Raw genomic sequence first — 113,941 nt, 5'->3', positions numbered from 1 at the left:
CCGGCATCTGGCATACAGCTCCGCAATATCCCGCTGTACGTCGGTGCTCAGCCGCTTCGGCTCCTTGACGCCCCAGTTCTCCATACACTCCAGAATCAGACGTTGTGTCTGCGGATAGCGGTTTGACAGCTCCAGGAGACAGCCCGCGGCGCCGAGACGCAGCTCCTCATTTCCTTTCCTGCGCAGCTTGCCGACGCATTTGGTGACCAGACCCCACAGCCACACCTGGTATGTATTCATGCTGCCCTGAGAAGTTTCGCCCTCTTGAGTATTTTTGCTCCCTAGAATCGGCGAGTCAAAAAAACCCCGGCGGACCGCCGCCCACAACGCCAACAGACTGTTGGCCGCAAGCGTGTCGGTGTCCTGGTTGTTTAGATAGGCGTGCAGCGTCCGGATATGGCCCGAGATGTCGATCCCCCGCTCCGCCAGCCGCCACCAGATCTGCGCATTCAGCTCCTCCGCCGGAATACCGCTGACATAATATTCGTACCGGAGCAGCTCTGCCGCTTCTTCGGAAAAGCTCACGTTCAAAGCCAACAGGCTGTCCACCAGCACGGCGGCCCGGTACTGGACATACCGCTCGTCGTCCGTCTTGTCCCGCTCTTTTTTCTCCAGATGGATCAGCCGGGAAGCAGGCAGAACATAACGCTCCAGATCGGCGGCTTCTCCCGAGGCTAAAGTGGCATAGGCAAGCTCCAGCAGATCCGCTGCAAGCACCGCATCGTACAGCGCAGCAGCCCGTCCGTATTCGCCCCAAGGCCCTGAAGGCGCCCCAGCCAAAGCTTCCGCAATCAGCCGGATCACCGGCTGTCCCGGATTCGCATTTTGCAGCTCCGCCGCAAGCCGCTCTTTTTGCTCCTGCCGCTCCGTGGTATCCGCTTCCATGAAACCCAGCAGCCGGGCGGCGAGTGAGCCTTCGCTGTCTTCTCTTAATTCTGATTTGTTCATCGGTTTCTCCACCTTTGTTTTGTCTGCATCCGAGGCAGCACGTTTTTCCTATTATTCAATAGGATCAGTCTCTAAAAATCATGCTAATTCATCTGCAAGCGTTGTTCAACAGGAGAAACTTGAATCCATTGACCACCTAACAAGTGTTAGGTATACTGGAGAAAATATCAGCCTAACAGTTGTTAGGCAAAACGTGGAGGTAAAGAGATGGATTCTCACGGTTTGAGCACACGCGGCAAAATTACCGCTACAGCTCTGGAATTGTTCAGTATAAACGGCTTTAGCACCGTATCCGTTCGAGATATAGGCAAGGCGGTTGGGATCAAAGAAAGCTCTTTGTACTATCATTTCAAGAATAAGGAAGAGATTCTTCGTACGATCTTTCAACAGGCCGAAGAGGAAATGCAAAGACGAAAAAACCGCTTCAACGATGCACTGTCGCTATCCCCAAAGGTGCCCTGCGAAAATTTCGTCCTGGCCGGACAGGCCTATTTGGAGGGCTTTTTGCTCGAACCAAGCATGATGAAGCTGATCCGTGTTCTGACTATTGAAAAGCAGCGCAACAAAGACGCCGCCGCGCTGTATCGGCAGCTGCTGTTCACGGAGCCTGGGGCGCACCAGGCGAAAGTATTTTCGCTGCTGATGGATCGGCAGGAAATTCCAAAGGATAACGCGGAAGCGATGGCTGCAGAATACCAGGCCATCCTTCTTTACGTATTTCAGAAGCACTTCTCGGGTTCCCAGGCTGAGGCGCCGGACCACACGGAGGCTTTGACTGAACTGGCGGCGCTGTTAAGACGTTTTTTTGTTCGCTATTTCGAATGCGGTGAGGGATGAAGGTGAACTTGTACCGGACCAAAAAAGCACAGCAGCTGATTGCTGCCTCCTATGACCGTTTGCTTGACGAATGGGGCGTCGCCACCCAGCTTAAGGATATTGAAACGAGGTACGGCAGCACTCGTGTGATTGTCTGCGGCAATCCCGAAGCCCCCCCTCTCCTGCTCCTGCACGGCGTTGGAGACGACTCCGCTTTGATGTGGATTTACAATGCGGCTGCGCTTGCTCCGCATTTCCGCCTTTATGCTGTCGATACCCTGGGCGGGCCGGGAAAAAGTGTCCCAAACCGGAATTATAACCAAACCTTTGACCATTCGGTCTGGATGGATGAAGTTCTGGACGGCTTGGGGCTCGCGGAAGTTAACCTGGCAGGCGTATCCCATGGAGGTTATCTGGTCCAATACTACACGCTTGTCAGGCCGGAACGGGTTAAAAAAGCAGTCGCTCTGGCAGCCAGCGTTCCTGTCCGCTCAGCAGGCCATACCATGCTGACGATGATGCGGATTTTTTTGCCGCAAGCCCTGCTCCCGACATCCAAAAATGTACATAAACTTCTGACTAAACTTACAGGCGACAACAGCGCCGCTTTTACCGGGAATCCGCTGATTGTGGAGCATTTTCTGCATTTGCTGAAAGGCTACAATAATATGGCCATGAAGTATCACGATATCGCGAGTTTTAGCGAAGCACAAATAAGCAGCATCCGGGACAAGGTGCTGTATCTGGCCGGAAATGCGGACCCCTTCATGATCCGGGGAGGCAAAGCGGCGCTTGAAGCAGCGCGGATGAACGTCCGATTTTTCGACGGGGTGGGTCATGGCATCAATCATGAGATCGCCGCAGCCATCAACGCGATATTCATTGAGCATTTTACGGGCAGTAAAGTCCGGGTGTAACTCAATTAGAAGGTGTGCAAGACTGTGTTGTCCTTCCTCCTTTGTCTCTCTCCTTTGCCGCACTCTCCTTAGCCCCTCTCTCCCCGCCGCAAAAAAATAAAACGTTTCGGAACCTGCGCCGCGTCTATAGGATAGATCGGCAGCTTGCTGAAAGCTCAAAACAAGGAGGATAACATGACAGAATTCGAGCTGGCCAAGGCTGCCTGCGAAGGAGAGGAGGAGGCCTTTTTCACCTTTTTATCCTTGCACAAAAGGCAGCTGTATGGCATCGCATACAGCTACATGCGGAGTGAAGCCGACACGCTGGATATGCTGCAGGAAGCAGCCTACAAAGGCTGGTCCAAATGCCGCACCCTGAAGGATCCGGCCGCTATGCTGCCCTGGCTGATTCGCATTTTGATCCGCTGCTGCATTGAGGAGCTGAGGCGGCAAAAGCGCAGGCCTTCCCTGGGTCTTGATCCGTCAGGCAGCTATAACCCGGAAATGATCAGTGTAGCAAAACTCGACATGGAGCAGGTTCTGAACCGGCTCAAACCCAAATACAGAGAAGTGATCATCCTTAGGTACTATAACGATATGACAGTACCGGACATAGCCCGGGTGCTCGGAAAGTCGGAAGGGACCATTAAGACCTGGCTGCATCAAGGGCTGAAACAGCTTCGCGGCAAATTTCATCACGGAGGTGATCTGCAGCATGATCCATCATGAGGACGGAATGCTGGAACGAGGCAGGCAGCAGGTACGGCAGGCGGCAAAAACAGTGCAGGACGAGGCGATGGACGAAGCCTTCCGGCGCGGAATCCGGCGGGCGGCCGCAGAACGCACACCTCCCGCGCGGCGCCTGGAAAGAAAAAAACGGCTGCGTATGGCCGCCGCTGCGGCTGCCGTTCTTTTGATCGCCGGAGGAGTATTGGCGGGCGGCTACCGCTACCTGCCGGATTTGGCACCAGCAGCGGAGCAGGCGCAGACTTCTGAGCGGATACCGGCTTATGCAGAAACCATGTTCGACAAAACGGATAATTTTCTCGTGATGATCAAACAGGCGGTGGACCATGGATTGTACCATGAAATTAACCGTTCCGCAGCCGCTGGGGGCTATTCGATTCAAATTCACGGGGCCGCAGCCGACAGCCGGAGAATCATTTTGTTCTACACGACGGAGAACCGGAACGAATCACTCCCTTTACGGCTGAGCTATAATCAGCCGCCGCAGCTGCTGGATAATCAGGGACGGGTGCTAAAGGGCACTTTTACCTGGGATACCTACGCGAAGCTGCCCAAGGATGAACCGTACACCAAAGGAATAATGATCTTTGACTTTGAGTCCCCGGGACAGATGCCCGAGAGCTTCCAGGTGAAAACTACCTGGTCGCAGCTAAAACCGGCAGGCAGCACAATGCCTGTACAGACGGAAACCCTGGTTGTTCCGCTCACGGTACCCCAAAGCGCTCATACCGCGGATATCGCGCAAAAGCCGCTTGATATAAACATTGAGCAGAACGGGCACCGGATCACTTTTAACAGCATGGTCCAGAGTCCTTTAAGGACAGACCTGCAGTTCGGATTCCACAGCGATACAGGCAAGGAGCTGGATCAGATCGAGGCGGTGCTGCAGCTTGCATCCCCGGCTGAGATTGATCAGCAGTCTGCAAAATACGATACCACGTTACGATTCGACCGCAGGCTGATGACGCCGGAAGGCGGCACACTTTATCTCACAAGCAGCTTTTATTCGGAGCACCGGGAGCTGTGGCTGAAATTTTATTATGCCAGCCTTCAGCCCGATCACAGTGTTGAAATTGCGGTCGATCCCGCAACAGGCAGGCTGGTGAGCTCTCCCGATGACCAGATCTCCGTAGAGCCCGTGCCGGAGCAGAGCACAGACCGGGACTTGCGGCTGCGGCTGCTATATGGACCGCAGGAGACGGTTCAGGGAGGTTATTTTGAACTGAACAATACCTTTAAGGATGCCGAAGGACAGGATCATCCGTTTGAGCAGACGTACGAGTCGGGGGAAGGAACCTATCTCCGGATTCCGGACTACCGGAAGTTCCCCGCCCCGTTCCGGTTCGAAATCCTGAAATATTGGGGGAATGTCGAGGAGCTGACAGAAGCCGAGGCCCAGCGCGTCCGGTAGCAAAAACGGCGGATTTTACCGGGAATCTCCTCCCCTGCCGCTTAGAAGACACCAGCCTTGATAAAAACCAGCTGCCGGGTATAAACCTGAGCTGGTTTTTTATTTTTCCGGCTCATATTCCTCTGTGCCGCAGTCAGATATCGGCCTGAAACAGCCGCGGTTTTTCAGGTAACATCCACCCCGTCGTAAGCATCGCCAAGCGAAACAAAATCATCCCGCAGCCAATACCACCGCCCTCCCCCGTTGCCGATAAGCCGTGCAAGCAGGTCGGTAAAGCTCCCGGCAATAATCGGGCATTCGCCGGGCTGCCCATGGGTATCCCAAAAGCTGGAATAACAGCGGCCGCTTCGCTCCCTGCTTAAGTCGATCGTCAGATAATCGCCGTTATCCTCCTTTGCCACAATAAACCAGTGTGATGAGATGTCATATTCCGCCCTTTCCCCGACGATGACAGGATTAGCTGGCACAAACTCTTCAGGCGGAACAATATGCACCGTATAATCACTATCCTGAAATAAGGTCAGGCCGCCGCATGTCTCATAAAATTGCTTGAGATCGGCAGGCAATGTATAACCCTCTTCCAATGAAGGCAGCTCCCCTGGCGGCGATACGCGGCTCCCTTGCAGTGTTTTGACCTTGGCAATTAACGAATGAATGTCCATGCGGCACTCCCCTTTATGCTTTGTCCGAAAAAATGATTGTGATGATCCATTAATGAAAATTCGCTCGTTCAGTTCCGTTATTACAGATCCGTTACTATAGATCCGTTACTACAAATCCGTTGGCTGCAGATCCGTAACCACTGGTCCAGTCTAATTTAATTCAGTTCATTTTTCCACTTCTTGCGCAGTGTACAGCTGCATAGCCTTGCAGTATTTTCAGTTTTGCGCATATTTTCGTTTAACAAGAGAGGAAACCACGTGCAGGGCGGCCGCTTTTAGTCACTTAGGGCGATTGTAACAATCCGGTAAAAGGGAGTAATGTAGTTATGGCAAGTATTTGGATTGGAGGCACAACATGAGCAAGCATTGGAAACGGATGGTGGGGATAAGCAGTGCACTACTCCTCATGTTCCCGGTACTAACAGGCTGTAATGGAGACACGAAAAAAACGGAAGCCCGGCCGACGGCTACAGCGGGGGCAACGGCTACGGCGGCGGCTACGGCTACGGCAGAGACTACGGCTACGACGGGGGCTACGGCGGGGGCAACCGCTACGGCGTCAGCAGCGGCCAGCACAGTCCCTTCCGCTCCAGCTCCTTCTGCAGGTCCTAAGGCGGAGGCAAGCCCCAGCCCAACCGCACCCGCGGAGCGGCCGACGCAAGCGCCGAAGGCGGTGACCCGCACCGCACATCCGGAGAATAGAGGACCGATCATAGCGGGAACGTATGTGGGCGCAGGAAGCAACCCTATGTACAGCCGCTGGGCCAAGGTCACCCAGACCGGTCCAAATGCGTACCATCTGGAAGTCAACGCCGTAGCGGGGCTAGGTTATAATAACGGCGGCCTTGATGCGGAATTTGTTTATGATGGGAAAAGGCTGCAGCAGGTTCCATCAGGCGGAGCGGATGCCGAAGACGGAGGTGAGCTTGATCCTGAGATTACTTTATCGTTTGATCAACACCGTTTAGTTGTAGACTATCCGGACGAAGGATATGGAGGGTTCGGAGCCGAGCCGAAAGGCGAATATTATTTGTCGATAGCTGACCAAAGGGATTCGCCGTTCCTGAACCGGGTTTTTACAGCCATTGACCGGGCTGATACCTATTGGAACGAAGAGGACCGGAGCGAAGTGCTGACATTCGAAACTTCCGAGTCATCTCAAATATTGCTTGCCCGCTTCTACGAAACTGCTGAACGGGATTATGTGGTCAGCGAATATGCGCTCTCTTATGATAAGAACACTGACGAGTTGGTGTCACTTGGAGAAATCGATTCGATAAGTCTGACCGAGCTAAAAAATAAGCTGCTGTCACTGGGGCTTGACGAAGATCTGATTTATGAAATTTTACATAAGGACTATTACGACCGCTTTTTGGAGATTCAGCATCTCCGGTTCGATAATGGCGAGCCGACAGCCATGCAGGATGATCAGGAATTCAAACTGACGGAAGAAGAAGCGTTCTACATCGTAATGGGCATTGAAGACGCTACCTCTAATTCGGGTGATTCCTCTTTTCCAGAGTTTCGTTCACGTTTCTATCAGGAAGTGGATCATGCCGACGAGCAGACCGTTACCATTCATTTATACGAAGTGGTCGATGACGGCGACGGAGAATCCCACACCGCTACAAGTGATTGGCTTGACGTGGATCGAAGCACGGGACGGGTGACAAGTATGTTTGAGGATTTGTAGTTAGATAAAAAACACCTGTCCAATGGCGTTAACCCTTCCGATTCGTAAGTTTATTTGAGGATGAAACGACTGATTCGGAAAATTCTATTTATCTCAACCACACTCTCACGGGGTGTGGTTTTGTGTTTGTTTGCACGTATGATAGCTGCTTTCTGATTATCAATATTTTTGGATTTGAACAAATTTGTCAATTGCTCTAAAGCCTTTTTATCTGAACTCCAAGAGAAAAGACGGCGAACAAAGCAAAGCTCCCCAGTGTCCTTATGCGCAAAAACAGCCCCGCTCTAAGCATCAGCTTAAAGCGGGGCTGCACAATCTTTTTTAATTCCGAATCGGTCTCGGTTCCCGATTATTGATTCAGGTCCGGACGTTTGCCTGTCACCAGGTACACAACGCTTTCTCCGATGTTTGTCGCATGGTCAGCAATCCGCTCAATGTAGCGGCCAACCAGCATGAGCAGCATCGCCTGGGAAGCATTATCCGACTTCTCCGTTACAAACGCGTACAGTTCGTTGATCATCGCGCTGTACAAATGGTCGACCTGATCGTCGTCCTGGGCCATTTTGTAAGCAAGATCCGTATTCTCATCGAGATAAGCGGTAATCGCTTCCCGGGTCATGACGTTTACGAGTTCAGCCATCCGCGGAATATCCACCAGCGGCTTGATGAGCTGCTGGCCCTGCAGACGCATGGTCACTTTGGCCACGTCCAGCGCCAGGTCGCCCATCCGTTCCAGGTCGCTTGAGATTTTGAATGCGACGATGATGCGGCGCAGGTCTTTGGCGACTGGCTGCTGCGTGATGATCAGACGGGAACCGATATCCATGATCTGGTCTTCCATGGCATTCAGCTCGGCGTCAGCTTTTACAATCGCCTGGGCGCGTTCAACATCCAGATTTTGAAGGGCCAAAATCGCTCCTTCCAGGGCATCCGTTACATGGTCTCCCATCTGCTGCAGCAGGCTGCGCAGTTCTTCCAAATCCTTGTCAAATTCTTTTCTGCGAATCATTCTCTTTGGCGAACCTCCTCGGGTGGAAATAGCCTTGCTGGCGGGTGATCTCGGAACAAAATAAAAGTCGGACGCTTAACCGAAGCGTCCGGAGATATAATCTTCCGTGCGGGGGTCCTTCGGATTGGAGAACAGCATCTCCGTATCCGCCGCCTCCACGATGACGCCGTTCAGGAAAAACACCGTGCGTCCCGAAACCCGCGCCGCTTGATGCATGTTATGCGTGACCATGACGATCGTATACCTGTTTTTTAATTCCTGAACCAGCTCTTCAATCTTCAGTGTGGATACCGGGTCAAGCGCCGACGTGGCCTCGTCCATCAGCAGAATATCAGGCTGAACCGCAAGCGCACGGGCAATACAAAGCCTCTGCTGTTGGCCGCCGGACAAGCTAAGCGCCGATTTTTTCAGAAAATCTTTCACTTCATCCCATAAAGCAGCTTGACGCAAGCTTTGCTCAACAATCTGGTCAAGCTCGGCTTTGGGCGGTTTGCCGTGCAGTCTTGGACCGTAAGCGACATTGTCGTAAATCGACTTGGGAAAAGGATTCGGCTGCTGAAAGACCATGCCAACCTGTTTGCGCAGACTTTCCACTTCAACCTCGTCTCCGTAAATATCCTTGCCGCCGATTTTGACGCTTCCTTCAATCCGTGTTCCTGCGATCATATCATTCATCCGGTTTAAAGTGCGCAGCAGCGTGGACTTGCCGCAACCGGAAGGTCCGATAAAGGCGGTAACTTCCTTTTCGGGAATTTGTAAATCCATACCCTTTAAGGCATGAAATGACTCATAATAGAGGTCCAGCTTCTCTATGTCAATGATGGATTTCATTTGTTATGGAATTCTCCTTCTCATCATCTTCTTTACGATGATAAGCTTCAAGTGTAAATAGAGTTGTAGGGAATTGTAAACGCATTGTAAAATCCCCCTTTACCCGCAGCAGCTTACCTTTCGTAACTTGTATCGCCGGTCATGACCTGCAGCTTATGTTTTACATCCTCCGCCCGCTCTGCGCTTTCCCGGGCAAGACGTGAAGCGCGGCTTCCGGACTGTTCAACCGTCTGCACCGCAACCTGCAAATCCGCAAAAACCGCTTCGGCCTGCTCGACATCTTTTGCGCTGCCGCCGACCTCGGCGACACCCGCCTCCGTCAGTTCTGACGTCTCCCGCGCCAATTGGACAATGTGCTCCAGGAGCACACTGACGGCCGCAGACAGCTGCCGTGTCTGCTGGGCTAGCATACGCACTTCGCCGGCAACAACCTGGAATCCCCGGCCATGCTCGCCAGCATGCGCCGCTTCAATCGAGGCGTTAATGGCCAGCAGTCCGCTCCGTTCCGCAATCCCGCCGATTTCGCCGGTCATAGAGGAAATTTGCTCCACATCCTCAAGCAGGCGGCTTACCTGCTCCTGCTGGCTGCGCATCCGCTGATCTACCCGTAAGTACGAGGTTTTGACTTCAACCAGCCGCTTGGTACCTGACGAGATCCAGTGTTCCATCCGGCGGCATTCCTCCTGCGTGGTGCCCGCTGCGGAGGCAGTTTCCAGCAGCGCCGCCTCAATGCCGGAAATATGGCTGTAGCTGTCGGCCACCGCTTCGTCGCGCTGACGCTGTGCGATTTCCTGCAGACGCCCCGAAAGCAGCATCATATCTTTTACGGTCATGACACCGGACAGCTTGCCTTGCTCCAAAATCAGAATACAGTCATAAAATTGCGCTTCGGGCCGCTGCAGCGCCTGCTGAATCAGTTCCTCTGGCGACCCGGACCCTTCAAACCTCATGGCTTCCGTATCGGCAAACAGGCTGGCGGCGCGGTCATAAAACAGCTCGGCGGCAAACCGTCCCGCCAAACGCCGGTAAAAGGCGTCCCGCATCAGCAGACCGGCCGGTGCTCCATCTTCGCCGGCTACTACGGCGCATGGCGCCTCCGCATGCTCCCGGAACACGCCCAGCACCTCGCGGCAGGTTGCCGTTAGCGTAACGGCGGGAACCTGGATCGTGTACTGCCGGACATCGGCCTCCGCCGGACGGGCAGAAGCCGGACCGGGCCGCTCCGAAGCGGCCTGTTCGCTGCCGGCGGTCTCTGCCGGGGCGGACATCGCTGATGCGTCCGCCCGGCTGAACGCAGCGGCTGCTTCAAAACCGCCTGGCGTCATGGCCGTTTCCGTTCGGCTGGACGCGGCAGCAGGCGCTTGCGGAACCGCGTCTTTCGCTACAGGCCGCGGAACAGCCGCCTCTGGCCGGACGAGTTCCGGCTGGAACATGGTGTCCGCTCCGCGCGGCATCCCATCGGGCCGGCTTACGGCCGCCATGCGCTGTTCGGAAGCGCCGGAGGTGTCCTTATTCAGCGGCCGGGCCCTTTCCTCTTTTTTATCCGTCGCCAAGTTTTCCAGTCGGTCTAGCTTGTCCAGCAATGTCATCCCGCATTCCCCCAACCTGTTACTGTATGTGAACAGAATAACAAGCAAATGTAAACTCAGCTTAAGGATTGGGTTCACGTTATGTTAATATCTGTCGTTTGAACCAGGACCGGGGAACTATTGGCGGCCTGATCTTGTCCTTGTCCTTGTCCTTGTCCTTTTCTTCTTCCTTTACCTTCTCCGTTCCCTTCTCTCCCAAAAACGCGGACCCCTGTCATGGCGCGACAAGGGTCCTGGCATTTAAATGACCGGAGTTCTTTTTTTATTAACCACCAGCTTATAGCCGACGCCGCGAATGGAATCGATATGCACCGACTCGGGGTCAAGCTCCAGCTTCTTGCGCAGGGAGCTGACGTGAACATCGACCGTACGCTGGCCGCCGATATAATCGAAGCCCCAGACCGCGTTCATCAAATCGTCCCGCGTCAGGACCACACCCGGCTTGCGGGCCAGATACAGCAGCACTTCAAACTCCTTGGGACGCAGGTTAATGCTGTGCCCCCCAAGCGACACTTCATAACGTTCCGGATAAATTTCCAGCTGCCCCAAAATAATCGTCGAAGGCGAAGCGGCCGCATCGGAAACCGGTTCTTCGCTCACCCCGGATACCCGCCGCAGAACCGCACTGACCCGGGCCAGCAGCTCGGATACACCAAACGGCTTGGTGATGTAATCGTCCGCCCCCGACTTCAGTCCGCGAACGACATCTTCTTCAGTGTTTTTTGCAGTCAGCACAATAACAGGCGTACGAATCCCCTGGGACCGAAGCTTGTCCAGGATATCGATCCCGTTCATTCCTGGCAGCATAAGATCAAGCACGATCAGATCAAACGTTTCTTTTGCCGCGCGGTCAAACCCTGCGGTACCATGATCCTCTACCGTAACGTCATACCCCTCCTGCGTTAAATTGTAGGACAGCAGCCGGGACAGCGTCGGTTCGTCTTCAATGACCAGCAATCGTTGTGCCATAGGTTCCCCCGTCTTCTATATAAGATGTAATAATACCCAGTTCCATTCACTTGTAAAAAATAAATTTACGCAAAACAGCGCCAAGCCCATCATATCACCGAAATGTTAACGCGGTGTAAAACCTGCGGCCCTCGCCGTCCAATCTTCTTTTATTTTCCTTCCTGCAGCAAAGGCAGCTCCAAAATAAACGAGCTTCCGATCCCCAGCTCGCTTTCAACCGAAATCGATCCGCGGTGCAGCTCCACCAGATGCTTGACGATCGACAGCCCGAGGCCTGTACCGCCTGAGCTTCTGGACCTTGCTTTATCCACCCGGTAAAACCGTTCAAAAATCCGCGGCAAATCCTTGCGCGGAATGCCCATCCCCGTATCGGTTACCGCAAACACCACGGTTTCCGAGCCGTCTTCCAGTGTTTTGCTGTCCGCTGCAACATTCACGCTTCCCCCGTCCTGCGTGTAATTAATTGCGTTGGAGAGCAGATTGAGGAAAATTTGCCGCAGCTTATCTTCGTCGGCTTCGATAAACAGTTCTTCGGGAACATCGACACTGAGACTGATTTTCTTTTTCTCCGCAACCTTGCTCATCGTGCCGGCCAGCGAATCGAAAAACGGAGCAAGATGCACCGGCGAGCATTCGAGCTGGGCGCGTTTGGATTCAATTTTGGACAACTCCAGAATGTCTCCGATCAGCCGGTTCAGCCTTTCATTTTCATCATAAATAATCTGCAAAAATGACCGCGCCGTCTTCTCGTCCGTCACTCCCCCGCCAAGCAGTGTTTCGGCAAAACCCTTGACCGCCGCAACCGGCGTCTTCAGCTCATGCGACACATTGGCGACAAACTCGCTGCGCATCCGCTCCAGCCTGCGGATTTCGGTAACCTCTGTCAGCAGGAACAACATCCCGTTGTATTCGCCGCCCTGGTTCATCGGCACCCCGTCCAGCCGGATTATCCGTTCGCCAGGGTTATACACTACGCGTTCCTCGTGGATTTGCTCTCTGCGCATCAGCCCTTCTTCCACAACACGGGTCAGTTCGTAATGACGTTTTAGCTCGCGGTAAGACAGACCCGCCATTTCACGGTTGTCCACATCCAGCATCCGTTCGGCCGCCCGGTTCACGAGGGCGATTTCGCCGTCAGCGCCGACCACCAGAATCCCGCCGGTCATGTTATCCAAGACGCTTTGCAGCAGGTCTTCGTTGTCCCGGATCGTTTTCAGCTGGGTCTGCAGGCTGTCCGCCATCGTATTAATTGCCATTCCCAGCTGTCCGATTTCATCTTTGCGGTGAAACGGAACACGGGCGTCGTAATCCATATCGGTAATCCGCCGGGCCACCCGGGTAATCTGCTCCAGTGGAGACGTCATGCTGGAGGCAACTTTGTAGCTGACCAGCGTGGCAGCGATAAAAAGCAACACCAGACCGCCGCCCATAATCATCCAGCCCCGGCGGAGCCCGTCCTCCACTGCATCAAGTCCCATGGAGAGACGGATATATCCGTCAAAAGCCTTCCCCGAAGTGACCGCTCCGGCTACATACAGCATATCCCGGTCCATCGTCTCGCTGAAGCGGATCGATCGTCCAAAGCCGCCTTGTGCCGCAAGCACTTCTTCCTCCCGGCCCGAATGGTTGTCCATGGTCTGCGGGTCCCGTTCGGAATCGCCGATCACCCGGCCGTCGCGGGTAATAAAGGTGACGCGGGATTCCGTCAGCTCTGCGATCCGTTTTGCCTCCTCAGTATAGTAAGCATATGCGTCCGTTCCCTCCGTAGGCTGGAACTTGAACGTCCCCGCCAGGAGTTTTATTTCCCGGGACATGTTTTCTTCTAGGGCAGAGATATGGGATTCGCGAAAAAAATGGGCAAGCGTAAAACCGGCCCCAAGCATCGATATCCCGATCAAAATCATTAAAATCATGGTAAGGCGTATGCGGAACGGTCTCATAAGATAAGGTCTCATCCTTCTAAGATAGAATCACGGCTGCCGCCGGTTGCTTCAGGTGATCTGAAATGTTTTGTTCAAAAAAAAGCCGGTTTAATCCTCCCGGACGTTCACCGTGGCGAGAAACCACTGGTTCCCGTGCGGATCCCGGATTCCCGCTCCGCGCTCTCCGTAAGGCATGTCCCGCGGCTCATTTATACTTTCGGCACCAAGCTGCAGCGCCTTCCGGTAACAGGCATCGGTGTCCGGAACATACAGATGAATCGTCTGCCGGACCGGCGGATAAAATGCACTGGCTTCCGACACCTCGATCACAGAGCTTCCAATGCGCAGCTCGGCATGGCGTACAACACCTTTGTGCTCGTGGCGTTCCAGCACCTGAATTTCGGCACCAAAGCAAGCTGCCACAAAATGAATGAGGTTTTCGGCATTCTCCACGATAAAATACGGCGTAACCTCCTGAAACCCTTCCCGGATATATCCAGGCCGCATGATCTTCTGCCTCCTCTTGCTGCTGCGCAATTTGTTTTCTTTTGGTTCGATATTATAATAGCATAGCAAGCGAATATTAACGAAGCGTTAACGCCCGCCGAAAGGATGATGAGCAGTTGAGCTTTCCGTTTCCCGCTTATTTATACCGGCTTCAGCATATCCGGCGCTGGAGCCTGATGCGCAGCACTGCCCCTGAAAATGTCGCCCAGCACTCGTTCCATGTCGCACTGCTGGCCCATCTGCTCTGCACGATCGCAAATGTGCAGTTCGGGCGGAGTCTGAACGCTGACCGCGCCGCCGCACTGGCCTTATTCCATGATGCGACCGAAGTATTTACCGGCGACATTGCCACGCCCGTTAAGCACGGCAATGCCCGGCTGTTGTCCAGCTTTCGCGAGATGGAGGCGGCCGCCGCGGAACGGCTTGTATCCATGATTCCCGAACCCATGCGGGACGAATACGCTCCGCTGCTGGCCCCGGACGCCGCCGGCTTGAACGAAGAAGAGGCCGAACTCCATGTCTACGTCAAAGCCGCCGACCGCCTGGACGCTTATTTGAAATGCGTGATGGAGGTCGCCTCCGGCAACCGCGAATTTGCCGCCGCCAAAACTCAGACCGAAGCAAAGCTGCGGGAATCCGGGCTGCCGGCTGTCGCTTATTTTCTTGAACATATGGCCCCCAGCTTCGCTCTGTCGCTTGATGAACTTTCCGGCGGACCGGAAACCGGGCACGAACCAAATGAATAGGAGCCTCAGCACGAACAAGCCCCCCGGCGCAAATATGCCGGGGGGCTGCTGTTATATCAGATGAGCTGGATCTCAGATCTCAGAATCTCACACCTCAGGGTTTCAGATCTCAGGATTTCAGATTTCAGGATCTCAGATTTCAGATTTCAGATCTCAAGCCTCGAGTTTCTGGATATCCGGGTCCCACTGTACCTGTTTAGCCGTTGATGACTTCGCCGCCGTTTACGTGAATTACCTGGCCGCTCACATAAGAGGAGTCGTCCGATGCGAGATACACGTAAGCAGGCGCCAGTTCTTCCGGTTGGCCCGGGCGCTTCATCGGCTGGGTGGCGCCAAATTCGCTAACCTTCTTCTCGTCGAAGGTTGACGGAATCAGCGGCGTCCAGATCGGTCCTGGAGCGACGGCATTCACCCGGATTCCTTTTTCCGCCAGATTCATGGACAGGGAACGGGTGAACGCAACGATCGCACCTTTGGTCGACGAGTAATCCAGCAGCTGAGGGCTGCCCCGGTAAGCGGTGATCGATGTGGTGTTGATAATTTTCGATCCGGCTTTCAGGTGCGGCATCGCCGCTTTGGTCAGATAAAACATGGAAAAAATATTCGTCCGGAACGTGCGTTCCAGCTGCTCCGACGAAATATCCTCAATCGACTCCTGCGGATGCTGCTCGGCCGCGTTGTTGATCAGGATGTCCAGTTTTCCAAGTCCTTCGACCGTTTTATTGATCAGGTCCTGACAGAAGGCCTCCACGCCGATGTCGCCGGCCACGAGGATACATTTGCGTCCTTCCTGCTCAACCTGACGTTTGGTCTCCTCCGCATCCTTGTGTTCATTCAAATAAGAAATGACCACGTCGGCGCCTTCTTTCGCGAACATTACCGCGACGGCACGGCCGATTCCGCTGTCTCCTCCTGTAATGAGCGCCGCTTGTCCAAGCAGCTTGCCAGCCGGCTTATAAGCGGCCGGTTCATACTGCGGACGGGGCGTCATCTCCGATTCGAGGCCCGGACGCCGCTCCTGATGCTGCGGCGGCATGGTTTTTTGCGATTGTTGTTGGTCAGACATGATTCCATTCTCCTTTCGCGCAAATAGCAATTGGATTTGGGGCACTGGACGCCATCCCGGTTTAGGATGTCATCCGCCTTGTCATTTCATCCTTTTCCAACACGGCTTACGCTATTTAACTTACCCGCTTGAGCAGCAGTCAAACAAGGATTCGGAGAACACCAGTATTCCTGACCATAGCAAAAAGCCCCTGACAGCACTAGCTGTCAAAGGCTTTCGGCAGACGGGCAGAACCGCAGCGGGCGGACGCCCCATATGTTGGCTATTTCTATGGAAGACGGAATCCTTGAAACCGGCACAATCATCAGATGATATGATTATACACCATGAAAAAGATCATGAGCAGCAGTGCAACACTCAACAGTGCGCTGAGCGTACGGATTTTGCCCGTCTCAGCGGCCACATCGCGGCTTTCCCGCATGCCCGCGGCAGCCAGCCGGAGCGGCTTGCCCATAATACCGCCAAGCGCAAACATGGCCAGCAGCAGCAGCGTAACAATGATCATCCACGGCACGGAATATTCCCCTTGCGACATCATGTACCCGCCGGTCAGCAGCTGAATTACCAGCCCGTATTGCGCAAAACGGTTCAGTCCCGTCACTGCGCTAAGCATGCCCTCTTTTGCCGGGGCAGACAACTTCTCCAGACGCCCAAGAACAAACGGCAGCAGCAGATAAAACCCGACGGCAAGCGTTCCAATCATATGTAGAAAAAACAGCACCTGACCCATAACATACCTCCTCGTCTTTAACTATGATAATAATTACACACTATACGTATTATACCCAGAAAAAGACGAGAAGAAAAGAAACCGCATTCCCCGGCGTAAAATTGTTGCTAATCCGCCGCATAAAATGCGGGCAGCGGGTGTAATGCCGCCGGGTCTGCTCAGCTGGCTGTTCGACGCCTCATCCAAAATCCCGCCTAATCGGCGGGACCTCATTGCCGCTATCTGCTGAAATACCTATTATTCGCGGAAATATCTGTTATCTGCTGAAATAGTCAATGATGCCATGCAGCTGCCCGGCGATGTGCTGCGGGCCCTGCTGCAGGTCATGTATTCCGAAATGCAGCCATCCCTGCCGCTCATCCATATCCATCGAGCGCTCCAGCCATCCGGAAAGCCCACGGCCCCGGCGGTCCACTTCCACCAGTACGGAAATTCCGTCCGACCGGCGGTGGAAGATCAGCTCCAACTCCTGAATTCTGCCCGCATAGCCGCCGCCCGGCCAGAACTCCAGCTCCTGTACAAACGGCACCCCTTGATCAAGCCGCGGATGATATTCACAGGTAGACGCCTTAAAACGGAAACCCAGACCCTCCACCGCCTGCAGCACGACATTCGCCGCTGCGTCAGGCGTGACGTTGATTCTGTCCCGGTCCGTCGGATCTACCGCACTTTCGATATCCAGCCCGGTATGGAACCACACCGGAACGCCGGACAGCGTGAGCGGCGTATTCAACGGCAGGGCGAATTGAAACGGAATTTCGCGTGTCTCGTTCGGCAGCACCGTCATCCGGTCAGACACATGAAACCGGGCGATCTCGCAATTCTCATGATGCTTCCGGTCGTCGTGTTCCCGGATATATTCCGTCATCACCTTGATATAAATCTTGTCCACAGACTGCTGGACGCTGCCTCCCTTAATGTGAACGGCACCGCGGACCCATTCTCCCGGTTCGTAAGAGGATTTTTCCAGCCGGGTATCTACTTGCGCATTGCCAATCCCCACACTGGCCAGCATTTTGTTAAAAAACGACATAAACTCATTCCCTCCTGTGAATTACTGGTTTGAAGGGATATACGGCGCTGTAACGGATCAGGTTTCCAAAATAAAGGTCTAAATTTTAATGAATTAACAGACCAACTCCAATCCACTAAAACAATAGATATATATTCCAAAAATACACAATATCTCAAAACATTTGTAAAACAAATTCATCAAAAATGCGTCAACATATATATCCTGATCCAAAGGAGTTTAATAATGACCTCTAAAAAACTCATATTTGCCGCTTCCGGTCTAATAATCGCCAGTTTGCTTGTACGTACTTTTTATACTAATCCTGCGCACGAAGTGAAAGCTCAGCCCAAAAATATGGAGCACACCAATTTCACGCAAGAAGGTGTTTCTTCAGGTGTTTCTCCGGTACCAGTTGCTGGCACGCCAAAAATTGCTGTAATAGGCGACTCGCCTGAGAAAGACATATCTGCTTTATTGGCAAAAAATGAAGTGCCTGATGAGATTTACACTGTACAGGTGATGAAATTATTAGCGGACACTAAGCTAAATCTTACAGTTAGAAACCCATCCAAGGAACAATCGTTAGAGATGACCCCTGAGCGATTAAGCACATTAAGTGAAGTTATAGAGAAGGCTCAGGACAAAAGTAGTTACAATAACACATCCCTACTTTCCGTAATGCTGGAGAACTGGACGGCAGGGAACTATTCAACCCTCCCTCAGGACCTTGATACGCTGCAAAATATAGAGAGGTTAAATGCAGAAGCATTTAAGGCTATCCAAGCTAAAAAGGCAGCAGAGATCGCTCCAGCTAAAGCTGCTTTTATCCAAGAGATTAAACAGTCTGTAGGCGAACAAAAAGAATTACCGCAAGAGCATTTCGATTCCGCGCTTGAAAACTGGTATGCGGCTCCCCACAGCACTAAAGAACCCTACCAACTTGCTGATTCAGAAATCAAGAAAATCGCTGAAAAGGTCTATCGTGAGGGAACACTTACAAGTGTAGGTGAGGTCTTGGCAGAATACGAAAAGATGTTCACGAATCCGAAACTATTTACTTATGATCGTTATGTAGCTTTAGCTTATTACTTAACATCGAGCCAAAATAAAACAGACAGTTATCATTTTCAAATATTTTATCCCTTGCCCTACTTTCCGACTGAGGCAACGGATAAAGCAACAGCAGCTTTTTTAATTTCTGAGTCTTATGCTAAGCTGCACACTTTTGTAGACCAGTTGAAATAAATCACACATGGAAATACCAAATAGATATTCTTCGATGGTACACTTCCTTGTCTCTGAATGGAACATAGGAGTTTGCCTGTAGCAGGAGGCATTAGATGAGAAGTAACCTTATTTCAAAATATTATATCTGGATCGCCGCTGTTCTGTTATTCGTTTGCGATCTCCTCGTATATTTTGCGTATACCCATAATTATGAAGTGATTTTTTTTAAGGGAACGGGATTTTTTATTCCGCTGCTGATCAATGCGGGTTTCTTATTTTATATTGCCGTTCATTTCGATAGATGGTGGTTATATATTTTACCTTCCCTGCTTGCTTTTATTTTAGGTATCTATTTTGTCTGGATTTTTATCTTGAATTCTATCGTTTCTTGGCAATATGATCGTATTCATTCACCGCTGTGGACGGAAACGCTCACGATTGGGCACCGTTCAGCTACTTTAGGGGAAACCACCTATATTTATGAATTTTACCAAACTGCTTTCATGGGCCTGCTGCTAAAGAAATTGGATGGAATGGACCTGAGCATAATGGTTCGGGATTCGGACCGAAAAGAAGATCTTGAAGTGCTTAATATAAAAAAACCTACTTGGGTTAATGAAACTACAGTGATATTCCATACTTTAGATGGCGATAAAACGGTTATTTTGAAGTAATAAAAATAACCCCCTGAAACCAGGAGGTTATTCCAGCGTTCTGCAGCACGGGATGAAGTGATCCCGCCGTTCTGTGCTGTTAAATCTACCCTTAAAAGCGTTCAGAACAAGCGCTTGCGGTTAAACGGGAACCAATGCCGTTACACTCCGCACGGATTCGGCCGATTGGTCCAGCGCGGCCCGTTCCTCCGGCGCAAGCTCCAGCTCAAACACCTTTTCGATTCCCTTTGCGCCAAGCAGCGCGGGTACGCCCATAAACAGATTATCATACCCGTATTCACCCTCAAGTAAGGCAATGACGGGAAGAATACGTTTCTTGTCTTTCAGGATCGCTTCTGTCATTTGGACAAGTGAAGCAGCCGGCGCATAATAGGCGCTGCCGTTCCCGAGCAAATTGACAATTTCCCCGCCGCCGACCCGGGTACGCTGAACGATGGACTCGATTTGTTCCGGAGAAAGAAGCTTGTCAACCGGAATCCCGCCTACACTGGAGTAGCGGACGAGCGGCACCATATCGTCACCGTGGCCGCCAAGCACAAACCCGCGGACATCCTCGACCGATACGTTCAGCTCTTGGGCAATAAACGTACAGTAACGGGCGGTGTCCAGCACGCCGGATTGTCCGATGACACGGTGCTTCGGAAATCCAAGGGCGTGGTAGGCTGCGTAGGTCATGGCGTCGACAGGATTGCTCAAAATGATGACGGTGGACTCAGGCGCCACCCGTTTCACATTTTCACAAACCGACTTCACAATGTTGGCGTTGGTGCTTACGAGGTCATCCCGGCTCATTCCCGGTTTGCGGGCTACGCCCGCGGTAATAATGACGATGTCGGAGTTCGCGGCATCCTCATAACTGGAGGTTCCGGTAATCTGGCTGTCGAATTTCTGGACCGGTCCCGCTTCCAGCATATCCAGCGCCTTACCCTTGGTTGGATTCTCCAGTGCGGGAATATCGAGCAGCACCACATCGCCCAGCTCCTTCTGCGCGAGCATCAGCGCGGTGGTAGCGCCGGTAAAACCGGCGCCGACTACCGTAATCTTGTAACGTTGGATTGCCATGAACGCCCTCCTTACAGATGTTTGATGATTTCGTCAGCAAACTCGGAGCATTTTACTTCCGTTGCGCCTTCCATCAAACGGGCGAAGTCATAAGTCACCGTTTTGTTGTTAATGGCCGTTGCCATCCCTTTGTAGATCAGATCGGCCGCTTCCTGCCAGCCCAGGTGTTCCAGCAGCATTACGCCGGACAGAATGACGGAACCCGGATTCACGACATCTTTATCCGCATACTTTGGAGCCGTACCGTGTGTGGCTTCAAAAATTGCATGCCCGGTTACATAGTTGATGTTCGCTCCCGGAGCAATACCGATTCCTCCAACCTGCGCCGCAAGCGCGTCGGACAAGTAGTCGCCGTTCAGGTTCAGCGTTGCGATAACGTCGAAATCAGTCGGACGGGTCAAGACCTGCTGGAGCGCGATATCCGCAATCGCATCTTTAATAATAATTTTGCCGGCTTCCTCCGCCGCTTTTTGGGCGTTGTTGGCGGCATCCGTTCCTTCCTGTTCCTTAATGCGGTCGTATTCCGCCCAAGTGAACACCTTGTCGCCGAATTCCTGCTCGGCCACTTCGTAACCCCAGTTTTTAAAGGCGCCTTCGGTGAATTTCATGATATTGCCTTTGTGTACAAGCGTCACGCTCTTACGTCCATGCTTGACCGCATATTCGACGGCTGCCCGGACAAGGCGTTTGGAGCCTTCGGACGATACCGGCTTGATGCCGATGCCCGATGTCTCAGGGAAGCGGATTTTTTTGACGCCCATTTCCTTCTGCAGGAATTCCAGCACCTTTTTGACTTCCTCGGTGCCTTCCTGATATTCGATGCCGGCGTAAATATCCTCCGTGTTCTCACGGAAAATAACCATATCCACCAGCTCCGGACGTTTCACCGGCGAAGGCACTCCGTCGAAGTAGCGTACCGGACGCAGGCAGACGTACAAGTCCAGCTCTTGGCGCAGCGCCACGTTCAGCGAGCGGATGCCGCCGCCGATCGGTGTGGTCAGCGGGCCTTTGATGGCTACGATAAACTCGCGGATCGCTTCGAGCGTATCGTTCGGAAGCCACTCTCCATATGTATTGTAGGCCTTCTCCCCTGCAAACACTTCATACCATGCGATTTGCTTCGAGCCGCCGTATGCCTTGTCTACAGCCGCATCCAGCACCCGCTTGGAGGCTTTCCAAATGTCGCGTCCCGTGCCGTCGCCTTCAATAAAAGGAATGATCGGACGGTCCGGAACCTGCAGCTTGCCTTCCTTGATCGTAATTTGTTCGCCTTCCGTCGGCAGTTCGAATTTTTCCAGTTTCAACATTGGTGGGTGTTCCTCCTTATTGGGTGGTAGGTGGTAGAGCTCTGCTCTATCGTACTTGAATAGTGGTGTCAAAAACAACCCGAGCGGGCATGCCAGCCTGCCGGAGGGCCCGGCTCTTGGCCTGTTCCCTCCGGCGCTGCTCCCGCAGTGAACGCTGGATGATTAGCGTTCGTCGACCGGTACGTACTTCATTTCGAGCTGGCCGGTATATTCCGCACGCGGCCGGATAATCCGGTTATCCTCGTACTGCTCGAGAATATGCGCAGTCCAACCCGATACCCGGCTGATTGCGAAAATCGGCGTGAACAGCTCGCGTTCAATGCCCAGCTGTGTGTACACGGAAGCCGAATAGAAGTCGACATTCGGTTTCAGTCCTTTTTGCCCGGTAACCAGTTCCTCGACCTTCACGGACATCTCATACAGCGTGGTGTCGCCTTTCATTGTACCAAGTTCATGCGACATCTTCATCAAGTGCTTCGCACGCGGGTCTCCGTTCTTGTATACCCGGTGGCCAAAGCCCATAATTTTCTCACGGTTATCCAGCTTCTGCTTGATGTAGCCGTCCACCTTCTCCAGGCTTCCGATTTCTTCAAGCATCTTCATGACCGCTTCGTTCGCCCCGCCATGCAGCGGGCCTTTGAGTGCGCCAATGGCCGAGGTTACACCGGAATAAATGTCGGAAAGCGTGGCGACCGTTACCCGTCCCGCAAATGTCGAAGCGTTCAGCTCATGGTCCGCATGCAGCACAAGCGCCTGGTCCAGCGCTTTGACCGAAACATCGTCCGGCTTCTTTCCCCACAGCATATAGAGGAAGTTCTCGGCAATCGATACGTTCTCCAGCGGAGCAACCGGCTCCAGCCCTTTGCGCAGGCGCGCGATTGCCGCAACGATCGTCGGGATCTGGGCCTGCAGCTTCACTGCCTTGCGTTCGTTTGCTTCCCGGCTCATATCGTCAGCACTTTCATCGTAAAGCGCGAGTGCCGAAACAGCAGAGCGCAGCGCAGCCATGGTGCTGCCTTCCTTCGGGTACAGTTTCATCTGCGCAAGTACCGGCTCAGGCAGCGCGGCAAACGCGCTTAGATCCCGTCTCAGCGCTTCTAACTCCGCTGATGTCGGCAGGCTGCCGAACCAGAGCAGGTAGGCGGTCTCCTCAAAGGTCGCTTGTTCCGCGAGATCGTCGATATCGTATCCGCGGTACGTGAGCACGCCATCCACGATGGAGCTGATGGAAGAAGTGGCGGCGACGATGCCTTCCAGGCCTTTGGTAGCTGTCATTGTACATCTCTCCTTTGCCAACAAGGGATAGGGTTTGGTGGCTTGCGCCCGGATGAAAACATTTACATTTTGAAGAATGAAGAAGCCGCAGCAAGCGGATCGTCCCCCCGGACAACCGGCCCGGATCGGCGCAGCACAGTTAATCTCTACTCATCATAACGGATTTTGACGTTTATGTGAACATCGTGGAAGCTTCCTCAGGCATCAAATGATTTTATCGGAGAGATAGAAAAAAACTTCTTAAACCCCCGTTTCATGAATACGTTTTCAGGTTATATGCCCGGAAAACGATAGACAAGTTTCATCACTTTCATGAAGTTAGGCGCAGTTTTGCCTGCGTCGGACCCGGGGATTTTGGGAGGAAGGGTATTGTCCCGGTGGACAAGTGAATATACATAAATCACACGGACGGACAATCTGGAGAAAACGATATTTACGGTTAGGAGAAAAGGAGGGATGCAGGTTTGAACCGGATGATGCTGTACCGGACCCTGCGCGGTGTAGGCGTGGTGTCCGCAGCCGCAGCAGGCTTGGCCGCCGTCTATTTGCTGCTGCCGCTTTTTTACCCCCTGCTGCTCGCCTGGCTGCTGGCTTACGCCGTCCGGCCGCTTGTCCGGCCGCTAAAACGGGCCGGCCTGCCCGGTCCGCTGGCGGTCATCCTGTCCCTTACCGCCATCCTGGGGTCCGCGGCGCTGATCCTGACCGCGGTGATCACCCGCCTGGTGCGCGAGCTGGTGCTGCTTACCCAGTCGCTGGATACCCATATTGCCGAGTGGAGAGAAGTGCTGTTGTCCTGGAGCCAAAATGCCAGCATCCAGCGGATCATCAATGAAATTAATTTGTTTTATAACAGCAACCCGGACTACCATGCGACGATTGACAGCAACGTCAGCCGGACGACCGAAAGCATCGCTTCCGCGCTAACGGGGCTGGTAACCGGATTTTTTAACGGAGTGATGAAGCTGGTCTCCGCGCTGCCCGAGCTGGGCACCGTGCTGTCGGTGGTTGTACTGGCGGCGTTTTTTCTCGCCAATCATTGGGAACGGCATAACACGGCGCTTGCCCGGCTTCTGCCGGTACGGTTCACCGAAACGGCCGCGGGAATCTGGGAAGGCCTGCAGAAGGCGTTGTCCGGCTATCTTCGCGCCCAGCTGATTTTGATCTCGATAACGGCGGTGTTTGTGATGATTGGCCTGGCGCTGCTCGGCGTACGGTCGCCGCTTGCCATCGGGCTGGCGGTTGGGCTTGTCGATATGCTGCCTTATTTCGGAGTAGGCGCGGTAATGCTGCCGTGGACGCTGTATGCTTATTTCACGGGGGATTTGGCAATGGCCGCGGGACTTGCGGCGCTGTACGGGTTCATTGTGCTGGCCCGGCAGCTGCTGGAGCCGAAGGTTCTGGCCAGCAGTGTCGGTGCGGACCCGCTCGCCATGCTGATCGGGATGTTCGCCGGCATGAAGCTGCTGGGGGTAGCCGGGCTTTTGATTGGCCCTGTGTCGGTCATTATTTTTGAAGCCTTCCACCGGGCGGGCGTATTCCGGGGGCTGCGGAGTTATATCTGGAACGGGAGAATAGGTTGAGAAACGGCCAGCTCTGCGGGCTTATCGGCTGCAGGCCGGACCCGCTTGCCAGGGTAAGTTAGCGCATTAGCGGCACTAGAGCCTTAGCGCCATTAACGGCGGTAAATTGTAAAGGTGCCGTTTTTCATTTTTTTCTCGATCCATTTAAGCAGGAACGCGCGGTAAATCGGCCGGGTCAGCGGAAACACCAAGGTGAAGCCGACCAGATCTGTCACAAAGCCGGGCAGCATCAGCAGGAGACCGCCGAAAAAAATGCACAAGCCATCCAGCATCGTTCGCCCCGGCACCTTGCCTTCCTGAAGCTGCAGCCGGCTGTCCTGCCACACCTTTTGCCCTTCGAACCGCATCATCAGCATCCCGATGACCGAAGTAGCCACCATGATCAGCAGCGTGTTTCCCACACCAAGCCGGTCAACGACAAAAATAAAGCCAAACAGCTCGATGGCCGGGATTAAAAATAGCGCCGCCCACATCCATTTGCTTCTCATCGGTCCGCCTCCTCTTTTTGCGACAGCGCCTTAACAATGGCCGCGTAACGTTCGGGAGCATGCCGGTCCAGACGAGCCGGCTTCCACTCGCCGTTCACCCACACATGGGAAGTCGTACCCGATACAAGCAGCGTTTCACGCACCCGGGCCTGCTCTTGCAATGCCCCATCCGCACTGGCGCTCTGCGCCGCATCCTCACTAGTGCTCTGCACCGCATCCTCACTGGCGCTCTGCACAGCATCCTCACTAGTGCTCTGCGCAGCATCCGCTGCACCCGGTTCTCTTCTGCGGATTTCATATTCATACCCGATCCGCAGCGGGGTAAATGACGTCATACGTGTATACACAGCGATATTGTCGTCATAACGTGCCGGAGACTTAAAATCCACCGCTGCATTCGTTACCGGCAGCAGTACCCCCTGCTCCTCCATTTCCCGGTAGGTGAATCCGAGGCTGCGAAGCATTTCGGTCCGGCCGATTTCAAACCAGTTTAAATAATTGGCGTGATACACGACGCCCATTTTATCCGTCTCCTGGTACCGAACCCGAAACATTGTAACGAACCAACGGCTCGGTAAATTGTTCTGCGATGTTGACATTGTATGAGACTCCTTCCATGAAAGTTCAGCCGCGCAATCCGCCGGAGCGGTTTCTCTAAACGCCAGGCTCCCGGGGGACCGGTACGGCAAGGCGCCGCGTACCACGCGCCACATAAAACAGCAGACCCGCTCCAGCCGCGGAGCTGATCATGCAGGCCGCATTCATCATCCCCACGCCGCCCCCTTCCAGCAGGTAACCGTTAAGCAGGTTTCCGACGATGCCCGCCAGTCCCGTAAAAACCATATTAAATACACTCTGCCCGGTAGACTGCATCTCCGGCGAGGTAATCTGGGATACATATTCCACAGCGGCAATATAGAACAGACCGAAAGACAGCCCATGCAGCACCTGAACGCCGATCATCACCGACGGGTAAGGAAAAGCAACCTGAATCGCCCAGCGCAGCACATAGATCAAAGCGCCTGCCAGCAGTGTTTTTTCACGCCCGATCTTGCGGATGACCTGTGAAGCAAACAGCATGGAAGGTACGTTGGTAACCGAAGCAAGCATCAAAGCGATCCCGGCCTGATCGGTAGCTCCGCCCACGGAGCGGAAGGCGAGCACAAAATAGGTACCGAACGCCGTCATCGTCTGGTTCACCAGAAAGCTGCCGCCCAAAAAAGCTAAAAAGATGCGGCTGCTGATCAGCTGTTTGACGCCCTGGGCAAACGATTGACTCATCATATGGTTTTCTTCCGCTTTTTTGGGGAGCGAACAGGCAATCGCCAGCGCAAACGTGTTAAACACAAGAAAAGGCAGCCAGATGCTGGACACCGAGTATCCGGCAACATACAGGCCGCCGGCGTAACCGCCGAGGGCAGCGCCGAGACTCATCATCAGGCGGATGCTGCCATAGGTCGAACCGGCGCTTTTGGCGGCGGCGATGGCATACGAATCCGCAATCGGAGCCTGGGTCGAAGAAAAAATCGTCGACAAGGTATACACCAGCGTCAGTACCAGCCATGCCTCCGAACGGTAAAAAACAGCCAGCGCAGCGGGAACGGCGACGCTAAGAATAAGTACAAGCCGGGTTTGCTGGTAACGGTCGGCAATGATCCCCCAAGCCGGCTGAAACAAAATCGCGATCAGGGTACCGGCAGCCATCACCATGCCAACCGTACCGCTCTCCAGCCCATTATGCACGAGCAGCAGGGACAGGTACGGCCCGAACATTCCGCCCGCCAGTCCCAGAAACAAATAAAACCCCCGCAGCTTCCAAAGTTTACTCATTCTTTCCGACACCTTCGCCCTTCCCCCATATTGTGGAGATCCCCGCTGCTTACCGGCTCCACGGCGCCGATGAACCGGAATACCTCCCATGTTACCGCATCCGCACCGCCATGTCCAAACTGCCTGCCTCTACAGGATGTTGCCCGCTTTCCTCGTTGCAGTGGCAGGGGCAGCGGCAGAAGCAGCAGCCGGGACAGTGAACTAAAAAAGCAATGGCAGCTATCGCCATTGCTCTTAATCACCTGTATATAAAGATGGATCGGCCGGCGGCTGCCGGCCGCATCTTTGATTATTCGTTCGGGATCGTGCTAACCTTCACCAGGTTGGTGGAACCGGAACGTCCCAGCGGAATGCCGGCCGTAATTACAACGAGGTCGCCGCCTTTAACAAGTCCGGAGTTCTTGCCGCCTTGCAGCGCCGTTTCCAGCAGCTCGTCCGTCGAAGTCGCTTCTTGGCCGTAAACCGGCGTTACGCCCCAAATCAGGGACAGCTGGCGCATCGTTCTCTCCTGCGTCGTCACCGCGATAATCGGGGATTTCGGACGGTATTTGGAAACAACACGAGCCGTATGGCCGGTCACCGTCGAAGAGATGATTGCTTTGGCGTTCAGGTCCAGTGCGGAAATCGCAACGGATTGGCTGATCGCTTCCGTAACGGTGGTTTCTTGAGCGATTTGCTGCTTCATGAAAATTTCACGGTGATTCAGCGCGGATTCGGCTTTCTCCGCGATCCGGGACATGGTCAGCACGGATTCTACCGGATATTTACCTGCAGCCGTCTCGCCGGACAGCATGATTGCATCGGTGCCGTCAAAAATAGCGTTCGCCACGTCACTCGCTTCGGCGCGGGTCGGACGCGGGTTGCGCTGCATCGAATCAAGCATTTGCGTAGCCGTGATAACCGGCTTGCCCGCAATGTTGCACTTGCGGATCATTTCTTTTTGAGCCAGCGGCACGTCTTCCGCCGGAATTTCAACGCCGAGGTCGCCGCGGGCAACCATCAGGCCGTCGGATACTTCAAGGATTTCATCCAGGTTGTCCATGCCTTCCTGGTTCTCGATCTTGGAGATGATCTGAATGTGGCTGGCATTATGCTTCTCAAGCAGGGAGCGGATTTCGAGAACGTCGCTGGCTTTGCGTACGAAGGAAGCGGCGATAAAATCGATGTCCTGTTCGATGCCGAAGATGATATCGTTGGTATCCTTTTCCGTAATGCCTGGCAGGGAGATGGAAACGCCCGGTACGTTGACGCCCTTCTTGCTCTTAATCGTCCCTCCGTTAACAATACGGGTCTTGATTTCCGTGCCTTGAATGTCAACGACCGTCAGACCAATCAGGCCGTCGTCGATCAGAATGGTCGATCCGACTTGAACGTCGCCAGGAAGGTCGGCATAGGTGATCGAAATGCGGTTCTGATCGCCCAGGATCTCTTCCGTAGTCAGGGTCAGGTATTCATCCTGAACCAGTTCAATCGGTTCCACTTCGAGCTTGCCTGTGCGAATCTCCGGACCTTTGGTGTCGAGCAGGATGGCGACGGTTTTGTTCAATTCCTTGGCCGCCTGGCGGATCGTCTTGATCCGGTTGCCGTGCTCTTCATAATCGCCGTGGGAGAAGTTCAGACGGGCTACATTCATACCGGCCAAAATCAGTTTCTTGATATTCTCCAACGATTCACTTGCAGGACCGATCGTACATACAATTTTACTTTTCCGCATTAGGTTTTCCTCCGTTTATTGTTCTCTCTGTCTCGCTTTTCCAACTACTAAATCTACTGCAATACGGCTGTCTTGACTAGGAACTTTGTCATAAGAACAAACGACTGCGCCCTTATGAATATTAGCGCAAGTGGGACACAAAATCAATGTCAGGGCAGGGAATTTACGGTTAAAACCCGTCGAATTATGGGAAAAGGAGAACCTTGTCAATAAATCGCCATGCCTGGACAACTTCGCAACTCCCGGGAATCTGCGCCCCTACTCTCATACTAACCGTTCCTTAAGTCTGGCAATCATCCCGCACCGTAAAATAACCCGGAAAAAGCGGAGAATTGACACTTTTATTTATTAAAGCATTACAGCCGCTGAACAACCTCAGACGGCAGTTTGTATGATTTTTCGTACAAACCAGATTTGATCTCCCTGTTGTCTCCGGCTTTAATTAGAGTCTGTACGCAAACTTACTTCAGCCGTAACCTCACCGAAATCAACGCCAAAAAAGCCTTGAATAGGCTCGCTGTCTTGTCATAGCGGGTTGCCAAACGCCGATATTGTTTCATTTTATTAAAAAAGCATTCATGCTTCAGATTTCATCCCAGATTCCCGCCTTTTGTAGGCCAGAGAAAGTATGGGTACAAGTGTACGGACTCAGAAGGCCCTATTTGCTGATTATTCCGTGTTTTGGCAAAGTTTCGGACTCAGAAGCACCTATTTACGCGGAGAAGCCATAGTTTGTATATTTTCGGCATGAATAACGGAACTGGAGTCCGCCAAGGCATACCAAAGCCCAAAAATTTCAGAAATAACGGCCGCTGGGTCCGGAAAGACCTCCGTATCGCGTTCTAAAGCGCCCATATCGCGTTCTGTGGTAATCCGCTGCGGGTGTGTCACAGGAGAGGATTCGTAGATCGATCTGATAATAAACAGGTGTAGATCCAGGGTGTAGATTCAGGGTTGATAGCATTCCGTAACCCATCACGAAATCGTTTGACTGACCCTGATTTCCTTAATTTATAGTTTGCGTACACCCCCTAACCTAACAGAACCGGACTGGTTTAATCTCAAAAAAACTGCCCCCAAGTCATATCATGACTTGAGGGCAGCCTATCAAGCTTGGAACCGGCGTGACGCTCCTAAACTTCCCGCCATCTTCCCGCAGGCTCATTATCGTACCGCCGGGTTATCGCCGTTGATACGGGTAGTGCCTGCTTGCTCCAAGACAGTGCCTCCGATGGCTGCGGATTGACTGCGGAATGCAGCATGACTGTTTAGCCGATGTTTTGTCCTACGGCTTCACAGACGCTTGAGGTTTAACCGGGAGATCAGGCTTGGCTGATTTCTGAGACTTCGTTGATTCCTCTGACGGGGCTGGCTCTGCAGACGGGGCTGGCTCTCGAGACTGGGCTGTCTTTGCCGGCTTCGCCGGCACTTCAACCTTAGCCGGTTTCCCGGACAATTCCGGCTCCACAACCGTGGCCGATTCCACAGACGGGGCCGGCTCTGCAGCCTTAAACGGCTGTCCAGACTTAGCATCCGCATCGAGTTGAACTGGCACCGGTTCCTTAACCGCTCCTTCAGGCTTCACTGCAGCTTCCGGCTGGGCCACCGTTTCTGAAGCCGCTGCCGCACTCTGCTGCCCATCTGTTTCTCCGGCTGCAAGTGCACCTTGCTGCACAGCCGCTCCTTCACCTACAGCTACGATCTGCTGTACTGACGTTTTTGCAGCCACAGTTTCGTTCTGCTGCATAGAGGCTTCCGCGGCCACTGCCGCACTCTGCTGCACAGACGTCTCGGACAGCGGCGCAGCCAGCTGCTGCTCCGCAAACTCGCCGATTTTGCGGAATTTCCGGTAGCGGTCCTCACGCAACTGTTCCGCATTCAGCGGCTTCAACTCCTGCAGGTGGCGCCACAGCGCGTCTTTGATGTTCGCAGCCGTGGTCTCGTAATCCCGGTGTGCGCCGCCTCGGGGCTCCGGCACAATCTCTTCGATCACTTCAAAGCCGAGCAGGTCGCCGGCTGTGATCTTCATCGCCTCCGCCGCCTGGTCGGCCTTCGTCGCGTCCTTCCAGAGGATGGACGCAGCGCCGTTCGGCGAAATCGCCGAATAAATCGCATGCTCCAGCATCAGCACGCGGTTGCCGACCGCCATAGCCAGTGCTCCGCCGCTGCCGCCTTCGCCGATGACGACACAGATTACCGGAACGTTCAGCTTGGACATCTCCAGCAGATTCCGGGCGATCGCTTCCGACTGTCCCCGTTCCTCCGCCGTATTGCCCGGATACGCCCCCTTCGTGTCCACGAAAGTAATGATCGGACGTCTGAATTTCTCCGCCTGCTTCATCAGCCGCAGCGCCTTGCGGAAGCCTTCCGGGTGTGCGCTGCCAAAAAAACGGGCGATGTTGTCCTTCGTATCCTTGCCCCGCTGCTGGCCGACTACGGTCACGGGTACGCCGTTCAGCTTGCCAATGCCGCCGACAACGGCCAGGTCGTCTCCAAACAGACGGTCGCCGTGCAGCTCTATAAAATCAGTGAAAATCCGCATAATCAGGTCCAGCGACGTCGGCCGCTGATGGTGCCGGGCCAGGTGCATTTTTTGGGAAGGAGTAATACTGGTGTAAATTTCTTCTTCCAGCACCCGGTACCGGTCTTCCAGCCGCGCGATTTCATCGCTGAAATCCAGGCCTTTTTCATCGCCAAACTGCCGGAGCTCAGCGATTTTTTTGCGCATCTCAATCAGAGGCATTTCAAAAGGCAATTCTCCCGCCATCCTAAAATCCCTCCTTCACCGTATGCATGTCCAGCAGCTTCGCCAGCGTCAGCCGCATTTCTTTGCGGTGGACCACCAGGTCCAGCTGTCCGTGCTGCAGATTGAACTCCGCCGTCTGGAAGTCCTCCGGCAGCTTCTGGCGAATGGTCTGTTCGATAACGATCCGGCCCGCAAAACCAAACACCGCGCCGGGCTCGGCAATATTAATGTCACCAAGACTTGCAAAGCTGGCGGATACGCCGCCCGTTGTCGGATCTGTAATGACCGATATGTACAGACCGCCAGCGTCCCCAAAACGGGCCAACGCAGCGCTTGTCTTGGCCATCTGCATCAGACTCAATATACTCTCCTGCATCCGGGCGCCGCCCGATGTGGAAAAAATCAGCAGCGGCAAACGTTCTTCCTCCGCGCGTTCGATCGCACGTGTGATTTTCTCACCAACCACCGAACCCATACTGCCTGTAAAAAATTCGAAATTCATAACCGCGATGACAACCGGATGGCCAAGAATCGCACCGCGGCCGGTAATGACGGCTTCCAGCTGGCCTGTCTTCAGCTGCTGCTGCTCAAGCTTCGTCGCATAACCCGGAAACTGCAGCGGATCGGTCGACGTCAACCCGGCGTCAAACTCGGTGAAGCTGTCTTCATCCAGCGTCATCTCGATCCGTTCTGCAGCATTCAGCCGCATATGATGGCCGCAGGAAGGGCAGACCTTCAGATTTTTTTCCAATTCCTTGCTGTATTGAATTGTGCCGCACTTGCCGCACTTGCTCATCAGCCCTTCCGGCACTTCCCGTTTGGGACGTTCGCCTGAAGAGTCGGAACCGCTTGGCTCCAGACGTCCTGAAGGAATAGTCGCGTATTTCCTTTTCTTCTGAAACAAATCTTTGAACACAACCGCACCTCTTCAGCCGTTTATTTGCGTAAATGCAGCCAGCCGGCGTACGGACCGCATTCCCGGAAATTCTACGCCGCGTAAGGGCGCTGGAAGTCCGGGGACCCGAAGCCTATTGCTGATCTGAATAACGGTCGGACTTGCCGTCAGGCATGCAGAATGGCGTTAAGCGCCTCCTGCACTTCCTCCAGTTCCCCCGACGGGACCACAATCTCAAACTGCTGCTTGGACATATTGACTGGACGGCATTCCACAAGAAACCCTTCTTCCGTCAGCTTTCTTTTGATCATTTCCGCCACTTTGGCGGTCGGAGCGATATATATAACCGTCCACATGTCCTTGTTAAGGCCCCCCAATTAAAAATGCCTACCGTAGCCCGTATAATGGAACATGATAACACAGTTTTCTTTTTTCCCGCAACAGAAATGCCGGGAGGCCAGCAGGCTCCGCTGCCCCTGATCGGGAGCGCAAAGCCCGGCCTTCCGGCATGAGAGGCGCGCCTCTTCCGCCGCCCTCTTATTCTTCGGTCTGCCCGCCGCCGGTTCCTTCCGGACCGTCCGCTCCGCTGCAAGGATACACCTTGGCGCCTTCGTGCCGGTGAGCGATCCGGGCCGAAGCGGCGGCAGCAATCCCCGCCACAAGGTCATCCAGGAATACATGGATGCCGCCCAACTCATTGTTTAGGCGGCCGATCAGGCCGGGTTTGGTTTTGTCGAGATAACCGAATCCGGTCAGACCAATCATCCCGTATACGCCCGTGATGCCGAGCGCCAGTGTCTCATCCGCGCCATACAGCGACTCGTCCGCTTCCATGACCGCCTGAAGCGGCTGGGGGAGCGCCTTCCGCTCCGCAAGCTCGTCCAGAGCGATGCCGGTCATCAGCGTGTACTGCACCTCTCTTTTGCCCAAAACCGCTTTGACGCTTGCGATGCATTCCTCAAGCCCGAGGTCCTTATAATACGGCAGCTGCAGCTCATATACGATCTCCGCGATGCCTTCGACCGGCACCCCTCTGCGCCGCAGCAGCCCTTCCGCCAATTCATACGACATAACATACCCCTTTCCGCTCCGGCGCGGGGCGAAAAAAGCCTTCCATGCCGGTTGTCCTCTGGTAAATCCGGACATTTCGCATGTACCGGCGGCCGGCGGAAAGTGCTTCCGGCGCAGTCTAATGCGAGCCTGTCTTGACGCCCGGCGGCATGCCGCCGCGCACCTGGCCCGGCAGCCGCGCCCGCCGTTTGTGCAAAATACCGAAGTCCTAAAATGTATGCGGAAAGGGGGAGAAACGTTCTTATTTTATTCTAACCGTGCTTTGGCCCAGCATCTCCTCAATAGCGGTGACAAGATCGGGCGACGGATGGATGGCATAACTGTCGCTAAGCGCAAGCAGCTTTTGGGTGCTCTCGTAAAACAGCACCGTCGGAACCTTGCCCGGATGCCGCTGCAGCAGGTCCTGCAGCCGCCGCAGCAGCCCGGCGTCGCTTTCGGACTGCGGCGTGATTTTGATGAACGCGCGCTGCCCGGAGGCACCCGCCGTTCCCGCAGCCCCCGCCGCGCCCTGCGGTGCGGACGCGGCCGTCCGCGCGGGCTGCGGCACGCCGGCCGGCTGTCCCGCAGCGGCTCCGGCGTTGGACCCGGCCGCACCATCGGCGGCTCCAGCTGCCCTGGCTCCGGGTGCCCTGGCGGCTCCGGCCGCACCCGCGGCAGGGCCTGCGCCAGCCCCCCGGCTGCGCGCAGCGGCAGCGCCCGGCTGCGGCACGCCGCGCGCTGGCCGGGACTCCGCCGCGGCCTTGCGCTGCAGGAGCCCCTTCACCGCGGACGGCTCCAGCGGCGCCAGCTCCTCCGCCAGCAGCTTGAAGCCCTCATCCTGCTGCTGGACCTTGGCGTGCAGCGCGAGCAGCGCGCCCCGTGAAGCCAGCTGGCGGCTCCGCTTCCACACCTCGGGGAACAGCACGACCTCGCAGCGGTCGATCTGGTCTTCCCACTCGGCGAACGCCATCGACTTGCCCTGCTTTGTCGTAATCTCCTTGAGGGAGACGATCCGGCCCGCCGTGACCGTCCGGCTTTCGTCCGGCGCTTCGTCCAGCTCCATCAGCCGCTGGAGTCCCGGCGTCTCAAGCACGCTTTCGTAATCGTCCAGCGGGTGGCCGGACAGATACAGGCCAAGCAGCTCGCGCTCCATCTCCAGCTGCTGAGCCGCCGAGAACCGCGGTGTCTCCGGATAGCCGATCTCCCAGTTGGTCGTCTCGACGAGATCGTCGAACAGCTGGATCTGCAGCTCGTCCCGCTCCTTGCGCCATTTCAGCGCGGCGTCAACCGTCTCGTCGAGCATCGCCAGCAGCTGGGCGCGGTGGCCGGGAAGCGAATCAAACGCCCCCGCCTGGATCAGCGACTCCACCACCCGCTTGTTGCAGACGCGCAAATCGACACGCCGGCAAAAATCGAGCAGGCTGTCAAACGGCCGCTCCCTGCGGACGGCCATGATGTTCTCCACCGCAAGCGTGCCGGCATTTTTGATCGCTGCCAGGCCAAACCGGATGTGCCCGCTGCCTTCCCCGGGAACCGGAGTGAACAGCACGCCGCTTTCGTTCACATCGGGCGGGAGCACGTCGATCTGCATCCGGCGGCATTCCAGCACGTATTCCGCCACCTTGCGGTGCGTGCCCATAACGGCCGTCAGCATGGAGGCCATAAACTGGACCGGATAGTGGGCCTTCAGATAGGCGGTCTGGAACGCCAGCACGCCGTAAGCGGCCGCATGGGCGCGCGGGAAGCCATAATCCGCGAATCTTACGATCATGTCGTACACCGCGTTGGCATCCGCTTCGCTGTAGCCCTGCCCGAGGCTGCCTTCGACAAAATGACTGCGTTCCTTGTCGAGCGTTTCCCGTTTTTTCTTCGACACGGCGCGCCGGAGCAGGTCCGCTTCGCCAAGCGAAAAACCCGCCATAAGCGAAGCAATCTGCATGATCTGTTCCTGGTACACGATAATGCCGTAGGTGTCGCCAAGAATCGGGGCGAGGTCGGGATGCGGGTACGAAACCTCAACCTGTCCATGCTTACCCTGAATAAACTTCGGGATAAATTCCATCGGACCCGGGCGATACAAGGCCAAAACGGAGATGATGTCCTCGAACCCGGAAGGCTTCAGCTCTTTCAGCACCCGCCGCATGCCGGCGGATTCCAGCTGGAACACCCCTGTCGTCTCTCCGCTGCCCAGCATCCGGTAGGTCGTTTCGTCATCGTCCGGAATCGTCCGGAAATCCGGCGCCTGCCCGGTCATTTCCGCAATCCAGTTCATGGAGCGTTCAATGATCGACAGCGTTCGCAGGCCGAGAAAATCCATTTTGAGCAGGCCAACGCTCTCCAGATGCTCCATCGAATATTGCGTCAGCGGCGTCCGCTCGCTCCCTTCCTGCAGCGGTACGGCATCGGTCAGCGGACCGCGCGAAATGACAACGCCCGCCGCATGGGTCGAAGCGTGCCGGGGCATGCCCTCCACCTTCATCGCCATATCCAGCAGCGTTTTCGCTTTGGGGCTGCCGTCATACAGGCTGCGCAGTTCAGGATTTACGGCCATGGCCCGTTCGATGCTGATGCCGAGCTGACCCGGAATCAGCTTGGCCGCCCGGTCCACTTCGCCGTACGGCTGGTTCAGCGCCCGGCCCACGTCACGTACGGCCGCACGGGCGGCCATCGTGCCGAAAGTGATGATCTGGGCGACGTGTTCCGCGCCGTATTTTTCCACCACGTACTGAATCACTTCGTCGCGGCGTTCGTCGCTGAAATCGATGTCGATATCCGGCATCGTCACCCGCTCGGGATTCAAAAACCGCTCGAACAGCAGGTTGTATTTCAGCGGATCCACATTCGTGATCTTCAGCACATAAGCCGTCAGGCTGCCCGCGGACGAACCGCGTCCCGGGCCGGTGGCGATTCCGTTCCGGTGACAATAAGCGATAAAATCCCACACGATCAGAAAATAATCCGAAAAACCCATCCGGCCGATGACGTCCAGCTCGTAATCCAGGCGGCGCTGCGCTTCCTCCCGGCGCTCCGGCGTGTCCCACAGCGGCGTTCCGCGGTAACGCTCCTCTAATCCTTCCTCGCACAGCTGGCGGAGATAAGCCCCCGCATCGCTGCCCTCCGGGATCGGCCGGTATTCCGGCAAAATATGTCTGCCAAACTCCAGCTCCAGGTTGCATTTTTCCGCGATAACAGCCGTATTCTCCAACGCTTCCGGCACATGCGGGAACAGCCGGGCCATTTCCTCGCCGCTCTTCAGATAAAGCTGATCGGTCCCGATGCGGAACCGTTCTTCATCCTCCACCGTCGTCCCCGTGCCAATGCAGATCAGCACATCCTGCACTTCGGCGTCCGCCCGTTCCAGATAATGCACATCATTGGTCGCAACCAGCGGAATGCCGCATTCGCGGGCCAAAGCGATCAGCTGGGGGTTGACCCGTTTTTGTTCGGGAATGCCATGATCCTGCAGCTCCAGATAGAAGTCCTCTCCAAAAATCGACTTATACCGCATCGCCGCTTTGCGGGCTTCCTCGGGACGCCCGTGCAGCAGATGCTGCGGCACCTCGCCGCCCAGACAAGCGCTGAGGCAGACGATGCCCTCCGCATGCGCGGCCAGCGCCTCCATATCAATCCGCGGCTTGTAATGAAACCCCTCCAGATGCCCGATCGAGCAGAGCTTCATCAGATTCCGGTAACCGGCCTCATTTTTGGCCAGCAAAATCAAGTGATAGATCGGCTGGTCCTTGCGGCTGCCCCGCTCCTTGCGCGAACCTGCGGTCAAATAGGCTTCGCAGCCGATAATCGGTTTGATTCCGGCGGCCTTACACGCTTTATAAAAAGGAATGGCTCCGTACATTACTCCGTGATCCGTCAGCGCCAGCGAGGTCATGCCAAATTCGCCGGCTTGGCGGACGAGGTCGGAGATTCGCGCGGCGCCGTCCAAAAGACTGTATTCACTGTGTACATGCAGATGTGTGAACGGGCCCATTCATCCAGCTCCTCTCCTGCTTCAACAAGGGTAACCGTCCGGGCGCTTCCCGCGACCCGGCCGCCCAATATATTAGATGTAACTATTTTATCATATTGCACGGTATGCCGCCCATAGAATGAGTGTAGAGGCCTGGACGGGCCGCCCCCTTGGCGGGAGGCGCGCTCTTTCGCGAAAGGAGAGTGGCCGTCGTGAACGTATTAATGAGCAAAGCCGTGCTGGATTTTTTTATCGCATTTGGTATCGTGGTCGGCGGAGCAATGCTCGGGGGGATCGGCGCCGTCTTCTCCCTCCAGCCTCCGGCCCAGACTATGCTGGACATTGCGGACCGGATCAAAATTTGGGCGCTCGCTGCGGCGGTCGGCGGAACGATCGACCCGATGCGCGTTATCGAAAGCAACATGCTGTACGGGAATTTGTCGCCAGTGATCAAACAGATCGCTTTTCTGGTATTCGCTTTTCTTGGGGCCCATATGGGAAGCGAGCTGGTTAAATGGGTCTGCGGCAGGGGGTAGCGTATGAGAGTTCCTCCGTTTGGGCGGTTCCGCCGGTTCACCCGTCTTTCGGCAGTGTTCGTGCTTGGCATGGTGGCCGGTGCGGTTGTGTACAACACGATGTTCCTCACCAGTTATGATGCGCTGTGGCTGAAATACCAGGATGCCGAGGTGCAGATCAAACAATACGAAGAAGACATCCGCACGCTGAAAAAATACAGCAACAAGCCGACAGTAATCAAAGAAATCAAAGTCCGCACCGAAGAAACACGGCTCAAGGACGGGGAGCCGGAAATCGAACCGGCCGTCGTCAAGGAAGTGGTCCGCAGCATGGCGGGCGATCTGGAAGCGCTGCGCGGACGCAGTGTGTTCGATATCGACACGGACGGCAAAATGGTCCGGCTGCTGCTTGACCGCAAACGCTATACGGTGAGGGAAAAAGAATACGAGGTGCAGATCCGGACGATGCTCGTCATGGAAGGCGTGCTCCAGATCTGGGCCGAGGTTAAAATTCATAAAGGCGGCTGAGCGGCTGAACGGCTAGGCAGGTGATCGGGTAAGCGGTTTAGCGGGTAAGCGGGTTTAGCGGGTTTAGCCGCTGAGCTTTACATGTATAACACTAGGCTAGCATCACCAAACAGGAAGTGAGATAAGTAATTTCGTCTCCCGGACGGACATGATAGACTGGCTTAAATTTGCAATCATCGGAGTTATGATCCGGAAGGGGCACAAAACAAGTTGACAAGCAGGAACAAGAACAAGGGCAGTCTGAAAACAGTTTGGAGTATGTTTTTTATATTTTTACTGCTGTTTGGATTCAATTTTGCAATCGATGGCAGTCCTGGACCGACAGCCATGATGTGGCTGCTGATCGGGATATGGTCGCTGCTGATCAGCGTGCTGCTCCTCGTGAAGCACAAGCTTCCGCCCAAGCGGCAGATTGGGGTTTCGGTTCTGTTAGCTTTAGCCGTCGCGCTTGCTTATCTGAACCAAAGCCTGTTTTCCATGGTGGAAAACAGTATCCTCACCCTGCTGGCATCGCTTGCTGTGTTCAGCACATTCAACCGGTACAAGGAGGGGAAACTTCATTTTCTGAACACGCGGACCAGCAAATCTGCCGCTGTGAGCCTGCTGATCGGGGCCGCGGCCGGCATCCCGCTTGGCGTGCTTAATCTCTTGGTGAGCGGCAGCATTTCTGGCGAATTCAGCCTCAAGCTCTCGTATTTCACCGTAGCGCTGAGTCCGGCTATTTACGAAGAAGTCGGTTTGCGCACCATATTTTACGCTCTGTGTCTGTCTGCGCTGAACGGCAAAATTGAGACCAAAGCTCAGAGGTTCACGGTTTGGTTTATGATGATCATCCCGCATGTGTTAATTCATACGCCGGACAGCTTCATTAACGGCAGCATCGTAACGGGACTCATTGCGGTAATATTGTTTTCGGTATTGTTCGGCCTGCCTTTTGCCATCCTGCAAAAAAAGCGGGACATTACCTCCGCTATGCTGGCGCACGGGATTGTGGATGTCATCCGCTTTTGTTTCGCCGGGCTTCCGTTTTAATCGCCGGTTTCTGAACCGGGCAGATGGGCAGCTCCTGCGGATCGTGGTACAATACGGATGAAAATACGCTTACATCCAGAGCGGAAGGAGCTGTTTGGCCGCCATGATTCTGTTCATTAAATACGCGCTGCTTGTGCTGCTTGCCGCCTTTGTCGCCGGCGCGGCTCTTTACAGCATCGCTTCCCGCAGAACCTCCGATGTGAACCTCGCCGGGAAGCGGAGATCAGTGATGAATATCTTGATGGGCGGCATGCTGATCACGCTGGCGCTAATCGCTATGTTCGTCTTCCGCGGGTCGACGGTGAGCGTAATCGTCGAAGCCCTCTTTATCGTCATTGGGGCATTTAACGTCTTCTCCGGAATCCGGAGCTACGGCTATTACAGCCGGCTGACTGCCGGCGGCCGGACGAGCCGGGTGAAGTAAAGCGGAGCGCGCCCGGCAATCGGACCGGGAGCGGTAACTCCGGACGCACCCGATATTCCGGACCGAAGCGGCAGACAAACATAAGGGGTGTTCCCGCGGCGAATTGCCGCAAAGAACACCCCTTGTCTGTTTTCTTTATCCCGGTATTTTTCCTACCGGCGGACCGGCGGCCGCTGCCCTCCAGCCCGCTCCCTCATCTGCCTTGTCACGAATGGTCAATCGACTGGAGCATCAAAACCGCTTTGGCAACCAGCGTATTCAGATGCGTGATCTCAATCTCCAGCTTGCAGGTCCGCCTGCTGCTCTCAAGCAGCTTCGGCATGATGATCACCGGGTCTTCGATCTGTACCGGCCGGACAAAATACGAGGACATATTGTCCAGCACATGATCGCTGCCGGTCAAATCCTTAGCGGCCTTCTGCGCGGCGATCGTCAGCAGCGTGAGCAGCACCCCGCCGGAAATCGTGCCGAGCTGGGTCGCCATCTGCGGCGTGATAAAGCCGTGAAAAAACAGGCGCCCCTCCTCATCACGCTCCTCCGCAAATCCGTTCCAGATCAAATGGTCGAACGTCTCGCCGAGCTGCGGCTGATTGCGCACATCGCGCAGGCTCTGCAGCACTTCGCGCCGGGTCAGCGATCCGACCAGCTTGCGGTTGCGGTCAACGATCGGCAAAAAGTCGATCCCTTCCCACATCATGATCTGCGCGGCCGAAGCTAGCGAAGTGGTGAGTCCCGCGGTAACCGGACTCCGGACCATCGCTTTTTCGATGTTCTGGCTGCCTTCCAGCTCCTCAATGTCCCGGGTGCCCACAATCCCGATTACCCGGTTCCATTCATCCGTGACCGGGAAGCGCTGCAGCCCGCTTTCGCCGGCAAGGCGGCGCAGCTCGTCCGCCGTGCTTGACGGCTTGAGCGCGAACAGGCGGGGTTTGCTGTCGATAATATCCTCCACAAGCATAATCTTTTTCTTAATCAGCCGGTCAAAAATCGCCCGGTTAATCATCGAAGCTACCGTAAAGGTATCGTGCCGGGAGGATATCACCGGCAGATCCAGCTTGTCCGCCAGGTGTTTGACTTCCCGGCTGGTACCGAAGCCGCCTGTAACCAGCACGCCCGCCCCCTGCTCCAGCGCCAAGGAATGCACATCGTCACGGTTGCCGACAATAAGCAGACTTCCCGCATCAATGTACCGGATCATGGCGTCGACCTTCATCGCGCCAATCACATATTTATGCAAATGCTTCGTCAGGCCGCCCGCTCCGCCGAGCACATGGCCTTCCACAATATCCACCACATCGCCAAATGTCAGCTGCTCGGAAATGTTGCGCGGCTTTTTTTCCACACGAACGGTCCCGATTCGCTCTTTGGTGACAACCAGTCCCAGGTTCTCCGCTTCCTTCACTGCCCGGTAAGCCGTACCCTCGCTCACGCCCATTTCCTTGGCAAGCTTGCGGACCGAGATCTTGGAGCCGACCTTGAGCCCCTCCATATGCTGGAGCAGCTGTTCATGTTTCGTAATGGCGTCGTTTTGTCCTTCCAACTGTTACACCCCCTGACGCCGATCTGTACTATTCTGTATCTATTTTAGTCGGTTTCAGGAGGGAACGCAAACGCATTTTAGGGAAAAAACCATTCCTCTGCCGTGGTTTGGCACACTTCTGGCGGTCACCGGATTCGTTGTTTTGCCTCGCCGCAGTCGTTAACCATCAGCGCGATATGTACGATAGATTGAACCATTTCTGCCCCTTCCCTTCGGATAGATTGCCGCTAATTGATGAGTTACAGCTTCCTTCCGCTGGTGCCGCACCCGTCACTGCGCCGCCGGATTTTGTAGTACCGCATGGCCGACGGCACGCCTTTGATGTCCAGTACACCGTCGTATACCATCTGCCGAATGCGGTATTCGATGTACAAGTCTCCGATAAATTGGTCCGCATGCCCGATGACTTCGCCGACCACACGGGCCGTACGCAGGAAGCTGCCAGCTTCCCTTTCGGACATGAGCTCATCCAGCTTCTCCAAAATAAATGCGTCATAGTAATCCGCATCCGCCTCTTCCAGCCTGCCCCCGCGCCACACCCGGAGCACTTTGCCGCTTGCGGCCAGCGATTCCCATTCCCGTTCCAGCCGCTCCCTTTCGGGTGAGGCAAGCTCCTTTTCCGGTTCCTCCGGTAAAATATCCGCCAGCTTATCAGCCGGTATCTCGCCGGAATGAAGGTACCAGAATTCATAACCGGGGCGGCGGAATTTCGTTTCGATGCGCGCCCCCGCATTTCGTATGCTTATCCGGTTGCCGCGGCCCTGAAGCAGATAAACGGCCAAGCGCAGCCCGGTCTGCTCGTTTCCGTTATGTCCGGTCCAGACCGTAATGTCCGCCTGTTCGGGAATGGAGGCGATTTGGTTTTGCAGCTGCCGGATCTGCTCCCCGTAATCTTCATAGATTTCCAGACTTCCCGAGATATGATCGGTGAACCATTCCCGCCGGATCTCCAGTTCTTCGCCCGCGCCTAGCCGGGGCAAGGGGCCGATTCCGTAATTTTCCCAAAGGACGATAAGCTTGTCAGAGTTGTCCCGCTGCAGCCCGAGCAAAGCCTGCTTCATGCTGCCTGCAAAAGAATCGCCAACCACCACATGCACCCGCTCGCAGGCCGGGTCGGGGTCCCAGCTAATGCTCGGCCGCTCCTTATACCGGATCAGGCTGTCGTAAATGCTCACAAGGCCTTCCGCGGCTCTCCGCTCGTCTTCCGGCTGCTCACGCATCCGGATCAGCTCGCCCAAAAACATCCCAAGCGTCTGTCTGCACTCTTCCGCGTCCATCTCATTTACCAGCTTGCGCATCTGCTTATACTTTTTGCTCATATCGGGTCCGCCCTTCTTATGCCTGATCCCGGAATCCAAATAGATCCGCATATCGGAATCCGGCTCAGCAAGTTATTACGGATATTATACCAACCGGTGAGCCGTCGGCTCCACACAACAAATAACCCCGGCCCCCATTTGGGGGCTCGGGGCTGGAGGCTCGGGAGCCCTGGGGATCGGGGGCTCTTACTAGAGACTTGGGCTTAGGCTCGGGGGCTCGAAGCAACGGGCTTGGAGCTTGGAGCTTGGAGCTTAGACCTTTGACCTTTGACCTTGGGGATCGGGGTCCTGGAGCAAGAGGGCTTGAAGCTGCCGAGCCAAGGAGTTACAAAGATCGCTGCGCCGCCCGGTCCTCTTCCTCCCATTTCATCTGCCAATGCGACAGCTTGGCTTTGCGCACTTCATCCAGCCGCTTCGCCTTCTCTTCATCGACGCCGATGATGAAGTGCAGGTGGGCGGCGATGACAAGGAACGCAAACAGGCACCAGACCGCCCCAAATGCGTTGGCCCAGCTCAGCCCCTGCGACAGCGACAGCTGCGGCAGCGCGTACAGCAGCATGGCCAATGCGATCAGCAGGTAAACGACGTGCTTGAACTTGTTTCTTTTTTTCACGGGAGACACTCCTTCACACAGAATCTATATTTCTACTCTATGTGCGAAGCGTTCCAATTATGAGACAAGTTATTGCGGTTCGTACAAATCGTGCAGGCTGCCCGCGATAATCTTGTTCACATCGTCGATGACGGCGCTTAGGCGGCGCTCCGCTTCAAACAGGCGGCGAATGCCCAAATTCAGGTTCAGCACCTCGAACAGCTTCTCCATCTTCTCCATTTCCTCCTGAGCGGGCATGTCGCCGCTCATCATCCGCTGCTGCAGCTCCATTTGGCCCTGCCGGAAATTGTCCAGCATGGCCTTGCCTTCCGGGTCCGCATCGACAAGCTTCATAGCCGCCTGAATGTCGGCTACCTCCGCGCTTTCCTTGATTGCATGCGCAAGTTCGTGCGCTTTGTCGTGAATGTTCATGTTCTTCATCCTTCCGTGTCTAAGTTCACATTATTCGTGCTGTCCTTTGGCTGGGTCAATCACCAAGGGGTAGATGCCTCCATATGATGAATGATAGAAATTCATTACCACACAATTTGCCGGCATCATGCTGCCTACCGGAGGAGATCCAAGATGTCCCAACTCAAGATCCCGGTCCAAACGGTCCATTCGGGCATCCTGCAGGACAATGCCGTCATGCTTGGCGACCGCTCCATGAAACGTCTGAAAATCCCGGCGAACCGCCCGCTCCAGCTGGTCTTCGGCTCCTTCCGGCAGGAAGTGACCGTCATTCCCGTACCGAAGAGCGACGGCATGCGGCTCAGCGAGGGGCTGTCGGGCAAATCCGGGCTCAAGTTCCGCCAGATGCTTAACGTCTCGTACAGTCCCGTAAACCGCACACTGCGGGTTGGCCCGCTGATCGGCGTGCTGGTCAGCCGCGATTACCCGAATGAGACCGACCGGCTGTTCGGGCAGATCACCTTGTTCTGCCGGGAGTTAACCGAGGCCTGCCGTAAGCAGGGAGCGTATGTCTTTTTCTTCACCCCGGAGCATGTCGAGAAGGCCAAAACCTCCGTTCCGGGATGGGTCTACGACGCGGGCTGGAAAAAGCTGAGCCTACCCGTTCCCGATGTAATCAACAACCGCCTGACCTCCCGCAAGATGGAGAATAAGCCTAGCGTACAGCATTTTTTGGCCGAAGTAAAATCGCGGTACGGCACCCATTTCTACAATGAGAAGTTTCTCGACAAATCCGAGGTGTTCGATGCGCTGCGCCAGGACCCGAGCCTGCAGCGTTATCTGCCCGAATCGCACACCCTGCGCGGTTACGCCGTATTCAAAAAAATGTGCACCTCCTACCCATCCGTCTTCCTGAAGCCTGTCCGGGGAAGCCTCGGCAAAGGCATCCTCCGCATCTCCCGGGAGGAAGGCGGCGGTTACCGTCTGTCCGCCACAACGCCGCTGGGCGTGCGCAAACAAAGCTATTCCAGTCTCGCCAAACTGTATCAGGTCGTTGCTTCCAAAATGAAAACGACGCGATATCAAATCCAGCAGGGACTGCCGCTGATGGAGCTGGGCCGGCGTCCGGTCGATTTTCGCGCGCTTGTGCAGAAAAGCGGAGCGGGCAAATGGGGTGTCACGTCCATCGTGGCCCGCACCGCCGGAAACCATCATTTTGTTTCGAACCTTGCCCGGGGCGGCAGTCTCAGCACTGTAAAAGAGGCGCTCGGCAAAAGCAGCCTCCCTCCAGGAGCAAAAGAAAGCGCACAAATCCAGCTCCCGAAAGCGGCGCTTGCCATCGCCCGGGGCGTCGAGACTTACATTCCGGCCCACTTCGGCGAACTCGGCATCGACCTGGCGCTTGACCAATCCGGGCGCGTCTGGCTGCTCGAAGTGAATTCCAAACCGTCCAAAAACGATAACACACCGCTTAAAGATCAAAAAATCAGGCCGTCGGTCAAGCAGATGATCCAATACTGCCGGTATTTATCCGGCTTCCAGGTGAGCCGCCATGACTGAGGCGCCGGCTGGAACACTGGGCATCCTGGCGTTTTCGCGCAGCCCCGGCCAGCCGGCCGGGGAGCCGCGGCTATGCGCCGAGCTGGCCGGGGCGGGCGCGCGGTACGGTCTGGCCGTCCGCGTCTTCGCGCCGGAAGGAGTGGCCGCCGGCCCCTTGACCCAGGCCGGCCCCGCAGGCGGCGGCGCACGGCTCCCAGGCTGGGAACTCGCGGACGGAGGGTGGCGGGAAGGGCGGTTTCCCCCGCCCGACATCCTGCTCGACCGCACGTTCCCGAAGGACGCCGCCGAGCGGAAGCTCGCCGCCCGTGCCCGCAGCCGCCTGGCGCCGGTCTCCCTGCCCTGGTCGCGGGGACTCCCCGGCAAATGGGCGGTGCACGGCTGGCTGCTGCGCGATCCCGAAGCGGCCGCCCTGCTGCCCGAGACGTGCCGGCTGACCGGCCCAGAGGATGTGCTACGGCTGGGTAGTACCGCGGACGGAGCCATCCTGAAGCCGGAAACCGGCGCCCAGGGCAGGGGCATCGTCCATATCCGGCCGCACCCGGCCGGCGGCTGGACGATGCGGGGCCGCGACGCGGCAAACCGGCCGTTCCTGCGGCGCTTCCCGGACCGCGGCGAAGGCCTGCGCTGGCTGCTGGCGTTCGCCGGCGGACGGCGCTACCTCGTCCAGCGCTACCTGCGGCTGCTCAGCGCCGGCGGCCAGCCGTTCGACGTGCGCGTGCTTATGCAAAAGGACGCGTCCGGGCGCTGGCAGGAGACCGGCCGGGCGGTCCGGCTGGGCCTGCGGGGCCGGCTGACCTCGAACCTGCACGGCGGCGGCAGCGCGCTCCCTGTGCTCCCTTTCCTCCGCACCCAATACGGCGCGGAGGCCGGCCGGATCATGGAGCGGCTGACGGCGGCGGCGGAGCGGATTCCCGCTCTGCTGGAAGCGGGCTTCGGCCGCCAGGGCGAGCTTGGGCTCGACTTTGGAATCGGCCAAGACGGCCGGATCTGGCTGCTTGAGGCCAATTCGAAGCCGGGCCGGGCCGCTTTCCGGCGGATAGGGGACCGGCAGGCCGCGCAGCTGGCTTCGGACCGTCCCGCCGCTTATGCCCGCCGGCTGCTCGAGCTGTCGCGGGCCGCGCGCCCGCGGCGTTCCGGCTCCGCACGGCGGGTCCGGCGTGAAACCCCGGTCCGCCGGGGAGCTGAAGCCTTCCAAAGGTCCGCCCGCAACCATCCGCAGGATTCCGGCGTTCCGCAGCTCGCCCGTGCGCCTGCCGGAGCGCCGCGGGCCGTCTGCGCCGTACCTTCTTTATAAGCTATCGAAGTCGGTTTTGCCCCGGCAAAACGTTAAGGAGGATTCATACATGAGTCTCACTTTTGGCAACGTGCATTTCACCAGGCAGCCTCAACGCGTAGTGTACATTTCGGGCTCGCTGATGAAGAGCCTAAAGCTGTCCGGGAAAAAGAATATCCGCCTCCGGCTCGGCAAAGACGCTATTCCCGCCGCTCTGAAGCCGATCAAACGGGCCGGCAAGCACCTTTATCTCGCTTCGGGTATCCAGAACGCCATCAAAGTGCCGAAGACGGGGGCAGTTTACCTGCGTAATCTACAGAATGACGAAGTACAGATCGGCCCGCTGGTTGGCGTATTGTCTGACGGACCAACAGGTTCCGGCAAGCCCTTCGGTTCCCGGACGGTATTTATCAAGCAGCTGCTGCGGGAGGGCGCAGGCAAATGCTACATTTTCGCGTTTACTCCAAAAGATATCAACTGGCAGCAGGAGCGGATTCACGGGTATTTCCTGACGGACAGCGGAAAATTCGAACGCAAAACCGTTCCGTTTCCCGACGTGATTTATAACCGGCTGCCCAGCCGGCGGGCCGAAACGTCCCCGCAGATTATCCAGCTCCGGGAACGGCTGCTCCGCAGGCGGATTCCGTTTTTCAACTGGAGTTTCTTCAATAAATCCGACATTTACCGGCTGCTGGAGAACGATGCGCAGGCGAACCGGCATGTGCCCGAAACCCACAGCAGCCCGACGCCCGAATTGATCCAGGATATGCTGGACCGCCATCATTTTGTCTACTACAAACCTTCGTCCGGCAGCCTTGGACACGGCATTTACCGGCTGACTTATTTGCCCAAACGCGGGTATTTCGCCCGCTACAGAAAAGGCGGCAAAAACGTTCTGCTGCGCTTTTCGCAATTCGACAGCCTGATGCGGATGCTTCGCACCCGGCACGGCCGCATACTAAACAATTACGTGGTGCAGCAGGGAATCCGCCTGATCGAGATTGACGGCTGCCCGATCGACTTCCGGTTTCATATGCACAAAAACGGCAGCAACCAGTGGGTGGTCGTCGGCATCGGCGCCAAAAAGGCGGGACGCGGCAGCGTAACGACACACCTGAAAAACGGCGGTTCGCTGCTCACGCCGCAGCAGGCGCTCAGCCGCGTCTTCGGGCAAAACGCAGACGAAGTGCTGCAGCGGGCCAAACAAACGGCCGTCAAGCTGGCGGAATCGCTGGAGCTCCAGCACCGGCACCTGATTGGTGAAATCGGCTTTGACCTCGGGATCGACCAGGACGAGGAAATCTGGATGTTCGAGGCGAACGCGAAACCCGGACGGTCCATCTTCCGCCATCCCTCGCTGCGGAGCGAAGGACGCGAATCCGTCCGGCACATTTTGGAACACTGCCTGTATTTGAGCAAGTTCCGCAGGAGGGATGAGGTGTGAACGCCCGCGTTCCGGACGGCGGCAAGCCGGTTGTCGCCATTTTGACCATGGATGACCGCCGGAAGTTGTTCCGGGGCAACCGGAAAAACTTCCGCGACATCATCCGGACCGGCCATCATTTAGGTTTCCATGTTTATGTCGTCACGGTGCGCAATCTGAAACTTTCGGGACCTACCGTACTCGGGTATGTCCCGGTTTCGGGGAGCCGCCAGTGGAACGCGGTGGAGATGCCGCTGCCGCAAGTTGTCTATAACCGCATCCCCTCAAGGGATGACGAGAAGCGGCCGTCGGTCCGCCGGAAAATCGAAGCCCTGCTGGAACATCCCTCAATTCATCTGTATAATCCTTTCTTTTTCAATAAATGGACGCTGTTCGAATGGCTGAAGGGCTCCCGTGCCACGGTCCGCTTCGTGCCGAAAACGAGACGGCTGCGCAGCGCGGCGACGCTCCAGTCCATGCTGGAGACGCACGACGCCCTGTATCTCAAGCCCGAAGAAGGCAAAGCAGGCAAAGGCATCATGCGGCTGAAATACCGCTCCGGTGTACCGCTGCCCTACCGCTTGCAGATTCAGTCGGGACGGAAAAACATCACCTATAAAGCTGCGACGCTCCCCCGGCTCTGGGCCCGGGTTGAACGGGAAACCTGCGGCGAACGGTACATCGTCCAGCAGGCGGTAACGCTTGCGGAGCACGGCGGCCGGCCGTTTGACCTGCGCCTCCTTGTGCAGAAAAACGGCCGGGGCGGCTGGTCGCTCACCGGTATCGGGGCGCGGCTCGCGGGAGCGCGCAGCATCACGACCCATGTGCCCAGAGGCGGCACTACGGAAGAACCCAAGGAGATGCTGGAGGGCATGTTTGGTCCCGAACGGGCAGCGAGCATCTTGAAAGGCGTCCCGTCTGCGGCGCTGTTGATCGCCCGTCAAATCGAGCGGGCAGCCGGGTTCAAGCTGGGCGAAATGTCGATGGATCTTGGCGTGGATGAAGACGGCGGGCTGTGGTTTTTCGAGGCGAACTCCCGGCCGATGAAGTTCGACGAACCGTCGATCCGCAAGCTGTCGCTGGAACGGATTTTTCAGTACAGCCAGTATCTGGGCCAGCAGGAACCGGCCCCCTATTTGGAGAGGAGATGAGCGGGTTGCAGATCATAACGCTGTTTGACGCCGCACCGGGGGTATGGAGCCGCCAGCTTGCCGGTATTTGCGACTTCACCCGGGTGTGCGGCGGGCAGCGGATCCCGCCGGAGTCGCTCCGGCAGCTTGCATCACTGACGCCGGAAGGGCTTGCGCGGCCCGGAACCGCGCTGTCGCTGGCGACAGTCCGGGGCCAGGACGGCCGCCAGCTCGCCGGCGTCGGATTTGCTTCGGCGTACGGCAGTCAGACCTGCCTGGTCGCCGTTCATCCGCTCTACCGGGGCCGGGGGATCGCGGCATCGCTGCTGGAAACGCTGCTGCGGCTCCTCGGCCGTCTGGAGTCCGCGGGCGCCGGCGCGCAGACCGGGACCGCATCCGTGCGGCTGTGGCGGAGCGGCGGGTTGTCCGCCCCGCCGCCCTTCGCCGGACGAAGGGCGGTGCTGCGGTTCCGTTCGGTGCCAAGGCCTGATCCGGCGGCCCGGCCAGACGCTGCAGTTCCCGGTCTAACCGTACCCAGGGAGGAGGAAGCTTCATGCCAAGACCTGTATTAGGAATTCTGGCCCTATATATGAATGATGCGAAGCAGTTGGAAGAGAAGTCGGTCTACCGGCGGATGATTATCGAGGGCCGCGCGCTGGGTCTGGACGTCTACGTATTTACGCCGATGGAGGTCAGCAAAGACGGCAGCCGGGTACATGCGCTGATCTATGATGAAAAAGCCGGTGTATGGAAGCGACAGTGGCGCTCGTTGCCCGATATCATTTACGACCGCTGCCGGATCCAGAAGAGCCACCGTTTCCAGCAGCTGCTGGAGTTCCGTTCCCGTTTCGGGCATCTGCTTTTTTTGAACCGGCCGCTCCGCAACAAATGGACGGTCTACCAGACCTTCTCGCAAAAAAAACGGTTCCGCCCTCATCTGCCTGATACGGTGCTGTATCAAGGTCCTGCGGATTTGGACCGCATGCTGAAGCATGGGCCAGTCATCTATGTCAAACCGGCCAACGGAACGGGCGGGCGCGGAATTTTGCGGATTGAGCGGATTGCCGGCCGCCGGGGCGTATACGACATTCAGGGCCGGCGTAGGGACCGCCACATCATCACCCCGCGCAAAGTGAGCCGCGCCAAGCTGGATCAAACGGTCCGGCAGTGGTGCCAAGACGGACGTTATCTTGTCCAGCAGGGTATTCCGCTGCGCCTACCGGAGGGGCGTTTCCACGATTACCGGATGCTGGTACAGAAAAACGGGGAAGGCGTCTGGGAGGTGACCGGCATGGCTGGACGGATTGGCGCCGCCCGCAGCGTCACCTCGAACCTGCACGGCGGCGGCCGTGCGGTTCGGGCCGAACGGCTGCTGAAGTCCTGGCTTGGCGGCAGCGAACCGGCTTCCCGGACGATGCGCGCCGCCGAGCGGCTGGGGATTGATGCCGCCTCCTACCTGGAGAGCTCCTATGGCGCATTGTGCGAGCTGGCTCTGGATCTGGCTATTGACCGGGAAGGGCGAATCTTCATTCTGGAGGTCAATCCGAAGCCGATGCGCGAGGTGTTCGCCCGCTCTGGCGACCAGGCCACGTACCGCAAGGCGCTTACCCGTCCGCTGGAGTATGCCCTCTGGCTGTATAAGAAGAAAAATACGCCTAGTTCGGCGAAGACGGAAGAGGAATAATAAGATAAAATTAAACCGCCTTTCCTGTTCAGCCAGGAGGCGGTTTAGTTTTGCTAGACGCTATTATAAATTTTATTCAACAGGCGGAAGCAAGAAGATCTGAGGCTGCCAAGGACATCATTACATCTTTATTTTATAAATTTGCGATGGTGTAAATGATGGATGAAACATAAACCAATATACTAACCACACTTAAGATACGTTTTTTTTGCTTGCTGAACCAGAAGATAATCAAACATAAGGAGACTAGGATGAGCAGTAAAAAAAACAAGGATGAGTATAGATCATACTTATTACCACTCCCGAACCCCCCTTCTGTACTAAATGCAGCTGTTATTAATAATATAATGGTCATCCTTCCTAATACCGGAATGATTAGAAAGAGTAAAGAAAGTAGTTTTTTTTCAACATTGTCCTCCCCTTATCAAAAAAAGAATATCCTTATACAAATTCACTCAACTTTCGCAGCTGGAAAAATGGCTTAGCCCTTGAGTGAGTAAAAAAAATTCGATACTTGTATTGACAAAAAACACCTACTTGTTTGGTATCATGGTAGTGCGGCCAACGATGCCAACAAGAAGGGTGCGTAACTCTATGTTACAGCAACATTCCCTGCCTGAAACACCGTCTCGCTTTTCTAAACTTTGGAGGCATTTTGAAGCAGCTTCGCATTGTCCTCCCCTATTACTTTCTTACCGGACACAGGGGACCCTATTTGCTGTTTATTCCGTGTTTTGGCAAAGTGACGGACTCAGATTCCCTTATTTACGCGGAAAATCCATCGTTTGGATATTTTCGGTACGAATAACGGATCTGGAGTCCGCAAGGCAACCCAAAAACCCAGGAATATCAGAAGTAACGTCCTCTGAGTCCGGAAAGACCTGGGTATCGCGTGCTGTGGTAATCCGCTGCGGGTCTGTCACAGGAGAGGATTCGTTCTAGTTAGTTTCAACGACGACAACGGCAGTCAAAGACGTTGTTTACCAAATTCTTGGTTCGCACTGGAGCTTAGCTGATTTTCGCTCTGCAAAAGTTGAGTAAATTCATATTTTTCCCATCTATAATTTTATCGAATGTTCATTAACAGATATGTATAGTAATTTAATAACCATTTGCAAAAGTAAAATAAGCGGCCTGCCCTATAAACTAAAGGGCAGGCCGCTTTTTCGCAGCTGGTATAATGTATCCGGGGCTGCTTGTCAGCCTTTGTGCACAGCGATCATGATTTCGGTAATATTGCGCCGGAGTTCGTCCAGGTCGCCGCTTTCATATTGGGCGTGTCCGTCAATTCCCCGGTGGATGACAGCTCCTGCAAAACGCTATCCGCAAAAGCGGATAATTCTGTAACTAGATGGTCCACTGCCGCCCCCTATTCCGCCTGATCGTATAGGCCGATCAGCTCGTCGAAGGCTTGGATGGTAACATCCGCGCCTTTCAGCTCCTCGCCGCGCCCAAAACCGGCGTAAGCGCAGCCGATTACGGTCTGGCCGTTGCCTTTTCCCGCCTCCACATCGGACGAGCGGTCGCCGACCATCCAGGCGCTTTCGATCCCGTGGTTGTCAAGCAGCAGGCGCACCAGCTCGGTTTTGGTCGATGTCCCTTGACCGCCCGCGCTGTAGAGCCCTTCGAACAAATCTTTCAGCTCGTGAACCACTACGATGCTGTGTATGTAATCCTCCAGCCCGTTGCTGGCCACAAACAGGCGGACGCCGCGGTCCTTCAGCTGCTTCAGCGTCTCAAGCACCTTCGGGTACAACAGTGTGCCGCCGGCCTCCAGTCCTTCGATCTCCAGCTGCAGCAAAAGATTATCCGCCCGCCGGTGCACCTCCACGTCCGCATCCGGCATGACATTTTTCCAGATGTCCTCCAGCAGCATGCCCAGGCTTCCCAATATCAGCTCTTCCGGCGGCGTCGGTCCGGTATGCAGACCCTCCTCGCGCAATATATCGAACATCTTGTGATAGGCCGGAATCAAAAGGCTTTCCGTTTGAAACAAGGTGCCGTCCATGTCGAAGATCATGGCTTCCGGTTTACGGAGCGTTGTCCGCTCAGCCGCGGTATTCTCCTGTTCTTGTCGATTCATGCAGATCATCCCTCCACAATTTGCGTTGCGGATACCCTGCCGGGCAGCCGTATTTTTCCACACATGCCCTATCATAAAGGATGGCTTGGGGCCTGTCCATGCCGCAGCGCGTATTGGCCTTTCCCTGACGTTCCCGGAGCAGACGAATCATTCGGGTGCCGGGAGCGGCCCGCTGCAAAAGTGTGCAGCAAAAAGGACCGTCCGGATGCACCCGGCCGATCCTTTTTTCATTCCTCGTTTATCCTGGTTGAACCGCCATGTTCTGGCAAAAATCAGGCGTTCTTGAAGCTTTCGACGAGTTCGTCCAGCACGTCGCGGCTCACCATTTTACCTTTGAAGTTAATCAGGTTTTCGGAGCTTCCGGAAAAAATGCAGGTAGGCTCGTATTTTCTCAAAATAATTTTTTCCCCGTCCACAAAAATTTCCAGCGGATCTTTGATGTCGATTCCCATGGTGCGGCGCAATTCAATCGGGATGACAATCCGTCCTAATTCATCTACTTTTCTTACAATTCCTGTCGCTTTCATCCTTCGCATCCTCCATTTCTTATAATAACACTCTATTCCATCGCACCAAATAGCCGTTTAGGTTCGGTATTATATATGCTAGATAAGGAAAGAAAAGTGCTATCTATCTTTCTCTACTATATTATTCTACATCATTTGATATGTATCGACAAATATATTGTATTTTCTTATATTTATCGACAATTTTCTTTAAACTTTTCTTATTACACTTTCATTCCAAAGTTGAAACACCTGATCTGCACTTTTTGAAAAAAAACAAAAAAAACGGAAGGCCCGTTCAGGAGGCCTCCCGCTTGTACCCGTGCATTCCGTTTGATTCCGTAACCCGTTAACCCGTTTACTTCTCGTATACATTTCCTTTGGCATCGATGCGGGCGTTGTAAGACAGTTTGTTGAGTTTTTGGATGGCCTGGCGGTTATACGCCTCGTCCATAAAATTCGGTTGTCCGCCTACGATTTTGACCGGCCGGATCCGCGAGGTGACGCCGGAGCCGGTCAAGGTAAATTCGGCCATCATCGAGTGCAGCGTTTTGTCGCCCCCGCGGCTGGAACGATTGAAGACAAAGTTGCCAAGCGAATAATAAATCGGCTTGTGTTTGTAAAACTCTACGCCCATCAGGCAGTGGCTGTGTGCGCCGATAATCAGATCCGCACCGCTGTCGATCATTTTTTTCGCCAAGTCGCGGGCGTATTTCTCGGGGAAATCCTTAAACTCCTGGTTCCAGTGAATATAAACGACCGTATAGTTGCCTGCTTTGGCCGATTTACGGATCGTACTCAGCATCGGTTCCATGGAATAGGCCGAGGCGGCGCCAGGCTTATTCGGTCCAGCATACCAGGAAGGCCCGGACAGCACGCGGCTTACGCCGATCACTGCAATCTTCCGGCCGCCGATCTGTTTCGTGTACGGCTGGAACGCCTCCGACTGGTTCCGGCCGGCGCCGGTAACCCCAATCCCTGCTTTCCGCAAATGCGTCAGCGTATCCAGCATGGCATCCTGGCCGTAGTCCAAAATATGATTATTGGCGACGGTGACGCCGTCTATACCAGCGTAAAGCAGGCCCTGGAGCGTTTCAGGTTTGGAACGGAAAGCAAACGTTTTGTTTGCCGCCTTGCCCCGGGTGGATACCGGCGTTTCCAGATTGGCAAAGGCAAGATCCGCTTTTTTAAGCTCGGGCGCTACCTTGGCGAACGGAAAATTCACACCGTATTTGGCAATCTGTTTGCCGACAAACCCGTCAAGCAGCACATCGCCCACAAACGTCATTTGTATGGAATCACCCGCTTTGGATGTGGCCTCATCCTTGGTGGCAGCGGCCCCGGTTTGGGCCGGAATCGAGGTTTGTACTCCCGCAGCAGCGCCTTGGGAAACGGGCAGAACAACAAGAACCAACAGCAGGATAACACTTAACCATTTACGCAAAATAAAGACCGCCTTTACTAAAAAAAATGTCTTACAGCCATTGTCTTTGGAAGAAACAGCCATCCTATTCTATCACGTCTTCCTCGCGATTTGTCTAAGAAATCCGGTTTTGGGTTAAATAAAAGATAACACCCCAGTTCATAGCTTTGAGCTCCTCATGTTGAAACCTCGTTCCCCAAGTCACCGTATGAAAGGTATCAACGTTTAAAAATTTAAATATCGGTCAAGATGAACAACCAAGAGGCCTGCTCACCGGCCTAACACTCGCATACTACTCTCTTGCACACTAAACTCTAGCCAACTAAACACTTGCAAGCCGCATTTCCTTAAACCTCATGTTTCCGTAAACCAATTTAATTAGGAGGGATTCACATGTTCAAAAAGATTTTGGGCAAGGTCGTTCATTCGCTTGAGCAGTCGGGTCACAGCGGTCACCGAAGGCATTCCAGCAGCGGGCACAAGCGGCACTACCGCCATTCCAGCAGCGGGCATAAAGCCCATTACACCCGTTACTCCAGCAGCGCCGGCCACTATGGCCGCCGGAAGCATTCTTCTTCGGGCCATGGTCACGGCAGCGGGGGATACGGCCACAAGTATTATAAAAACCGCTACGGCAGCTCCAGTTGATCTCTTGGCGGCCTCTGGAATATTTGCTAATTTTTCAATAAAACAAAGAGCTGTCCCTAAGTCATAAAAAATATGACCTGGGGACAGCTCTTGTTTAATTATTAGATGACCGGATGAACCGCCGCTAAATCTGGCTGCTCCTGATCACCAGGCCGGCAACCCCGCACGCACGCTTTCCAGGTCATCCATCAGCTCGACTGCCGACGCATACGGCCGGTCCAGTTCCAGCAGCCGGCGCAGCAATCCTCTGACTGCCGGAGTCAGCTCCAGTTCCTCCTCCCAGGAACGGTCGGGCTGCCCGGCCTCCGGCTTGTATCCCGAATACAGCAGAAACAGCATCAAATGCCCCACATCGTAGAGGTCGGATTGAACTAAAGGCGGCATCCGCTCCGGAAGTTCTTCCCGTCCGGGCTGCCAGATCGCATCCGTGCCGCCGCCAATCGGCCGGGCCAGGCCAAAGTCGATCACATGCACGCCATCATCCCGGATGATCACATTTGGGATCCGGAGATCCAGATGGACATATCCCTGTTCATGCACATGCGCTACCCGATCCATCAGCTCCAGCGTCCAGCTCAAACATTCCTGTTCCGTAAAGCTTGCCCCGTCGCCAAAAATCAGATCCTCCAGCGTCCGGCCCTCAATGAATTCGGTGACCAGCCAGCAGCCTTCCTCCGACTCCCCGTAATCCAGGCAAGCTGGTATGAACGGGTGCGCCATCCGGCTGAGCACCTCCCGCTCTCGGGCCAGCAGCCTTCGCCCGACCGCTTGTTTGCTGGGCTTCGACAGCTTCACGGCCGCGATCCGCCCTTCCTTCTCATCTATACACCGGTAGGCCGTACCGTAGCTGCCGGTCCCCAGTGTTTCCTGGGTCCGGTAACGGCCGCCGATCAACGTTCCCGGAGGCAGCGGGTAATCCCGCCAGGCCGCCAGAAAACGGCGCCATCTTTCGAACAAAGCGGTTCACACTCCTTTGCGGGCGCGGCATTCGACCGTTCCGTCCCGCTCCACATTTCGATTATACCAGCAAGGAAGCTTCCGCGGCACCAAACCACTTTTTCTGAAAAAGGTTAATGAATTCACGAGCCGTCATTCGCATAAAGCGGCATAGCCCGCACAGGGCATCAGCCATTTTACCCGGGAGAATCAGCCGGCAAGCGCACCCCTCCCGTTATGCGCATAAGGATAAAAAGAACGGTTGACAAACAGCTTCTCCACATCTTATCATGCACTTAGCTAAATAAATTTACCTAAGGAAACATGTTTAGCTTTAACTAACATTAGTTCTTTGTTCCGGTTTCTCCTCTCGCGGCCGGAGTTTTATCTACTATTAAATTGAGGAGGAATGTTAGTCCATGGACTCGAATGTTCTTTTGGCCTTCAGTCTTACCCTGCTGGCGGGTCTGGCTACAGGGATCGGCAGCTTGATCGCTACCTTCACCAACGTAACGAACACCAAGTTTCTGTCCGTGACCCTGGGTTTCTCCGCGGGTGTTATGATCTATGTCTCGATGGTTGAGATTTTTGTAAAAGCGAAAGACGCTCTCGTCTCTTATTCCGGTGAAGTCGCCGGGAATTGGCTGACTGTCGCCGGATTTTTTGGCGGAATTCTGCTTATTGCGCTGATTGACAAATTTGTTCCGGAGCAGGGCAACCCGCACGAAGCTAAAAATCTGGGAGAGATGTCCCAAGCTGTGACCGGATCTCCCGCCGGAGATACAGGCCTGCTTAAGATGGGCACCTTTACAGCGCTGGCAATCGCCATTCACAATTTCCCGGAAGGAATCGCTACCTTCACTTCCGCGCTGCAGGACCCCGGCCTCGGCATTGCGATCGCGGTTGCAATCGCCATCCACAACATTCCCGAGGGGATTGCGGTGGCGGTCCCGGTATTTTTTGCTACAGGCAGTAAGAAAAAAGCGTTTCGTCTGTCCTTTCTATCCGGTCTGTCGGAGCCGTTTGGCGCGCTGATTGCTTATCTGATTCTGATGCCGTTCCTGAATGACATGATGTTTGGCCTGATTTTCGCCGCGGTTGCCGGTATTATGGTATTCATTTCGCTTGACGAGCTGCTGCCTGCTGCCAAAAAATACGATGACGGCCATTTATCCATCTACGGTCTGGTTGCCGGGATGGCGGTTATGGCTTTGAGTCTGCTGTTGTTTATATAAACAGAGTTGGAACCGCTGTTTCGACAAAGGCAAAACCCGTTCGCCGGATGGCGGACGGGTTTTGCTGTTAACGGCGTTTGCATACGACGAGTGTGTGTAGGAACGGCTGCTGTATATCTATTATGAATTTTTCATATGTTGAATTTTTGATATTTCTCCCTGCACCTGCCCCCGTTCTTGCTCCCATTCCGCCCGCTCGCGCGCCAGCTCCGCTTGGAGCTCATCGCTTACGCTGCCCGGCCACAAAGGAACACCAGAACGGTAGGCAGCCCGGCCGTTCAGATGCCCGGCCACCGGCGAAGTGATAAAGACAAATACGATGCCCAGCAGCAGCTTGACGCTGATGTGGTCCATGAACAGCCAGAAGTATAGAAACGCGCCGGTCAAAATACACAATACGCCAAGGGTTGCACTTTTGGTGGCCGCATGGGAACGCAGGTAAATGTCGGGCAGGCGGATCAGCCCAAAGCTGCTGAGCAGACTGAACAGCGCGCCGAGCAGGACCAATATCCCGATCAGCCATTCACCGGCCGTCATCATCATCTCGCTGTTCAAGCACAACCCCCCTCTCGATATACCGCGCAAACGCCGTCGTTCCAATAAACGTTAAAATCCCGATTAGCAAAATAATGTCCACGAATGCCTGCGTCCGCAGCAGCAGACACAGCACCGCCACCATGGCAAGCAGGTTTACTCCAATCGTATCGAGCGCGGCGATCCGGTCGGCCCGGCTCGGGCCTTTGAGCAGTCTGTACGTACAGCCGGCTATCGCCAGCGCAAGCAGCGTCATCGCCGCAATCAGCAAGCGGTCTATCATCGGCGGGTCACCTCCATGATGGCTTGTTCAAACGTGCCCCGAATCTGCTCGGTCAGCTCCTGTTTATCCCCTATATCCATCGCGTGGATATACAGGACGTTCCCCTCCCTGGAAACCTCCAGCGTGAGTGTGCCGGGGGTCAGACAAATCAGCAGCGACAGCAGGGTTACTTCCCAATCCGACGTCAGCCCGGTCTGGTAAGCGAATATACCGGGACGCACGGCCAGTTTGGGCCGGATAATGTGCCGGATGACAGTGAAGCTGGAAACGACCAATTCTCTCAGGAACAATCCCAAGAGTTTCAGCACCGCCCACAACCGGCTCAAATACGTCCCTCCAGGCCAAAATTTACGGAAAACAAACAGCAGCAGCATCCCCAGCAGAAATCCGATCGTAAAGCGGGACCCTGACCAGTCGTTATGAAGGAACATCCATAAGAAAGCAATCAGCAGGTTCAGCAGCAATTGATAAGCCATCTTTTATCTACTCCTTCATTACAGCTTGAATATAAAGTGACGGGTCAGCCAGCACACTGCCTGCGTGCGACACGAAAGCATAGACCCCTTCCGATCCGATCCCCATAGCAATAAGGATAACGAGCAGCACCGAGGCGACCGCCATGCTTCCCGGCATACGAAGCTTGGCATTTTCGCGCGGCTCCTCGCCCCAAAACACCGTCCGGAAAATCCGGATCAGCGAATACAGCACGAGAAAACTGGAGGCGACCCCGATCAGCGGCAGCCAGAAAAAGCCGTCTTCAAAACCTCCCCGCACAAGCAGCACTTTGCCGGCAAACCCGCTGAGCGGCGGTACGCCGACCAGCGCCAGAGCGAGGATAAGGAACATCCATCCCAGCAGCGGATATTTCCGGATCAAGCCGCCGGTCTCCGTTAGCGACTCTGTTCCCGCCGCGCGAAAGATCATTCCGCCCAAAATGAACAGCAGCCCTTTGGCCACGATATCGTGCAGCAGATAAAAAACCGCGCCGTCCAGCGATTCTTTTGTTCCTACTGCCACTCCGAAGGCAATAAAACCGACGCTAATCACCACATTGTAATTCAGAATGCGCGGAATATCGCTGTAAGCTACCGCTCCGATACCGCCAAGGATCATGGTCGCCGCGGCCATCCAGCCAATCAGCGTATGCGTTACCTCAGGCTGATAGGGGAATATGAGTGTAAACGTACGGATGATGGCGTACAGCCCTACTTTGGTCAGCAGTGCCGCAAACACCGCACGGACGGCGGACGGCGGGGCGGCATACGAACCCGGCAGCCAGAAAAACAGCAGCAGCCCGGCTTTCAGCGCAAACACAATCAGGAACAGCACAGCGATAACATTCAGCACTCCCCCCTGCCCCAGCTCGCCAATCCGCTGGGAGAGATGCGCCATATTAAGCGTGCCGGCCGAAGCGTATAAATACGCCACTGAAGCTACGAATAACGTGGAAGATACAATGTTAATCAGGATGTATTTTAGCGTTTCACGAAGCTGGATTTTGGTACCGCCGAGTACGATTAACGCATAAGACGAAATCAGCATCACTTCAAAAAATACAAACAGGTTAAATATATCACCGGTCAAAAACGAACCGGTTACGCCGACCAGCAGAAACTGGTAGCAGGGATAGAAATACATGCGTTCCCGCTCCGTTCCAATGCTGGTGAACGCGTAAAACAGACAGGCGGCGCCGACAACCGAGGCGGCCAGCACAAGCAAAGCCGCAAACATATCCGCCACAAAAACAATGCCGTAAGGCGGCGCCCAGCCGCCCATATGCAGGGTCTGGATGCCATCCGTTTTCACTTTCCAGACCAGAAAAATGGCTGAAGCCGTCATAAGCAGCGAAGCGGCGCCGCCGATCCAGCGCTGTACCGCAATTTTATTTTTGAAGAACAACAGAAGTACCGCTGTAAGCAGCGGGATCAACACGGGAATCACCGGCAGGTTGCTCATTGCTTCTCTCCTTCCAGGTTCCCCATATCGTCGCTGCCGAGCGTCTGGTAAGCGCGGTAGGCAAGGACGAAAAAAAACGCCGTAACGCCAAAGCTGATGACAATAGAGGTCAAGATGAGCGCCTGCGGAAGCGGATCGACGTAGCTGTCCCCTTGCTCATTCAGCAGCGGAGCCGCTCCGCGCTTCAGCTTCGCCATCGTCATAAGCAGTAAATGGACGCCGTGCGTCAGCAGCGACGTGCCGAGAATGACGCGCAGCAGGCTTTTGGACAAAATGAGATAGACGCCGACCGAGAAGAGCAGGCCCACGGCCACACACATTACAAGTTCCATATCAAGCATCCCTCCCGATCGAATAGATGATAGTCATGGTGACGCCAATCACGGAGAGGTAAACCCCGAGATCAAACAATACGGCGGTCGCAAGCTCCGTATCTCCCATCACCGGCAGCTCGAAGTGGCCGAAGGCATGGCTGAGAAACGGCGCCTCAAACAGAAACGACCCCAGTCCAGTGAGCAGGGCGATTAGCAGCCCCGCCGCCGTCAGCAGCCGGAAGTTGACGGGCAGCGACCGGCGTACCGTGTCCATACCGAAAGCCATGGACAGCAGGATCAGTGCGGCGGAGGCCATCAACGCGCCGATAAAGCCGCCGCCCGGTTCATTGTGACCGGCGAAAAACAGATACAGCGAAAACGCGAGAATAATGACAATCACGATCCTCGACACGGTCTTTAGAATGACGTCATTGCTTTTCGGCCCAGCCTGTACCGGACCGCTCCCGGTTAGAGACAGCTTTCCGCCCGGCCGGTCCGGGTCCAGCTTCAGCCGGATCATTCCGTAGATAGCCACCGAGGCAATCCCCAGCACCATAATTTCAAACAGCGTATCGAATCCCCGGAAGTCAACCAGAATGACGTTAACTACATTTTTGCCGCCTGCCAGAGGGTAGCTTTCCTTCAGGAAGAAGTCTGCGATCGGTTCAAACGGGCTGCTGCCTACCGCCGCAAGCGCAAGCAGAGTCACCACGATCCCGACGCCGGCCGAAATGATGAAGTTGGACAGTTTGAAGCGCAGCTTGGCGACCTCGCGGCTTAAATGGGGCAGATGGCGGTAACAGAGCAGGAACAGCACAACCGACACCGTCTCCACAATCATCTGCGTCAAAGCCAAATCCGGAGCCCGGAACAGGACAAACAGCAAAGTCACCATATAGCCCACACCGCCGGTGAACAAAATCGCGACGACCCGCGAACGGGCAAACGGCACCGCGAATGCAGACAGCGCCATAACGATTACCACCAGCATTTCGTACAGCGAGACTGGAGCATAATTCTCCATCCCAAACGTTATGCCGGGCGTGATCACCAGCATTGTGCCAAGCGCGAGAATCAGGAACAAGAAAATGTACACCAGATAATCCCGGCTGGAACCGGTCATATACACACTGGTCAGCCGGTTGGCTCCCCGCCCGCCGGCCCGAAGCGTCCAATCGTACAGCCGGTTCAGTGAAATCCTGTCCGGGTTCTCGCGGTACATCGGTCCGCGCCGGCGGTAGCCCAGATACAGCAGCGTGCCAAGGACAACCACCCCGAGCGTCATAAAAATCTCCGCCGTCCAGCCGTGCCAAAACGAGATATGAACCTCAAAATGCTCTCCATGGGACAAGACACCAGGATGAATCGCGGCCAGCGCCGGTTCAATCAGCGATAACGAAAGCAGGTTCGGGAACAGGCCAAACACGATTGCCAGCGAAGCCAGCACAACCGGGGGCAGCAGCAATCCCAGCGGAGCCTCGTGCGGTTGGCGGTCCATTTTATCGAATTTAAATTTGCCTCCGAACGTCTGCAGAAGGAGAATCATGCTGTAGACAAAAGTGAACACGCTTGCCGTCCAAGCAATCACCGGAAACAGCACCGCCCAAGCCTCGGCTCCAAACGCCTCAAGATTGACGATGTTCAGCACTGCGGTGAAAAACATTTCTTTGCTCAAAAAGCCGTTAAACGGCGGCAGCCCTGTCATGGAAAAGGTGCCGATAAGCGCAATGGAGAACGTGACCGGCATCAGCGTCATCAGGCCGCCCAGCTTGCGGATATCCCTCGTATGAGTCTCATGATCGACAATGCCCACCACCATAAATAATGAACCTTTAAAAATAGCATGGTTGATGAGATGGAAAACCGCCGCGGTTGTCGCCTTGGTATAAAACACCGCTTCCGCACCGCCCGCAAACCAGTCCGCCGCGGAGCCGAGTCCAAACAGCGTCATCAGCAGGCCAAGCTGGCTGATCGTTGAATAAGCGAGCAGCGCTTTGAGGTCGGTCTGTTTGATGGCCTTAAAAGAGCCATACATCAAGGTGATGATACCCGTCAGTGACACGATCCAGAACCATTCGGCCTGGCCGCCGAATACGGGAGTAAAGCGGGCGACCAGATACAGGCCGGCTTTGACCATCGTTGCGGAGTGCAGATAAGCGCTGACCGGTGTCGGCGCCTCCATCGCATCCGGCAGCCAGATATGAAACGGAAACTGCGCCGACTTGGTGAATGCGCCCAGCAAAATCAGGATCATCGCCGGCAGGAATAAGGACTCTCCCGGCAGCTCGGCCGCCATGGCAATGATTTCGCGCAGGCTGAACGTGCCGGTCATTACGTAGAGCAGCAGGAAGCCGGCGAACATGGCGAGTCCTCCGAAGACGGTGATCAGCATCGACTTCAGCGCGCCATACCTTGAACGCTCCCGCCGATGCCAGAAAGCGATCAGCAGAAACGAAGACACGCTGGTCAGCTCCCAGAAGCCGTACAGCACCATCAGGTTATCGGAGAGCACAACGCCAAGCATAGCGCCCATAAACAGCAGCAGATACACATAAAAATGATGAACCGCTTCCTTACGCCGGTTCAGGTAAAAAATCGAATACAGCACGACCAGCGTACCGATCCCCGAAATCAGCAGCACAAAAAGCAGGCTGAGACCGTCGAGAACAAGGGAGATTTCAATCCCCAGCGACGGAATCCAGGCAAGTGTGGCCTCCTCCGGTCCTCCGGTACGGATTGCGGGCATTTTCAGCAGGAAATAAACAAACAGCGCCAGCGGTCCCGGCAGAACAAGCCAGCCGGTGTGCAGCTTGGGCAGAGCTTTGTAGCCTAAGGGAACGAGGGCGGCCAGCAAAAATGGAATTAAAATGGCTAGATGCAGTAGTGACAACCCTTCTCCTCCTTTTTTGTCGGGTAATAGTCGTTCATTCGGATGAAGATGGCATAGGGCAGCCCCGCCGCGCGCCGACGTCCTCCGCTTGCTTCGGAATACGTCGGCCTGAGGCAGGGATTCCCTGGAGCCGCGGACACTTTTTATTTCCGTCTTATAGCGGCTCCGCCAACTGGCCTTCCTCAATCTCCAGATAGCGGATGACGCCGTCCTTCTCCAGCTTGAACAACCCGTTATTGAATTCGGTGTGCAGTTCCCGGAAAAACATGCCTGGCAGCTCTTCGTCGCCTTCCGGTTCCTCCCTTAGCTCGTATCCGCCGTCCACCGGAACTAGGAAAGCCGGGACGCCTCTCTCATGCGTTTCTTCATGGCCGTCGGGTATGCGCGACACGGCAACAATATGCAGGTCCACCGCACCCACCTCATTCATCAGATCGTTGACAAAACTTCCTTTTGTAATTTCCTCCCAGCGCGTCTGTCCGGACTGCCCGATAATAATTTGGGTGACTTCCTGCTCCCGCGCCACATCGGCGATGGTTTCCGCCGTCTTTCTTCCGCCGCACCGCTCAACCCTGAATTCGGCTCCCGCCTCTTTGGCCAGCGCAAGCCAAGCCGTCCTGTACCGCTCCCGGCCCAGGTGAACCTCCGAGCCTTCCGATGGATCGACCGTGAGTACAATCAGCGGGCAGTCCAGCATTTGCGCAAGCTGAATCCCACGTTTGATCAGTCTCTCCCCGTGGGGACCGTAGTAGACACATACCATAATTTTTTCGCTGTTCAACCGTTTCGCCTCCAATTCGTTCGGAAGATTTCCTTAAAAAACGCAAAAAGAGCCCGCTGTTGGCAGGCTCCTCCGGTCAAAACAATATGCATTTAAGGTGATTATACCCATAAGCCAAAACGTTGTAAAGCTCCAGGCGCCTTTTCCTCTGCGCGAATGGAGAACACATTATTGGCGTATGACCGCTTCGCTAAAGGGGGATTACTGTGTTCATACAAGGAGGTGAATCCGCCCCGTGCTTAAGACCCGAATCATCGTCTGCTTCTCCGTCTGCCTTGCCTTAGTATGCGGCGGTTGGGCGCTAAATAACCATTGTTCCCCATATCGAGCCGATCCGGCGGACAGCATGGTAAGGGCGGCGGACAGGGACAGCGGCATCCGCTCCTTCACTCCGCGGGAATACGTCCGGGTTACCCGGCCAATCCGTCTCCTTCAGGCGGAATAATACCCGCGGCGCGGCGCTTCCCGATCAGATGGTTCAGCTTCTCGGAGCTGAGCAGCATCAGCAGCGCGTAAGCCGCCAGGAAATAAGGAAAAATACCGATCCCGGCATCGGAAGCGATCCACCCGAGCAGCGGAGGGAACAGCGTGGAGCCGGTGTAGGCGACGGCCATCTGGTAGCCCATGATTGCTCCGGACGCTTTTTTTCCGAACCGGGCCGGCGTTTCATGCAGCATGCACGGGAAAATGGGAGCAAACCCCAGTCCAATCAACACGAGCCCGATGGGCGACAGGCCGTCCGGGAGCGGAAGCAGCAGCAGCGCGGCCCCGGCAAGCGCGGCAGCCTGGCCGGTCCGGATCAGCGTCCGGTTGCCGATCCGTAAGGTAGCGAAGCCGGTCAGGAAGCGGCCGGCGGTGATGCCCGCATAATACAGCGACACCCAGCGCGCGGCTTGCCCGGGCTCCATCCCTCTCACGTTGACCAGGTAGCTCCCGCCCCAGAGGCCAACTGTGGTCTCCGCCGCGCAGTAAAACAAAAACGCCAGCAGCGCGTAGGAAACACCCGGGATGCGGAGCGGGCGCCCCCCCGTCTCTCCCGGCATCTCCTCCGGAGCCGCCGCGGCCGCCATTTCATGCGTTTGTCCGCCCGCGCGCCGCCACAGCGGCAGAGTCACGAGCAGGGCCGCGGCGAGCAGGAACTGGATGAGGGCCACTCCTGTATATCCGTCCCGCCAGGAATCTCGCGAATCGATAGCGTAAGACATGAGGATCGGACCCAAAGTAGCGCCAACGCCCCAAAAACAATGCAACCAGCTCATATGGTGAGCTTTATAGTTCAGCGAAACATAATGGTTCAGCCCCGAGTCGACCGCCCCCGCGCCGATTCCCAGCGGAACCGCCAGCAGAAACAGCCAGAACAGCGAAGGAGACAACCCCATCCCAAGCAGCGCCGAAGCCGTCAGCAGGCTGCTGATGAACGCGATTTTGCCGACGCCAAGCCGGTCCGTCAATTTTCCGCCTACCAAGCTGGACACAATGGTGCCTGCGGATACAATCATGCCGATCCAACCCGCCGAAGCAAGCGGCGCGTCCAAATCCCCGCGCATCACCGGCCACGCCGCTCCCAGCAGCGAGTCGGGCAGTCCAAGGCTGATAAACGCCAGATAAATCATAATTAATAAAAAAGTAGCCATTAACGACTAGTCCTCCCTATTCCTCTAAAAAATGAACCGGCCGGTCTCCGCCAGCCAGCATACGCTCCAGCGCAAGCCTTCTCAGCCCGCCCAGGTAATCCTCTTCCATCACCCGTACGCTGAGCGCTGGCAGGTGCTTCTCCGGAACAATCCGCGCGGCATGCTCACGGATGGCTTGAAGTGTGACGGCATCTGCATTTTCCTTAGAAAAAACCACGTCATGCGGATTCAGGATGGAAGCCAGCACGGCGACCAGCCTTCCCGCCGCGGCAATTCTCGGCTCACTGCCTGTCAGCCGGGGCGGCGTATCGCCCGCTCCTGCCGCTTCCCCGACACGGTCGTGAAAGTTTTCGTCACCGGACAGCGGCAGAAAGCCAATTTCACCGGCAAACAGCGTGCTTCCCCGGAGTACGCTGCCGCCAGCCACGATGCCCGCGCCCGGCCCGTTTGGCCCGATGTAGAGATACACCACGGTTCGATCGTCCCCCGCGTTTCCCGAATCCAGATAGCCGAGGGCGGCGGCGTTCATGTCATTTTCAACCACCGTCTCCAGGCCCAGCTTTCGTTCACAAAATCCCTTAAGGTATAGCCCGGCATAGGCGGCGTATCCCGGGATATAAAAAATCGTGCCGCCGTTCACCGAACCGGGAACCCCTACGGCAAGCGCAGCGGTATTCGGATAACGCGCCTTAACGGAGGCAAGCTGCTCCACCAGTTGGTCCGGTCCCCCGCGCAGCACACCCGGGAAGCGGAAGTGTTCTTTGATTTCCCCCGCCAGATTAAACACCGTGCAGATGGTCCGATCCGCTTCCAGATACACGGCCATCCCCAGCCGGTATTCCGGGTCAAGCGTGTAACGCAGCGCCCGCCGTCCGCCGCTGGACTGGTCAAGAACAGGGGGACGCAGTTCCCCCGCCTGCTCCATCCGCTCCAGCACCTTGCCCACCGTCGGGAAACTGATTCCCGTTCTGCCGCTGATTTCCGCTTTGGTCGCACTCCCCAGCTGCAGCAGCGTAAGCCGCACCTGTTCGGTGCCCTCATGTTTCATTTTTCACCGCTCCCCCTAGGCCGAGACACAATCGATGATACCGGTTCATGCAGGCTTGCAAAAGACTTTTTAAAACAGTTTAATAAGTCGGCGCACTTAGTGTACTTGATTACAGGTCATCGTGCAATACCTTAAGGCTGCTTCTTTTCGCTAAAGCGCCTACATCTTTTTATAAACCTTCCACTGCTCCTTCTTAGTGCTTCTTCTGGTCCCTTTGGTGCACCTGCTTAGGCGCCCCCTACTAAACCTCCTAAGGCCCTGCTTCTGCACCTCCAGAATTATCCGTCTTTCTTGGCGCTCCGGCGGTTTTTGCGCAGCAGCATGACACCAAACAGCAGAAGGGGCAGCAGAATTTGAAAGACGGGGGAGGACCATGTCACCACAACCGAAAGACCGATCCGGATAAACTCGGTATAAGTAGACGATAAGAAGGTCAACGCGAAAATCAGTCCACCGGCCGGGATTACCCAGTATCTGAAATTTTTCCCCGAGACCGACTGCAAACCGAGGACCGCTCCCAAAAAAAATGCCGCGACCTTGGCGCCAAGCCCGAGAAACAGAATGAGCACGAATAACACATCCGTCCGCTCCAGCACTTTCGCCACCTGAATAATTTGGACCACCTGCAGCAGCGGATAAGTGCTCCCGGCGGCAAGGGCCGGGCCGAGGATCAAAATGTTCAGCTGGTTGATCACAATCAGCAGCAGTGCGACGAGACTGTACCCCCATAGGACGCCCTTTTTCAACCGGGAGTTTTTGTGGACATATTTAAAAAACACCAAAAATAACACAAGTTGTCCAAATGGAAAAGAGATCATCTCCGGAATAGCGGTATCCAGCACCGGGAGAATTCCCTTTTCCAGCACGGGGGACAAAAACTCCCAGTGTACCATTCCAGTAATCATTATCAAAATAAGCAGCACGCCGTAGCCAATCGCGATTACCGGGATCAAAGCGGTACAGGCGAGAAACAGTACTTCGGCTCCATAGCGGACCGTGTTCGCAACCACTAGAATCGTGATTAGCATAATGATCAGCGTAGGCGTCTTGTCTAGAAGCGCCAGTGATGTCAGTTCGCCCAAATCCCGCAGATTTCGGGAGGCTTCATAAATGAAGTAACAGGTAAACAGCAGCGATACAAAATTTCCAGGGAGCTTGCCCAGATAATGACGGCTAATTTCATATAGATCCTTATCCGGTTCCATCGTATAAATCCGGAGATACATGAGCAGCAGCAGCAGCCCGGCGAGGGCCCCAATCAGCATGGCTAACCAAGCATCTCTGCCTGCCTTGGCGCCGAGCAGGAACAGCGTTGTGCTTCCGATTTCAAAAAGGACCATCGTAAGAATCAGACTCGAATTTTTCGTCGAATATTTATCCATGCCGTTTGTCCCTCCCCGCCGCTTGGATTGGCTATTGCTCTTCCGTCGATTTTTTTATGGATCCGAAGGACTTCTGCATAAATCCCGGCCTTTTAATCGTCGCTTTGGCGGCCACATCCAGTTCTAACCGACCCAGTTCGTCTTCCCAACCTTCTTTCAGCTTGGCCCAATCCTTTGGATATTTCCGGTGGATGCGATCCGCAAATCCAGCCAAATCCAGCTTTTCCCGCTGAACCACAGCCCAGCCGGTACGAACCTGCTGTTCTACTGTCTTGGCGATTTCCTTTTCCATGTCATGAATTACCCGCGGGTCGCTCAAATCTTTTCCAGTGACTGTCTCCGTCAAAATCCCCTGCAGCTTGACCCGGATACGCATGGTGAAGCGATCCCCTTTTTTGACTGGCGTTATCTTGGCGGAAGCGGAAGTGATTCGAAAGGAAGAAGCTTTGCCAGCTTGAGCCCCTTCCATGGGAAAGCTGACCACGCTTCCGTGCACCTTGCCCCGCATCCAGGTCAAGCCGTAGCTCTCTTCTCTATTGGCGAAACCAACAAGCCGGTCCTCCCGGAACAGGGCAAGCTTAACCAGCCTCAGCTTTACGGGAGGAGAAGTAACCTGCGTAGCTTCGGTACTCTCCAGCTTCTCGGGCTTGTCTCCTTCGGTATCGCCCGACAGTGCAATTACCGGGATGACATTTGTTTTGGCATCCGAAGTCAACCCCATCGCAAAATCGTAGATCGAAACCACAGGAAAGATGGAGGCGTTTCGCTCCTCCTGCCGTAAAATTTCGGCGATTGCCAAGCCGGGGAGTTTTTCGGGCGGTACTAGCTTCTTCAGCGTTTCGCTGGCTCTCCCTTCCGTAATTAACATAAGAACCGTCTCACGTGTCTCAACCTTGCGCAGGTACAGGTCGATTAGTTCCGCAACCCCTTCTCTTGCCGCCCGATCGCCGATGACCACCGCGTTGTTATGGGCAATAAACAGGCGCCGGGGGTTCTCCAGATTGGTTAAATTGTTTGCTTTTTCTATCGCTTCCGCCTTGGTGGAAAAGACATGGACCGCCGCCTGGCTGGAACCGCTGGAGGCCCCGCCGGAGCTCGAAGCCATCGCCGAAGGCACAATGACCTGATAGGTGACCGTCCAGTCCTTGCCTACCCGGTCAATTCCTGTCGCGGCCGTAATCCCGATTTCGTTCAGCTCGGTCCGGTTCCAGCAGCCGGTCAGCAGGATCAACATAACCATCGGCAGCAGGATCGCCACCAATTTTTGAATTCTGTTTCGCATGGCTCCTCCTTACTCCGATTCATCCTTGACACGTTTGGCGAAATCCTGTCTTGTATCCGGCTCGGGGACGGCTTGGCGGATCAGGTTATCCTTCGCGTACATGCCCGGCCGCCGCTTCATCTTCCACCAGGGCACGCGAATCAGAAAATCCTTCATCGCCGATAGATCCATCGGCGCAAGCGGAATCATGTAAGGCACGCCAAACGACCGAATCGAAACCAAATGCACAAGCAGTGGGATGGCACCCGCAAGAATACCGTACAAGCCCAGCGTACCGGCAAGAAACATGAACAAAAAACGCAGCAGCCGGACTGCCGACGCCATATTGATGGCCGGCAGCACAAAATTGGAAATTGCCGTAAACGAAACGACGATAACCATGGCCGCGGAAACCAATCCGGCCTGCACCGCGGCCTGCCCCAACACGAGTGCGCCGACAATGGAGATTGCCGGTCCAATGGCCCGGGGCATCCGGACGCCCGCTTCGCGGATAATCTCGAAGGTAAACTCCATGACTAGCGCCTCCAGCACCGCCGGAAGCGGCGTCCCTTCCCGCTGCGCCGCGATACTGATCAACAGCGTGGTCGGCAGCATCTCCTGATGGAATGTGGTTACGGCGATATAAAGTGAGGGCAGCAGCATCGCCACAAGAAAAGAAAAAAAGCGTACCATCCGCAAAAACGACGAGATATCGTACCGCTGGTAGTAATCTTCACTGGAATTAAAAAATTTAAAAAATGTCACCGGAGCCACCAGCGCAAACGGTGTCCCGTCGACCAAAATGCCGACCAGCCCTTCCAGCATGCCAGCCGCCACCGTATCGGGACGTTCGGTACTGAAGATTGTCGGAAACGGTGTGTAAACTCCGTCCTGTATAAACTCTTCAATATATCCGCTTTCCAGAATACTGTCCGTATCAATAGCATCCAGCCGGGCGGAAATTTCCTGGACGGCCGCGGGGTCGGCGACCCCTTCAATATAAGTCATCGCCACCCGGGTTTGGGTGTACCGTCCGATTGTTTTTTCGGAGATGCAAAAATCGGCAGAACGGATTTTACGCCGGAGCAGCGATAAATTTGTGGACAAATCTTCCGTAAACCCTTCCTTTGGCCCCCGGATGACCGTCTGGGAGGTCGGCTCCTCTACCGAGCGCCGTACGCCGCCCGGCAAAGAAGCAGTAAACGCCCCAGGGAAACCGTCCATCATTAACGCCGTTTTTCCGGCCAAAATCGAATTCACCAGCTCATGTTCGGTGTAGACTGCCTTGATTCCGTCGACTGGCAGGTGTTCAATGATACGCTGCGCCGCTTCCTCCGAAGCGGTTGCTTGTTTCAGTCCCGCCTCGATCCAATGTTGGGTTAGCTTGATGACCTGCTTCGCATCAACGAGCCCGTCAATAAAGGCAACCGCAAGGCGAACTGGAGCTTCTGGGGTCTCGCCAACCTTCTTCAACATAAAATCCGGACTGCCTCCCAGCGCCCGGTTTAAATAATCGACGGTTTGGGACAATTCCGGCGTTATTGGTTTACCTTCGGGCTTCGGCTGCGCCTTCTGATTTTGCTGCGGCTGCCGGTCCTTGCCGTGCTGGCGGCTCCCGTTGGAGCTGCCGGACGAATCGGCTTCGTGTTGAAGGTTCAAAAAAGGAAAAATGGCAGCAACCCATCGTTTAAACATCATCCGGCCTCCTCTTTTTTCCTATCGTTCCATTCCAGCTTGCCGTTTATGCATGATCGACTACAGGTCCGGTCATATTATGGCTATTCAAAATATAAGCGAGGTTCACGATCATGCCACTGACGCCAAGTCTGTATCACCGCTTTGTCCGGCCCAGACGGTTTACCGAAAAATATATTCACAGCCACATCCGTCATCGCTTTCAATTAGAACGGAAATTTGTTCTCGATTTCGGCTCGGGGACAGGCGCAAACTGTGTGCTCACCGAACCCGACTGTTATTTGGGAGTTGAACCAGACGCAGGGCGGGTCGGATTTGCCAGCCGCCTGTACCCGGGGTACACGTTTCAAAAGTTTGATCATGAACGCCTTCCCACAGAAGACCAAAGTGTCGACTATGTTCTGATTGTCGCCGTACTCCATCATATTGAAGACCGTCTGATTCTCTCTTACCTCAAGGAGTTTAAGCGGGTGCTGAAGCCGGAAGGTCAAATTCTGATTCTGGAGCCTTATCTCTGCCCTGAAACACCCGTCCGCAATCGGCTTATGATGTGGTATGACGATGGACAGCATATGCGTGATCAAGCAGGATATTTTCAATTGTTTCAACCAGAATATCACTGCAAACTGCTCAATACATTTACTAAAGGGTGGATATATCACGAATTGTTCTTTACGGCCATTCCCATCTAGCATGAAGGATAAACTGCAAAAGAAGCCCAACAAGAAAAATAGTGTCGTGGAAAACGCAAAAAACCGGCAGAGCAAGAGGAATACTCTTCCCATCCGGTTTTTTTAGCATAAAACTAATCTGCTGCCCGTCAAGCAGCAAACAGCAAGCGGCTGACCAGCCGTGAGTCCGCAAAACAAACATGCTTACCTTACAGGACGATCTATTCTAAGAATGCCTCCGCTTCTTACTGTACGCTCAAATTATCCCAGTTCGTCTGGAACTGATCCAGCATCTGCTCCTTCGTAAGCTGTCCGCCCAAATACGCCTGGATGCTGCTGTACAGCTCGTTCGGCATCCCGTTTGGCAGTCTCGACCAGTTCCAGCTCAGCGCTTTGCCTGCATCCGTATACGCCAGCACTTCGGCGCCGAGCGGTCCCATTTCTGCTTCGGTCGCTTTGATGCTGTCGAGCGCAGGAATGAACTGGAATTCCTTTGTGATAAACTTTTTCCCTGTATCAGAGGTAACAAGCCATTCCAGGAACAGCTTTGCCTCCTCTTTTACCGGAGAGTTTTTGTTGATGACCCAATTGTTGGGCACTCCGACGTACAGCTGGTCATTATCCTCTGCCGTATCGTCGATGGGCATCGGCAGGATGCCGAGGTTCAAATCCGGATTGATCCCGTCAAGCTGCGGCTGGGTCCAGTTGCCCTGCTGCATCATTGCGGCTTCGCCGTTCGCAAATAGGGTCACCTGCGCGTTGTAGTCGGTGGACAGCGGATTGTTATTCCCGTAATCCATCGTTACATCCAGCAGATCCACCCACTTGTCAAAAATCTCGTTATTCCGGAACTTCTCCGTCCCTTCGGTGAGGCCGGTAATAAACGCTTCCGGATCAGGCTGCTGGGCAAACGCCACATTGACATTATGGTTGCCGAGCACAAACCATTCCTGATAGCCATTGGCAAACGGGATAATTCCCGCTGCTTTCAGCTTTTCGGCCGCTTCGCGCAGCTGAGTCAAAGTCACCGGTTTGTCCGTAATGCCCGCCTGCTTAAACAAATCTTTATTATAGATAAAACCGTAGCCCTCCAGGTTCATCGGCATGCCGTACAGCTTGCCGTCAACGGTCATTTGCTCAGCCGCCAGTTCTTTCACATCGCCGGCCCAGGGCTCTCCGGACAGATCCTCCAGATACTCGAGCCACATGTCGCGCTCCCGGTTACCGCCGATGGTGAAAATATCCGGCTCATCCCCCGAAGAGAACTTCGCCCGCAGCGAGGCGCCGTAGTCGGTCCCGCCTCCCACGCTCTGAATGTCCAGCTGAATTTCCGGGTGCTCTTTTTCAAACTCCGTTTTCAGCCGGGCGAGCGGCTCTGAAATTTCGACTTTGAACTGGTAAATATGCACCGTCTTTTTGCCTTCGGCCTCCGCGCCGCCGCCTCCGCAACCCGCCGCCACGGCGGCCATCAGCAGCAGCAGTACAAGGAGAAGACCGGTCCGTTTCGGATTGCTCATACTCCCCTCTCCTCTCTTTTGTAACGTTATCCGTACTCAGCCTTTAACCGATCCCTGCGCGATCCCCTCGATGATGTATTTCTGCATGGCCAGGAAAAAAATAACGACAGGCAAAATCCCCAGCACCAGACCCGGCAGCGCCAGGTCCCATTGTTTGGTGAACTGGCCGAAAAAGGCGTAAATGGCGATCGGAATCGTCCGCAGCTCCGGACTTTGCAGAATAAGCGAAGGCATCAGATAGTCATTCCAGATCCACAGCGTGTTCAGAATGATGACGGTAACGATGATCGGCTGCATCAGCGGCAGCACAACCCGGAAGAAGGTGCCGTATGGGCTGCTCCCGTCCACCCTGGCAGCTTCCTCAATATCCAGCGGTACCGACTTCACGAAACCATGGAACAAAAAGACGGTCATCGGCGCGCCAAATCCGAGATAAGCCAGAATGAGACCGGCGGAGGTATCCATCAGTCCAAGCCCGCTGACCACCTGGACAAGCGGAATCATAATCGCTTGAAACGGGATCACCATGGCCGCAACCAGCGTCACATACAACAGGCGGTTGAAGCGGATGTTGTTGCGCACCATTTTGTAAGCACACATAGAGCATAAAAAAGCAAGCAGCACGTTGCTGACCACCGTAATCAGCAGGGAATTCAGGAAGGCGCCCGGAAAAGAGGTTTCCTTCCAGGCGGCAGCGTAGTTGCTCCACTGCAGCGCGCCCGGCAGTGCGGCGGAATCGGATAGAATCTCACCATAACTTTTGACGGAGTTCACAAGCAGGAAATAAAACGGCACCAGAAACACCAGCGACAGCAGCACAACCACAATCTCCGTTATAAGTTTTGGCAGGGTGTATTTGGCGGTGTTCTCCATTACAGCTCCACCTCCCTTTTCTTTGTGGCCCGTACTTGCAGCAGGGAAATGATCGCCACGATGACAAAAAAGACCATCGCTTTCGCCGATCCCATCCCGAACCGGCTGATCGTATACGCTTCATTGTAGATATTCAGCGCTACGGATTCCGTCGCTTTAAACGGGCCGCCTTTCGTCAAGGACAGGTTTAGATCAAACAGCTTAAACGACCAGGAGATAGACAAAAACAGACAAACGGTTACGGCAGGCATCACGAGCGGAATTGTTACATGACGCAAAATTTGAAAACGTCCCGCTCCATCCACCTTCGAGGCTTCGATCAGCCCCTTCGGCACATTGTTGAGCGCGGAGATATAAATGACCATCAGATAACCGGCGTTCTGCCAGACGAACACAATGACAATCGACCAAAACGCGGTCGGCTCCGTGCCCAGCCAAGGCAGGTTGAAGAACGACCAGCCGGTCGCCTGGCCGATGGAAGCAAAGCCTCTGACAAAAATAAACTGCCAGATAAAGCCAAGCAGCAGCCCGCCGATCACATGGGGAACAAAAAATACGGTCCGCATTACATTACGGGTATACAGCTTGCGGGTCAGCACATAAGCGAGCGCAAAGCCGAGGAGGTTCGTCAGCACAAGTCCAAAAACGGTGAATTTGGCCGTGAACCAAAAGGAATGCAGAAAAGACGGGTCTTTGGTGAAGATATGAATGTAGTTTCTCAGCCCCGACCAGCCGACATGGCTGGAGATTCCGTTCCAGCTGGTAAACGAATAATACAGCCCCAGAAAGAACGGAACGAGCACCATGACGGCAAAAAATAAAGCGGTAGGTCCTACGAATATCCATTGCTGCGTACGTCTGGATCGTTTGTTTGTGTCCACCGTTCCTCACCCCTTTCCAAAGTGTCACCATGGCATTTAATAACCGGATGAGGGATTAGTTGAATCGTGAATTACAGGTTTTACCAGTTATATTGTAAGCGTTATCCAAAAATCCATTTTCTTTTTGTTGCAAATACAACATGATAAGTGTACTATTTTGTTATCATTCTTGAAGCAAAGCCTTGTAGACAAATGGCGGGGGAAACGAGATGCCGCATCAATGAAATACGGGCAGCGAAACGGGAGGACAACAAACATGACGATCAAAATCGAACGGTGTACAGCTGAAGATCTCGGATTTCTTCAGGAGATCAGCATTGAAACCTTTACGGAGACATTTCAAGATCAAAACACGGCTGAAAATATGAACGCCTACTTGGAAAAAGCGTTTCAGTGGAACCAATTGGAAAAAGAAGTGCAGCATCCTCACTCCGCCTTCTATTTTATTTATGCCGGCGAAGAAATTGCCGGATATTTAAAGGTTAATACCGGTGAGGCGCAATCCGAAGCCATGGGCGGGAATACGCTTGAAATCGAGCGGATCTATATCAGGAAAAAATACCACAAACAAGGTCTCGGCAAATTCCTTATGCATAAAGCCATAGAAATCGCACAGGAACAAAATAAAACAAGCATCTGGCTGGGAGTCTGGGAAAAAAACATAGGCGCGCTGAACTTTTATAGCAAAATGGGGTTTGTTCAAACCGGAGTCCATTCCTTCTATATGGGTGACGAGCAGCAAACCGATCTGATTATGACTAAAACGCTTGTATAGGCGGTCTCCGAAAGTTGTCCAGCTAGCAGGAAGCAAGTTCAATAAGCGGTGGAAGTTCAGGATTGTTCCGATAACTGCTGCCTTTTATTGCTGAGGGGTCTGCTGCTTACTCCAAGCCATTTAAACCTCTTAGATTATAGGAAATATCTATTCATTCGATTCTTTATATATATTTCACCTATCGAAAAGGTTGTGCAACAATAGAGAAACCTGGAAATGAAGAGGAATGAAAATGACATCCGAACAACGCTGGAAGCCGGAAGTGGATGAAGACAAAATGGCGTTTGTCTCCCAGTACGGCAAAGACGTAATCGGCTTGCTTCAGCCGCAGCCCGGTGAACGGATCATCGGTTTGGGTGCGGAACGGGAGATTTGACATTCGAAATTTCACGCAGCGGTGCGGAAGTCACTTGCCGAAAGTATTTTTATAAACCCTGACTGGCCCGGCAAAAGAGCGCCTCTATGAGCGAATCGCGACGGAAGCACGGAACGAACTGTTCAAGAACGGCTGAACGAAATTACGACTCTGGTAGGGAAGAAATGCTCCACCCTAATACAAAGTCAACACCAGCACTGGATCTCCGGTTTGCCCACTGATTTCAAGCCGTATCTGCCGATCTCGGCCTGCGAAAGTTGAGTTAATAAAAGCAGCGTGAACCAAGACTTGATAACCAATGTCTTGGTTCACGCTGTTGTCGTTGAACGAACTGGAACGAATCCTCTACTATGACACACCCGCAGCGGATTACCACCGAACGCTATACCGAGGTCTTTCCGGACCCAGAGGACGTTATCTCTGAAATTCCTAGGCTTTTCGGTTGCCTTGCGGACTCCAGATCCGTTATTCGTGCCGAAAACATCTAAACGATGAATTTTCCTCGTAAATAAGGGAATCTGAGTCCGTCTCTTTGCCAAAACGCTGAATAATCAGCAAATAGGGTACCCTGAGTCCGGCAAGAAAGTCGCAGGGGAGGTCAATGTTGAGCTGCCTCAAAAGGCCCCTTTAGTTTGGAAAAGCAAGACTGTGTTCAGGCAGGGAATGTTGCTGTAACCTAGATTTACGCACCTTTCTTGTTGGCATGGTTGGTCGCACTACCATGATCCCTAACAAGTGAGGTGTTTCGTATTATTAGGTCAGCCAGAGATTTCTGGTTGGCCTATTTTTATAACTGTTTTACGATGGTGGTAACCGGGAGAACGAAGGTGTTTTAGGAGACAAAGATCCCGCACAAAAAACGGTTCTCCCACTACCTTCCAACGACCATGTTTGAGCTGGTTGAGGCTATGACCTCGTATCACAACGGCTCCGGCAGGAAGCACCGCCACGCAGAGCGGCATTACCTTAAGCCTTGGCAAATCTTTTTATGACGGTAATTTGATTGAAATCCAGGTAAGACGCAGCGGCAAAAACCTGACCGGAGGCTTGACAGACAGCCGGTTTGATGAAGCATCAGGCCGGTTGGTGCGGGAAAAAGGATCGGTTCGGGACTTTGAGGTGCTGCTGAACGGCAAGCCCATCTACGCTAACAGCGCTTCGGCGCTGTCCAGCCAACCTTCTGCGTTAAGTCCCGGGGCGAGCAGCGACACAGCAATCTTCCGCATATCGGACGCCTCCTGGCTGGGACCCAAGCTGGCCGCTCTGCCGGATAAGGTGCGGGTAACACTAAAGATCAGCCTGGAAGGCATTCAAAAGCCTTATGAGCTGGAGGTTTCGCTCCGAAAACAGGTCAGCAAGCCAACGGTGCCCAATGTCTCGAAACGCGATGGAACGCTTACGGTAACGGCAGCCAAAGTGAACCGGACCGCCACATCGGTCCGACTGCAGCTGATCATGAAGCAGTTCAAACCCCAGTCCCAGCTGATGTTCGATTTTTATGACGATAAAGGCAGGCCGGTTGAAGTGCTGACGAGCTGGGGAACCGACCAGAGAGGCTGCGCAGCTGGCGGAATCAGCATGGTGGAAGGAACTGACGCTCGAGGAACATGTCGCCAAATATAACAAAAATGGTGATTACTATTATGACGTCATCCTGGAACCGCTGGATACCAATGTCAAGTCAGTAACACTAAAACCGTTTACTCCCGCTTTTGAGAAACCTGGCGCAACAACAGGTGCGTACAAGCTGGATGCAAACGGCGATCTGGTTAAAAAACCGGTCAAAGCACTGGAGATGAAAATTCCCGTGCGGTAGCTGTACTTAAATCCAAACAATTCAGGCCAAGCCCCTAGCAGGGTCCTTGGCCTGATTCCGCAACTCCAAAATCACGGGTTCTCCATCCACCGCTTCAGCTCGGCATAATCCGTGATTTCGCCCAGTACCGTCTTTTGGACCCCGCCCTCTTTATCGATAACAAAGGTGGCGGGCAGGGCGCTGATCCCATACGCTGCTGATATCCTGCCTGTCACGTCAATCATTACGGGAAAGGAAAATTTCTGTTCCTGCATAAACTCCGAAACGGTGCCTTTTGCTTCTCCAACGTTAACGAACAAAACCTCCGCCTCTTCCCCGGAGGAAGCATGCAGCTCGTTCAGCAATGGCATCTCACGGACACACGGTTTGCACCAGGACGCCCAGAAGTTGATCAATACCGTCTGCCCCCGGTAATCCGCGAGACGGACCTTCACTCCATCAAGTGTGACCGCTTCAAAGGAGGGAGCGGGAGAACTGGCGGCGGCGGTTCCGGCTGGCCGGTCCTCTTCCCGGCTGTTGTGCCAGATCACCCACAGGACTGCCGCCAATGCGGCGACGGCAATCAGCAGCGCAGCAGTACGACGCAGCCGGACGCTTAGACTAGATGAGTTCATACGAAACCCAGACTGCGGTTAAACGCAGCGTTAAGGGAGCCATACGCGCTGCGGATATCTCCGGTACGTCCGGAGCCTACATTCCGTCCATTGTTCATAAACACAAGAGAATCTGCCGCCTGGTCCGCGATGTCCAATTGATGTGTGGAAAAAATCACCGTCTGTCCCTCCTTCTTGATCCCCTGCAGCAGGTTGACGAATTCGCTCATCCAATACGGGTCTAGCCCGTTCGTCGGCTCATCCATAATAAGAAGCGGCGGCTCGGCCAGCAACGCCTGGGCGAACAGAATCCGCTGCCGCATCCCTTTGGAGAAGGTGCTGACAAGACTTTTTTTCTTGCTTTCCAGACCCACAAGCGTCAGCATCTCTTCCACCCGGTTTTTCCGGTTGGGGATTTTTCGCAGGGCCGCCCAAAACGACAATACCTCTTCTGCTGTGAGTCCCTGGTTAAATTGGTAATCATCAGGCATGTATCCGATCAGCTGCGAAAACGGCTTACGCGCGTGTTTCCACTGCAGTCCCCCGACCGTAATTTCGCCGGAAGTAGGCTGCATGATACCGGCCAGCATCCGCAGCACGGTACTTTTCCCGGCCCCATTGCCGCCGCAGAGGGCAAGCACGCTGCCTGACGGAATCTCAAAGCGGATTCCTTCCACCAGTGTCTGCTTCCCGATCACCTTGGTGACGTCCTTTACCTGCACGAGCGGCTCATCCACGCAACCGTCCCCTTTCCCATATCCAATACACGGCGAAAAGCGCAATCGCCGTCCAGCCCAGACACACGCCCGCAAACCAAAGTCCGCCGGCGGGCTGCCGGATCCACTCCACCCATTGATAGTACTCCGGACCAAGCACGGAGCCGCCGCCCAGCTTGACCACTACAAACAGCCGCACCAGCTCGGCGGGATTCAGCAGGGTCAAAGCGGCCAGCACCGGCTTAACCCACAAGTACGGCAGCAGACCCAGAACCGCGATCAGAAACGTAGGCCAGCCGATGACCGCAAAAAACCAGACCGACACGGAGACGGTCAACGCCTGCCAACGGTTGCGGGACAACGATCCGATCAGCAGGGCCAACGTCAGGAACAGCAGAACAAGCCCTGCGGAAAAAGCCAAAAAAAGAAAATAAGTCGGCGCATCAAAATGTATACCGGCCAGCCCGCTGACCAATCCCATAAGGCCGTAGCCAAAAGCCACAATAACCAGAAGTACGACGGCAAGACCTGCGTATTTTCCCAAAATTAATGATAAGGTCCCAAGCGGGTAAGCAGATAGCAGCTGCCAGCTGCCTTCTTCTTTCTCCGAAGTGAGCGAAAACGAGCCGAGGAATAAAGTCATCAGCGGGAGCAGATACAAGATCAGGTTTAACATGGAGCCGGTGACCGAAGTGTACCCTTGAACGATGTTTTGCGAGTTGATCAGCAGCAGACCCAGGCTAAACAAACTGAACAACATCAAAAAAGAGTAAGCCCACGGGTTGCGGAAACCCATTTTCAGCTCTCTCCGCGCAACATGCAGCGTATCGGACATCGCCCTACCGGTCCGTTTCTTTATGGCTCGTCATACCGTCCTGTCCGGACGAAGGCTCCTGCGTGTGACTGTTCCCGCCGTGCGCATCTTTATGCTCTGCCGTCTGGCCCGCTTCACCCTGCTTGTCCTCATGCTCATGGCTATCCCCCTCTTCGCCATGCGACCCCATATTCATCATGTCTGTATTTTGCTTCCACTCGTGGTTTTCCAGCTCTTCCGCAGTCATAACGGTGCCGACTCCCTGTTCCCTGACAAACGCCTCGGCCGAAGACTCATCCTTAAAGCTGATTACGCCATAAGCCATCGGGGTGCGCAGCGATGCGTCGTAGACATAGGCCGCCTGCTTATATTCAATCCATTCCTTGTCGTTATAATCACGGACGAAATCCATTCCAATGTTACCGGTGCCGTTTTGCTGCTTCCACTCATTCATACATCCGATATCGTCGAATTTATAGTTTTTGCCGTCCTTCGTCGTCAGCTGTGTCGCAAAAGCATCGTCCTTCACCTGCATATTGCAGATCACGCACACGTCCACCTCTTCGTTAATCGCCTGAGGCTCATATTTTTTTGCGCCGCCGCAGGCCGTCATCACGGCCAACAACCCCAGCAGCACAAGAACAGGAACCGCTCGTTTGTTCATGAATGACATTCCCCGTATACTCATGACCGGAATACCCCCAGATATAAAATGGTTACCACAGACAAAAACACCAGTACAAATCCGGCCACCATCACTGGCCCTTGTCTTCCGCCTTGAACCCCGTTTTCACCGGCAGCGGCCGTTTCAAATTCCGGCTGCAGCAGCGGAGCAGGATCAGCGGACCACTGTGTTTTGCCTTCCTGAAACAAGTCACTTAAAAACGTGATCCCCGGAGACTGAAAAAGCAGCTGATACGCGGAGTTCCTGGCGACCAGATGCTGGTAAAACGGGTTGATCGCATAAGGCAGCTCGCTGACGCCGTCGCCTGTCAGATCCAGCCCCTGAAACGAATCCCAATAATTGCCGCTCATCTCGTTGTTCCGGCTGCCTGCGGCCTCCGCGTCCATCACATTTGCAATAAATCCATTGTGCTGAAACCGGTTATCTTCCGCATCTTCAAACTGGACGCCGATATAGTTCCGCAGCACGGTATTGCCCCATAAAGCATTGCCGGAGGATTGCTGCATGAAGATTCCCACCCGGTTACCTTCCACCAGGTTTCCGTGTATACGCGAAGTCTTCACATCATAGAGCAGAATTCCTTGAGAATGCACATTCCGGCTCTGCTTGCGAAAAGAGTTCCCGGATACCGTCACATCGGTTACCCCCATCACCATGGCTCCGGTGATATTGTACTCTCCGATGTTGTTGGTAACCTTCGATCCGTCGATGTACATACAGTGGATCCCGTAGCGAGAGTAATACAGACGGTTCCCGTCAATCACCGCATTCCGGCTTTTCTCCAGATAGATGCCGTCGCGGAGCAGCGTAATTTCGTTCCCGGCAATTCGGACGCCGTCCGATTCATACAAGTCGATACCGTTGCCCCGGATACCCGGAGCCGTCCCTGCCGGGACAGTATAGCGGATTTTGTTGTTTTCAATCACGCCGCTATCGGCTTCCCGAAGCATAATGCCGTAACCGGCGCTAAGAACGGCCAGTCCCTTCACCGACACCCGGGCTGCTTCAACACGGACCGCCGCCGCTTCGCCGCCGTTGTCCTGCCGAATGTTCAGGTCCTGCAGACTGACGCCTTCCCCCCGGATCAGAATGACCGCTCCGGAGGAATCGTTTTGCCCCTGCACCAGCGTTGCTTTTCCGCCCCCGTCCAAGGTTAGTTTTTTGTCAATCCGGACAGGTCCCGTATAAGTACCAGGCTGCAGCAGAAGCGTCTCTCCGTATGGCGCCGCGTCAATAATGGGCTGCAGCGGAACGGCATCCGTCCGGGCACCGGCGCGGGTCACGTTCCAGCAGCAGACGAACACGATCCAGGCCGCTGCGGACAGGGCCAAAATTCGGCCAAAGGATGTCCCTTTGTTCCGCGTACACATCCGTATAGTTGTGGACATTCTTCACCTCCTTTGCGATCATCCTTTTTATCCCGCAAATACGCTATTAGTGTAAAGAAAAGCCGGTGGGCTGCCTATAGCCCCTTGTAGCTATGCCGCCGGAGAGAATGTGTCGGATTTGTGAGGTATGTCACATCGCTTGGAATGGCCGCTGTTCCGGCTCCCGAAGCAGTTTCCTGGGTCCCGTACAAAAAAAAGACTTGTTACGAACGATAGTCGTCCGCAACAAGCCCTTGTTCAACAGCGTAACGGGTTAGCTGTACGCGATTCTGAAGCTGCAGCTTATGCAATATATTTTTGAGATGATTTTTGACCGTATACTCCGATATACCGTAATTCTCGGCAATTTCTTTGTTGGTCCGGCCTGCCGCTACCCCTTTTAAAATATCCAGTTCTCTTGCGGTCAAAGGGACTTGAGACTCCTTTTTGGCACTTAAAGACACCTCGTTTAAAATCTGATAAGCCACTTCCCGGCTTAAGGAAGCTTCCTCATTAACTATCGAGTGCAGATATTCCAGCCATGTAGAGGGCGCGAGATTTTTTAAAAGGTAACCTTGTGCGCCGCGCTTTAACGCATCCAGCAGGTAGAGAAGATCATCCGAGACCGTAATCATCACAATTTTTACGTAGGGAAACATCAGTTTAATCCGCTGGGTGGCTTCAAGGCCGTCCATTTCAGGCATCTGAATGTCCATCAAAATCAAGTCCGGGAGCCACTGCGCTGTGAATTCCACCGCTTCCTTCCCATTCTCCACAACGCCAACCACTTCAAAGCTTGGATCGAGAGCAAGGATATCACAGATGGCCTCCCTGGCATGCGCATGGTCATCCACCACCAGAACCCGGGTGTGTGTCATGTTCTTCCGTCCTCCTTTGTCCATTCAACAACGGTATATCCGTGCTCCCGCCGCAGCTCCATCCTCCAGTTCATAGCTTCAGCCCGTTCCTTCATAATCCGGAGGCCATAACGGTCCTTGTAAGATTCGGAAGGCACCGCAAACCCTTTCCCGTTGTCTTTTACCGTCACCTTCCAGCATCTGCCGTCCCCTTCTCCTGTGATCCAGCCTTGTGTCCCGCCCGAGTGCTTCTCCATATTAACGACCGCCTCGCGGATGCAGGCAAGCAGCTCCACCTTCTCTTTGGCTAACAGGGCTGTTTCAGGGATCGACCACGCAACGGCTATCTCCAGCGGGATCTCCTGCACCATCTTGTTCAGCTTAAAATGCATGGTTTCCTGCATAAGTCCGGCATTCGGCACCACAGGTTCATATTTTAAATCTTTGATTGCCTGGCGGACGTAACGGTTGACTTCATGTACGATTTTGCGAATTTGATCCATGTTCCGCTGACGTTCCTGCTCTCCCGCCTGCCCTTCCAGCTTATCCACTTTGACCGACAGCAAAAACAGCGACTGCGCAATCCCGTCATGCAGCTCATTGGCAAGCCGTCCTCTGGCTTCCAGCGCGGCTGTTGCCGCACGCTCAGACTCCAGCTCTTGTTGTATCCGTTCCATGATCCGGAACAGCTTGTTCAGCAGGGTGATACTGACCAGATAGACGATGACCGGAGTAAGCCAATTGCCTGCGGTCATGGAGATATAGGGCAGCAAAAATTGGTGTCTGACATATTCCCATATGCCTACAGTAAGAGTGGGGATCAATAAAATCATCCACTTGATTTGTTTATAAGTCATGCCCGAAACCTCCGGAAAGATTAAATTTATAGTTTTCTTGTAGTTTCTTTCTCGAAAACCTCCCGTCTTCCTCCCAGTGCGGTAAATAAAAACTTCGGATATAGGAATCATCTATTAATTCGATTGTTTTTATATATTTCACCTATCGAAAAGGTTGTGCAACAATAGAGAAACCTGGAAATGAGGAGGAATGAAAATGACATCCGAACAACGCTGGAAGCCGGAAGTGTATGATGACAAAATGGCGTTTGTCTCCCAGTACGGCAAAGACGTAATCGGCTTGCTTCAACCGCAGCCTGGTGAACGGATCATCGATTTGGGATGCGGGACGGGAGATTTGACGTTCGAAATTTCACGCAGCGGTGCGGAAGTTACAGGCATTGATTTATCGGAATCGATGATCGCCAAGGCAAAAACCAAATACCCCGGACTGCGTTTTGAAGTTGGTGACGCCGAGCAGCTTGGTTCAGCAGATCCCGTTGATGCGGTGTTTTCCAATGCCGCTTTACATTGGATCAAAAATGCCGGGAAAGCCGCTGAATCCGTATGGAACACACTGGCGCCCGGAGGGCGGTTTGTGGCCGAATTTGGCGGAAAGGGCAACGTGGAAACCCTCGTAAACTCTATTACTCAGGTGCTACAGGAGGAGGGGATCGATGCGGACCAGCTGAATCCCTGGTATTTTCCCAGTCTTGGCGAGTATGCCGGACTGCTGGAGCGGCAGGGATTCCGGGTGGTCTACGCCGTCCATTTCGACCGGCCTACGAAGCTTGAAAGCGGCGAAAACGGCCTTGCCCATTGGCTGAGCACCTTTGCCGAAAGTATCTTTTTTCAGACACTGACCCGTCAGGAAAAAGAAAGCCTTTATCAGCGAATTGCAGCGAGAGCACGGAATGAATTGTTTAAGGACGGCTGCTGGTACGCCGACTACAAACGGCTGAGAATTGCGGCGGTCAAGCCATAAAGCAGAGCGGATAAGCGGATTGATGGCAGAACTATAGGCGTTGAAAACCAGCGTTTGGAAGGATCAATTATCTATTGTATGGCGGCCTAGGTTCAGGGCACCTCCCTGATTAAGGCCGTTAGTCTTTTTCAAGAACTACCCTCGGAAGCACAAACCGACCCATGACGCTTCGTCATGGGTCGGTTGCTTACTTCGCTCTCGAAGAAGGGAGCTCCCGCTGTACGTCGACAAGCTCCGTCGGGCAATAAATAATCCGCTCTATTTTCCCTTCACCGTTAATGACCGCAGCAGACAACCCTCCAGGCTCATAAGCTCCGGTATCCAGGTTAAGCGTGTTGCTTCGATCCTCGTATTCCGCCCTGCCCGAACCGCATGGTGTATGTCCGATCAGCTGCAGTTTTCCCAAATTCTTAAGCGGCCCCCTGTTCCATAGGACGCTGCTGGGATGGGATTCCATCATTGGGTCAGACGCGTCCAAAGACACCCCCGCATGACTGATAAACACATGTTCGGTTTCATAATAAAGAGGCAGAGCTGCCATCCAGCCCGCATATGCCCCTAGCTCCAAAGAGCGGCGCTCAAATTGGGCTATCGTTTCCTCGCCGCACTGCCTGAACCAGTTGGCATTCCCTTCCTTGTAGTACAAAACGATTTCATATTCATGATTTCCTTTCAGCAGTTTTACCCGATCGGGATGCTGCCGCTGCAACTCCATGGCGTACAGTAAGGTTTCGGGTGAAAAGTTCCCCCGATCCACCAGGTCTCCCAGCTGCACCAGCACCTGCCGCTCCTGATTCCAATGATGTTCCACCAGCTTTTTAAAAGTATGATAACAGCCGTGCACATCCCCAATGACCAGCAATTCCATTTAATTCTCCTGCCTTTGCCGCTTTCGTTTATGGTTTATCAATAAATTCCAGTATAAACGATCAGACCGAATAAAAAAAAGAACCGTCCTAAGGCATTTTTCAAACGAAAATGGAACAGCCTTCGCCGCACAGCGGCTCTTTCCTCTCTCCCCGCAAAAAGAAAACAACCCGCTTATGCAGGTTGTTAAATGCAGCTGCTGTTTTCTGATTTTTGTTTATGCATTGGAGTGTTTCACGTCTCTGCCGGCTGCTCCTGCCTTAAGCGTCACGGTTTCCGCCCGCTTCTTACAGCTTCCAAATCTCCCGCGCTTTAGCCTTTACATCCGCCAGTTCAGACTCGGACATTTCGCAATATTCGCTGTTGGCCTCCGACGTGTCGGCGTGCTGTACGTAGGCTAGCTTGGCGTCCTTTTCGACAATGGTGTAAAACCAGGTGTTCTTCGGCACATTATATACTTTGCCAATTTCCATTTCGATCAGGTCGATGTCAAATTTGTCGTCTTTGCGGTCCGCCACCAGCAAAATGGTTCTGCCGTGAACCGGAATAAATTGTTCATCCGTCTCCAGATGGACCTCCAGCCGGTGAATGCCGTCAATATCGTTGTCCGGCTTCCAGTTTTTGATGCAGACGAGCCATTCCTCATTTTTATAAACACACTGGATGCCTACGCCGTCGTACTCGTAAATATCAGCTTTCAACACAATCCCTCACTTCTTAGTTAATTAACCTTCCTAACAGCCCGGAAGCTCCCGGAAGTTCCCGGAAGTTCCCGGAAGTTCCCGGAAGGTCCCGGCACTCCCCGCCAGTTCCCGGCAGTTCCCGCACCGCTCAGCACTCCTCAGCACTTCCGGGCGCCGCCGGTTACCCTAACTGCTTCTGAAACCAGGCCAGCGAATCCCGCATCGCTTGTTCAGGATCAAGCACATATCTCCGGTCGAGCAGCTCCAAACCCAGATATCCCTTGTATCCGCTGTCGCTTAGCGCCTGCAGCGCTTCTTCCATCGGCAGCTTGCCTTCGCCCGGTACCAGATGTCCGCCGGGGTTGCCGTCCACAAAATGCACATAAGCCAAATTGTCGCCAAGCTCCCGGATGAAATCGTGAATGGTATCTTTTCCCGTCACCGCCATAACGTCCGTATCCGCAAGCCCCTTCAGGTTCGGACTTCCCACTTCCCGGATCATGTTCGCGATGTGCTCTGCGGTGTTAAATACATGAGTCGAGAAGGACGTAAACGCTTCCACGGGTAAATATACGCCCTCTTTTTCCGCAGTTTTGCAGATTTCCCCAAGCGACTCCCTGCACCATTTCCACATCTCCGACTCATCGGCGTCCAGATAAGCAAGGCCCGTCGTTACCAGCATCTGGTTGCAGTCCAGCTGAACAGCCGTTTCAATATGCCGGCAAAAAAACTCCACACTAGCCTTGCGGTACGCCGGATCGGGATGGCTGATGCTGATCGGATAAACGCTCTGCTCAGGGGTGAGGCAGATAACTTGAAGTCCCCGGCTTTTAATCTTTTGCTTCAAGTCCCGTACATCCTGCGGCGTGTAGTAATCCAGGTGGAAGTGGGGACCTGACGCCCATAATTCAATATTTTTGAATCCGAGCCGGGCTGCCGAGTCCAAAAAATAATCCAGCGAATAACGTTTGTAATGAAAGTTGGCGGCGGCAATTTGCTGAAGCTGTATCATAAGTATGGTTCCTCCCTTGTGGTTACGGATAAATTGCATGTTCTCAGCCTGACTTTTGGCTGTTATGACAGCAGCGGAACGATTACCCCGTTACGGCCGGCCAATCTCTCCCTAAAGGAATAAGCTCCCCAGCACCGTTGCGGTGACGACCGAAACAACGATGTTGATCATTCCCGGCACCATGAAGCTGTGATTCAGCACGTATTTGCCGATTTTGGTTGTGCCTGCCGTATCAAACGAGATCGCCGCGAGACATTGGGCGGATACAGGCAGGAAAAAGTTGGCGTTGACGGCCATCCATGCGCCGACAATGATATAGGCCGGCAGATCCAGCGCAATGGCGATTGGAATCATGATCAACGTGGTAGCGCCTTGGCTTGTTACAAGCGCGGCAACGATGAACATAATGACGGCGAGCATCCAGGGCTGACTGTTTACAACCGTGGCCACATGCTCCTGAATAAACTCCGTTTGTCCGCCGATAAACGTACTGCTCATCCAGGCCAGACCAAATGCACAGACCATCGCCAGCGCCCCTGCCCGGAAAATGGAACCGTTCAGAATGGTTTCGATCGCCGGCCGGCAGAAGATAATGATCAGGGACGCGCAGACCAGCATGACGATTTCAATGGTGTTGGCCATGGACAGCACCGTCGTGGAACCGTCCACCGTCCAGGATGGACGCAGCTCGCTGAACAAGCCCAGAACAACAATGGATACAACGCCCAGGAGGAACAAGAAAACTGCGGTTTTTGCGCCTTTGGGTGCCGATTTTTGCTCCGTTTGCTCGGTTTTTGCTTCCGGCTCCTTGTCCACCAGGCCTTCGGCCAATCTGCGCAGGTACTCGGGGTCCTCCGCCAGCTCTTTCCCTTTCCGGATCGTCAGGATGGCACTCGTAATGACGCCCAGCAGCGTTGCGGGAATGGCAATCATCAGGATCGAGCCAAGGTCGACGCCAAGCGGTGCCATAAGACCCAGCATTGCGGCGGTTGCCGCCGATACCGGTGAACAGGTAATGGCCTGCTGTGAAGCGATAATACTGTTGGAAATGGGCCGTTCGGGCCGAATGCCGCTGTCGATCGCAAGCTTGTTGATAATCGGCAGCAGGCTGTAAACGACATGGCCCGTGCCAGACAGGAAGGTAAACAACCAGGAAATAATAGGAGCGACGATGGTGATGTTTTTTGGTGATTTGTGCAGCATTTTTTCCGCAACCTGGACGAGAAAATTCAGACCGCCCGAAGACTGGAGCGCGGAAGCCGCCAGCACCACCGCCAAAATGATAAGCATGACGTCAACGGGTGGCGAAGCGGGCTGCACCTGAAAAAGAAAGACGAAAATTGCCACGCCCACACCGCCAAGCAGTCCCATAAACACATCGCCGACCCTAGCGCCAAAGAAAATGAGTACAAAGATGATCAAGAGTTCAAACCAGAACATAAAAAGTCCCCTTTTTTGTTTGTACTGACTTCACCGATCATTAGCCGCGGCTTCTGTTTGCAAATTGCAGCTTCTCTTTTCTGAATACGCTTACATTATTGTGACAGGGGGTGGAGTCCCCCGCCGGCCGTTTAGACCAGCGGGGTTCCGAAATCAAATGCTCCGTTTATCCGGCAAATTTTTGCCGCAAACTCCGCTCCCTTATCCATGCTTGCTTTGATATGCCGAAGGAGCTCGTCCTCCTGCCCAAAATCAATGCGGCCGTCCTTGGAATTCCGGATTAGCTCCACGAGAAAAGCCGTAATGTAAGAATCGCCCGCCCCCATCGTGTCCACCGCATCCGTTGTAACGGCTGGCTGGTACAGCCATTGATCGCCGATGAGCGCATAGGAACCATCTTCTCCTACCGTTCCGACCACCACTTTGGCGCCGAGACGCTGCGCCTTGCGCATTTCCCGCTCCCGTTCTTCCGCCGTTAGATGGCTGCAGGACAGAAACGCGATGTCGATATTAGGGCATACCTGCTGGAGATACTCGTCGTTCCAGCGGACGGAAAAATCATAAGAAACCGGGACACCGCTCTCCCGAAGAACAGCCAAGTCCTGCTCAATATAGCTGTTCAGGCTTGTATGAATCACAGCAAATTGTCTGATGTAATCCAAATCGGCTGCGGAAAAATCCCATGCCTTTTCCTTTGCGATGCCGCCTTTGTTGGATCCGAGAAACACACGGTCGCCGTTCTCCAGCGTAACCCGCGCATACCCGTTTTCCCCTTCATAGCTGCGGCAGCGGCTGCGGTCAATCTTCAGCTCATCCAGCACCTGCTGAATGTACCGGGCGACTTCGTCACTGCCGAATTTCCCCATGTAAGCGGACTCCATACCGCACATGGTGGCGTACGCGCAGAAATTCAAGGCATTCCCACCAGGGTACATGATACCCTGGTGGACATATTTATCGACTACATTATCGCCAATACCGATGACTTTATATGAGTTCATTCGCGTATCCCCTCTAAAAACTGCTGAAATGCGTAACGATTAATATTCAACCTTCCACATGTATCTGCGCGTGGTAAGCGGATGCTCTCTTTCCACAGCCAGCGCCTGGTTGAAAATAGGATATACGTTGTTAAACAGGGAATGGTTAAAGTAGTCGACAACCGAGCTGTCGATCGTGGACAGACCCAGATCTTTAGCGTCCAGCACTTCGACCCGTTTAGCATAGCGGTTCAGGAAGCTAAGCGCGCGCTCGTCCAGCGGGCGGGTGCTGCCTTCGGATACCTGGATAACAAACGGAATTTCGGCATCCGTAATTTCAAACGGACCGTGGAAATATTCGCCGGAATGAATGCTGGCGGAGTTGATCCACTGCATCTCCATGAAGATACAGATGCTTTCCATGTAAGCTGCGCCGTAGCCCGCTCCGCTGGCCATGGTGTAGATAACGGAATCGTCTTTGTGATTTTTTGCGAAGGTCACAGCGCGTTTCTCTACATGCTTGCAGGCCTGCTTCACAATCCGGTCGATTCTCGATACACCGTCCAGGAATTTATCGTAATTCTCATAGCCTTCAGTTTGATTCAAAATCTCTACCGCCGTCAACAGGGCTTGAATGGTTTTTTCACCGGCAATGTCTTTGTTTTCGCCAAACGAGTACTTAACCACATAATCCGCATACTGCGTGATTGGGGAATCTTCGATCCAAGTCAGCGCTATGACAGGTACGCCAGCTTTTTTGCCGATCTCCGCCGCTTTTACCGTCTCAGGGGTGTTGCCTTTGTGGGAAGCAACGACCAGTACCGAATTTTCGCCAAAAGCTTTAGGTGTGTTGTGCACGAACTCGTTGCTGTTATAGAGGCCTACTTTGATGTCTTTGGCTTCTTTCTCCAGAAAAGTTTTGGCTGGGTAAAACGCTCCGTAAGATCCGCCGCATGCCGCGTAATAAACCTGCTTGATGCCGCCAACCTCTTTTTTGTCCGCCACGATTTGTTCGATAATTTGTTTCATGGTCGCTGTTTCTCTCCTCTTGTATGATCTTTTTTTGGTCATTCATTCCACGCCGGCTTTTGTATTGGAATGTTATGACCATACAATAACACAAAGCAATACATGAGGCAAGAGAGGGCTTTCATTTTTTTATAATTTATTTTTTTCGGCTTTTGCAAGGTTACATTTCCGCCCGAATAGCTTAGATTTGGGGAGAAAGTGTTAACAAATGGTGCAGATTGTTATAATATAGAAATGCAGAGATAAAACAATATAATACATTTGTATGCAGATGCGGTTCACAGAAACCGTTCATCAGTATTCATGATCCGTCCCCTGCATAAACCGGGACGCCTTAATAACTAATTTGATTTCAGACGTTGGAGGGACAATCCATGCTTGACCATTCCGAATCCTCACCTTTATACAAACAGCTTCAGGAAAAAATATTAGACTCCATCCATAACGGCACCTTAAAGCCAGGGGACAAACTGCCTACCGAACTGGAGCTCAGCGAGGCCAACCAGGTAAGCCGGGTCACGGTTCGCGCCGCGCTCGACTCGCTTACCTCCGAAGGCTATCTGGTGCGCATTCCGGGCAAAGGCACCTTTATCACCAAAGACAAAATCAAGAAAAACGTCGCCGAGACCATCGGATTCAGTGAAACGTGCAGATTGCAGAACAAAACCCCGGGGGCCAAAGTTATTAAATGTGTGATTGAAGACGCCACCCTTTCGGATCAAGACCATTTGGGGCTGAAGCCGGGCGACAAGGTGATCAATATCGAGCGTATCCGCTACGCCGACGGCGTTCCGATATCCGTGGAATATTCGCGGTTTCCTTCTTCTTATTCGTTTCTGCTGAATGAGGATTTGAACGATAAGTCACTGTACGAAATCTTGAGAACCAAATACAAAGTATCATTCGGGCATGCGAGAAAATATATCGTAATGGAATACGCCAGCTTTGATGTAGCCACTTATTTGAATATAGACGAAGGCCATCCCCTGCTAAGCATCAAAAGTACGGTATCCAATCCCGACGGGGATAAAATCCACCGTTCCAAACAGCTTATTTTGGGCGACAAATTTGAGCTGATTGTGTAGCCGTGTGAAGCACATGTATAGGATTGCATGGCCTCGTGAAGCGACAGCGTAAAGGATTGTGTAGCTTGACCAATCGGCCGTATAGGCTGCTCTGAAATTAGGGCTCAGCTGTAATATTAAAACATACAGGCCAATGACGGGATGTCATTGGCCTGTTGTTATGTGTGCGCATGAATCTGCTATTCAAATTTTAACTGGAGCGAATCACAAATGGGCTTATAGCCTATCTTTTGATAGATACTGTTAGATATAGGATTGGCTAAGTCCGTATATAAAACACACTTAGTAAACCCTTTATCCAATGCCAGCTGGCTTATTTGCGCCACAATTGAAGTAGCGTAACCCTTGCTGCGTTCATATGGAGGGGTGTATACAAATGCCACGCCAATTGCTGTCTGCATTTCCCTTGTATACCCTGCCATAGATACAGGTTTCCCGTTGTCCTCTAAAATATAGAGTTTTTTCGATGCTATTCGGTAGAGGTAAGGGTCTGCATCCTGCGGGATGTACATTTCTGTTTTGCCATAACTCCCCGCTGCATTAAATGCTTCCGCCCAGTATGGGAAAAAGTGCATATCCTTTTCATTTAGCAATCGAACGTTACCAACCTTTTGAATCTCTGGGTTCACTGCCGTAAGTTCATATATACGTTGGCTCATGGTGGTTTTATAGGTTATCCCCTTGCGCAAGGTATATTCTTTGGCAAAATACGCTGCTAAGGTTTTTTCGGTCATCACACCTGGGATTTCACGGTCTTTCAGCTGGTCGATCAAATAGTTTACAGCTTCCGGGTTAATGATGTTGTCTGTTGCATAAAGCGTAATATTATGCGGGGGCGTCATAATGGCGGTAAGCTGTATACCCTTAGCATCCGAAATCGTTGCCATAAGCCAATTTACAGGATCACGCCAGTCTGTTTTGTCTTTTCCTTCATGCCCAATTATGATATTGCCAAGCGGAATCAAATTTTGTGCTTCATGAAGCATCAGTACATCATAGGTATCATAGTAAAACTCATGCACATCCGTATACAACTTGAATTGCATTTTCGATAACCCTCCCAATTTATTAATTTATGAAGACGCAAAAAAACCCCATCCCCTTAGGGACGGAGTTGCTCCGCGTTACCACCCTGGTTGACGTTTATAATAAACGCCCTCTTAGCCATCGCCCAACAACGATGCTTCTTTGTAACGGTAGAATCCCGGGCCCGTCTACTATAATTCGGGGGCCAGCTCTGAGGTGATTTTTTGATGCGGATCACCGCTGCCTCGCACCAACCGGCAGTTCTCTGAACGGCGCTTCCGGATCTACTTGTCCTCTTCATCGCATTTGGTAATTATTAGTTAACTTCAATATAAGATATGCGCAAATATTCTGTCAACAACTTAAACAACAGCAGTCACATTATTAGATTATCCCCTGACAGTAACTGGTTGCTGAACCGGTGTATTGTGATTTCACAAAAAAAGAGGCGGCCCCGCGTCGCCACATGACTTTATGGGACAGCCCCTCTATCCGGCGGATGAATCGTTCGCCGTAATCCGCCTGATGGTTTTCAGCCTCAAAACACCTTTTTCTGATCCCGGTCATCCTTAATAATTTCGACCGCCTCTTTGAACCGCAGCGCATGGATAATCTCCCGCTCACGCAGGAATTTCAGACTGTCTTGCAAGTCCACGTCATCGGTCATATCGATCAGCCATTGGTAGGTGGCCCGGGCCTTTTCTTCGGCTGCGATGTCCTCGTACAGATCGGCGAGCGGGTCGCCTTTCGCCTGAATATAAGCCGCCGTCCAGGGGACTCCCGCCGCATTCTGATAATACAGCGCATGGTCGCGCTGGGCGTAATTCGCCCCAAGGCCTGCTTCCTCCAGCTGCTCTACGGTGGCATCCTTAGTTAGCTTGTAGATCATAGTGGCAATCATTTCCAAATGAGCGAATTCCTCCGTGCCGATATCGTTCAAAAGTCCGATAACCTTGTCCGGGATTGTATACCGCTGGTTCAAGTAGCGCAGCGCCGCAGCCAGCTCTCCATCCGCCCCTCCGTATTGCTCCATCAAATAGCGGGCCATCCGGGGATCACATTTGCTGACACGTACGGGATACTGCAGCTTTTTCTCATAAACCCACATCGATTGGATTCCTCCCCACGGTACTTTATCTTACTTGTCCGTTTCCGCAATATAGGCAGGGCCCCTCATAGGAAAAATCCCCTGCCCGGATGTTACGAAAGGCATGCTGTGCGCAGGTTCTTGCATACCCGCTGCCTCAGACTACGCCTCCCCTGCTTGCCGCCATACACATAGCCCTTGGCTTTTTTCGCTCCCGCTGCCACGAGCCATGCCCTCTTTCGCCCGCCAACACAGACCAGGGCTTTCAACCACCGCTGTCACGTCTTCCAGCTTGTTACACCTGCCACGGCCAAGGCGGCTGGCTCCACTCCCAGGGGCATCTGGAAAAAGCTCTGCCGAAATTTTGCAGCGGGCCGTACAACTCCTGAAAATGATTAGCCAGCCGGGTCCGCTCCTGGGTCAGCTGGTTAAACTGCTGAATCGCCCGCAAATCCTCCGGATGCGTATCCAGGTACAAATTCAACTCCACCAGCGCAAAATCCAGCGTCTGCAGCTGCTCCAGCAGCTCATAAAAACGTTCATCGCACGGTGTGGGTGTGGCTTCCATACTCATGCTATACGCCTCCTTCGCAGGCTTTGGACCGGTAAGGACTGAACAGCGCAGGCCACAGCGTGCCCTTTCTCAGCGCTTCGGGGAGACTGAACTGGGGAAGGTCGGGCGGCTGAAACCCGATGTACTGATTTGGGGGGACGACATACGTTTTATACGGGATGGGCGGACATGGATCAAACGGTCCCCGGTACGGTTTCCAAACACGTTCTTGGGAATACATGGTTTCCCTCCTTCAACGTTTACCTGCTCACAGCAGCTATCTTCGTAATTAATTTATGAGCCTGCCCGCCGTATTAGACTGTAATTGACGGAAAAAGCCTCCCTTGCCCCGGCGGCAAACCAAGCCGGTACCTTGTACCGCTTTTCCCCCGCTCTCTTGCTCCTTGCTCCTGCTGACCTCCCACCGCTCCTTTACCGCTCCTGCCGTTATACGCAAAAAGGGACAGCCCTGGGGCCGTCCCTTCCTGCTTGTCTTTATTGGCGCACTAACCTGCTGCTTATCCTCAGCAGTGCGTAAACTCCTGCTTGTTCCCAGCGGTGCACAGAAACCTGCTGCTTGTCCTCAGCGGAGCGACTCCACGCCAGGGCACATCAGAAGCTGGCCGGACTTGGTGCAGCTGCCCCAGCTTCCTGTGGCTAAGCCTACCGCCGGGGCTAAGACGCCGGCCGGGTCTTACGATTCCCGTCCCCGATCCTGCTCGTCCTCGTCACCGGCGCCCTGCTCGTCCTGCACCTTGTCTACCGGTTTATGATGGATTTTCACCCGCATGATCCGCAGCCGCGTCGACTCCTCCACTTCAAAAATCACATCGTCCACGACCACCTGCTTGCCCTTCTGCGGCGAACCTTCCAGTTCCTTGAACAGCCAGCCGCCGATGGAATCCACTTCTTCGTCTTCGATCACGACGCCGGTCAGCTCGCTGATCTCCTCGATCAGCATCCGCCCGCTGACGGACATGGTATCGCCTTCGACTTCGACCTCCGGACGCTCGTCCTCAAATTCGTCATGCAGATCGCCGACGATCTCTTCCAGAATCTCTTCCGCTGTCAGCAGTCCGGCCGTTCCGCCGTATTCGTCGACAACCAGCGTCATCTGGGCATGGGCTTTCTGCATCAGCCGCAGCACATGGCTGATCTCCATCGACTCCGGCACGTTCGGGATCGGACGTACCAGTGAAACGAGATCGTTCTGCTGCTCAGGCGGCGCGAGGAGCAGGTCCGTTATATGCACAAAGCCGATAATCCGGTCTTTGTCCTCCACCGCCACAGGATAACGCGAATGTTTGGTGTCGCGGACAACCTGCATATTTTCCTCAAACGAAAGATTTGTATAAAGACAGTCCATATCGGTCCGCGGCAGCATGACCTCGCGGGCAAGGAGATCCGAGAATTCGAAGATATTGTCCATTAGCTTCATTTCTTCCTGATCGATCACACCGCTTTTGGCGCTCTGATTCATCAGAATCCGGATTTCTTCTTCCGAGTGCGCCGCTTCCGCTTCGCTCGCCGGCTCCACCCCCACAAGACGGAGCAGCCCGTTTGCCGAAGCGTTCAGCACCCAGATAAACGGGAAAAACACATTATAAAAAAACATCAGCGGCGCGGACAAAAGCAGCGCAGTGCCGTCCGTCTTCTGAATCGCCAGCGATTTTGGCGCGAGTTCTCCAAGCACGATATGTAAAAACGTAATGATGGAGAAGCCGACCACAACTGCGACAGTAGAAATCAGCGTTTCATCGGTAACGCCGAGCTTGAACATCAGCGGCTCGACAATCAGCTCGGATACCGCCGGCTCGCCAACCCAGCCGAGACCCAGTGATGCCAGCGTAATGCCAAACTGGGTGGCGGACAGATAGGCATCGAGCCGCCGGTTCACCTTCAGCGCGTAATTCGCCAGCTTGTTCCCTTCGGTAACCATCTGTGTCAGTCTCGACTGCCGGACCTTCACCAGCGAGAACTCCGCCGCCACGAATACGCCGTTTAAAAACACGAGCACCATGACAATCAGAAGATTCAGAAGAATGCTCCCTACGTGAAATTCCGTATGCACAACAGCAACGCCTCGATTCTACAAAGTGATCGCTTTTCTCTGTTTAAAGTCAACATCCTTGTAATACATATCCGCTACCAGCAGGTTGGGTCCGCAGCAGCCGGCGGCGTCGCAGTGGCAGTTTACCTTGCGGTTCAAAGGATGGTCGTTCAGCCAGGAGTCAAAAATCGCGTCCAGACTGCGTTCCCCAATGTTCCCAAAGGCCGGGATGTCGGCAAAATCCGTGACAAACACGTCGCCTGTGAACAGATTGACGTTCACCCGGTTGCGTCCGTCCGGGTCGTTGCGGACTGTGACATTGGGTTCCTGGCGCAGCCGCCGGATCAGCGCCTGGTCCTCCGCTTTGCCGTTGCAGGCAAAAAATGGAAGCGTGCCGAACAGCATCCACATCTCCGGGTCCCGCACGTCCAGCAGACTGTGAATGGCGGCAGCCATTTCATCCAGTCCCAGCACTGGCAGGGAAGCCGCAAAGTTGGACGCGTACATCGGATGGACCTCGTGCCGCTTCGCGCCCATTTCGCGGATGAGCCGGTGAATCTCCGGCAGCTTCCGGTGTGTCCGGTAATTAATCATCGACTCGGCGGAGATGAACATTCCCGCCTCGCTCAGCCGGCGGGAATTGTCCAGCATCGTGTCGTAGAGCCGGACGGCTGCTTCCTTGGCCACAGGGTGACCGCTGTTCGCAAACCCGACTTCGTGAAAATCGTCCGCGCTGGTGTAGTTAAAGGAAATATGCATAACGTCCAGGTATGGCAGCAGCTTTTCATAACGAGCATAAGGCATCGTCAGGTTGGAATTGATCTGCGAACGGATTCCCCGCATTTTGGCGTATTTCAGCAGCGGGACGATCATGTCGTCTACTGTGCTTGCGCGGAACATCGGTTCTCCGCCCGTGATGCTGATCGTCTGCAGATGCTCCACCCGGTCCAGCGCGTCCAGCATGTTTTGAAGCGGCAGCATCGCTCCTTCCTTCATAACCAGGCTGTCGCCCACGGCGCAGTGCTCGCACCGCATGTTGCACAGATTGGTGACCGTCATCTCCACGCTGGTCAGCACATGCCGTCCGTGCGTGCGAAGCGACAGAATTGGGTCCCATGGATCGTAGGCGGGAGACAGCTCCCGGCTGCCGGAATGAATGGACTGAATGGTATTCATATACGTTAACTCCTTCTAGCGTTGGCTAAAACCGCGCCTCCCATGCGCTTTTTTGTCAGCGCACCGGAAGCTTTCGCTTTCTCTTTTATTAACCGAAACCGCGGGTCTTGCTTACAGCTTCGGATTCCTTCCTGCTATCATAACCCATAGACCCCGCCAAGCGCACGTTCCATTCAGGAGCAATACGGGCCGCAAAAAAACATGCAGCGCCGCCGCCGTCCTCCTGCTAGGGGTTTTCGGCGTCTCGCTGCATCTATCACGCGCCCCCATGGCCGGCAGGGCCTAAAGGAGGGGCTTAACGGGGTTGTTTCTCGATTATTTGTTCATCGACACCGGAAATGACAACGGACAGCGACTTGGCCAGATCCAGCTCAAACGGGGACACGGATTCCCCTTCCGGCCCCTCCAGCACCCGAATTACGGGCCGGTGGGGCGTGCTGGGATCCACCTTGACTACTACGCCCCGGTAGCCGTTGCTGAGGGCAACCGAAACGCCAAGCGGGTAGATGGCGACGCGGTCGCGGAACAGCTCCAGCTGTTTCTGCTCATACAGCGTGCCTGATCCGACATAGAGGGCTTCCACGGCCTGATGCGGGAGCATCGCTTTTTTGTAGACCCGGTTGGAGGTCATCGCATCATAAGAATCCGCAACACCCAGCCATTTGGCATACTCGTGAATTTCATCGCCCTTTAGCTTACGGGGATACCCCGTGCCGTTGATCCGCTCATGATGCTGCAGCGCACAATGGGCGGCCAGCAGCGGGATGTTCGGCTCGTCCTTCAAAATCCGGAACCCGATTTCCGTATGCGACTGCATGATCCGGAATTCCTCGTCGTCCAGCTTGCCCGGTTTGTGGACAATCCGGGTCGGGATCTGGGTTTTGCCGATGTCGTGCAGCAGGGCGCCAAGGCCCAGCACCTTCAGCTCGCTTTTGCTGTAGCCGTGCGCAATGCCCAGCACCAGCGTGTACAGGCATACGTTCAGCGAATGCACGTACAAATAATTGTCCGCGGTATTCATATCATGCAGCATAATCATCGGCTCTTCTTGGGAAGCAAGATCATCGAGAATGTTGTCCATGACGCCCGAGAATTTTTTGCCGAGATGGTAAAAACCTTTCATAATTCCCGAAGCATGCGACATTTCCTGGAATTGGCCGCGAATCGCTTTCAGCGCCTCGCTCCGGGTCTCGTCATGCAGCAGCTCCGGGATTTCCACGTCTTCGGTGGCTTGATCTTCGACATACACGTAACCAATGTCCATCCGGTTCAGCCGCCGGATCAGCGAGGAAGTCAGCTCCACACCATCCGCCAGCAGCACCAGCCCGTCGTCGTTATATATTTTTTTGCCCAGCCGCATGCCTTCCTGCAGCCGGGATACGGATACCAAACGCAACTTGCCTCACTCCTGCCCCTTGCGGTAATTACCTGTTGGGTTATGCACTTTTTTATGTATTACGCCGTATATACCGTTGTCCAAGGCAAGCGCGCATTATTCTTATTATATCGGCTGCCGGCGTTTATTTCATAATAAACAGCCAGAACACCGCGGCAAGAATAAAGCGGTAAATGGCGAAATGAGTTGGACGGATTTTTTGGATCAAGCGCATAAATACAAGCACCACCAGATACGCGACCACAAACGAAATCAGAAATCCGATGGCAAAAATCCCGATGGTATCCGAAGTGAAATCGCGGTAGGCATCCAGCAGTTCATATCCTGAAGCCGCGCACATAATCGGGATCGCGATGATAAACGAAAAGTCGGCCGATGCTTTGTAGCTGACACCGCTGAGCATTCCCCCGGAAATCGTCGAGCCGGAACGGGAGAAACCGGGCCACAGTACGGAAATAATTTGGAACAAACCGATCGAAAGGGCTTGGCCGTAAGATAAATCGTCGAGATCGTGGGCGGTGATGCGCGCTTTTCGTGTGTTGAACCATTCAGCGGCGATCATCAGCACCCCTCCTGCTACAAGCGCCCACAACACCGTGGAGGAACTGAACAGGCCTTTGATGAAATCCCGGGCAAAAAAAGCGACCGCAAGCGCCGGCGCAATGCCGAGAATAATGTGCAGCAGATTCAGCCTTGAACGGGGGACGACACCGCCCCGGTCCTGCGAACGTTTGATGCCGAGCAAATCGAGCACCCGGCGCCAATAAAAGAGCGCAATCGCCAGAATCGCACCAAGCTGGATAACAATCTCAAACGTCTTCATGATTGGCGTCTGCTCCTCAAATCCGAGCAGCTGTGCGGTCAAAATCATGTGACCGGTGGAGGATACGGGAATAAATTCGGTGATGCCTTCTACGATAGCCAATATGATGGCAGTTAATGTGTCCATGACAACCTCCTAGATTCTTTCGTGTACCTTTGCTTCATTATTGAGACACTTAAAAAACGGCGCCATAAGCCCGCCTTGGTGCTTATGCATGCCGCATGACCGCAGCGCTGCAGCCGTTCGGAGCGGGCGGCGGACGAACCGCCTCGCCCCTGCTGCTGACGGAGCGCCTCACCCGCTCCCGCTCCGGACCGGTGTCCAGCGGCGGCGGTCCGCCTCATCTAGACTCCCGGGACGCTGCAGCTCCATGCGCAGCAGGTCGCGCAGAAAATGCGGCAGCAAGTATTCGACTTGGCTGCCGTGGGCAATGCTCTCATATCCCGAGCCGAAGGTGAACATGTCCAGCGTTCCTACGCGGTAAAGCCTCCGGTCATCCAGCGGCAGGCCCCCGACCCGAATTTCGCGGATCGATAAATCACCGCCCGGCTGTTCCTCATACCGGACGGTCATGCCGTCAATAGCCAGCGATCCGAGCACCTTGCCGCGGAAGCCGTAGCCGAAAATCGGCCGGTTCCAGTAAACTTCGGTCAAGCTCTGCTCGGCTGCCAGACGGATATCCGCGCCGCTAAGCAGCATGAGACACGGATTGATCGGCGACGGACATAATCCATGCAGCATACCGGCCGTCACGTTGCCGCGTGGCAGGGACCCGAGCAGCTGCCCCGAATTGACGAGCGACAGCTCCGCTCCCGTAAATATACGCACAGCCTGGGCCAGCAGATTTGCAAAAGAGGATTCGCCCTGCCACCCAACCGGCAGTTCCCGGTCGGTCACGGCTACGGTCTCTTCCAGCGTCTCCCGGCCATGTTCAAAATGCACCGATACCGCGGCGGCCACCGGCGGGTCTACCAGCGCTGCATCCACCGGGAGCAAGCCGCCTTCCGCGAACCGGAACCGTCCGTCTTCCCCCGAACGTTCGAACACGACACGCCCGACATAGCGGCCGAACTTGCCGGCCCCGCATACTGCGGTTCCGCCGATCAACAGCGGCTGCTCCAGCACATGGTGTGTGTGCCCCCCAAGGATGGCGTGCACGCCATCGAGGCGGGCGGCCAGCAATTCATCCGCCGGCAAGCCGAGATGGGAGAGCACAACAACGATGTCGGACTCTTTCGCCAGCAGCCGGCACTGCTCGCGCAGCGCTTCCTCAGGGTCCAGCGCCGTCCAGCCGAGCAGCGCATAGAAGGGGGCAAACGCTGCCGTCGCCCCCGTGATGCCGATCCGGATTCCGCCGCGCTCAATCACAAGACGGGGCTTCAGCCAGCCTGGACGCTCGCCGGAACCGGCAAGCACCAGGTTGCAGCAGACGGCCGGACAATGCAGCGATGCATAAGCCGTTTCCAGCACATCCGCCGGAAAGGTCAGCCCTTCGTTGTTGCCAAGCGTTACAGCATCATAACCGGTAAGATTCAGAATATCGATATTTGCCAAACCCATTGATCCTTCGGTCTCGACCGCGGCACGGTCCATGTGATCACCGATATCCAGCACCACCACCGGTTCATCTCCCGCAGCTTTGCGCGCTTCGGCAAGTACGGCCGAGACCGGGCTCATCATCTCAAAGTGGCTGTGGATATCGTTAGTATGCAGCAGGGTCAACCGCCGGGCCGCTTGCATCATGGTTGTCCGTCTCCCTCCCGTCCCGTACGTCCTTCGGGTACTGTTCTATAGAGCCTAGCATAACATTTTCACCGTCATTATGGTATATTGGAGTCACTATATTTATCCGTTGGAGGAAAAGCTGACATGCATATTACAATCCGCTTATTCGCCGGGCTTGCCGAGGTTATGGGAGCCTCTTCGCTGCCGTTTCACGCCGCTGAAGAGACGGTGCTGACTGCCGGCCGGCTGAAGGAGCTACTCGCCGCTTCGTATCCCGATGCCGCTTCGCAAATCCGTGTGTCACTGATCGCAGTGGACCGCGAATACGCACCGGACGACCTGCTTATTTCCGAAGGGGCGGAGGTCGCCCTCATCCCGCCCGTCTCCGGCGGAGAAGCCTCCCCGCAGGAAGGAAGTTCGGCGGACGGCCTGTACCGCATCTCCGGCAATCCGCTTGATCCCGGCGAAATCCTGGGCCGGGTGCTGGACGTCAATCACGGGGCTTCGCTTGTATTCGTCGGCACTACCCGGGAAATGACCGGAGACGAGCGGACCGTCGCGCTGGAGTACGAAGCTTATGTGCCGATGGCGTTGTCCAAGCTGGAAGAAATCGGCGGTGTGGTCCGGGAACGCTGGAACGCCCGCTGCGCCATTGATCACCGCACAGGCCGGGTCGGGCTGATGGAGGCGAGCGTTGTGATCGCCGTGTCCGCGCCGCACCGGAACGACTGTTATGAGGCCAGCCGCTACGCTATCGAGGAATTGAAGCGGATGGTCCCGATCTGGAAGAAAGACATCGGCGATGAGTCGCAGGAATGGAAGCACCCTCTCCAGTCCTAGTGTACAGGCGGGAATCCTCTATTCTTTCTTTTTTAACCAGCAGGCCCTAAAGGCCTGTTTTTTTATGCCCCGCGCTGTAAACGAATCTCCCGGACTTTTTCTCACCACTTGCACAGCGCAGCATTTCTATAAATTTACCCCTTCCGCCGCACTCCCTTTTCCCCCTCCGAAATTGTTCACGATATCGCCATACCAGACAGAACAAATCATCCCGGGCCGATTGGCCTGATTCTGTCGTATTTTGGCGTTGAAAAGCGTCTGCGGCCTGTATTTTTATGAATCTCTAGTCTTATAAATCGTTGAAAAATCTCCCTATTCTTGCTATGCTATAACAAATTACTAGCAGAAGGTGGAAATCGACTTGAGAGTTCATGTCACAGATTTGAAGCCCGGAGACTGTCTGAAAGACGACACGTTCAGTTCCAGAGGGATTCACGTACTGCCTAGAGGAACCAAGCTGCAGCCTCTCGAAATCTCCCTGCTTGTCAGACACGGCGTCGACTATGTGGATATCGATCCTGAGACCCCGCCGCCTCAATTGGCCCGCACCGCCGCACTGGAAGAAGTATCGGCAGGATTCGACAGTATGATCGACGGATTTGAGTCCATCTATCTGGAAGCGCTGGCAAGCGGGAAGTTTAACCGTACGGTGGTAGATGACGCGCTGCAGCCCATGCTAACCACCCTGGATCAACACAAAGACGTTGTCACCCTTCTCCTTCTGCTGGAACGCGACGACGATTATACCTATAATCACTCGCTGCAGGTAGGGATGCTATCTTATTATATTGCCAAATGGCTGGGATATACCGAACAGGAGAGCTATGCCATCAGCCGTGCGGGTTATCTGATCGACATCGGCAAGTGCAAGATCGATCCTTTTTTGCTGAACAAACCCGGTAAATTGAGCCCCGAAGAATTTGATGAAATGAAATTACATACTCAATTTGGTTACGAAATTATCCGCAGCTCCATGTCAGATCTGCCGACCGCTCTGGCGGCGCTGCAGCATCACGAACGCGAAGACGGTTCGGGTTACCCCGCGGGGATGAAGCAGATTGACATCCATCCTTTTTCCCAGATTGCCGCGGTCGCCGATGTCTACAGCGCAATGACCACCGCCCGCGTCTACCAGTCGAAGAAAGAACTGATCGGCGTGCTGCGCGAGCTGCACAGCATGAGCTTCGGCAAGCTGAACGGCCGTGCCGTACAGGCGCTGATCCATCATCTGCTGCCTAGCTTTATCGGGAAGCGGGTGCTGCTGAGCAGCGGCGACACGGGCGTCATTATCATGAATAATCCGATTGACGCATTTCGTCCGCTCCTTCGCCTGGACCGGGGCGGCTTTCTTGATCTTTCAGCCCAGCGGGACTGCTCCATCGTGGAGATTTATATGGAATAGACACCATAAACGGCCCTCTCCCTCTGCTCCGGAGGGAGGGGCCGTTTTGCTGTTTGAGTTTTCCTCAACTGCTGTGACTTGCTGCACATACCCGGCCAGGATCTGGCAGGCCTTTTATTATATCCGATCCCAGCCCTGTCAGCCAGTCGGAGTTTAGGTTATTCCGCTTGGGACTCCCACCGGTTACAATGGTTTCCTGCCGCACCAGGTTCAAGGGGTTGCATTCACCGCACAGCGCTCTCCCTACAATTTTCTATAATATGACATTTTTCAACGACTGACTGCAGCACTAGTCTATATATTTAGTTCGTAGGCTGCACTAGTACTAAGCAGAAGGGAGAATTGTATATATGCGGATCCAACGATTTGTACGCTGTGCACTGGTGACGATGCTGGGGATCACCCTCCTGTCCCACCCGGCACTTGCCGCGGAGAAGAAGCAGAAGGTGGAAGTCACCTTCGTCAGCGCCGAGCTGATCGACAATCAGCACGTCGGGAATGAGTGGTGGTGGGGAGGTTACGTGGACGGTGAAGAGATTGAAGAGGGCGACAGCGTCACCGTAAGCGTTCCGGCTTCAGGCAAAATCACACTGACGGCAGAGGCCCAGGAACAGGACAAGGTTCCGGAGGAAGGCTCCAGCGAAGCCACCGTCAAACTCTCCTCACTTGGCAAAAACACGGTCAAAAAAACGCTGGATGTCACCGTAACCGAAAACCGCGGGCGTTATTCGGGCAACACGGCAACGTGGCGGTTTGTGTTTGAAATAAAAAAAGCGTAACGGAAAAGCTGTAGAGAACGGCAAAAAGCCGGGAGAACTCAATCTCCCGGGTTTTTCTGATTTTATTTTACAAAAACCGGAACTGCGCTTCGATCAGCCCGTTATAGATCCCGCCGCGTGAAGTCAATTCGGCGTGGTTGCCCACTTCCTTGATTTCTCCGTGATCCAGCACAATAATTGTGTCAGCGTGGCGGATGGTCGATAACCGGTGAGCGACGATAAAAGAGGTTCTGCCCTTCAGCAAAATTTTCAGCGCCTCCTGAATCTTGAGTTCGGTTTCCGTATCGATGCTGGCCGTCGCTTCATCGAGAATAAGGATACGCGGGTCCGCCAGCAGCGCCCGGGCAAATGACAGCAGCTGCCGCTGTCCCATTGACAGCGCACTGCCCCGCTCCTCCACCTCGGTTTCGTACCCGCCCGGCAGCTTGACGATGAACTCATGCGCCCCTACCGCTCTGGCCGCCTGCTCCACTTCCTCGTCCGTCGCCTCCAGCCGGCCGAAGCGGATATTGTCCCGGATCGTGCCGGAGAAAATAAACGTATCCTGCAGCACGATGCCGATCTGGCCGCGCAGCGAGCTGAGCGTCACGTCGCGGATATCCATGCCGTCGATCGTAATCCGGCCGCTTGTGATATCGTAAAACCGTCCGATCAGGTTGATGATCGTACTTTTCCCCGAGCCTGTATGGCCGACAAGCGCAATCGACTGTCCCGCCTGGACATCCATGCTGATGCCTTTGAGCGCGGCGCGTCCTTTTTCATATTCGAACACTACGTTTTCGAACTTGATGTCCCCGCGGATTGGCGGGATCGGCACGGCTCCCGGTTTATCCTGGATGGCCGGCTGCTCGTCAAGATATTCAAAAATCCGCTCCGACGACGCCATAGCCACCAGCAGCTGGTTGTACATTTGGCCCAGCCGGTTGATCGGGTCCCAGAAATTGCTCACATAGTTGCTGAAGGCAACAAGCAGGCCTACGGTCAGCAGATTTTCCTGAATCATGTGCGCGCCGAGCCAGAACAGAATCAGTGTGCCGAAGCCCCCCGTAAGCTCGATGATCGGTCCAAACGCCTGGTTCATCGCTGACGCGCGGTCCCACGATTTTTTGCTGTCCCGGTTCATGCCGTCGAAAAAGGCCATGTTCTCCTGTTCCTGTGTGTACGCCTGCGTAACACGGATGCCTTGAATGGACTCATTTAAATGCGAGTTGATCCGCGAGTTTTTCATCCGGACGTCCTGCCAGGCGATCCGAATTTTTTGCCGCAGCTTGGTCGAGACAAAAAACATAATCGGCACGGTGACCATCACGGCCAGGCCAAGCTGCCAGTTTATCATCAGCAAAATCACGACAATTCCGAGCAGCTGTACACAGTCAACCATCAGGTTGACGACCCCGTTGGTGAATAGATCCTGCAGCGAGTTAATGTCATTGGTCACGCGCACCAGCACCGAACCCGCGGGACGTTTGTCGAAGAAATTAAACGACAGCTTCTGGATGTGCTTGAACAAATGGGCCCGGAGATCGTAAATGACCCGCTGTCCGATTATATTCGTGTATTTGATCCGAAAGATGCCGGCGATCCACTGCACGATATAAAGTCCAATGACTCCCGCTGTAATCCAGTACAAAAGAGATAGACTTGGGCTCCCGTTCTCCGGCGCGATCGCATGGTCGATCGCCACGCTCATGAGGTACGGAACGGTCAGCTTCGTGACCGTTCCCAGCACCATCATGGCCGCAACCAGCGGGAGCATCTGCCTCGCATAAGGTTTCATGTAAGCGAACAGCCGGGTAAACTGCTTCCAGTCAAACGCTTTGTCGATGACATCGTCATCCTTGTAGACGAACCGTTCCCTTGCCTCCCCGGAAGAAGACTGCTGCTTCGCTCCGGCTGCTCCGGCTCCGTTTGTTTCCGTTTTCATCGCCGCTTCACACCCCTTCCGTTCCCGACGACCGGGCCAAATAATCCGCGTACTGAATCCGGTACACATCCTGATAAACACCCGGAACCTGAATCAGCTCATCGTGTTTGCCACGTTGGGTGATCCGCCCCTGGTCAAGCACAATAATCTCGTCGGCATGCCGCAGCGACGAAATCCGGTGGGCGATAATCAGAGTCGTCCGGCCCCGCATGACTTCCTGGAATCCGCTCTGGATCTCATGCTCCGTCTCCATATCCACGGCGCTGGTTGCATCATCCAGAATCAGAATCCGCGGATTGGTCAAAAGCGCACGCGCGATGGCGATCCGCTGTTTTTGCCCGCCCGACAAGCCCATGCCCCGCTCACCGACGACGGTCTCATAGCCGTCCGGCATTTCCATAATAAAATCATGCGCTTTAGCCAGCTTGGCCGCACGGATGATTTCCTCCATCGAGACATTTTTTAACCCGTAAGAAATGTTGTTGCGGATGGACGAGGAAAACAGGAACGTCTCCTGGAATACCGTAGCAATCTGCGAACGCAGACTCCGGACCGCATATTCGCGGATATCACTGCCGTCCAGAACAATCCGGCCTTCATTGACATCATAAGCCCGCATCAGCAGCTGGATAATCGTCGATTTGCCCGAGCCGGTACCGCCGAGGAATCCGATGACACTGCCTGGTTTCGCTTCAAAATTAATGTCGACGACCGCCGGCATTTTGTTCCCGTATGCAAAAGTAACGTGATCAAATACCACATGGCCCCGCACTTCCCCAGGCTCCAGATCCTTGGCGCCGTCTGCGTCGCGGACGTCAATCTGGTGATTCAGCACCTCCAGCACGCGTTCGCCGGAAGCTTTGGACTGGGTGTAGTTGTTGATATGGAAACCAAGGCCCCACACCGGTCCAATGATATACCAGATCAGGCTGAAAAAAGCGACCAGCTCGCCAAGCGACATATTCCCGCGAATCACCTGTGTGCCGCCGACCCCAAGCAGAATCGCAACGCTGACGCAGGCGATCAGCTCCATCGCCGGGAAAAATTTGCTCCACAGCCCGGATGCAAAAATCTGATTGTTTTTGTACCGTTCGTTGCGGTGTGAAAATTTATCCACTTCATGTGGTTCTCTCGCAAACGATTTGACCGTCCGCACCCCGGTGACATTCTCCTGAACCGCTGTGGTCAGCGAGCTCATCGCCAGCCGCATTTCCTGGAAGGCCGGGTGGATTTTGGATTCAAAGCGGAAAGCGACTGCCGCCAGAAACGGCATCGTAACAAGTGTAATCAGCGTCAGCTGCCAATTGATCGAGAACATAACAATCGAACCGAACACCACCATAAACAGCACATTCAGCAGCTGGGCAAACCCGAACCCGATAAACATGCGGATGGCTTCCAGGTCGCCCGTCAAGCGGGACATGAGGTCTCCCGTCTTGGCCGTGTCGTAATAGCGGAATGAAAGGAACTGCAGCTTCTCATAGCAGGCGTTGCGCAGCCGGTAAGCCAGATAGTTGCCGAGTCTCCCTCCAAAAAATCCGTGCGCAAACTGCAGGCACGCTTTGACGAACACCACGCCAAGCACCGATAGGGCCAGCAGCGGGACCTTGTCGAACTGCATCGGTTCGATCGCTTCGTCGATGAGTTTTCTAAGCAGATTGGGGGTAATCAGCCCCACTGCCGTTGCCAGGGCTAAACAAACGATCGAAAGAATAAGATAATGAAGCTTCTCCCGATAAAAGCCCCGCAGTTGCCTGAGCACTTCCATGTCTCTCCTCCTCTGGTCAAGACCGGCGGGTCGGCTCTCGCGGGCCGTCCGGCAATCCGCCTGCGGCGGCGGACCCCGATGCGGCCGGCAGATCCTTCCCGCCGGAGCTTTTTTTACCGCTTTCAATTTTAGTGACTTTATGCAGTTTATCATCCCGGTTTTATTGCAGCAAAGCGGAGAAATGACCGTTTTCCACGTTATTCACGAAAAAAAGCGTGCGTTGCTGCGCCAAATCCACTCCATAATCATAAAATGCGTTCATTTCCTTCCAAATGCTATGCCTTCTTCCATCCCGGTTTTTTGGCCTGCCCTCCCCGCCTGCTAAATTGCTAAATTAAGGAGCTTTTCAGGGAAATACGCATATAAAATTCATGCTGAGCTTGTTTTAAAGATAAAAGCAGACCGTGTGCGCCTGCCGGTAAAAAGAAAAAAACGCCGCTGACGGCGCCTAATTTCACTGCTTATCCGATTCTTTCCTTCCTCCGTCGTTTCGCACGGACAATTCGCTCCGGATGCCGCGGGCCAGATAGCGGAGTTTGCGGATCGTGTCCATACTGATATGATGCTCCATGCCTTCCGCTTCGGCCGCGACTCTGTCCTCAGGCACGTCAAGCTGCCGGAGCAGCTCCGCAAGCATCCGGTTTTTCTCCACGATTTCCTTTCCGGCATGATGGCCTTCGTCCGTAAGCGATACACGGCCGTATTTCTCGTATTTCAGATAACCGGCTTCCCCAAGCTTCTTCGCCATCTTGGACGCGGCAGACGCCTGAACAGACAACGCGGCTGCCACTTCCTTAATCCGGGTTTCCCCGCCTCCCTCCGTAAGCAGATAGATTTGTTTCAAATAATCTTCTCTTCCGGGAGTCGGCATGGGTTAACCTCCTTTCTTAACCGCCTGGAGCCGGCTGCGTCTGAATGCCAAACCGTGTTTTGGAGAGCAAAGAAAGCTAAGCAGAAACACCAGCCCCGTGCTGAATGCCATCGAGCCGGAAATCGAGGTGTCCAGCCAAACCGCTACCGCATATCCCATAAAGGCGGACAATACGCCAAATACAGAGGATAGAACCATCATTATGGACAGCCGGTCTGTCCATAGATAAGCGGCAGCCGCAGGCGTAATCAGCATGGCTACCACCATGATCGCGCCAACTGCATCAAACGAGGCGACCGTAGTCACCGACACGAGCGACATGAATACGTATTGCATCAGTGCGACCGGAAGGCCGAGACTGGCGGCAAGCGCCGGATCAAAGGAGGTGATTTTCCACTCTTTATAAAAGAGCATAAGCACCATCACAATAACGGCAAGCACGCCGGTAAGCAGGACAACGGCCTCGGGCACCGCGCCTAGTATGGGAAGATCCATAGTTTCCCACGGAATAAAGGTGATTTCGCCCATCAAGGAGTGCTTCACATCCAGATGCGCGTTGCCTGCCTGCGTAGCAATCAGCACCACACCGGCGGCAAACATCGCGGTGAATACCACGCCAATTGACGCTTCCTGCTGCACGCCCCGGGCATGCAGCCACTGTACAAACAAGGAGGTCAGCAGCCCGGCGGCGACGGCTCCAATCAGCATGTGCATCCCGCTCAGCTCGCGTGTGACGAGATAAGCAACAACGATGCCAAGCAGCACCGTATGGCTGATCGCGTCGGCCATCATCGCCATACGTCTGAGGATCAGCAGTGTCCCGACTAGGCCACAGGACAGACCTACAAGACTTGCCGTTAACAAAATCCAGCCGGTATAGGTCAACACGGTCTGCCTCCTTCGGCGCTGCGGGCGAGACCGGGCCGCTGCAGCGCTTCGGCTCGCTGTGAACGCCGGACGATCCAGGCGGCCACCAATCCTTTGCGCAGGCCGAAGGTCAGCGATACGGCAAACAGGACGGTTGCGGCAATTACAATAAAAGGTCCGGTCGGCCAGCCGCTGCCAAGCAGACTAAGCAGTGTACCCGCAAGACCGGACACGGCTCCGAACAGGCCGGACAGCAGCACCATGCCGGCGAACGAATCCGTCCAGTATCTGGCGCTGACGCTGGGGATAATAAGCAGTGCCGCCATGAGCACCACGCCGACCGCCTGGATGCCAACTACGATCACCAACACCAGCACGCTTAAGTACACCGTATTCATCAGACGCCCGGATAACCCGAGCCCCTGAGCGAACTGGGGATCAAACAAAAACAGCTTCCATTCCTTGAAAGCGATGCAGGCGACCAATAGCACAACGATGGCCAGCGTGCTCATCACGGTGACGTCCGGGCCGACCATTGAGGCCGCCTGGCCGAAGATGAAGCTGTCAAGCCCGCTTTGATTGCCGCCGGGCATCCGGTTTGCAAAGGTGAGCAGCATGATGCCAAGTCCAAAAAATACGGACAGGATGATGCCCATCGCCGTATCTTCCTTGATCCGGCTGGAAGTCCGGATCCACTGAATCAACAGCGCACCCAGCAGCGCGCTGATCGCAGCTCCGAGGATCATCGCGGGAAGGTGCTTATAGCCTAGAACGGCAAAGCCCGCTACTACGCCGGGCAGCGCCGCATGGGACAAAGCGTCGCTCATCAGGCTTTGACGCTTCCAATATGCAAAACAGCCGATCATGCCGGAGGCCAGCCCCAGCACAAAGGTGCCGACCAGCACCCACAGCGCATTATAAGAGATCAGATTCATCCTAGCTTCTCCTCCATCCATCGGATCGCCCCGCCGTAAGTGGTGCCCAGGTTCGCAGGCGTGAAGGTCTCTGCCACCGGACCGTGCGCAATGACGGTGCGGTTCAGGAGCAGGACATGATCAAAGTAATCCTCCACCGTCTGCAAATCGTGATGCACCACCATAACGGTGCTTCCTTTGGATTTCAGCACGTCAAGGGTGGTCATGATCGCCCGTTCCGTCGCGGCATCGACCCCGGCCAGCGGTTCATCCAGCAGGTACAAATCGGCGTCCTGCACCAGCGCCCTGGCCAGGAATACCCGCTGCTGCTGGCCGCCGGAGAGCTGGCTGATCTGCCGCCGGGCGTAGTCGGCCATTCCCATCTGATCGAGCGCAGCCAACGCCTGCTCCTTGTACCGCCGCCCCGGTCTTTTCAGCCAGCCGATCCGGCCGTACAGTCCCATCAGCGTCACATCTAGCGCGTCGGTCGGAAAATCCCAGTCCACCGAACCGCGCTGGGGAACATAGCCGATCCGGCCTTTCGTCTGTTTATATTCCATTCCGAAAAAACGGACGGTTCCCGTCAGATGCGGATGCAGCCCCAGCATCGTTTTGAGCAGCGTTGATTTCCCCGCTCCGTTTGGACCGACGACAGCCGTCAGCGTTCCGGGAGCGATGGTGAAGCTGACGCGGTCCAGCACTTTTGTCTTGCGGTAAGAGGCGCTTACGCCGCTGACTTGAAGCGCATGCTCGTTATTCATTGCGCCCTGTCCTTCTGACGCATGCCTGTTATTCATTTCGCCCTTTCCTTCTGACGCATGCTCGTTATTCATTTCGCCCTTTCCTTCTGACGCATGCTCGTTATTCATTTCACCGCCCCTCCCCGCTTAACGCTGTAAAAATGGTCTCGACATTGTGGCGGTACATCCCGAGATACGTTCCCTCAGCCGTTCCTTGTTTACCCATCGCATCGGAGAACAGCTCTCCGCCCCGCTCGACCTGAAGCCCCCGTTTCTTCGCGCCTTCGATCACTGCGTTGATGGAAGCCGGATTGATGCTGCTTTCAACAAATACGGCAGGAACCTGGTGTTCGAGCAGCAGTTCCACCGTTTCTTCGATATCCGACAATCCGATTTCGGCTTCCGTGCTCAGTCCCTGCAATCCAACTACCTTCAGATTCAGCATCCGCCCGAAGTAGCCAAATGCATCATGCGCGGTTACGAGCATCCGCTTCGTTTCAGGAATGCGGCTTAGCTTCTCCGCCGACTCCCGCTTCAGTCCATCCATTTTGGCAAAATAAGCTTCACGATTCGCCTCAAAATCTTTCGCGTGTTCAGGACGCGCCTGCTTCAATTCTTCGGTTGCGGCATTCAAAGCCGCCTTCCACAAATCGATATCGAACCAGATATGCGGATCGACCGCCCCGTTTTCGTCCTTCAGCAGCTTTTCCTCGGGGACTACATCTCCTAGCGCCAGCACCGGTCTGTTTTTGCCAATCTCCTCAAACACCTTCACCAGATTAGCCTCCAGATGCAGGCCGCTGTACAAAATCATTTCCGCGTTATCCAGCTTGCGGATATCCCCTTGAGTGGCCGTATATAAATGAGGGTCCACTCCCGGCCCCATTAGACTCTCCACCTGCACATGTTCGCCTCCAATCACGGCAATTGGTTCGGCGATCTGCGCTATGGTGGTAACAATCTTCAGCGGTCCTCCTTTGGAGTTGGCTCCTTGCGCCGTTGAGTCATTAGCGGAGCAGGCGGTAAACACCATGGCCAGACAGACGATGGCTGTCAGCGCCAGCCCTCGCCAGGCTGTTATTGTCCTTTGGGTCCTCCGTTTGTGTACCTTGTTTTTGTTCATCCCTTTATCTCCTCCTTTTTTGTGTTTTCGTCTCACGGCGAATGGCACCTGCCGATTGTTTACCACAGGAAACAATTAGTTACGTACGACATATTGTTTCTCATAGGCAAAAATTATTCTTAGGTACAAAATATAAGATTACCTTTCTTTTGTCAATCCTTCGCCCGGTAAAAACTGGGCAATTCTTTCCTCCGAAGCTTAAAACTGCTGTCTTAGGCATTTTCGGCCTCATTGATTTCGCCCGGTTTGGTACCCGTAACCCGCTTGCTTGGTGCCAGTAAATAAAAAAACGCGTCCAACCAATTCGGCGACTTAACGCCAAATTTAGCCGGGACACGTAAGTTAGTGATACTCACAGATAACTATGTAGTAATTTTTTGAGCAAATGAAACACCTATAGAGATATGGAAAGGAGTAGCTGATCTTGTCACTAAACTATAGAGTAGTCTAGGACATGCTTGAAAAATGCTAATACCCGGATGAAAGTAGAGTCTGTACGTAAACTTACGTGCTTCAGGATTTCATCCCAGATTCCCGCCTTTTGTAGCCGCCTGATCGCCTTTTGAAGCTGTCAGAGAAAGTAGGGGTACAAGTTTCCGGACTCGGAAGG

General features: G+C 54.4%; 106 protein-coding genes, 1 pseudogene and 1 other annotated feature (1 of these 108 cut by a window edge). Of the genes and pseudogenes, 31 read left to right on the top strand and 76 right to left on the bottom strand.

What is annotated here, in order from left to right:
* On the bottom strand, nt 1–948 hold the 5' portion of the coding sequence (locus ACE6ED_RS03100) for a hypothetical protein (protein WP_410825496.1). The gene continues 99 nt to the left of window position 1, outside the view; the window shows 948 of its 1,047 coding nt (coding positions 1–948); the start codon lies at nt 946–948; its stop codon lies beyond the left edge, outside the window.
* Between the two features lie 207 nt (nt 949–1,155).
* Between ACE6ED_RS03100 and ACE6ED_RS03095 the strand changes: the two genes are divergently transcribed.
* The 4 genes from ACE6ED_RS03095 to ACE6ED_RS03080 all read left to right on the top strand — a co-directional run bounded on the left by ACE6ED_RS03095 (nt 1,156) and on the right by ACE6ED_RS03080 (nt 4,818).
* Nucleotides 1,156–1,785, top strand: a complete 630-nt coding sequence (locus ACE6ED_RS03095) for a TetR/AcrR family transcriptional regulator (protein WP_410825495.1) — start codon at nt 1,156–1,158, stop codon at nt 1,783–1,785.
* The gene (locus ACE6ED_RS03090; RefSeq protein WP_410825494.1) at nt 1,782–2,681 is read left to right on the top strand and encodes an alpha/beta fold hydrolase; all 900 of its coding nucleotides are present in this window, start codon (nt 1,782–1,784) and stop codon (nt 2,679–2,681) included. Before ACE6ED_RS03095 ends, ACE6ED_RS03090 begins: the two co-directional genes overlap by 4 nt.
* Nucleotides 2,682–2,855: 174 nt before the next feature.
* Nucleotides 2,856–3,389, top strand: a complete 534-nt coding sequence (locus ACE6ED_RS03085) for a sigma-70 family RNA polymerase sigma factor (RefSeq protein WP_410825493.1) — start codon at nt 2,856–2,858, stop codon at nt 3,387–3,389.
* Nucleotides 3,376–4,818 carry a DUF4179 domain-containing protein gene (locus ACE6ED_RS03080; RefSeq protein ID WP_410825492.1) on the top strand — a complete coding sequence of 481 codons (1,443 nt, stop codon included), beginning with the start codon at nt 3,376–3,378 and terminating at the stop codon, nt 4,816–4,818. The genes ACE6ED_RS03085 and ACE6ED_RS03080 overlap by 14 nt, the downstream gene beginning before the upstream one ends.
* Nucleotides 4,819–4,982: 164 nt before the next feature.
* Here the strand turns inward: ACE6ED_RS03080 and ACE6ED_RS03075 are convergent, their stop codons facing one another.
* On the bottom strand, nt 4,983–5,480 hold the full coding sequence (locus tag ACE6ED_RS03075; protein ID WP_410825491.1) for an SMI1/KNR4 family protein: 498 nt from the start codon (nt 5,478–5,480) through the stop codon (nt 4,983–4,985).
* Between the two features lie 355 nt (nt 5,481–5,835).
* Between ACE6ED_RS03075 and ACE6ED_RS03070 the strand changes: the two genes are divergently transcribed.
* Complete coding sequence (locus ACE6ED_RS03070; RefSeq protein ID WP_410825490.1) at nt 5,836–7,173, top strand: hypothetical protein; 1,338 nt, start codon at nt 5,836–5,838, stop codon at nt 7,171–7,173.
* 349 nt (nt 7,174–7,522) lie between these two features.
* Here ACE6ED_RS03070 and phoU read toward each other — a convergent pair whose 3' ends face one another.
* The 6 genes from phoU to ACE6ED_RS03040 all read right to left on the bottom strand — a co-directional run bounded on the left by phoU (nt 7,523) and on the right by ACE6ED_RS03040 (nt 14,000).
* The gene (gene phoU / locus ACE6ED_RS03065) at nt 7,523–8,182 is read right to left on the bottom strand and encodes a phosphate signaling complex protein PhoU (RefSeq protein ID WP_410825489.1); all 660 of its coding nucleotides are present in this window, start codon (nt 8,180–8,182) and stop codon (nt 7,523–7,525) included.
* Nucleotides 8,183–8,257: 75 nt separating this feature from the next.
* Nucleotides 8,258–9,013, bottom strand: a complete 756-nt coding sequence (pstB, locus tag ACE6ED_RS03060; RefSeq protein WP_410825488.1) for a phosphate ABC transporter ATP-binding protein PstB — start codon at nt 9,011–9,013, stop codon at nt 8,258–8,260.
* Between the two features lie 113 nt (nt 9,014–9,126).
* Nucleotides 9,127–10,602 carry a methyl-accepting chemotaxis protein gene (locus ACE6ED_RS03055; RefSeq protein WP_410825487.1) on the bottom strand — a complete coding sequence of 492 codons (1,476 nt, stop codon included), beginning with the start codon at nt 10,600–10,602 and terminating at the stop codon, nt 9,127–9,129.
* Between the two features lie 240 nt (nt 10,603–10,842).
* The gene (locus tag ACE6ED_RS03050) at nt 10,843–11,571 is read right to left on the bottom strand and encodes a response regulator transcription factor (RefSeq protein WP_410825486.1); all 729 of its coding nucleotides are present in this window, start codon (nt 11,569–11,571) and stop codon (nt 10,843–10,845) included.
* A 149-nt stretch (nt 11,572–11,720) separates the two neighbouring features.
* Nucleotides 11,721–13,511, bottom strand: coding sequence for a two-component system histidine kinase PnpS (gene pnpS, locus ACE6ED_RS03045; protein ID WP_410825485.1), 1,791 nt, complete (start codon nt 13,509–13,511; stop codon nt 11,721–11,723).
* A gap of 90 nt (nt 13,512–13,601) precedes the next feature.
* Nucleotides 13,602–14,000, bottom strand: a complete 399-nt coding sequence (locus ACE6ED_RS03040) for a VOC family protein (protein WP_410825484.1) — start codon at nt 13,998–14,000, stop codon at nt 13,602–13,604.
* A gap of 116 nt (nt 14,001–14,116) precedes the next feature.
* On the opposite strand from ACE6ED_RS03040, the gene yfbR reads away from it, so the two are divergent.
* Nucleotides 14,117–14,746 (top strand): 5'-deoxynucleotidase, encoded by a 630-nt coding sequence (yfbR, locus tag ACE6ED_RS03035; protein ID WP_410825483.1) that lies wholly within the window; start codon nt 14,117–14,119, stop codon nt 14,744–14,746.
* Between the two features lie 196 nt (nt 14,747–14,942).
* Here the strand turns inward: yfbR and ACE6ED_RS03030 are convergent, their stop codons facing one another.
* From ACE6ED_RS03030 to ACE6ED_RS03020, 3 genes are all read right to left on the bottom strand, one after another.
* Nucleotides 14,943–15,812, bottom strand: coding sequence for an SDR family oxidoreductase (locus ACE6ED_RS03030; RefSeq protein ID WP_410825482.1), 870 nt, complete (start codon nt 15,810–15,812; stop codon nt 14,943–14,945).
* A gap of 304 nt (nt 15,813–16,116) precedes the next feature.
* Nucleotides 16,117–16,542, bottom strand: coding sequence for a hypothetical protein (locus tag ACE6ED_RS03025; RefSeq protein WP_410825481.1), 426 nt, complete (start codon nt 16,540–16,542; stop codon nt 16,117–16,119).
* Between the two features lie 256 nt (nt 16,543–16,798).
* A complete protein-coding gene (locus ACE6ED_RS03020) occupies nt 16,799–17,575 on the bottom strand; it encodes a sporulation protein (protein ID WP_410825480.1) in 777 nt (258 codons plus the stop codon).
* Nucleotides 17,576–17,800: 225 nt separating this feature from the next.
* On the opposite strand from ACE6ED_RS03020, the gene ACE6ED_RS03015 reads away from it, so the two are divergent.
* Nucleotides 17,801–18,802, top strand: a complete 1,002-nt coding sequence (locus ACE6ED_RS03015; protein ID WP_410825479.1) for a hypothetical protein — start codon at nt 17,801–17,803, stop codon at nt 18,800–18,802.
* A gap of 95 nt (nt 18,803–18,897) precedes the next feature.
* Nucleotides 18,898–19,458, top strand: a complete 561-nt coding sequence (locus tag ACE6ED_RS03010; RefSeq protein WP_410825478.1) for a hypothetical protein — start codon at nt 18,898–18,900, stop codon at nt 19,456–19,458.
* 120 nt (nt 19,459–19,578) lie between these two features.
* Here the strand turns inward: ACE6ED_RS03010 and mdh are convergent, their stop codons facing one another.
* From mdh to citZ, 3 genes are all read right to left on the bottom strand, one after another.
* Nucleotides 19,579–20,520 (bottom strand): malate dehydrogenase, encoded by a 942-nt coding sequence (mdh, locus tag ACE6ED_RS03005; protein ID WP_410825477.1) that lies wholly within the window; start codon nt 20,518–20,520, stop codon nt 19,579–19,581.
* 11 nt (nt 20,521–20,531) lie between these two features.
* Nucleotides 20,532–21,827 carry an NADP-dependent isocitrate dehydrogenase gene (gene icd / locus ACE6ED_RS03000; RefSeq protein ID WP_410825476.1) on the bottom strand — a complete coding sequence of 432 codons (1,296 nt, stop codon included), beginning with the start codon at nt 21,825–21,827 and terminating at the stop codon, nt 20,532–20,534.
* 162 nt (nt 21,828–21,989) lie between these two features.
* Nucleotides 21,990–23,102, bottom strand: coding sequence for a citrate synthase (gene citZ / locus ACE6ED_RS02995; RefSeq protein WP_410825475.1), 1,113 nt, complete (start codon nt 23,100–23,102; stop codon nt 21,990–21,992).
* A gap of 464 nt (nt 23,103–23,566) precedes the next feature.
* Between citZ and ytvI the strand changes: the two genes are divergently transcribed.
* Nucleotides 23,567–24,682: a sporulation integral membrane protein YtvI gene (gene ytvI / locus ACE6ED_RS02990; protein WP_410825474.1), complete on the top strand. Its 1,116-nt coding sequence runs from the start codon at nt 23,567–23,569 to the stop codon at nt 24,680–24,682.
* Nucleotides 24,683–24,774: 92 nt separating this feature from the next.
* Here ytvI and ACE6ED_RS02985 read toward each other — a convergent pair whose 3' ends face one another.
* The 9 genes and pseudogenes from ACE6ED_RS02985 to ACE6ED_RS02945 form a co-directional block, all read right to left on the bottom strand.
* On the bottom strand, nt 24,775–25,170 hold the full coding sequence (locus ACE6ED_RS02985; protein WP_410825473.1) for an FxsA family protein: 396 nt from the start codon (nt 25,168–25,170) through the stop codon (nt 24,775–24,777).
* Entirely contained in the window at nt 25,167–25,769 is a 603-nt protein-coding gene (locus tag ACE6ED_RS02980; protein WP_410825472.1) for an acyl-CoA thioesterase, read from the bottom strand. The genes ACE6ED_RS02985 and ACE6ED_RS02980 overlap by 4 nt, the downstream gene beginning before the upstream one ends.
* A gap of 55 nt (nt 25,770–25,824) precedes the next feature.
* On the bottom strand, nt 25,825–27,000 hold the full coding sequence (locus ACE6ED_RS02975) for an MFS transporter (protein ID WP_410825471.1): 1,176 nt from the start codon (nt 26,998–27,000) through the stop codon (nt 25,825–25,827).
* A 289-nt stretch (nt 27,001–27,289) separates the two neighbouring features.
* Nucleotides 27,290–28,714, bottom strand: a complete 1,425-nt coding sequence (gene pyk / locus ACE6ED_RS02970) for a pyruvate kinase (protein WP_410825470.1) — start codon at nt 28,712–28,714, stop codon at nt 27,290–27,292.
* Nucleotides 28,715–30,536: 1,822 nt separating this feature from the next.
* Nucleotides 30,537–31,481, bottom strand: a pseudogene (locus ACE6ED_RS02965) (acetyl-CoA carboxylase carboxyltransferase subunit alpha); the annotation flags it as partial.
* A 1-nt stretch (nt 31,482) separates the two neighbouring features.
* Nucleotides 31,483–32,376 (bottom strand): acetyl-CoA carboxylase, carboxyltransferase subunit beta, encoded by an 894-nt coding sequence (accD, locus tag ACE6ED_RS02960; RefSeq protein WP_410825469.1) that lies wholly within the window; start codon nt 32,374–32,376, stop codon nt 31,483–31,485.
* A gap of 146 nt (nt 32,377–32,522) precedes the next feature.
* Nucleotides 32,523–32,711 (bottom strand): glutamate decarboxylase, encoded by a 189-nt coding sequence (locus tag ACE6ED_RS02955; RefSeq protein WP_410825468.1) that lies wholly within the window; start codon nt 32,709–32,711, stop codon nt 32,523–32,525.
* A gap of 181 nt (nt 32,712–32,892) precedes the next feature.
* On the bottom strand, nt 32,893–33,426 hold the full coding sequence (locus ACE6ED_RS02950) for a phosphatidylglycerophosphatase A family protein (protein ID WP_410825467.1): 534 nt from the start codon (nt 33,424–33,426) through the stop codon (nt 32,893–32,895).
* Between the two features lie 241 nt (nt 33,427–33,667).
* Complete coding sequence (locus ACE6ED_RS02945; RefSeq protein WP_410825466.1) at nt 33,668–37,390, bottom strand: DNA polymerase III subunit alpha; 3,723 nt, start codon at nt 37,388–37,390, stop codon at nt 33,668–33,670.
* A 203-nt stretch (nt 37,391–37,593) separates the two neighbouring features.
* Between ACE6ED_RS02945 and ACE6ED_RS02940 the strand changes: the two genes are divergently transcribed.
* The 4 genes from ACE6ED_RS02940 to ACE6ED_RS02925 all read left to right on the top strand — a co-directional run bounded on the left by ACE6ED_RS02940 (nt 37,594) and on the right by ACE6ED_RS02925 (nt 39,868).
* Entirely contained in the window at nt 37,594–37,905 is a 312-nt protein-coding gene (locus tag ACE6ED_RS02940) for a YtrH family sporulation protein (RefSeq protein WP_410825615.1), read from the top strand.
* Between the two features lie 3 nt (nt 37,906–37,908).
* Nucleotides 37,909–38,412: a hypothetical protein gene (locus ACE6ED_RS02935; RefSeq protein ID WP_410825465.1), complete on the top strand. Its 504-nt coding sequence runs from the start codon at nt 37,909–37,911 to the stop codon at nt 38,410–38,412.
* A gap of 210 nt (nt 38,413–38,622) precedes the next feature.
* Nucleotides 38,623–39,444: a hypothetical protein gene (locus tag ACE6ED_RS02930; RefSeq protein WP_410825464.1), complete on the top strand. Its 822-nt coding sequence runs from the start codon at nt 38,623–38,625 to the stop codon at nt 39,442–39,444.
* Between the two features lie 103 nt (nt 39,445–39,547).
* On the top strand, nt 39,548–39,868 hold the full coding sequence (locus ACE6ED_RS02925) for a YtpI family protein (protein ID WP_410825463.1): 321 nt from the start codon (nt 39,548–39,550) through the stop codon (nt 39,866–39,868).
* 205 nt (nt 39,869–40,073) lie between these two features.
* Here the strand turns inward: ACE6ED_RS02925 and ACE6ED_RS02920 are convergent, their stop codons facing one another.
* From ACE6ED_RS02920 to ACE6ED_RS02905, 4 genes are all read right to left on the bottom strand, one after another.
* Nucleotides 40,074–41,408: a DRTGG domain-containing protein gene (locus tag ACE6ED_RS02920; RefSeq protein ID WP_410825462.1), complete on the bottom strand. Its 1,335-nt coding sequence runs from the start codon at nt 41,406–41,408 to the stop codon at nt 40,074–40,076.
* Nucleotides 41,409–41,647: 239 nt separating this feature from the next.
* Nucleotides 41,648–42,727 (bottom strand): DUF1835 domain-containing protein, encoded by a 1,080-nt coding sequence (locus ACE6ED_RS02915; RefSeq protein ID WP_410825461.1) that lies wholly within the window; start codon nt 42,725–42,727, stop codon nt 41,648–41,650.
* A gap of 325 nt (nt 42,728–43,052) precedes the next feature.
* Complete coding sequence (locus tag ACE6ED_RS02910; protein WP_410825614.1) at nt 43,053–43,286, bottom strand: hypothetical protein; 234 nt, start codon at nt 43,284–43,286, stop codon at nt 43,053–43,055.
* 123 nt (nt 43,287–43,409) lie between these two features.
* Nucleotides 43,410–43,751 carry a YlbF family regulator gene (locus ACE6ED_RS02905; RefSeq protein WP_410825460.1) on the bottom strand — a complete coding sequence of 114 codons (342 nt, stop codon included), beginning with the start codon at nt 43,749–43,751 and terminating at the stop codon, nt 43,410–43,412.
* Between the two features lie 153 nt (nt 43,752–43,904).
* Between ACE6ED_RS02905 and ACE6ED_RS02900 the strand changes: the two genes are divergently transcribed.
* From ACE6ED_RS02900 to ACE6ED_RS02870, 7 genes are all read left to right on the top strand, one after another.
* A complete protein-coding gene (locus ACE6ED_RS02900) occupies nt 43,905–45,290 on the top strand; it encodes a YheC/YheD family endospore coat-associated protein (RefSeq protein ID WP_410825459.1) in 1,386 nt (461 codons plus the stop codon).
* Nucleotides 45,283–46,584 (top strand): YheC/YheD family endospore coat-associated protein, encoded by a 1,302-nt coding sequence (locus ACE6ED_RS02895; RefSeq protein ID WP_410825458.1) that lies wholly within the window; start codon nt 45,283–45,285, stop codon nt 46,582–46,584. The genes ACE6ED_RS02900 and ACE6ED_RS02895 overlap by 8 nt, the downstream gene beginning before the upstream one ends.
* A 49-nt stretch (nt 46,585–46,633) precedes the next feature.
* Complete coding sequence (locus tag ACE6ED_RS02890) at nt 46,634–48,007, top strand: YheC/YheD family endospore coat-associated protein (RefSeq protein ID WP_410825457.1); 1,374 nt, start codon at nt 46,634–46,636, stop codon at nt 48,005–48,007.
* Nucleotides 48,004–49,137: a YheC/YheD family endospore coat-associated protein gene (locus tag ACE6ED_RS02885; protein WP_410825456.1), complete on the top strand. Its 1,134-nt coding sequence runs from the start codon at nt 48,004–48,006 to the stop codon at nt 49,135–49,137. Before ACE6ED_RS02890 ends, ACE6ED_RS02885 begins: the two co-directional genes overlap by 4 nt.
* 5 nt (nt 49,138–49,142) lie before the next feature.
* A complete protein-coding gene (locus ACE6ED_RS02880; RefSeq protein WP_410825455.1) occupies nt 49,143–49,688 on the top strand; it encodes a GNAT family N-acetyltransferase in 546 nt (181 codons plus the stop codon).
* Nucleotides 49,670–50,800 (top strand): YheC/YheD family endospore coat-associated protein, encoded by a 1,131-nt coding sequence (locus tag ACE6ED_RS02875; RefSeq protein WP_410825454.1) that lies wholly within the window; start codon nt 49,670–49,672, stop codon nt 50,798–50,800. The genes ACE6ED_RS02880 and ACE6ED_RS02875 overlap by 19 nt, the downstream gene beginning before the upstream one ends.
* 251 nt (nt 50,801–51,051) lie before the next feature.
* Entirely contained in the window at nt 51,052–51,285 is a 234-nt protein-coding gene (locus tag ACE6ED_RS02870; RefSeq protein ID WP_410825453.1) for a hypothetical protein, read from the top strand.
* A 714-nt stretch (nt 51,286–51,999) separates the two neighbouring features.
* Here ACE6ED_RS02870 and ACE6ED_RS02865 read toward each other — a convergent pair.
* From ACE6ED_RS02865 to ACE6ED_RS02850, 4 genes are all read right to left on the bottom strand, one after another.
* Nucleotides 52,000–52,101 (bottom strand): hypothetical protein, encoded by a 102-nt coding sequence (locus ACE6ED_RS02865; RefSeq protein WP_410825613.1) that lies wholly within the window; start codon nt 52,099–52,101, stop codon nt 52,000–52,002.
* A 68-nt stretch (nt 52,102–52,169) separates the two neighbouring features.
* Nucleotides 52,170–52,883 carry an HAD family hydrolase gene (locus ACE6ED_RS02860; protein ID WP_410825452.1) on the bottom strand — a complete coding sequence of 238 codons (714 nt, stop codon included), beginning with the start codon at nt 52,881–52,883 and terminating at the stop codon, nt 52,170–52,172.
* A gap of 272 nt (nt 52,884–53,155) precedes the next feature.
* Entirely contained in the window at nt 53,156–53,410 is a 255-nt protein-coding gene (locus ACE6ED_RS02855) for an AbrB/MazE/SpoVT family DNA-binding domain-containing protein (protein ID WP_410825451.1), read from the bottom strand.
* Between the two features lie 337 nt (nt 53,411–53,747).
* A complete protein-coding gene (locus ACE6ED_RS02850) occupies nt 53,748–54,833 on the bottom strand; it encodes a CapA family protein (protein ID WP_410825450.1) in 1,086 nt (361 codons plus the stop codon).
* Nucleotides 54,834–55,205: 372 nt separating this feature from the next.
* Between ACE6ED_RS02850 and ACE6ED_RS02845 the strand changes: the two genes are divergently transcribed.
* Complete coding sequence (locus tag ACE6ED_RS02845) at nt 55,206–55,460, top strand: hypothetical protein (RefSeq protein ID WP_410825449.1); 255 nt, start codon at nt 55,206–55,208, stop codon at nt 55,458–55,460.
* Between the two features lie 144 nt (nt 55,461–55,604).
* Here ACE6ED_RS02845 and ACE6ED_RS02840 read toward each other — a convergent pair whose 3' ends face one another.
* A complete protein-coding gene (locus tag ACE6ED_RS02840; protein WP_410825448.1) occupies nt 55,605–56,417 on the bottom strand; it encodes a serine/threonine protein kinase in 813 nt (270 codons plus the stop codon).
* 398 nt (nt 56,418–56,815) lie between these two features.
* Here ACE6ED_RS02840 and zupT point away from each other — a divergent pair, with 398 nt between their 5' ends.
* On the top strand, nt 56,816–57,631 hold the full coding sequence (gene zupT / locus ACE6ED_RS02835) for a zinc transporter ZupT (protein WP_410825447.1): 816 nt from the start codon (nt 56,816–56,818) through the stop codon (nt 57,629–57,631).
* 120 nt (nt 57,632–57,751) lie between these two features.
* Here zupT and mnhG read toward each other — a convergent pair whose 3' ends face one another.
* The 12 genes from mnhG to ACE6ED_RS02775 all read right to left on the bottom strand — a co-directional run bounded on the left by mnhG (nt 57,752) and on the right by ACE6ED_RS02775 (nt 71,409).
* A complete protein-coding gene (gene mnhG, locus ACE6ED_RS02830) occupies nt 57,752–58,171 on the bottom strand; it encodes a monovalent cation/H(+) antiporter subunit G (protein WP_410825612.1) in 420 nt (139 codons plus the stop codon).
* Nucleotides 58,155–58,448: a Na(+)/H(+) antiporter subunit F1 gene (locus ACE6ED_RS02825; protein ID WP_410825446.1), complete on the bottom strand. Its 294-nt coding sequence runs from the start codon at nt 58,446–58,448 to the stop codon at nt 58,155–58,157. The genes mnhG and ACE6ED_RS02825 overlap by 17 nt, the downstream gene beginning before the upstream one ends.
* A complete protein-coding gene (locus tag ACE6ED_RS02820; protein WP_410825445.1) occupies nt 58,445–58,924 on the bottom strand; it encodes a Na+/H+ antiporter subunit E in 480 nt (159 codons plus the stop codon). Before ACE6ED_RS02820 ends, ACE6ED_RS02825 begins: the two co-directional genes overlap by 4 nt.
* Before the next feature lie 7 nt (nt 58,925–58,931).
* Entirely contained in the window at nt 58,932–60,404 is a 1,473-nt protein-coding gene (locus tag ACE6ED_RS02815; protein ID WP_410825444.1) for a Na+/H+ antiporter subunit D, read from the bottom strand.
* A complete protein-coding gene (locus ACE6ED_RS02810) occupies nt 60,401–60,736 on the bottom strand; it encodes a Na(+)/H(+) antiporter subunit C (protein ID WP_410825443.1) in 336 nt (111 codons plus the stop codon). Before ACE6ED_RS02810 ends, ACE6ED_RS02815 begins: the two co-directional genes overlap by 4 nt.
* Before the next feature lies 1 nt (nt 60,737).
* Entirely contained in the window at nt 60,738–63,608 is a 2,871-nt protein-coding gene (locus ACE6ED_RS02805; protein ID WP_410825442.1) for a Na+/H+ antiporter subunit A, read from the bottom strand.
* Nucleotides 63,609–63,762: 154 nt separating this feature from the next.
* Entirely contained in the window at nt 63,763–64,389 is a 627-nt protein-coding gene (locus ACE6ED_RS02800; RefSeq protein WP_410825441.1) for a universal stress protein, read from the bottom strand.
* A 410-nt stretch (nt 64,390–64,799) separates the two neighbouring features.
* Nucleotides 64,800–66,023, bottom strand: a complete 1,224-nt coding sequence (locus ACE6ED_RS02795) for an MFS transporter (RefSeq protein ID WP_410825440.1) — start codon at nt 66,021–66,023, stop codon at nt 64,800–64,802.
* Between the two features lie 16 nt (nt 66,024–66,039).
* Complete coding sequence (locus ACE6ED_RS02790; protein ID WP_410825439.1) at nt 66,040–67,071, bottom strand: ROK family transcriptional regulator; 1,032 nt, start codon at nt 67,069–67,071, stop codon at nt 66,040–66,042.
* A gap of 278 nt (nt 67,072–67,349) precedes the next feature.
* Nucleotides 67,350–68,453: a GerAB/ArcD/ProY family transporter gene (locus ACE6ED_RS02785; RefSeq protein ID WP_410825438.1), complete on the bottom strand. Its 1,104-nt coding sequence runs from the start codon at nt 68,451–68,453 to the stop codon at nt 67,350–67,352.
* A gap of 31 nt (nt 68,454–68,484) precedes the next feature.
* Nucleotides 68,485–69,735: a Ger(x)C family spore germination protein gene (locus ACE6ED_RS02780; protein ID WP_410825437.1), complete on the bottom strand. Its 1,251-nt coding sequence runs from the start codon at nt 69,733–69,735 to the stop codon at nt 68,485–68,487.
* A gap of 9 nt (nt 69,736–69,744) precedes the next feature.
* Entirely contained in the window at nt 69,745–71,409 is a 1,665-nt protein-coding gene (locus ACE6ED_RS02775; protein ID WP_410825611.1) for a spore germination protein, read from the bottom strand.
* 113 nt (nt 71,410–71,522) lie between these two features.
* Here ACE6ED_RS02775 and ACE6ED_RS02770 point away from each other — a divergent pair, with 113 nt between their 5' ends.
* On the top strand, nt 71,523–72,101 hold the full coding sequence (locus ACE6ED_RS02770; protein ID WP_410825436.1) for a class I SAM-dependent methyltransferase: 579 nt from the start codon (nt 71,523–71,525) through the stop codon (nt 72,099–72,101).
* Nucleotides 72,102–72,325: 224 nt separating this feature from the next.
* On the opposite strand, the gene ACE6ED_RS02765 is transcribed toward ACE6ED_RS02770, so the two are convergent.
* Genes ACE6ED_RS02765 through ACE6ED_RS02755 form a run of 3 tightly spaced genes read right to left on the bottom strand, consistent with a single transcriptional unit; the run spans nt 72,326 to nt 75,351 of the window.
* Nucleotides 72,326–73,597: an ABC transporter substrate-binding protein gene (locus ACE6ED_RS02765; RefSeq protein WP_410825435.1), complete on the bottom strand. Its 1,272-nt coding sequence runs from the start codon at nt 73,595–73,597 to the stop codon at nt 72,326–72,328.
* A gap of 36 nt (nt 73,598–73,633) precedes the next feature.
* A complete protein-coding gene (locus ACE6ED_RS02760; RefSeq protein ID WP_410825434.1) occupies nt 73,634–74,470 on the bottom strand; it encodes a carbohydrate ABC transporter permease in 837 nt (278 codons plus the stop codon).
* Nucleotides 74,470–75,351, bottom strand: coding sequence for a carbohydrate ABC transporter permease (locus tag ACE6ED_RS02755; protein WP_410825433.1), 882 nt, complete (start codon nt 75,349–75,351; stop codon nt 74,470–74,472). Before ACE6ED_RS02755 ends, ACE6ED_RS02760 begins: the two co-directional genes overlap by 1 nt.
* A gap of 256 nt (nt 75,352–75,607) precedes the next feature.
* Here ACE6ED_RS02755 and ACE6ED_RS02750 point away from each other — a divergent pair, with 256 nt between their 5' ends.
* The 3 genes from ACE6ED_RS02750 to ACE6ED_RS02740 all read left to right on the top strand — a co-directional run bounded on the left by ACE6ED_RS02750 (nt 75,608) and on the right by ACE6ED_RS02740 (nt 78,125).
* Nucleotides 75,608–76,126 (top strand): GNAT family N-acetyltransferase, encoded by a 519-nt coding sequence (locus ACE6ED_RS02750; RefSeq protein WP_410825432.1) that lies wholly within the window; start codon nt 75,608–75,610, stop codon nt 76,124–76,126.
* Between the two features lie 232 nt (nt 76,127–76,358).
* Nucleotides 76,359–76,502 (top strand): hypothetical protein, encoded by a 144-nt coding sequence (locus ACE6ED_RS02745; RefSeq protein WP_410825431.1) that lies wholly within the window; start codon nt 76,359–76,361, stop codon nt 76,500–76,502.
* A 999-nt stretch (nt 76,503–77,501) separates the two neighbouring features.
* Nucleotides 77,502–78,125 carry a hypothetical protein gene (locus tag ACE6ED_RS02740; RefSeq protein ID WP_410825430.1) on the top strand — a complete coding sequence of 208 codons (624 nt, stop codon included), beginning with the start codon at nt 77,502–77,504 and terminating at the stop codon, nt 78,123–78,125.
* 264 nt (nt 78,126–78,389) lie between these two features.
* Here ACE6ED_RS02740 and ACE6ED_RS02735 read toward each other — a convergent pair whose 3' ends face one another.
* The 7 genes from ACE6ED_RS02735 to ACE6ED_RS02705 all read right to left on the bottom strand — a co-directional run bounded on the left by ACE6ED_RS02735 (nt 78,390) and on the right by ACE6ED_RS02705 (nt 84,207).
* A complete protein-coding gene (locus ACE6ED_RS02735) occupies nt 78,390–78,932 on the bottom strand; it encodes a redoxin domain-containing protein (protein WP_410825429.1) in 543 nt (180 codons plus the stop codon).
* Nucleotides 78,929–79,648, bottom strand: coding sequence for an ABC transporter ATP-binding protein (locus tag ACE6ED_RS02730; RefSeq protein ID WP_410825428.1), 720 nt, complete (start codon nt 79,646–79,648; stop codon nt 78,929–78,931). The genes ACE6ED_RS02735 and ACE6ED_RS02730 overlap by 4 nt, the downstream gene beginning before the upstream one ends.
* Nucleotides 79,641–80,462, bottom strand: a complete 822-nt coding sequence (locus ACE6ED_RS02725) for an ABC transporter permease (RefSeq protein ID WP_410825427.1) — start codon at nt 80,460–80,462, stop codon at nt 79,641–79,643. The genes ACE6ED_RS02730 and ACE6ED_RS02725 overlap by 8 nt, the downstream gene beginning before the upstream one ends.
* A 4-nt stretch (nt 80,463–80,466) precedes the next feature.
* A complete protein-coding gene (locus ACE6ED_RS02720; protein WP_410825426.1) occupies nt 80,467–81,105 on the bottom strand; it encodes a nitrous oxide reductase accessory protein NosL in 639 nt (212 codons plus the stop codon).
* A gap of 20 nt (nt 81,106–81,125) precedes the next feature.
* Complete coding sequence (locus tag ACE6ED_RS02715; RefSeq protein WP_410825425.1) at nt 81,126–82,514, bottom strand: NosD domain-containing protein; 1,389 nt, start codon at nt 82,512–82,514, stop codon at nt 81,126–81,128.
* A gap of 203 nt (nt 82,515–82,717) precedes the next feature.
* Entirely contained in the window at nt 82,718–83,371 is a 654-nt protein-coding gene (locus tag ACE6ED_RS02710; RefSeq protein ID WP_410825424.1) for a response regulator, read from the bottom strand.
* Nucleotides 83,368–84,207 (bottom strand): sensor histidine kinase, encoded by an 840-nt coding sequence (locus ACE6ED_RS02705; protein ID WP_410825423.1) that lies wholly within the window; start codon nt 84,205–84,207, stop codon nt 83,368–83,370. Before ACE6ED_RS02705 ends, ACE6ED_RS02710 begins: the two co-directional genes overlap by 4 nt.
* A gap of 196 nt (nt 84,208–84,403) precedes the next feature.
* Here ACE6ED_RS02705 and ACE6ED_RS02700 point away from each other — a divergent pair, with 196 nt between their 5' ends.
* Nucleotides 84,404–85,171 carry a class I SAM-dependent methyltransferase gene (locus tag ACE6ED_RS02700; protein ID WP_410825422.1) on the top strand — a complete coding sequence of 256 codons (768 nt, stop codon included), beginning with the start codon at nt 84,404–84,406 and terminating at the stop codon, nt 85,169–85,171.
* 187 nt (nt 85,172–85,358) lie between these two features.
* On the opposite strand, the gene ACE6ED_RS02695 is transcribed toward ACE6ED_RS02700, so the two are convergent.
* The 6 genes from ACE6ED_RS02695 to ACE6ED_RS02670 all read right to left on the bottom strand — a co-directional run bounded on the left by ACE6ED_RS02695 (nt 85,359) and on the right by ACE6ED_RS02670 (nt 91,182).
* The gene (locus ACE6ED_RS02695; protein WP_410825421.1) at nt 85,359–86,039 is read right to left on the bottom strand and encodes a metallophosphoesterase family protein; all 681 of its coding nucleotides are present in this window, start codon (nt 86,037–86,039) and stop codon (nt 85,359–85,361) included.
* 286 nt (nt 86,040–86,325) lie between these two features.
* Nucleotides 86,326–86,742 carry a hypothetical protein gene (locus tag ACE6ED_RS02690; RefSeq protein ID WP_410825420.1) on the bottom strand — a complete coding sequence of 139 codons (417 nt, stop codon included), beginning with the start codon at nt 86,740–86,742 and terminating at the stop codon, nt 86,326–86,328.
* A gap of 160 nt (nt 86,743–86,902) precedes the next feature.
* Nucleotides 86,903–87,733 (bottom strand): sugar phosphate isomerase/epimerase family protein, encoded by an 831-nt coding sequence (locus ACE6ED_RS02685; RefSeq protein WP_410825419.1) that lies wholly within the window; start codon nt 87,731–87,733, stop codon nt 86,903–86,905.
* A 111-nt stretch (nt 87,734–87,844) separates the two neighbouring features.
* The gene (locus ACE6ED_RS02680) at nt 87,845–89,173 is read right to left on the bottom strand and encodes an anaerobic C4-dicarboxylate transporter family protein (protein ID WP_410825418.1); all 1,329 of its coding nucleotides are present in this window, start codon (nt 89,171–89,173) and stop codon (nt 87,845–87,847) included.
* A gap of 131 nt (nt 89,174–89,304) precedes the next feature.
* On the bottom strand, nt 89,305–90,174 hold the full coding sequence (locus tag ACE6ED_RS02675) for a fructoselysine 6-kinase (RefSeq protein ID WP_410825417.1): 870 nt from the start codon (nt 90,172–90,174) through the stop codon (nt 89,305–89,307).
* Between the two features lie 39 nt (nt 90,175–90,213).
* Nucleotides 90,214–91,182 carry an SIS domain-containing protein gene (locus ACE6ED_RS02670; RefSeq protein WP_410825416.1) on the bottom strand — a complete coding sequence of 323 codons (969 nt, stop codon included), beginning with the start codon at nt 91,180–91,182 and terminating at the stop codon, nt 90,214–90,216.
* Nucleotides 91,183–91,556: 374 nt separating this feature from the next.
* Between ACE6ED_RS02670 and ACE6ED_RS02665 the strand changes: the two genes are divergently transcribed.
* Complete coding sequence (locus ACE6ED_RS02665; protein WP_410825415.1) at nt 91,557–92,267, top strand: GntR family transcriptional regulator; 711 nt, start codon at nt 91,557–91,559, stop codon at nt 92,265–92,267.
* A gap of 179 nt (nt 92,268–92,446) precedes the next feature.
* Here the strand turns inward: ACE6ED_RS02665 and ACE6ED_RS02660 are convergent, their stop codons facing one another.
* From ACE6ED_RS02660 to ACE6ED_RS02620, 9 genes are all read right to left on the bottom strand, one after another.
* Complete coding sequence (locus tag ACE6ED_RS02660) at nt 92,447–93,313, bottom strand: GNAT family N-acetyltransferase (RefSeq protein WP_410825414.1); 867 nt, start codon at nt 93,311–93,313, stop codon at nt 92,447–92,449.
* Nucleotides 93,314–93,368: 55 nt separating this feature from the next.
* Nucleotides 93,369–93,603 (bottom strand) — a binding site (T-box leader).
* 228 nt (nt 93,604–93,831) lie between these two features.
* On the bottom strand, nt 93,832–94,401 hold the full coding sequence (locus tag ACE6ED_RS02655; RefSeq protein WP_410825413.1) for a manganese catalase family protein: 570 nt from the start codon (nt 94,399–94,401) through the stop codon (nt 93,832–93,834).
* A gap of 274 nt (nt 94,402–94,675) precedes the next feature.
* Entirely contained in the window at nt 94,676–94,954 is a 279-nt protein-coding gene (locus ACE6ED_RS02650) for a spore coat protein CotJB (RefSeq protein ID WP_410825412.1), read from the bottom strand.
* Between the two features lies 1 nt (nt 94,955).
* The gene (locus tag ACE6ED_RS02645; protein ID WP_410825411.1) at nt 94,956–95,174 is read right to left on the bottom strand and encodes a spore coat associated protein CotJA; all 219 of its coding nucleotides are present in this window, start codon (nt 95,172–95,174) and stop codon (nt 94,956–94,958) included.
* Between the two features lie 453 nt (nt 95,175–95,627).
* Nucleotides 95,628–96,953 carry a hemolysin family protein gene (locus tag ACE6ED_RS02640; protein ID WP_410825610.1) on the bottom strand — a complete coding sequence of 442 codons (1,326 nt, stop codon included), beginning with the start codon at nt 96,951–96,953 and terminating at the stop codon, nt 95,628–95,630.
* Between the two features lie 69 nt (nt 96,954–97,022).
* Nucleotides 97,023–98,159 carry a radical SAM/CxCxxxxC motif protein YfkAB gene (gene yfkAB / locus ACE6ED_RS02635; protein WP_410825410.1) on the bottom strand — a complete coding sequence of 379 codons (1,137 nt, stop codon included), beginning with the start codon at nt 98,157–98,159 and terminating at the stop codon, nt 97,023–97,025.
* A gap of 295 nt (nt 98,160–98,454) precedes the next feature.
* Nucleotides 98,455–99,555, bottom strand: a complete 1,101-nt coding sequence (locus tag ACE6ED_RS02630) for an HD-GYP domain-containing protein (RefSeq protein ID WP_410825409.1) — start codon at nt 99,553–99,555, stop codon at nt 98,455–98,457.
* Between the two features lie 124 nt (nt 99,556–99,679).
* Nucleotides 99,680–100,504, bottom strand: a complete 825-nt coding sequence (locus tag ACE6ED_RS02625; RefSeq protein WP_410825408.1) for an undecaprenyl-diphosphate phosphatase — start codon at nt 100,502–100,504, stop codon at nt 99,680–99,682.
* A 168-nt stretch (nt 100,505–100,672) separates the two neighbouring features.
* The gene (locus tag ACE6ED_RS02620) at nt 100,673–102,121 is read right to left on the bottom strand and encodes a bifunctional metallophosphatase/5'-nucleotidase (protein WP_410825407.1); all 1,449 of its coding nucleotides are present in this window, start codon (nt 102,119–102,121) and stop codon (nt 100,673–100,675) included.
* Nucleotides 102,122–102,247: 126 nt separating this feature from the next.
* On the opposite strand from ACE6ED_RS02620, the gene ACE6ED_RS02615 reads away from it, so the two are divergent.
* The 3 genes from ACE6ED_RS02615 (at nt 102,248) to ACE6ED_RS02605 (ending at nt 105,124) form a co-directional block, all read left to right on the top strand.
* Nucleotides 102,248–102,943: a molybdenum cofactor biosynthesis protein gene (locus ACE6ED_RS02615; RefSeq protein WP_410825406.1), complete on the top strand. Its 696-nt coding sequence runs from the start codon at nt 102,248–102,250 to the stop codon at nt 102,941–102,943.
* Nucleotides 102,944–103,304: 361 nt separating this feature from the next.
* Entirely contained in the window at nt 103,305–104,345 is a 1,041-nt protein-coding gene (locus tag ACE6ED_RS02610; protein ID WP_410825405.1) for an HD-GYP domain-containing protein, read from the top strand.
* Between the two features lie 350 nt (nt 104,346–104,695).
* A complete protein-coding gene (locus ACE6ED_RS02605) occupies nt 104,696–105,124 on the top strand; it encodes a hypothetical protein (RefSeq protein ID WP_410825404.1) in 429 nt (142 codons plus the stop codon).
* A 67-nt stretch (nt 105,125–105,191) separates the two neighbouring features.
* Here the strand turns inward: ACE6ED_RS02605 and ACE6ED_RS02600 are convergent, their stop codons facing one another.
* From ACE6ED_RS02600 to ACE6ED_RS02570, 7 genes are all read right to left on the bottom strand, one after another.
* Complete coding sequence (locus ACE6ED_RS02600) at nt 105,192–107,048, bottom strand: ABC transporter ATP-binding protein (RefSeq protein WP_410825403.1); 1,857 nt, start codon at nt 107,046–107,048, stop codon at nt 105,192–105,194.
* 7 nt (nt 107,049–107,055) lie between these two features.
* Nucleotides 107,056–108,816, bottom strand: a complete 1,761-nt coding sequence (locus ACE6ED_RS02595) for an ABC transporter ATP-binding protein (RefSeq protein WP_410825402.1) — start codon at nt 108,814–108,816, stop codon at nt 107,056–107,058.
* A 454-nt stretch (nt 108,817–109,270) separates the two neighbouring features.
* Nucleotides 109,271–109,687, bottom strand: coding sequence for a metal-dependent transcriptional regulator (locus ACE6ED_RS02590; protein WP_410825401.1), 417 nt, complete (start codon nt 109,685–109,687; stop codon nt 109,271–109,273).
* Nucleotides 109,688–109,690: 3 nt separating this feature from the next.
* On the bottom strand, nt 109,691–110,572 hold the full coding sequence (locus ACE6ED_RS02585; protein ID WP_410825609.1) for a metal ABC transporter permease: 882 nt from the start codon (nt 110,570–110,572) through the stop codon (nt 109,691–109,693).
* Nucleotides 110,569–111,489, bottom strand: coding sequence for a metal ABC transporter permease (locus tag ACE6ED_RS02580; RefSeq protein WP_410825400.1), 921 nt, complete (start codon nt 111,487–111,489; stop codon nt 110,569–110,571). The genes ACE6ED_RS02585 and ACE6ED_RS02580 overlap by 4 nt, the downstream gene beginning before the upstream one ends.
* Complete coding sequence (locus ACE6ED_RS02575) at nt 111,486–112,229, bottom strand: metal ABC transporter ATP-binding protein (protein WP_410825608.1); 744 nt, start codon at nt 112,227–112,229, stop codon at nt 111,486–111,488. Before ACE6ED_RS02575 ends, ACE6ED_RS02580 begins: the two co-directional genes overlap by 4 nt.
* A gap of 109 nt (nt 112,230–112,338) precedes the next feature.
* Nucleotides 112,339–113,331: a metal ABC transporter solute-binding protein, Zn/Mn family gene (locus tag ACE6ED_RS02570; protein ID WP_410825399.1), complete on the bottom strand. Its 993-nt coding sequence runs from the start codon at nt 113,329–113,331 to the stop codon at nt 112,339–112,341.
* Nucleotides 113,332–113,941: the final 610 nt, after the last annotated feature.

It is taken from the genome of Paenibacillus nanchangensis (assembly GCF_046543445.1).
Lineage (GTDB): Bacteria > Bacillota > Bacilli > Paenibacillales > Paenibacillaceae > Paenibacillus_AQ > Paenibacillus_AQ nanchangensis.
Note: the sequence above shows the minus strand (reverse complement) of the source record. Positions and strands in the feature narration are given on the sequence as shown.

What these genes read in the sequence shown, in the direction of transcription:
- ACE6ED_RS03095 (WP_410825495.1), top strand. Translation starts at nt 1,156, where the DNA reads ATGGATTCTCACGGTTTGAGCACACGCGGCAAAATTACCGCTACAGCT.
- ACE6ED_RS03090 (WP_410825494.1), top strand. Translation starts at nt 1,782, where the DNA reads ATGAAGGTGAACTTGTACCGGACCAAAAAAGCACAGCAGCTGATTGCT.
- ACE6ED_RS03085 (WP_410825493.1), top strand. Translation starts at nt 2,856, where the DNA reads ATGACAGAATTCGAGCTGGCCAAGGCTGCCTGCGAAGGAGAGGAGGAG.
- ACE6ED_RS03080 (WP_410825492.1), top strand. Translation starts at nt 3,376, where the DNA reads ATGATCCATCATGAGGACGGAATGCTGGAACGAGGCAGGCAGCAGGTA.
- ACE6ED_RS03075 (WP_410825491.1), bottom strand. Translation starts at nt 5,480, where the DNA reads ATGGACATTCATTCGTTAATTGCCAAGGTCAAAACACTGCAAGGGAGC.
- ACE6ED_RS03070 (WP_410825490.1), top strand. Translation starts at nt 5,836, where the DNA reads ATGAGCAAGCATTGGAAACGGATGGTGGGGATAAGCAGTGCACTACTC.
- phoU (WP_410825489.1), bottom strand. Translation starts at nt 8,182, where the DNA reads ATGATTCGCAGAAAAGAATTTGACAAGGATTTGGAAGAACTGCGCAGC.
- pstB (WP_410825488.1), bottom strand. Translation starts at nt 9,013, where the DNA reads ATGAAATCCATCATTGACATAGAGAAGCTGGACCTCTATTATGAGTCA.
- ACE6ED_RS03055 (WP_410825487.1), bottom strand. Translation starts at nt 10,602, where the DNA reads ATGACATTGCTGGACAAGCTAGACCGACTGGAAAACTTGGCGACGGAT.
- ACE6ED_RS03050 (WP_410825486.1), bottom strand. Translation starts at nt 11,571, where the DNA reads ATGGCACAACGATTGCTGGTCATTGAAGACGAACCGACGCTGTCCCGG.
- pnpS (WP_410825485.1), bottom strand. Translation starts at nt 13,511, where the DNA reads ATGAGACCGTTCCGCATACGCCTTACCATGATTTTAATGATTTTGATC.
- ACE6ED_RS03040 (WP_410825484.1), bottom strand. Translation starts at nt 14,000, where the DNA reads ATGCGGCCTGGATATATCCGGGAAGGGTTTCAGGAGGTTACGCCGTAT.
- ACE6ED_RS03030 (WP_410825482.1), bottom strand. Translation starts at nt 15,812, where the DNA reads ATGTCTGACCAACAACAATCGCAAAAAACCATGCCGCCGCAGCATCAG.
- ACE6ED_RS03025 (WP_410825481.1), bottom strand. Translation starts at nt 16,542, where the DNA reads ATGGGTCAGGTGCTGTTTTTTCTACATATGATTGGAACGCTTGCCGTC.
- ACE6ED_RS03020 (WP_410825480.1), bottom strand. Translation starts at nt 17,575, where the DNA reads ATGTCGTTTTTTAACAAAATGCTGGCCAGTGTGGGGATTGGCAATGCG.
- ACE6ED_RS03015 (WP_410825479.1), top strand. Translation starts at nt 17,801, where the DNA reads ATGACCTCTAAAAAACTCATATTTGCCGCTTCCGGTCTAATAATCGCC.
- ACE6ED_RS03010 (WP_410825478.1), top strand. Translation starts at nt 18,898, where the DNA reads ATGAGAAGTAACCTTATTTCAAAATATTATATCTGGATCGCCGCTGTT.
- mdh (WP_410825477.1), bottom strand. Translation starts at nt 20,520, where the DNA reads ATGGCAATCCAACGTTACAAGATTACGGTAGTCGGCGCCGGTTTTACC.
- icd (WP_410825476.1), bottom strand. Translation starts at nt 21,827, where the DNA reads ATGTTGAAACTGGAAAAATTCGAACTGCCGACGGAAGGCGAACAAATT.
- citZ (WP_410825475.1), bottom strand. Translation starts at nt 23,102, where the DNA reads ATGACAGCTACCAAAGGCCTGGAAGGCATCGTCGCCGCCACTTCTTCC.
- ACE6ED_RS02985 (WP_410825473.1), bottom strand. Translation starts at nt 25,170, where the DNA reads ATGAGAAGCAAATGGATGTGGGCGGCGCTATTTTTAATCCCGGCCATC.
- ACE6ED_RS02980 (WP_410825472.1), bottom strand. Translation starts at nt 25,769, where the DNA reads ATGTCAACATCGCAGAACAATTTACCGAGCCGTTGGTTCGTTACAATG.
- ACE6ED_RS02975 (WP_410825471.1), bottom strand. Translation starts at nt 27,000, where the DNA reads ATGAGTAAACTTTGGAAGCTGCGGGGGTTTTATTTGTTTCTGGGACTG.
- pyk (WP_410825470.1), bottom strand. Translation starts at nt 28,714, where the DNA reads ATGCGGAAAAGTAAAATTGTATGTACGATCGGTCCTGCAAGTGAATCG.
- ACE6ED_RS02955 (WP_410825468.1), bottom strand. Translation starts at nt 32,711, where the DNA reads ATGTGGACGGTTATATATATCGCTCCGACCGCCAAAGTGGCGGAAATG.
- ACE6ED_RS02950 (WP_410825467.1), bottom strand. Translation starts at nt 33,426, where the DNA reads ATGTCGTATGAATTGGCGGAAGGGCTGCTGCGGCGCAGAGGGGTGCCG.
- ACE6ED_RS02945 (WP_410825466.1), bottom strand. Translation starts at nt 37,390, where the DNA reads ATGGGCCCGTTCACACATCTGCATGTACACAGTGAATACAGTCTTTTG.
- ACE6ED_RS02940 (WP_410825615.1), top strand. Translation starts at nt 37,594, where the DNA reads ATGAGCAAAGCCGTGCTGGATTTTTTTATCGCATTTGGTATCGTGGTC.
- ACE6ED_RS02935 (WP_410825465.1), top strand. Translation starts at nt 37,909, where the DNA reads ATGAGAGTTCCTCCGTTTGGGCGGTTCCGCCGGTTCACCCGTCTTTCG.
- ACE6ED_RS02925 (WP_410825463.1), top strand. Translation starts at nt 39,548, where the DNA reads ATGATTCTGTTCATTAAATACGCGCTGCTTGTGCTGCTTGCCGCCTTT.
- ACE6ED_RS02915 (WP_410825461.1), bottom strand. Translation starts at nt 42,727, where the DNA reads ATGAGCAAAAAGTATAAGCAGATGCGCAAGCTGGTAAATGAGATGGAC.
- ACE6ED_RS02910 (WP_410825614.1), bottom strand. Translation starts at nt 43,286, where the DNA reads ATGCTGCTGTACGCGCTGCCGCAGCTGTCGCTGTCGCAGGGGCTGAGC.
- ACE6ED_RS02905 (WP_410825460.1), bottom strand. Translation starts at nt 43,751, where the DNA reads ATGAACATTCACGACAAAGCGCACGAACTTGCGCATGCAATCAAGGAA.
- ACE6ED_RS02900 (WP_410825459.1), top strand. Translation starts at nt 43,905, where the DNA reads ATGTCCCAACTCAAGATCCCGGTCCAAACGGTCCATTCGGGCATCCTG.
- ACE6ED_RS02895 (WP_410825458.1), top strand. Translation starts at nt 45,283, where the DNA reads ATGACTGAGGCGCCGGCTGGAACACTGGGCATCCTGGCGTTTTCGCGC.
- ACE6ED_RS02890 (WP_410825457.1), top strand. Translation starts at nt 46,634, where the DNA reads ATGAGTCTCACTTTTGGCAACGTGCATTTCACCAGGCAGCCTCAACGC.
- ACE6ED_RS02875 (WP_410825454.1), top strand. Translation starts at nt 49,670, where the DNA reads ATGCCAAGACCTGTATTAGGAATTCTGGCCCTATATATGAATGATGCG.
- ACE6ED_RS02870 (WP_410825453.1), top strand. Translation starts at nt 51,052, where the DNA reads ATGAGCAGTAAAAAAAACAAGGATGAGTATAGATCATACTTATTACCA.
- ACE6ED_RS02860 (WP_410825452.1), bottom strand. Translation starts at nt 52,883, where the DNA reads ATGAATCGACAAGAACAGGAGAATACCGCGGCTGAGCGGACAACGCTC.
- ACE6ED_RS02855 (WP_410825451.1), bottom strand. Translation starts at nt 53,410, where the DNA reads ATGAAAGCGACAGGAATTGTAAGAAAAGTAGATGAATTAGGACGGATT.
- ACE6ED_RS02845 (WP_410825449.1), top strand. Translation starts at nt 55,206, where the DNA reads ATGTTCAAAAAGATTTTGGGCAAGGTCGTTCATTCGCTTGAGCAGTCG.
- zupT (WP_410825447.1), top strand. Translation starts at nt 56,816, where the DNA reads ATGGACTCGAATGTTCTTTTGGCCTTCAGTCTTACCCTGCTGGCGGGT.
- mnhG (WP_410825612.1), bottom strand. Translation starts at nt 58,171, where the DNA reads ATGATGACGGCCGGTGAATGGCTGATCGGGATATTGGTCCTGCTCGGC.
- ACE6ED_RS02825 (WP_410825446.1), bottom strand. Translation starts at nt 58,448, where the DNA reads ATGATAGACCGCTTGCTGATTGCGGCGATGACGCTGCTTGCGCTGGCG.
- ACE6ED_RS02820 (WP_410825445.1), bottom strand. Translation starts at nt 58,924, where the DNA reads ATGGCTTATCAATTGCTGCTGAACCTGCTGATTGCTTTCTTATGGATG.
- ACE6ED_RS02815 (WP_410825444.1), bottom strand. Translation starts at nt 60,404, where the DNA reads ATGAGCAACCTGCCGGTGATTCCCGTGTTGATCCCGCTGCTTACAGCG.
- ACE6ED_RS02810 (WP_410825443.1), bottom strand. Translation starts at nt 60,736, where the DNA reads ATGGAACTTGTAATGTGTGTGGCCGTGGGCCTGCTCTTCTCGGTCGGC.
- ACE6ED_RS02795 (WP_410825440.1), bottom strand. Translation starts at nt 66,023, where the DNA reads ATGGCTACTTTTTTATTAATTATGATTTATCTGGCGTTTATCAGCCTT.
- ACE6ED_RS02790 (WP_410825439.1), bottom strand. Translation starts at nt 67,071, where the DNA reads ATGAAACATGAGGGCACCGAACAGGTGCGGCTTACGCTGCTGCAGCTG.
- ACE6ED_RS02785 (WP_410825438.1), bottom strand. Translation starts at nt 68,453, where the DNA reads ATGGATAAATATTCGACGAAAAATTCGAGTCTGATTCTTACGATGGTC.
- ACE6ED_RS02780 (WP_410825437.1), bottom strand. Translation starts at nt 69,735, where the DNA reads ATGCGAAACAGAATTCAAAAATTGGTGGCGATCCTGCTGCCGATGGTT.
- ACE6ED_RS02775 (WP_410825611.1), bottom strand. Translation starts at nt 71,409, where the DNA reads ATGTTTAAACGATGGGTTGCTGCCATTTTTCCTTTTTTGAACCTTCAA.
- ACE6ED_RS02770 (WP_410825436.1), top strand. Translation starts at nt 71,523, where the DNA reads ATGCCACTGACGCCAAGTCTGTATCACCGCTTTGTCCGGCCCAGACGG.
- ACE6ED_RS02765 (WP_410825435.1), bottom strand. Translation starts at nt 73,597, where the DNA reads ATGAGCAATCCGAAACGGACCGGTCTTCTCCTTGTACTGCTGCTGCTG.
- ACE6ED_RS02760 (WP_410825434.1), bottom strand. Translation starts at nt 74,470, where the DNA reads ATGGAGAACACCGCCAAATACACCCTGCCAAAACTTATAACGGAGATT.
- ACE6ED_RS02750 (WP_410825432.1), top strand. Translation starts at nt 75,608, where the DNA reads ATGACGATCAAAATCGAACGGTGTACAGCTGAAGATCTCGGATTTCTT.
- ACE6ED_RS02745 (WP_410825431.1), top strand. Translation starts at nt 76,359, where the DNA reads ATGACATCCGAACAACGCTGGAAGCCGGAAGTGGATGAAGACAAAATG.
- ACE6ED_RS02735 (WP_410825429.1), bottom strand. Translation starts at nt 78,932, where the DNA reads ATGAACTCATCTAGTCTAAGCGTCCGGCTGCGTCGTACTGCTGCGCTG.
- ACE6ED_RS02725 (WP_410825427.1), bottom strand. Translation starts at nt 80,462, where the DNA reads ATGTCCGATACGCTGCATGTTGCGCGGAGAGAGCTGAAAATGGGTTTC.
- ACE6ED_RS02720 (WP_410825426.1), bottom strand. Translation starts at nt 81,105, where the DNA reads ATGAACAAACGAGCGGTTCCTGTTCTTGTGCTGCTGGGGTTGTTGGCC.
- ACE6ED_RS02715 (WP_410825425.1), bottom strand. Translation starts at nt 82,514, where the DNA reads ATGTCCACAACTATACGGATGTGTACGCGGAACAAAGGGACATCCTTT.
- ACE6ED_RS02710 (WP_410825424.1), bottom strand. Translation starts at nt 83,371, where the DNA reads ATGACACACACCCGGGTTCTGGTGGTGGATGACCATGCGCATGCCAGG.
- ACE6ED_RS02705 (WP_410825423.1), bottom strand. Translation starts at nt 84,207, where the DNA reads ATGACTTATAAACAAATCAAGTGGATGATTTTATTGATCCCCACTCTT.
- ACE6ED_RS02700 (WP_410825422.1), top strand. Translation starts at nt 84,404, where the DNA reads ATGACATCCGAACAACGCTGGAAGCCGGAAGTGTATGATGACAAAATG.
- ACE6ED_RS02695 (WP_410825421.1), bottom strand. Translation starts at nt 86,039, where the DNA reads ATGGAATTGCTGGTCATTGGGGATGTGCACGGCTGTTATCATACTTTT.
- ACE6ED_RS02685 (WP_410825419.1), bottom strand. Translation starts at nt 87,733, where the DNA reads ATGATACAGCTTCAGCAAATTGCCGCCGCCAACTTTCATTACAAACGT.
- ACE6ED_RS02680 (WP_410825418.1), bottom strand. Translation starts at nt 89,173, where the DNA reads ATGTTCTGGTTTGAACTCTTGATCATCTTTGTACTCATTTTCTTTGGC.
- ACE6ED_RS02675 (WP_410825417.1), bottom strand. Translation starts at nt 90,174, where the DNA reads ATGAACTCATATAAAGTCATCGGTATTGGCGATAATGTAGTCGATAAA.
- ACE6ED_RS02670 (WP_410825416.1), bottom strand. Translation starts at nt 91,182, where the DNA reads ATGAAACAAATTATCGAACAAATCGTGGCGGACAAAAAAGAGGTTGGC.
- ACE6ED_RS02665 (WP_410825415.1), top strand. Translation starts at nt 91,557, where the DNA reads ATGCTTGACCATTCCGAATCCTCACCTTTATACAAACAGCTTCAGGAA.
- ACE6ED_RS02660 (WP_410825414.1), bottom strand. Translation starts at nt 93,313, where the DNA reads ATGCAATTCAAGTTGTATACGGATGTGCATGAGTTTTACTATGATACC.
- ACE6ED_RS02655 (WP_410825413.1), bottom strand. Translation starts at nt 94,401, where the DNA reads ATGTGGGTTTATGAGAAAAAGCTGCAGTATCCCGTACGTGTCAGCAAA.
- ACE6ED_RS02650 (WP_410825412.1), bottom strand. Translation starts at nt 94,954, where the DNA reads ATGAGTATGGAAGCCACACCCACACCGTGCGATGAACGTTTTTATGAG.
- ACE6ED_RS02645 (WP_410825411.1), bottom strand. Translation starts at nt 95,174, where the DNA reads ATGTATTCCCAAGAACGTGTTTGGAAACCGTACCGGGGACCGTTTGAT.
- ACE6ED_RS02640 (WP_410825610.1), bottom strand. Translation starts at nt 96,953, where the DNA reads ATGGTGCTCGTGTTTTTAAACGGCGTATTCGTGGCGGCGGAGTTCTCG.
- yfkAB (WP_410825410.1), bottom strand. Translation starts at nt 98,159, where the DNA reads ATGAATACCATTCAGTCCATTCATTCCGGCAGCCGGGAGCTGTCTCCC.
- ACE6ED_RS02625 (WP_410825408.1), bottom strand. Translation starts at nt 100,504, where the DNA reads ATGGACACATTAACTGCCATCATATTGGCTATCGTAGAAGGCATCACC.
- ACE6ED_RS02620 (WP_410825407.1), bottom strand. Translation starts at nt 102,121, where the DNA reads ATGATGCAAGCGGCCCGGCGGTTGACCCTGCTGCATACTAACGATATC.
- ACE6ED_RS02615 (WP_410825406.1), top strand. Translation starts at nt 102,248, where the DNA reads ATGCATATTACAATCCGCTTATTCGCCGGGCTTGCCGAGGTTATGGGA.
- ACE6ED_RS02605 (WP_410825404.1), top strand. Translation starts at nt 104,696, where the DNA reads ATGCGGATCCAACGATTTGTACGCTGTGCACTGGTGACGATGCTGGGG.
- ACE6ED_RS02600 (WP_410825403.1), bottom strand. Translation starts at nt 107,048, where the DNA reads ATGAAAACGGAAACAAACGGAGCCGGAGCAGCCGGAGCGAAGCAGCAG.
- ACE6ED_RS02595 (WP_410825402.1), bottom strand. Translation starts at nt 108,816, where the DNA reads ATGGAAGTGCTCAGGCAACTGCGGGGCTTTTATCGGGAGAAGCTTCAT.
- ACE6ED_RS02590 (WP_410825401.1), bottom strand. Translation starts at nt 109,687, where the DNA reads ATGCCGACTCCCGGAAGAGAAGATTATTTGAAACAAATCTATCTGCTT.
- ACE6ED_RS02580 (WP_410825400.1), bottom strand. Translation starts at nt 111,489, where the DNA reads ATGAATCTGATCTCTTATAATGCGCTGTGGGTGCTGGTCGGCACCTTT.
- ACE6ED_RS02575 (WP_410825608.1), bottom strand. Translation starts at nt 112,229, where the DNA reads ATGAATAACGAGCATGCGCTTCAAGTCAGCGGCGTAAGCGCCTCTTAC.
- ACE6ED_RS02570 (WP_410825399.1), bottom strand. Translation starts at nt 113,331, where the DNA reads ATGAACAAAAACAAGGTACACAAACGGAGGACCCAAAGGACAATAACA.